Source organism: Lactococcus sp. S47 (genome assembly GCF_016517475.1).
In the GTDB taxonomy this organism is placed as follows: Bacteria; Bacillota; Bacilli; order Lactobacillales; family Streptococcaceae; genus Lactococcus; species Lactococcus lactis.
The window spans coordinates 57,672-145,316 of sequence record NZ_JACVUB010000007.1; the positions used below are offsets into that span (position 1 = coordinate 57,672).

91 protein-coding genes and 2 tRNA genes (1 of these 93 cut by a window edge) are annotated in these 87,645 nt (G+C 34.6%); 23 read left to right on the forward strand and 70 right to left on the reverse strand.

Annotated features, from left to right (window positions below):
- The 6 genes from IAE52_RS08375 to IAE52_RS08400 all read right to left on the reverse strand — a co-directional run.
- Positions 1-497 carry the beginning of an FtsW/RodA/SpoVE family cell cycle protein gene (locus IAE52_RS08375; protein ID WP_012897351.1) on the reverse strand. 766 nt of this gene lie to the left of the window's left edge, so only the first 497 of its 1,263 coding nucleotides appear in the window; the start codon lies at positions 495-497; its stop codon lies off the left edge, out of view.
- 340 nt (positions 498-837) lie between these two features.
- On the reverse strand, positions 838-984 hold the full coding sequence (gene rpmG / locus IAE52_RS08380) for a 50S ribosomal protein L33 (protein WP_003129585.1): 147 nt from the start codon (positions 982-984) through the stop codon (positions 838-840).
- On the reverse strand, positions 981-2,198 hold the full coding sequence (locus tag IAE52_RS08385) for a multidrug efflux MFS transporter (protein ID WP_012897350.1): 1,218 nt from the start codon (positions 2,196-2,198) through the stop codon (positions 981-983). Before IAE52_RS08385 ends, rpmG begins: the two co-directional genes overlap by 4 nt.
- A gap of 2 nt (positions 2,199-2,200) precedes the next feature.
- Positions 2,201-2,860, reverse strand: a complete 660-nt coding sequence (coaE, locus tag IAE52_RS08390; RefSeq protein ID WP_109990682.1) for a dephospho-CoA kinase — start codon at positions 2,858-2,860, stop codon at positions 2,201-2,203.
- Between the two features lie 131 nt (positions 2,861-2,991).
- Positions 2,992-5,355, reverse strand: coding sequence for a formate C-acetyltransferase (gene pflB / locus IAE52_RS08395; RefSeq protein ID WP_039114795.1), 2,364 nt, complete (start codon positions 5,353-5,355; stop codon positions 2,992-2,994).
- A gap of 261 nt (positions 5,356-5,616) precedes the next feature.
- A complete protein-coding gene (locus tag IAE52_RS08400) occupies positions 5,617-6,534 on the reverse strand; it encodes a magnesium transporter CorA family protein (RefSeq protein ID WP_003129577.1) in 918 nt (305 codons plus the stop codon).
- Positions 6,535-6,725: 191 nt separating this feature from the next.
- Here IAE52_RS08400 and IAE52_RS08405 point away from each other — a divergent pair, with 191 nt between their 5' ends.
- From IAE52_RS08405 to IAE52_RS08420, 4 genes are all read left to right on the forward strand, one after another.
- Positions 6,726-8,249 (forward strand): class I adenylate-forming enzyme family protein, encoded by a 1,524-nt coding sequence (locus IAE52_RS08405; RefSeq protein WP_109990681.1) that lies wholly within the window; start codon positions 6,726-6,728, stop codon positions 8,247-8,249.
- 185 nt (positions 8,250-8,434) lie between these two features.
- Positions 8,435-9,004, forward strand: coding sequence for a TetR/AcrR family transcriptional regulator (locus tag IAE52_RS08410; protein ID WP_012897348.1), 570 nt, complete (start codon positions 8,435-8,437; stop codon positions 9,002-9,004).
- An 11-nt stretch (positions 9,005-9,015) separates the two neighbouring features.
- Positions 9,016-10,089 (forward strand): ABC transporter permease, encoded by a 1,074-nt coding sequence (locus IAE52_RS08415; protein WP_003129569.1) that lies wholly within the window; start codon positions 9,016-9,018, stop codon positions 10,087-10,089.
- Between the two features lie 2 nt (positions 10,090-10,091).
- A complete protein-coding gene (locus tag IAE52_RS08420) occupies positions 10,092-10,763 on the forward strand; it encodes an ABC transporter ATP-binding protein (RefSeq protein ID WP_017864216.1) in 672 nt (223 codons plus the stop codon).
- 114 nt (positions 10,764-10,877) lie between these two features.
- Here the strand turns inward: IAE52_RS08420 and eno are convergent, their stop codons facing one another.
- From eno to IAE52_RS08510, 18 genes are all read right to left on the reverse strand, one after another.
- The gene (gene eno, locus IAE52_RS08425) at positions 10,878-12,179 is read right to left on the reverse strand and encodes a surface-displayed alpha-enolase (protein WP_010905473.1); all 1,302 of its coding nucleotides are present in this window, start codon (positions 12,177-12,179) and stop codon (positions 10,878-10,880) included.
- A gap of 184 nt (positions 12,180-12,363) precedes the next feature.
- The gene (gene hpf / locus IAE52_RS08430; RefSeq protein ID WP_003129564.1) at positions 12,364-12,921 is read right to left on the reverse strand and encodes a ribosome hibernation-promoting factor, HPF/YfiA family; all 558 of its coding nucleotides are present in this window, start codon (positions 12,919-12,921) and stop codon (positions 12,364-12,366) included.
- 134 nt (positions 12,922-13,055) lie between these two features.
- Positions 13,056-15,506, reverse strand: coding sequence for an ATP-dependent Clp protease ATP-binding subunit (locus IAE52_RS08435; protein WP_012897346.1), 2,451 nt, complete (start codon positions 15,504-15,506; stop codon positions 13,056-13,058).
- Positions 15,496-15,951, reverse strand: a complete 456-nt coding sequence (locus IAE52_RS08440; RefSeq protein WP_010905471.1) for a CtsR family transcriptional regulator — start codon at positions 15,949-15,951, stop codon at positions 15,496-15,498. Before IAE52_RS08440 ends, IAE52_RS08435 begins: the two co-directional genes overlap by 11 nt.
- Before the next feature lie 176 nt (positions 15,952-16,127).
- Positions 16,128-16,601 carry a transcription elongation factor GreA gene (greA, locus tag IAE52_RS08445; RefSeq protein WP_033899645.1) on the reverse strand — a complete coding sequence of 158 codons (474 nt, stop codon included), beginning with the start codon at positions 16,599-16,601 and terminating at the stop codon, positions 16,128-16,130.
- Positions 16,602-16,660: 59 nt separating this feature from the next.
- Complete coding sequence (mltG, locus tag IAE52_RS08450) at positions 16,661-18,331, reverse strand: endolytic transglycosylase MltG (RefSeq protein WP_200136774.1); 1,671 nt, start codon at positions 18,329-18,331, stop codon at positions 16,661-16,663.
- A gap of 136 nt (positions 18,332-18,467) precedes the next feature.
- Complete coding sequence (rpoE, locus tag IAE52_RS08455) at positions 18,468-19,031, reverse strand: DNA-directed RNA polymerase subunit delta (RefSeq protein ID WP_012897344.1); 564 nt, start codon at positions 19,029-19,031, stop codon at positions 18,468-18,470.
- Positions 19,032-19,247: 216 nt separating this feature from the next.
- Positions 19,248-19,760, reverse strand: a complete 513-nt coding sequence (locus IAE52_RS08460) for an adenine phosphoribosyltransferase (protein WP_012897343.1) — start codon at positions 19,758-19,760, stop codon at positions 19,248-19,250.
- Between the two features lie 122 nt (positions 19,761-19,882).
- Positions 19,883-22,111 carry a single-stranded-DNA-specific exonuclease RecJ gene (gene recJ, locus IAE52_RS08465; protein WP_109990680.1) on the reverse strand — a complete coding sequence of 743 codons (2,229 nt, stop codon included), beginning with the start codon at positions 22,109-22,111 and terminating at the stop codon, positions 19,883-19,885.
- A 165-nt stretch (positions 22,112-22,276) separates the two neighbouring features.
- Positions 22,277-22,978 carry an SDR family oxidoreductase gene (locus tag IAE52_RS08470; protein ID WP_200136775.1) on the reverse strand — a complete coding sequence of 234 codons (702 nt, stop codon included), beginning with the start codon at positions 22,976-22,978 and terminating at the stop codon, positions 22,277-22,279.
- On the reverse strand, positions 22,971-23,894 hold the full coding sequence (rnz, locus tag IAE52_RS08475) for a ribonuclease Z (protein ID WP_003129545.1): 924 nt from the start codon (positions 23,892-23,894) through the stop codon (positions 22,971-22,973). The genes IAE52_RS08470 and rnz overlap by 8 nt, the downstream gene beginning before the upstream one ends.
- Before the next feature lie 127 nt (positions 23,895-24,021).
- A tRNA-Lys gene (locus IAE52_RS08480) sits at positions 24,022-24,094 on the reverse strand.
- Positions 24,095-24,250: 156 nt separating this feature from the next.
- A complete protein-coding gene (locus IAE52_RS08485; RefSeq protein ID WP_003129544.1) occupies positions 24,251-24,511 on the reverse strand; it encodes a SemiSWEET family transporter in 261 nt (86 codons plus the stop codon).
- Positions 24,512-24,715: 204 nt separating this feature from the next.
- Positions 24,716-24,787, reverse strand: a tRNA-Arg gene (locus IAE52_RS08490).
- Between the two features lie 96 nt (positions 24,788-24,883).
- Positions 24,884-25,780 carry an SPFH domain-containing protein gene (locus tag IAE52_RS08495; protein ID WP_003129543.1) on the reverse strand — a complete coding sequence of 299 codons (897 nt, stop codon included), beginning with the start codon at positions 25,778-25,780 and terminating at the stop codon, positions 24,884-24,886.
- 169 nt (positions 25,781-25,949) lie between these two features.
- Positions 25,950-26,618, reverse strand: a complete 669-nt coding sequence (locus tag IAE52_RS08500; RefSeq protein ID WP_033899653.1) for a hypothetical protein — start codon at positions 26,616-26,618, stop codon at positions 25,950-25,952.
- Positions 26,619-26,700: 82 nt separating this feature from the next.
- Entirely contained in the window at positions 26,701-27,585 is an 885-nt protein-coding gene (gene miaA / locus IAE52_RS08505; protein WP_109990678.1) for a tRNA (adenosine(37)-N6)-dimethylallyltransferase MiaA, read from the reverse strand.
- 139 nt (positions 27,586-27,724) lie between these two features.
- On the reverse strand, positions 27,725-28,390 hold the full coding sequence (locus IAE52_RS08510; protein WP_003129540.1) for a YitT family protein: 666 nt from the start codon (positions 28,388-28,390) through the stop codon (positions 27,725-27,727).
- A gap of 195 nt (positions 28,391-28,585) precedes the next feature.
- Here IAE52_RS08510 and IAE52_RS08515 point away from each other — a divergent pair, with 195 nt between their 5' ends.
- Positions 28,586-28,756 carry a DUF3042 family protein gene (locus tag IAE52_RS08515; RefSeq protein WP_003129539.1) on the forward strand — a complete coding sequence of 57 codons (171 nt, stop codon included), beginning with the start codon at positions 28,586-28,588 and terminating at the stop codon, positions 28,754-28,756.
- A 65-nt stretch (positions 28,757-28,821) separates the two neighbouring features.
- Here IAE52_RS08515 and IAE52_RS08520 read toward each other — a convergent pair whose 3' ends face one another.
- The 10 genes from IAE52_RS08520 to IAE52_RS08565 all read right to left on the reverse strand — a co-directional run bounded on the left by IAE52_RS08520 (position 28,822) and on the right by IAE52_RS08565 (position 39,179).
- A complete protein-coding gene (locus IAE52_RS08520; protein WP_003129537.1) occupies positions 28,822-30,837 on the reverse strand; it encodes a potassium transporter Kup in 2,016 nt (671 codons plus the stop codon).
- Between the two features lie 224 nt (positions 30,838-31,061).
- Entirely contained in the window at positions 31,062-33,074 is a 2,013-nt protein-coding gene (locus IAE52_RS08525) for a potassium transporter Kup (protein WP_109990677.1), read from the reverse strand.
- A 180-nt stretch (positions 33,075-33,254) separates the two neighbouring features.
- Positions 33,255-34,673, reverse strand: coding sequence for an NADP-dependent phosphogluconate dehydrogenase (gene gndA, locus IAE52_RS08530; RefSeq protein WP_003129534.1), 1,419 nt, complete (start codon positions 34,671-34,673; stop codon positions 33,255-33,257).
- A 132-nt stretch (positions 34,674-34,805) separates the two neighbouring features.
- The gene (locus IAE52_RS08535; RefSeq protein WP_015425946.1) at positions 34,806-35,369 is read right to left on the reverse strand and encodes a YtxH domain-containing protein; all 564 of its coding nucleotides are present in this window, start codon (positions 35,367-35,369) and stop codon (positions 34,806-34,808) included.
- A 29-nt stretch (positions 35,370-35,398) separates the two neighbouring features.
- Positions 35,399-35,818, reverse strand: coding sequence for a DUF948 domain-containing protein (locus IAE52_RS08540; protein WP_003129531.1), 420 nt, complete (start codon positions 35,816-35,818; stop codon positions 35,399-35,401).
- Positions 35,819-35,985: 167 nt separating this feature from the next.
- Positions 35,986-36,771, reverse strand: coding sequence for a prolipoprotein diacylglyceryl transferase (gene lgt / locus IAE52_RS08545; RefSeq protein WP_109990676.1), 786 nt, complete (start codon positions 36,769-36,771; stop codon positions 35,986-35,988).
- A 63-nt stretch (positions 36,772-36,834) separates the two neighbouring features.
- Complete coding sequence (gene hprK / locus IAE52_RS08550) at positions 36,835-37,764, reverse strand: HPr(Ser) kinase/phosphatase (RefSeq protein WP_003129528.1); 930 nt, start codon at positions 37,762-37,764, stop codon at positions 36,835-36,837.
- A gap of 103 nt (positions 37,765-37,867) precedes the next feature.
- Positions 37,868-38,044, reverse strand: coding sequence for a DUF3272 family protein (locus IAE52_RS08555; RefSeq protein WP_010905464.1), 177 nt, complete (start codon positions 38,042-38,044; stop codon positions 37,868-37,870).
- A 105-nt stretch (positions 38,045-38,149) separates the two neighbouring features.
- The gene (locus IAE52_RS08560) at positions 38,150-38,425 is read right to left on the reverse strand and encodes a DUF1294 domain-containing protein (protein ID WP_015425942.1); all 276 of its coding nucleotides are present in this window, start codon (positions 38,423-38,425) and stop codon (positions 38,150-38,152) included.
- A 31-nt stretch (positions 38,426-38,456) separates the two neighbouring features.
- Positions 38,457-39,179, reverse strand: coding sequence for a TIM44-like domain-containing protein (locus IAE52_RS08565; protein ID WP_233610978.1), 723 nt, complete (start codon positions 39,177-39,179; stop codon positions 38,457-38,459).
- 146 nt (positions 39,180-39,325) lie between these two features.
- On the opposite strand from IAE52_RS08565, the gene IAE52_RS08570 reads away from it, so the two are divergent.
- Positions 39,326-39,772: a GtrA family protein gene (locus IAE52_RS08570; protein WP_003129522.1), complete on the forward strand. Its 447-nt coding sequence runs from the start codon at positions 39,326-39,328 to the stop codon at positions 39,770-39,772.
- Positions 39,773-39,862: 90 nt separating this feature from the next.
- Here IAE52_RS08570 and IAE52_RS08575 read toward each other — a convergent pair whose 3' ends face one another.
- The 3 genes from IAE52_RS08575 to IAE52_RS08585 all read right to left on the reverse strand — a co-directional run bounded on the left by IAE52_RS08575 (position 39,863) and on the right by IAE52_RS08585 (position 42,552).
- Entirely contained in the window at positions 39,863-40,756 is an 894-nt protein-coding gene (locus IAE52_RS08575) for a YihY/virulence factor BrkB family protein (RefSeq protein ID WP_010905463.1), read from the reverse strand.
- Positions 40,757-40,787: 31 nt separating this feature from the next.
- Positions 40,788-41,642, reverse strand: coding sequence for a methionyl aminopeptidase (locus tag IAE52_RS08580; RefSeq protein WP_003129519.1), 855 nt, complete (start codon positions 41,640-41,642; stop codon positions 40,788-40,790).
- Positions 41,643-41,925: 283 nt separating this feature from the next.
- Positions 41,926-42,552: a TetR/AcrR family transcriptional regulator gene (locus IAE52_RS08585; RefSeq protein WP_033899662.1), complete on the reverse strand. Its 627-nt coding sequence runs from the start codon at positions 42,550-42,552 to the stop codon at positions 41,926-41,928.
- A 213-nt stretch (positions 42,553-42,765) separates the two neighbouring features.
- Here IAE52_RS08585 and IAE52_RS08590 point away from each other — a divergent pair, with 213 nt between their 5' ends.
- Both IAE52_RS08590 and IAE52_RS08595 read left to right on the forward strand, forming a co-directional pair.
- Positions 42,766-44,271, forward strand: coding sequence for an MDR family MFS transporter (locus IAE52_RS08590; protein WP_200136776.1), 1,506 nt, complete (start codon positions 42,766-42,768; stop codon positions 44,269-44,271).
- Positions 44,272-44,419: 148 nt separating this feature from the next.
- Positions 44,420-44,863 (forward strand): flavodoxin, encoded by a 444-nt coding sequence (locus tag IAE52_RS08595; protein ID WP_003129515.1) that lies wholly within the window; start codon positions 44,420-44,422, stop codon positions 44,861-44,863.
- Positions 44,864-45,007: 144 nt separating this feature from the next.
- Here IAE52_RS08595 and IAE52_RS08600 read toward each other — a convergent pair whose 3' ends face one another.
- The gene (locus IAE52_RS08600) at positions 45,008-45,766 is read right to left on the reverse strand and encodes an RNA methyltransferase (protein WP_058203209.1); all 759 of its coding nucleotides are present in this window, start codon (positions 45,764-45,766) and stop codon (positions 45,008-45,010) included.
- A 322-nt stretch (positions 45,767-46,088) separates the two neighbouring features.
- On the opposite strand from IAE52_RS08600, the gene IAE52_RS08605 reads away from it, so the two are divergent.
- The gene (locus tag IAE52_RS08605) at positions 46,089-46,382 is read left to right on the forward strand and encodes an acylphosphatase (RefSeq protein WP_003129511.1); all 294 of its coding nucleotides are present in this window, start codon (positions 46,089-46,091) and stop codon (positions 46,380-46,382) included.
- A gap of 104 nt (positions 46,383-46,486) precedes the next feature.
- Here IAE52_RS08605 and serB read toward each other — a convergent pair whose 3' ends face one another.
- The 14 genes from serB to IAE52_RS08675 form a co-directional block, all read right to left on the reverse strand.
- A complete protein-coding gene (gene serB / locus IAE52_RS08610) occupies positions 46,487-47,137 on the reverse strand; it encodes a phosphoserine phosphatase SerB (protein ID WP_109990673.1) in 651 nt (216 codons plus the stop codon).
- Positions 47,138-47,160: 23 nt separating this feature from the next.
- Positions 47,161-48,357, reverse strand: coding sequence for a phosphoglycerate dehydrogenase (locus tag IAE52_RS08615; protein WP_017864199.1), 1,197 nt, complete (start codon positions 48,355-48,357; stop codon positions 47,161-47,163).
- A complete protein-coding gene (serC, locus tag IAE52_RS08620) occupies positions 48,354-49,451 on the reverse strand; it encodes a phosphoserine transaminase (RefSeq protein WP_058211554.1) in 1,098 nt (365 codons plus the stop codon). Before serC ends, IAE52_RS08615 begins: the two co-directional genes overlap by 4 nt.
- A 126-nt stretch (positions 49,452-49,577) precedes the next feature.
- On the reverse strand, positions 49,578-50,180 hold the full coding sequence (locus IAE52_RS08625) for a lysozyme family protein (protein ID WP_023163835.1): 603 nt from the start codon (positions 50,178-50,180) through the stop codon (positions 49,578-49,580).
- Between the two features lie 160 nt (positions 50,181-50,340).
- Positions 50,341-51,588, reverse strand: coding sequence for a serine hydroxymethyltransferase (gene glyA, locus IAE52_RS08630; RefSeq protein ID WP_021723141.1), 1,248 nt, complete (start codon positions 51,586-51,588; stop codon positions 50,341-50,343).
- A gap of 229 nt (positions 51,589-51,817) precedes the next feature.
- Positions 51,818-52,402, reverse strand: a complete 585-nt coding sequence (locus tag IAE52_RS08635) for an L-threonylcarbamoyladenylate synthase (protein WP_026138870.1) — start codon at positions 52,400-52,402, stop codon at positions 51,818-51,820.
- Between the two features lie 332 nt (positions 52,403-52,734).
- Positions 52,735-53,199 carry a GNAT family N-acetyltransferase gene (locus IAE52_RS08640; protein WP_012897311.1) on the reverse strand — a complete coding sequence of 155 codons (465 nt, stop codon included), beginning with the start codon at positions 53,197-53,199 and terminating at the stop codon, positions 52,735-52,737.
- Between the two features lie 33 nt (positions 53,200-53,232).
- Positions 53,233-54,045 (reverse strand): peptide chain release factor N(5)-glutamine methyltransferase, encoded by an 813-nt coding sequence (gene prmC, locus IAE52_RS08645; protein WP_017864195.1) that lies wholly within the window; start codon positions 54,043-54,045, stop codon positions 53,233-53,235.
- A gap of 105 nt (positions 54,046-54,150) precedes the next feature.
- Positions 54,151-54,906 carry an oxygen-insensitive NADPH nitroreductase gene (nfsA, locus tag IAE52_RS08650; protein ID WP_080735897.1) on the reverse strand — a complete coding sequence of 252 codons (756 nt, stop codon included), beginning with the start codon at positions 54,904-54,906 and terminating at the stop codon, positions 54,151-54,153.
- Between the two features lie 62 nt (positions 54,907-54,968).
- Positions 54,969-55,496: a hypothetical protein gene (locus IAE52_RS08655; RefSeq protein ID WP_012897309.1), complete on the reverse strand. Its 528-nt coding sequence runs from the start codon at positions 55,494-55,496 to the stop codon at positions 54,969-54,971.
- Positions 55,496-56,569 carry a peptide chain release factor 1 gene (gene prfA, locus IAE52_RS08660; protein WP_003129495.1) on the reverse strand — a complete coding sequence of 358 codons (1,074 nt, stop codon included), beginning with the start codon at positions 56,567-56,569 and terminating at the stop codon, positions 55,496-55,498. The genes IAE52_RS08655 and prfA overlap by 1 nt, the downstream gene beginning before the upstream one ends.
- 17 nt (positions 56,570-56,586) lie before the next feature.
- Positions 56,587-57,030 (reverse strand): hypothetical protein, encoded by a 444-nt coding sequence (locus IAE52_RS08665; protein WP_012897307.1) that lies wholly within the window; start codon positions 57,028-57,030, stop codon positions 56,587-56,589.
- A 55-nt stretch (positions 57,031-57,085) separates the two neighbouring features.
- Entirely contained in the window at positions 57,086-57,655 is a 570-nt protein-coding gene (locus tag IAE52_RS08670; RefSeq protein ID WP_003129492.1) for a thymidine kinase, read from the reverse strand.
- A gap of 527 nt (positions 57,656-58,182) precedes the next feature.
- Positions 58,183-58,596 carry an Ohr family peroxiredoxin gene (locus tag IAE52_RS08675; RefSeq protein WP_012897305.1) on the reverse strand — a complete coding sequence of 138 codons (414 nt, stop codon included), beginning with the start codon at positions 58,594-58,596 and terminating at the stop codon, positions 58,183-58,185.
- Positions 58,597-58,696: 100 nt separating this feature from the next.
- Between IAE52_RS08675 and IAE52_RS08680 the strand changes: the two genes are divergently transcribed.
- Positions 58,697-59,128 carry a MarR family winged helix-turn-helix transcriptional regulator gene (locus IAE52_RS08680; RefSeq protein WP_012897304.1) on the forward strand — a complete coding sequence of 144 codons (432 nt, stop codon included), beginning with the start codon at positions 58,697-58,699 and terminating at the stop codon, positions 59,126-59,128.
- Positions 59,129-59,180: 52 nt separating this feature from the next.
- Here the strand turns inward: IAE52_RS08680 and IAE52_RS08685 are convergent, their stop codons facing one another.
- On the reverse strand, positions 59,181-59,690 hold the full coding sequence (locus IAE52_RS08685; protein ID WP_010905453.1) for a hypothetical protein: 510 nt from the start codon (positions 59,688-59,690) through the stop codon (positions 59,181-59,183).
- 300 nt (positions 59,691-59,990) lie between these two features.
- Here IAE52_RS08685 and IAE52_RS08690 point away from each other — a divergent pair, with 300 nt between their 5' ends.
- From IAE52_RS08690 to IAE52_RS08705, 4 genes are all read left to right on the forward strand, one after another.
- On the forward strand, positions 59,991-60,524 hold the full coding sequence (locus tag IAE52_RS08690; RefSeq protein WP_058204339.1) for a GNAT family N-acetyltransferase: 534 nt from the start codon (positions 59,991-59,993) through the stop codon (positions 60,522-60,524).
- Between the two features lie 532 nt (positions 60,525-61,056).
- Positions 61,057-62,523 carry a Y-family DNA polymerase gene (locus tag IAE52_RS08695; RefSeq protein WP_058204338.1) on the forward strand — a complete coding sequence of 489 codons (1,467 nt, stop codon included), beginning with the start codon at positions 61,057-61,059 and terminating at the stop codon, positions 62,521-62,523.
- Positions 62,483-62,863: a hypothetical protein gene (locus IAE52_RS08700; RefSeq protein ID WP_012897301.1), complete on the forward strand. Its 381-nt coding sequence runs from the start codon at positions 62,483-62,485 to the stop codon at positions 62,861-62,863. Before IAE52_RS08695 ends, IAE52_RS08700 begins: the two co-directional genes overlap by 41 nt.
- Before the next feature lie 156 nt (positions 62,864-63,019).
- Positions 63,020-63,718 carry a TIGR00266 family protein gene (locus IAE52_RS08705; protein ID WP_025017231.1) on the forward strand — a complete coding sequence of 233 codons (699 nt, stop codon included), beginning with the start codon at positions 63,020-63,022 and terminating at the stop codon, positions 63,716-63,718.
- Between the two features lie 302 nt (positions 63,719-64,020).
- Here the strand turns inward: IAE52_RS08705 and IAE52_RS08710 are convergent, their stop codons facing one another.
- From IAE52_RS08710 to IAE52_RS08760, 11 genes are all read right to left on the reverse strand, one after another.
- On the reverse strand, positions 64,021-64,305 hold the full coding sequence (locus IAE52_RS08710) for a putative quinol monooxygenase (RefSeq protein ID WP_003130528.1): 285 nt from the start codon (positions 64,303-64,305) through the stop codon (positions 64,021-64,023).
- A gap of 228 nt (positions 64,306-64,533) precedes the next feature.
- Positions 64,534-64,902 carry a glyoxalase/bleomycin resistance/dioxygenase family protein gene (locus tag IAE52_RS08715; protein WP_021723158.1) on the reverse strand — a complete coding sequence of 123 codons (369 nt, stop codon included), beginning with the start codon at positions 64,900-64,902 and terminating at the stop codon, positions 64,534-64,536.
- 119 nt (positions 64,903-65,021) lie between these two features.
- Positions 65,022-65,384 carry a YxeA family protein gene (locus IAE52_RS08720; protein ID WP_010905449.1) on the reverse strand — a complete coding sequence of 121 codons (363 nt, stop codon included), beginning with the start codon at positions 65,382-65,384 and terminating at the stop codon, positions 65,022-65,024.
- Positions 65,385-65,530: 146 nt separating this feature from the next.
- On the reverse strand, positions 65,531-66,304 hold the full coding sequence (locus IAE52_RS08725) for a DUF1295 domain-containing protein (protein WP_010905448.1): 774 nt from the start codon (positions 66,302-66,304) through the stop codon (positions 65,531-65,533).
- Positions 66,301-68,097, reverse strand: coding sequence for a DAK2 domain-containing protein (locus IAE52_RS08730; protein ID WP_033899684.1), 1,797 nt, complete (start codon positions 68,095-68,097; stop codon positions 66,301-66,303). The genes IAE52_RS08725 and IAE52_RS08730 overlap by 4 nt, the downstream gene beginning before the upstream one ends.
- 3 nt (positions 68,098-68,100) lie before the next feature.
- Positions 68,101-68,502: a DUF2177 family protein gene (locus IAE52_RS08735; protein ID WP_003130519.1), complete on the reverse strand. Its 402-nt coding sequence runs from the start codon at positions 68,500-68,502 to the stop codon at positions 68,101-68,103.
- Positions 68,503-68,620: 118 nt separating this feature from the next.
- Entirely contained in the window at positions 68,621-69,103 is a 483-nt protein-coding gene (locus tag IAE52_RS08740; RefSeq protein WP_003130518.1) for a TspO/MBR family protein, read from the reverse strand.
- A 197-nt stretch (positions 69,104-69,300) separates the two neighbouring features.
- Positions 69,301-69,894, reverse strand: a complete 594-nt coding sequence (locus tag IAE52_RS08745; protein ID WP_109990672.1) for a lipoprotein BA_5634 family protein — start codon at positions 69,892-69,894, stop codon at positions 69,301-69,303.
- Positions 69,895-70,043: 149 nt separating this feature from the next.
- Positions 70,044-71,069: a YdcF family protein gene (locus tag IAE52_RS08750; protein ID WP_162551424.1), complete on the reverse strand. Its 1,026-nt coding sequence runs from the start codon at positions 71,067-71,069 to the stop codon at positions 70,044-70,046.
- A gap of 106 nt (positions 71,070-71,175) precedes the next feature.
- Positions 71,176-71,619 carry a GNAT family N-acetyltransferase gene (locus IAE52_RS08755; protein ID WP_012897295.1) on the reverse strand — a complete coding sequence of 148 codons (444 nt, stop codon included), beginning with the start codon at positions 71,617-71,619 and terminating at the stop codon, positions 71,176-71,178.
- A 12-nt stretch (positions 71,620-71,631) separates the two neighbouring features.
- Entirely contained in the window at positions 71,632-73,959 is a 2,328-nt protein-coding gene (locus tag IAE52_RS08760; RefSeq protein WP_033899689.1) for a cation-translocating P-type ATPase, read from the reverse strand.
- A gap of 197 nt (positions 73,960-74,156) precedes the next feature.
- Here IAE52_RS08760 and IAE52_RS08765 point away from each other — a divergent pair, with 197 nt between their 5' ends.
- The 6 genes from IAE52_RS08765 to yidC all read left to right on the forward strand — a co-directional run bounded on the left by IAE52_RS08765 (position 74,157) and on the right by yidC (position 78,308).
- Positions 74,157-74,342, forward strand: coding sequence for a 2-hydroxymuconate tautomerase (locus IAE52_RS08765; RefSeq protein WP_003130513.1), 186 nt, complete (start codon positions 74,157-74,159; stop codon positions 74,340-74,342).
- Positions 74,343-74,487: 145 nt separating this feature from the next.
- Positions 74,488-75,183, forward strand: coding sequence for a phosphopantothenate--cysteine ligase (locus IAE52_RS08770; protein WP_003130512.1), 696 nt, complete (start codon positions 74,488-74,490; stop codon positions 75,181-75,183).
- On the forward strand, positions 75,176-75,712 hold the full coding sequence (coaC, locus tag IAE52_RS08775; RefSeq protein WP_003130511.1) for a phosphopantothenoylcysteine decarboxylase: 537 nt from the start codon (positions 75,176-75,178) through the stop codon (positions 75,710-75,712). Before IAE52_RS08770 ends, coaC begins: the two co-directional genes overlap by 8 nt.
- Before the next feature lie 16 nt (positions 75,713-75,728).
- Entirely contained in the window at positions 75,729-76,319 is a 591-nt protein-coding gene (locus tag IAE52_RS08780) for an ECF transporter S component (protein WP_109990671.1), read from the forward strand.
- A gap of 92 nt (positions 76,320-76,411) precedes the next feature.
- Positions 76,412-77,170 carry an HAD-IIB family hydrolase gene (locus IAE52_RS08785; RefSeq protein WP_003130508.1) on the forward strand — a complete coding sequence of 253 codons (759 nt, stop codon included), beginning with the start codon at positions 76,412-76,414 and terminating at the stop codon, positions 77,168-77,170.
- A 175-nt stretch (positions 77,171-77,345) separates the two neighbouring features.
- Entirely contained in the window at positions 77,346-78,308 is a 963-nt protein-coding gene (gene yidC, locus IAE52_RS08790) for a membrane protein insertase YidC (protein WP_033899694.1), read from the forward strand.
- A 371-nt stretch (positions 78,309-78,679) separates the two neighbouring features.
- On the opposite strand, the gene fabI is transcribed toward yidC, so the two are convergent.
- Positions 78,680-79,432, reverse strand: a complete 753-nt coding sequence (fabI, locus tag IAE52_RS08795; RefSeq protein WP_012897290.1) for an enoyl-ACP reductase FabI — start codon at positions 79,430-79,432, stop codon at positions 78,680-78,682.
- Between the two features lie 275 nt (positions 79,433-79,707).
- On the opposite strand from fabI, the gene fabZ reads away from it, so the two are divergent.
- Positions 79,708-80,163 (forward strand): 3-hydroxyacyl-ACP dehydratase FabZ, encoded by a 456-nt coding sequence (fabZ, locus tag IAE52_RS08800; protein WP_003130498.1) that lies wholly within the window; start codon positions 79,708-79,710, stop codon positions 80,161-80,163.
- A 67-nt stretch (positions 80,164-80,230) separates the two neighbouring features.
- Here the strand turns inward: fabZ and IAE52_RS08805 are convergent, their stop codons facing one another.
- The 4 genes from IAE52_RS08805 to IAE52_RS08820 form a co-directional block, all read right to left on the reverse strand.
- Positions 80,231-81,349 carry a M20 family metallopeptidase gene (locus IAE52_RS08805; protein WP_109990670.1) on the reverse strand — a complete coding sequence of 373 codons (1,119 nt, stop codon included), beginning with the start codon at positions 81,347-81,349 and terminating at the stop codon, positions 80,231-80,233.
- A gap of 14 nt (positions 81,350-81,363) precedes the next feature.
- Positions 81,364-82,173 (reverse strand): ABC transporter substrate-binding protein, encoded by an 810-nt coding sequence (locus IAE52_RS08810; protein WP_010905441.1) that lies wholly within the window; start codon positions 82,171-82,173, stop codon positions 81,364-81,366.
- Between the two features lie 195 nt (positions 82,174-82,368).
- A complete protein-coding gene (uvrB, locus tag IAE52_RS08815) occupies positions 82,369-84,447 on the reverse strand; it encodes an excinuclease ABC subunit UvrB (RefSeq protein ID WP_023189444.1) in 2,079 nt (692 codons plus the stop codon).
- A 10-nt stretch (positions 84,448-84,457) separates the two neighbouring features.
- The gene (locus IAE52_RS08820) at positions 84,458-84,919 is read right to left on the reverse strand and encodes an RNA pyrophosphohydrolase (RefSeq protein WP_306171264.1); all 462 of its coding nucleotides are present in this window, start codon (positions 84,917-84,919) and stop codon (positions 84,458-84,460) included.
- 147 nt (positions 84,920-85,066) lie between these two features.
- On the opposite strand from IAE52_RS08820, the gene def reads away from it, so the two are divergent.
- Complete coding sequence (gene def, locus IAE52_RS08825) at positions 85,067-85,702, forward strand: peptide deformylase (protein WP_003130816.1); 636 nt, start codon at positions 85,067-85,069, stop codon at positions 85,700-85,702.
- Positions 85,703-85,844: 142 nt separating this feature from the next.
- Here def and gap read toward each other — a convergent pair whose 3' ends face one another.
- Entirely contained in the window at positions 85,845-86,858 is a 1,014-nt protein-coding gene (gene gap / locus IAE52_RS08830; protein WP_003130818.1) for a type I glyceraldehyde-3-phosphate dehydrogenase, read from the reverse strand.
- A gap of 172 nt (positions 86,859-87,030) precedes the next feature.
- On the opposite strand from gap, the gene IAE52_RS08835 reads away from it, so the two are divergent.
- Positions 87,031-87,501, forward strand: a complete 471-nt coding sequence (locus tag IAE52_RS08835) for an Rrf2 family transcriptional regulator (RefSeq protein ID WP_012897284.1) — start codon at positions 87,031-87,033, stop codon at positions 87,499-87,501.
- The last annotated feature ends 144 nt before the right edge of the window (positions 87,502-87,645 follow it).

The window sequence follows — 87,645 nt, forward strand, 5'->3', positions numbered from 1 at the left end:
CCACCAAACAGTTTCTGAAAGAGCGTCTTTCCTTTAAAAATCTCATTTATATCACGTTTTTCAATTTCTTCTTGTTTTGTTGAAAAAACTGAGGCTAAATACCAGATAATAAAAACTTTGGCAAATTCTGCTGGCTGCACCGTTCCGATTCCTGGAATATGAATCCAACCTCTGGCTCCATTTACGGGTGCTGTCAGAGCAAAACTGGAAGGCATTATTCTACAAAATATTAATGACAGAATCAAAATAACCATTATTGTTCCTATCATTTTTCTATTCTTAAGGGCTCTAAGTTTCAGACGGTAAATCACTGCAATCATAATGAGACTCAATAATACGAATGCTGTTTGGTTAATTACTAATTTATAAGGATTTAATCCTTTTTGTAACTGATCAGGAACCGTGGTTGAAAAAACCATCACAATACCAATTCCTGCAAGAATTAGGTATGGAATCAATATAGAGTAGTTTAAAAAATTATTCTTATTTAAATTCATTATCTTTTTTTCCTCATTCATATTATTATAGCATGAGTTGAATAATTTATAAAGATTTTCAAAGTGCTTATAAGTTTCTACGACCCAAAGATAAGGTATTTCCGAATATATTTTTTAAACTGAATTTTTTCTTTTATAAATAGTCCACAAAATTATGATTAAAATTTTTATCTGTCTCCATCAACTGCTATTATAATGAAAAAATAATGTCTTTTTTTGCATAAAACACCTCTAATGAAATATTGTTTACTTTATTATATAATATTATCACAATTCTTAATAAGTGTACATAGTAAAAACTTATTATAAATAAAAAAAACAGCAAGATAATTCTTGCTGTCTAACCTTCACGATGAAGTGTAACAATTCGTTCTTTGGGACAAAACTTCATTGTTTCAACTTTTTCCGGATGGGTTGCTTTATTTTTGCTACTAATATAATTTTTGTTCCCACAAGAACTACAAATTAGTGTGATTTTTACTCTCATTCCATAATACTCCGTTTCCGCAGATATTTTCGGAAATTAATAAAGGACCAAATAATATTAACAATGACAAAAAGACTTGTCCCTACAATTGCTGCTCGATAACTGATATAACCTGCAATTGCTGATCCGACCAATGGACCGGTTACCATTCCTAAATTAGAACACATTTGTGCGTAAGCAAAAATTCTGCTGACACCTTCTTTGGGAGTAATTTTTGAAAGTAACGAATTTACTGACGGCATCAAAGCACCAGTTCCAAAACCAAGAAGGAAGCGTAATATCCCAAGTTGGAGTGGGCTTTGCACAAAGGCCATTGGTAAATAAATAATAAATGTAAAAACTAGTCCAATCAAAATCAAACGATGTGAACCGTATTTATCTCCTAAACGTCCTAGAAAACTTGATGATAACATTGCCGACAATCCAACTGCTGACACAATTAAACCTGAAATGAACATCAAATTGTTCGTGCTTGTCGTCAGGGTTTTGATATACAAGGTCACAAATGGTTCAATAGATTGCGAGGTGATTTGAATAATAAATGTTGTCACTAATAATCCAAAAAGAATTTGTTTGTTACTGACTTTATTAATAATTTCTTTACTAGATAACATTTCACCCTTAGCAATTGGTTCAAAGTTTTCATGAACAAAGAAAATGGTCAGTAAAGTTGCTAGGGCTAATAGAGCGCCGACAATCAAAAAGACATTTGCCATGCCAAACCACTCAGCTAATAACCCACCAAGTGAAGGACCAATCAGTGTTCCAGAAACCATTGCTGTTGCTAATGTTCCAAGGGCATAGCCTGATTTATCTTTTGGAGCTTGTGAAGCAATCATTGCTGTTGAGTTAGGGATATAGCCTGAGAAAAATCCCATTAGCAAACGTAATCCAAGTAACCACCAAACATTAGGGACAAAAGCTATTCCTCCCATTGTTAGGGTCATGACGATACTGGCACGTACCATCATCACTTTACGCCCATGTTCATCAGCTAAACGTCCCCAAATGGGGGCAACTAACCCTGAAGCTAAGGCTGGCAAAGAAAAAGCTAACCCTGAGTAAAGTTCAACATTTCCACCGCTTACGCCCAGTCCTTGAATATACAAGGGGAGAAAGGGCATGACGAGTGAAAATGATGAACCTACAAAAAAGCAGCCAATCCATGTTATAAATAAATTCCTTTTCCAATTAACTGTTTTCGTGCGATTCACCTCTATTTCTGTTCTTCTATCCTAGCTAGTTCTCGCTGGATTTGTTTTTTTAGTGCTTCAATCGTTCCAGAATTATCCAGAATGACATCAGCGACTTTTTGTTTTTCTGACAATGGCATTTGTGAGGAAATTCGTTTTTTAGCTTCTTTTTCCGTAAACTTATTTCTTGCCATCAGTCTTTCTAATTGTATTTTTTCAGGTAAGCTGACCAACCATATTTCATCAAATCCGGTATAATTGTATTCAATTAATAACGGAATATCCATAAATATTGGCTTATTTACTGACAGATTTTTTCCTTGACTCTTTGAATCAAAATTTTTACTGACAGACTTGTCAGTCATTTTTTTTAATAAGTCATCACGTCTATCATATAATTCTGTACGAATAATTTCATCTTGTAAGTTTGATAATTTCTCGCGCTCTTTTGGATCAGAAAAAACTAAAGCTCCTAATTTTTCACGATTTAACTGTCCATTGTCAGCAATAAAATCTAAACCGTAAGTTTCTACTATTGACTTGTAAAGTTTTCCGCCAGGTTCTTGTAATTGACGGACAACTTTGTCAGCATCAATCACTTGATAACCCTCAGAAATCAAAAAATCAACCACCGTTGATTTCCCACTCGCAATTCCGCCTGTCAATCCAATTACCATTTTCATTCATCTATTTTAGCATAAAATTTAACTTTCTTAAACTAAAAACAATAGTTTTTAACTATTATGATTAATTTTTTCGTAAAAAAAGTCTGTCAGTAAAACTGACAGACCGAATATTCATTAAATTTTAAGAATTAAATGTTTGAAGTATGCATTACTTCTTCATCATCGTTTGAAAGAACTTCATGGAAGACACGTTCAGTTAATTCTTGTTTTTGTTCTGGTGTGAGGTATTTAGTATTGACACAGTAACCAGAGATACGAACGATAACATCTTCACCACGCATGATTTTGTCGTAAACATCTTTAAGGTCCATTACGTTCAAGTTAACGTGTTGACCTGCAAATTCAGTACCATTAATCAAAGCACCTGGTGTGAAGTATCCATCAAGAATTTGAACCAAGTTATCCACTTGTTCATCACGAGTTTTACCAAGTGCACGAGGTGAAACTTGAGTAGTCAATGAAATACCATCATTTGCATCTTTGAATTCCAATTTAGCCAATGAGCGAAGGTTTTGCAACCAACCACCCTTAGCTTTATTAGATGGGTTTGCACCTGGTGAGAAGAATTCAAGTTTAGATTTGTTTACTGTACCATCTTCATTGAGGAATACTCCTTTATGCACTGGAGAATTACCAGTTTGTTTAGAGTAAGCAACGTTAGATGTAATTGTCAAAAGTGAAACAGTAGCTTCAGCATTTTTGTAAAGTTTGTGTGAAGCTAATTTTTCATGGTACATTTTCATGACAAGTTTAGCAATATCATCAGCACGATCATCATCTTCACCATAACGAGGGAAATCACCTTCTACTTCGTAATCGTAGATATAGCCATTTTCATCACGCAATGTTTTAACTTTAGCATATTTAATTGCTGAAAGTGAATCAACTGTATTTGCGAATCCACAGATACCAAATCCCATGTTAGCACGAACTTTAGTAGGCAAGAAGGCCATTTGAACTGCTTCATAGTTATATTTATCAGTCATGTAATGAATGATATTCATTGCATCAACATAAGTATCAGTCAACCAGTCGAGAGATTTGTCAAAGTTTTCCATAACTGTATCATAGTCAAGAATTTCGTCACGAACAGGTTCGATGTCGAATACTTTATAATCTTTATGAACGTCATCATAACCACCGTTCAAACCAGTCAACATTGCTTTCAAGACGTTTACACGCGCACCAAAGTATTGGAGGTTATGACGTCCTTCTTCATTTTCTGGATCAAGTGGTGAGACACAACAAGAGATACATGACATTTCGCCATATCCATCTTTAGCCATTGTTTCAACACCTTCATATTGAATAGAAGAATGCTTGTGGCTCATAGACATTGAATAACGTTTGAATGAGTAAGGAAGTTTAGAATCCCAAAGGACTGTCAAGTTTGGTTCTGGAGCATTTCCGATTGTATCAAGTGTGTTCAAGAAACGGTAGTCCATTTTAGTGACACGGTGACGTCCGTCATTACCCATACCAGCCATAGATGTTGTGATGAATGTTGGGTCACCAGAATAAAGTTCATCATAAGCAGCTGCACGAGCAAATTTCATTGTACGAAGTTTCAAAACGAAATCATCAACAAATTCTTGGATTTCTTGTTCAGTAAATGTTCCACGAGCAAGGTCGCGTTCTGCAAAGATATCAAGAACGATTGGAACACGTCCAAGTGAAGTCGCAGCTCCATTAATGACACGACATACTGCCATATAAGCGATGTTAACCCATTGAATTGCTTCTTTTACGTTCATAGCTGGACGTGAAACATCAAGACCATATAAAGCACCAAAGTTTACAACTTCTTGCAAAGCTTGGTATTGCATATTAATTTCTTCTTTAAGACGAATGTTTTCTTCGTTAATTTCAGTGATTGCATCCCATTCTTTTGCTTTTTCCTTCATAAGGTAATCAGCACCGTAAAGGGCAAGACGTGCATAGACACCAATGATACGTCCACGAGAGTAAGCATCTGGCAAACCTGTTACAGTATGAGCATGACGTGCTTTACGAATTGCTGAAGTATAAGCACGGAAGATTCCATCATTTACAGAAGTCATTGTTTGTGACAAAACATCATGCAAACCTGGGTCAACTGAAAGACCGTGTTCTGTCAAAATCTTTTCAGCAACACGAAGTCCACCTTTTGGCATGAAGTTTAAGCGGAAAAGTTCGCTATTTTGCATCCCATAGATAAGTTCAAGTTCTTTATCATTAGCATCGATATATCCGGCAGGGATTTTATCAATAGAGGTTACGCGGTCAGTATCGAAGGGAAAACCAACTTCTTCATAGTGAGCTTTTGTATCTTCAATAATTTTCTTTACTTTAAGTGTACGTTCTGTTGGCCCAGCAAGAAAGCTTTCATCACCATCATATGGTTTGTAGTTTTCTTGTACAAAGCGAGTAACGCTTGCTTTATCACGCCAGTTGGTTCCTTTAAAACCATCCCAAGCTTGTTCAAAGATATTTTCCGTAACTTCGGTTTTCATTTTGAAATCTCCTTTGTTCTTTCTGTTTCAAATTACAACTTCATTATATCATACAGTTTGAGAATAGCAAACAGAATTCAAGAGAAATTACAGATTCTTTACTAATACAGTTCCAATTATTTTAATATCTGTTATACTTTTTTAAAACGTTTTCATAAATAATTCACAAAATAGTTTTAACAAACATTGCTAACTTCATAATCTGCAATCACTAATTAATTTTTTCACAAAGAGGAAAAAAAATGGAGATTTTTCTCCATTTCATAACATATCTTTTTTATGTAACCACCAAGTGACCCAAACACATAATAAAATTCCTAGAACTAAAATAAGCCAAACCATCCAATTAAAATTTTGACCAGGAATTGGAACATTCATTCCGTAAAAACCAACAATTACTGCTGGAATCCCTAGAACGAAAGTAGCTGATGTCATGATTTTCATGACAATGTTCAAGTTATTAGAGACAATGTTTGAGAACAAATCTCGGAGATTTTCTAGTAACTTGAGCTGAATCTTGGTTTCTGTATAAGCTTGGTCTGTTTCGACAAAAATATCATAAATCTTTTCAGCAAAACCGTCTTCATCATCTTCTCTCAAGTAATCAATAAAATCCTGAAGTACTTGCATATTATTGTGCAAGGCATCTTCAAAATAAATTAAACTTGCTTGAATGGCAATCAAATCAACAATTTGGTCGTTCTTTGTTGAATTTTTGATTCCCTGTTCAAGTCTGCGACGCCTTGTTCGGAAATCTCTCAAATAATCATGGAAAGTGTGTGTCATTTGATACATCACTTGAAAAATAACTTGATGTTTGTAGCGTTTATAATCATATTCACGCTCGAAAATTAAGCCATTATCAATCTCATGATTAAGTGCTAAAATAACCGATTCATTTTTAGTCCAAACCAAAGAATATGGAAAAGTCGCCACTTCTCCATAATTAGAAAGTGCAGGATATTGTAAGAGAATCAGATTATTATCATTATCATCTGTTTCAAAACGGGCATTTTCATAGTCATCCAAAATTCCTGATAAATAGTCAAAAGGGAAGTCATAGTATTCAGAAATATTCCCAATTTCTTCACGTGTTGGATTGAGAACATAGGTGAAATTCTTCATTTCAGAGGTTGAAATTAATTTTTTTTCGTTGGATAGTTCATAATTTTTAATCATTTTCCTATCTATCCCTTCTTTTCCTGATAAAAGAGGATTGGAATCCTCTTAGTGTCCCTTTAATTGTAGCAGATTTTAGACTTTTTTTCCGAGTATTTTATTCTCTACGACTTAAGAAAACATTTACATTAACTATTGGTCTAAAGAATACTTTGTGATATAATAAACTTATTAACTTGAGGAGATTTTTTTTGAAATTCAAACACGAACCCCTAAATTTGTATCTAAACTTTAAAAAATCAGCTGAACAGTTTCCTGATAGCCCAATTATCTTTGATGAGGCTGTTGGAGCTTTCCCTGAACTAGCTCTTGAAACGACTTACCAAAAGACTCATCAAGCAATTGTTGATAAGGCAAGTCTCTTATCTGAGTTGGGAATCAAAAAATCGGATAAAGTCATTATTTTTAAATCAAGTGCTTTTGATACCTATCTTTTAGCTGTTGCTGTTTCTTATCTAGGCGCTGTTCCAGCAATGATTTCTTATCATCTTCCTGCCGAAACAATGGATATTTTAGCTGGACGTTTAGGTAATCCTTGGCTCATTTATGACCAAGTTACTGACAAAACTGTAAATGAAATGAAGAATCTTGAAGATTCTAAAAAACTTTCTGTCAGTAAATTTGCTTTGGAAAAACCTATTCAAATTGCTGACAGTCAGCAATTGGCCAGTGATGAGATTGCTTATCTCACTCATACTTCTGGAACAACTGGTGTACCAAAATTAATCGCTCACTCTGCTAATTCAATGGGTTGGCGTTGGGTACTTCAAAGAACTGTAATGGATTGGATGCCTGATAAGGAAGAAATTTTAGCTTTCCATATTTCTCCTGTTCATTCTCGTTTCAATATAGGGGTTTCATCAGCAATGACCTTTGGGTTTGGACTTATGCCCCTCAATGATTTATCAAAAGATAATCTTGTCAATCTTTTTGCTAAACATCAGCCTTATGCTTTTGAAACACATCCAAACGATTTTGTTCGTCTAGCGAATCTTGCAAAGCAAGAACCTGAGATTTTTGCTTCAATTCGTTACCTTCACTCAACTTTTGATGCAATTAATAAAGAAACAATGCACACTTTTCTTTCTGCCTCTAAGCAAAAAGATCCAGTCTTCCTACAAATTTATGGACAATCAGAATGTGGCCCAATGATTTGGAAAAAGCACCGTTTATCAACTTTAGCAGACACTAATGCCCGTGAAATGGGGATTGGTATGCCTGGATTATCTAAAGCACGTATTGCCGATGAAGATGGAAATGAATGTCCTGCAGGTACGCCTGGAAGAATCCACTTCCTCTCAAAAGGAAGAGCTTTGACTTACTATAAAGAAGAAGAACGTTTTAATAAAGAAGTCTATGGTGACTGGTGGGATACTGGCGATTGGGGTCTCATGAATGAAGACGGAATTCTCTTTTTACATGACAGACAAGTTGATTTAATTGATAAAATTGAATCTAATTTGGCAATTGAAGATCTTCTGTTAGACCAACACGACTTCTTAGATGAAGTTGTGATTATTCGTGATAAATCTGGTAAACCACAACCTATTTTGGCTCTAGCTGAAAATGCGGAAATGGATTGGTCAGCTTGGTGGGCTTCAATTGTTGATTTGCCATTTTTAAATGAACCTATTCTTATGGCTTACGATGAAATTCCTCGTACAGCAACAATGAAAGTTCAACGATTAGCTCTTGAAAGAGAATTGGCTAAATAAGTGTTCCTAATTTTACTGACAAAACTGTCAGCCACTTATACATCAGCAAATTTATTATCAAAACTACTGACAAAACTGTCAGTAGTTTTTTTGCTTAAAAAAATTAATTAATTGATGTTAATCAATTAATTTGTTAGAATTTAATAAATGACACAGTGTCATAAATTGAATGAATTGGAGAAAAAATGCCTAAATCAACCTATTTTAGTCTATCTGACGAAAAACGTAATCGCGTATATGATGCCTGTTTAAATGAATTTCAGACTCATTCTTTTCACGAGGCCAAAATTATGCACATCGTAAAAGCTCTTGATATTCCGAGAGGAAGTTTTTATCAGTATTTTGAAGATTTAAAAGATGCTTATTTCTATGTCCTCTCGCAAGAAACCCTTGAAATCCATGATTTATTTTTTAATTTATTAAAAGATAATTCCATTGAAGAGGCTCTAGATAAATACAAATATCTCCTTCTTGAAAATTTAATTGATTCTCCCCAATACCAACTTTATAAATATCGCTTTTTAGATTGGACTTATGAACTTGAAAGAGATTGGAAACCCCAAAGTTCAGCAACCGTCCCAGCTAGTGAAAATGATAATCCAATTTCACAAGTATTAAAATCAGTTGTTCATAATCTCGTTTATAGATTATTCAGTGAAAATTGGACTGAGAAAACTTTTATTGAAAATTATGATAAAGAAATCAAATTAGTCACCGAAGGTTTACTTAATTATATTACTGACAGAAAAAACTAAAAGGAGATTTTATGTTTTTAGCACTAAGAGAAATACGTTATAATAAAGCTCGTTACACCTTAATCGGAGCTATTATTTTTTTAATCGCTTATGTAGTCTTTATACTGTCCGGACTATCTGTAGGACTTGCCAGTCAATTTAAACAAGCTGTCCTTGATTGGAAGGCCGAAAAAGTCGTTTTATCAACAAGTTCAAATAATATTATTTCTGCTTCACAAATTACTTCTGATGATTTAAGTAATATTCATATAGAAAATGGTTCAGAATTATCATTGTTTTCTACTTCTATGCGCAAATCAAAGAGCGAGCGAGACAATATTGCTATTATTGCCCTGCCTGATAAGTCTAAAATCATGCCAGAAGTTCTTGAGGGAAAAAAATTTACTGACAATCATTTAGAAATGATTATCTCAAAAAAGCTGGCAAATCAAGGATATAAAATCGGTCAAGAAGTTTCCGTGGGAAATAATAATATTAAAATAAAAATTGTCGGAATTTCAAAATCCTCTTCTTATTCTGCATCGCCTGTTATCTATACCTCATTTTCCGCTTTGAATCAGATAAAGTTTGGTGAAAAAAGCACTTCAACTTCTTCTGTTAATGCTGTCGTTGTAAAATCTGGGAAAGTTAAGATTGATTCTTCTATTTCAAATCAATATAAAGTCCTCTCTATTTCTGATTTAATTAACGATATTCCAGGTTATTCTGCTCAAAATATGACACTCAGCGCAATGATTTACTTCTTATTTCTGATTGTACTGTTGATTATTGGAGTCTTTATGTATGTTATAACTCTTCAAAAAGTTCCGATTTTTGGCATAATGAAAGCCCAAGGAATTTCAAATCGCATAATAATGAACTCTTTACTTGGTCAAAGCTTTATCATTAGTTTAGTTGGCGTCTTCGTTGCTTTTATAGCAAGTTATGGAACTAGCTTTATCTTACCCGATGCAATGCCTTTTGAAATTAGTCTTACAAACTGGTTGCTCTATGCTTTAATTCTCATCATCGTATCAATTATTGGGTCACTTTTTTCAATCATTACTATCCGTAAAATTGACCCAACGAAAGCAATTGGAGGTTAAAAATGAAAACAATTCTTAAAATGGAAAATGTAAAAAAATCTTTTGGTAGTGGTCATAATGAGATTCAGGCACTCAAAGGAATTGATTTAGCAGTCAATCAAGGAGAATTTGTTTCAATTATTGGTCCCTCCGGTTCAGGCAAAAGTACATTTCTCACAATTGCAGGTGGTTTACAAAGTCCAACTTCTGGGAACATTTCAATCAATGGCTTAGATTTTACACCATTGTCAGAAAAAAAACGTTCTAAACTTAGATTTAAAGAAATAGGTTTCATCCTCCAAAGTTCTAATTTGATTCCTTATTTGACTATTGAAGAACAATTTCTCCTTATTGATAAAATCAATCACGAAAAACTAACTTCTAAAAAAGGGATTGAACTTCTTAAATCACTTGATATTTTAGACTTAAAAGATAAACATCCTAGTGATCTTTCTGGTGGTGAAAGACAAAGGGCAGCTATTGCTCGTGCTCTCTTTAATGAACCAAATTTAATTTTGGCCGATGAACCAACAGCAAGTTTAGACACTGAGCATGCTTATCAGGTTGTTGAATTATTAAGACAAGAAGCTCATTTGAAGAATAAAGCAACAATCATGGTCACTCATGACCAAAGAATGATTAAAAATAGTGACAGTGTTTATAAGATTGAAGATGGACTCTTATCAAAAATCTAAATAAAATAAAAACTACTAGCTTACTAGTAGTTTTTTCATAGAATATTTTTTATAAAAAATAATCCTTCTCTAAATAAAGAGAAGGATTATATCTAAATCATTCGTTGGTAAACCTTATTTTTTAAGGTTGTAGAATGCTTTAAGACCTTTGTATTGAGCCACTTCAGCCAATTGGTCTTCGATACGAAGCAATTGGTTGTATTTAGCCATACGGTCTGTACGTGAAAGTGAACCAGTTTTGATTTGACCAGCGTTAGTTGCAACAGCGATATCTGAGATTGTTGAATCTTCAGTTTCACCAGAACGGTGAGAAACGATTGCTGTGAAACCAGCTTCTTTAGCCATTTCAATAGCTTCGAAAGTTTCTGTCAAAGTACCGATTTGGTTAACTTTGATCAAGATAGCGTTTGAAGCATTTTCACGGATACCACGTTCAAGGTATTTAGTGTTTGTAACGAAGAAGTCGTCACCAACGAGTTGAACTTTTTTACCAAGACGTTCAGTAAGGATTTTCCATCCATCCCAGTCGTTTTCGTCCATACCATCTTCAATAGTGATGATTGGGTATTTAGAAACGAGTTCTTCAAGGTAGTCAACTTGTTCAGAAGCTGAAAGTTTTTTACCGCCTTCACCTTCGAATTTAGTGTAGTCGTAAACACCGTTTTCGTAGAATTCTGATGATGCACAGTCGAAACCGATCATAACGCCATCTTCACCAGCTTTGTAACCAGCTGCTTCGATTGCTTTAAGGATAGTTTCTACACCGTCTTCAGTTCCGTCGAATTTAGGAGCGAATCCACCTTCGTCACCGACAGCTGTTTCAAGTCCACGAGCTTTAAGAATTTTCTTAAGAGCGTGGAAGATTTCAGCACCCCAACGAAGCGCTTCTTTGAATGTAGGTGCACCAACTGGTACGATCATGAATTCTTGGAAAGCGATTGGAGCGTCTGAGTGAGAACCACCATTGATGATGTTCATCATTGGAGTTGGCAATACTTTAGCGTTGAATCCGCCAAGGTAGTTGTAAAGTGGAACACCAAGTTCATCAGCAGCAGCACGAGCAGCAGCGATAGAAACACCAAGGATAGCGTTAGCTCCCAATTTACCTTTGTTTTCAGTACCGTCAAGAGCGATCATTGCACGGTCAATAGCTTGTTGGTCAGTAACTTCATAACCGATGATAGCTTCAGCGATGATGTTGTTTACGTTGTCAACAGCTTTTTGAGTACCAAGTCCGTTGTAGCGAGATTTGTCGCCATCACGAAGTTCAACCGCTTCATGTTCACCAGTAGAAGCACCTGAAGGTACCATACCGCGACCGAATGCACCGTCTTCAGTGTAAACTTCAACTTCAAGTGTTGGGTTACCGCGTGAGTCAAGGACTTCGCGAGCATAAATATCAGTAATAATTGACATTTTAGTCTCCTTATTATTTTTAAGTGCGTCTGCACTCTTAATACATCTTTGATTTTACTATTTTTTGAAAGATTTTTCAAGTGAAAATCTTCGCAAAGCTAAACTTCAAAAGGTTTTGCGCTTACATTTTGATTTTTTATCTGAACATTAATAAAAAAGGATAGAAAAATCTATCCTTATTTTTTTATTCTGTTTCAATTAAACCATAACGACCATCTGTACGACGGTAAACGACATGGGTTCCGTTACTATCAGCATCTGTAAAGACGTAGAAATCATGTCCCAACATATCCATCTGAAGCACTGCTTCTTCGGCATCCATTGGTTTTAAAGCAACATGTTTAGTACGTACAATATCTACGTGATCCTCAGCAACTTCATCGGCTTTTTCTAATGGTGCAAACTCATCGCCAAAAGCTTGTCCTGTTGGGACAGCATTGCGTGGTTTACGGTTCATACGTGTCTTATATTTACGAATTTGACGTTCGAGTTTTTCTTCAACAAAATCAATTGAAGAATACATATCTTGTGAAGTATCTTCTGCACGTAAAGTGACATTTTTAGCTGGAAGAGTTACTTCAACTTTAGCTCGTTTTTCGCTGTAAACTTTAAGATTAACATAGGCTGTTACTTCATGACCATCGTTGAAATATTTATCAAGTTTTCCGATTTTATCTTCAACATAAGCGCGGATTGCATCAGTCACTTCGACGTTTTCGCCACGGATATTAAATTTGATCATAAGAGTACCTCTTCAACAGTTCTTTTTGTTTCAATGAAGCCCTTAAACTTTTGGAATTTTCAGGACTTCTGAATCTTTTCGAACTGTCCTTTCCTTTATTTCTAATTTAATTATAACATGAAACAGCTTTCATCTCAAACAATTTGAGCGATTTTAATTTTTTTATTAGATGCCCCAATTGAAACATGATTACCTGCTTTGATTTCACCAGAGAGCAATTGTTCACTTAAAAGGTCTTCAACTTCTTTTTGAAGAGCCTTGCGGAGCGGACGTGCACCATATTCTGGGTCAAAACCTACCTCAGCAATTAGTTTCACCGCTGACGGTGTGAGTTTCACATGAATATCTTGTTCTGCCAGACGTTTAATCAAAGATTTACTCATAATTTTAACAATTTGTTCAATCTCTTGACTTTCCAATGAGTGGAAAACAATATTTTCATCAATTCGATTAAGAAACTCAGGACGATAATGACGTTTAAGCTCTTCTAATATTCTTGATTTCATGGCTGAATAATCAGCTGTGATATTTTTAGCGCCAAAACCAACTGTCTTATCATCACGAAGAGCAGTCGCTCCCAAGTTTGAAGTCATGATAATAATTGTATTTCTGAAATCAACTTTACGACCTTTAGTATCAGTCACAAAGCCATCATCTAGAATTTGCAACATGATGTTGAAAACGTCAGGATGAGCTTTTTCGACTTCATCTAAAAGAACAACAGAATAAGGTTTATTACGAACGCGTTCTGTCAATTGACCACCCTCATCATAACCTACATACCCTGGAGGAGCTCCAATCAAGCGTGAAGTCGAATGTTTTTCCATGAATTCACTCATGTCAACACGAATCATATTATCTTCACTACCAAACACACTGTCAGCCAGTGCTTTAGCAAGTTCGGTTTTACCAACCCCTGTTGGTCCAAGGAACATGAAAGAACCCATTGGACGACGGCTGTCAGCAACACCGGAACGTGCCCGACGAATGGCTCTTGAAACGGCAGAAATAGCTTCTTCTTGTCCAACAACTCGTTTATGTAATTCTTTTTCAAGATTGATTAAACGATCACTTTCAGACTTAGTCATTTGTGTGATTGGAACACCTGTCAGTGTTGAGGCAACAGCAACAACAGCTTGGTCAGTAACTTCTTGACGTTTATCTTCTTTTACTGAGAATTTATAAATCTTGTCAGCAATTTTTTCAACTGCTTTTTCTTTTGTACGAGACGCTTTAATATCAAGTTTAATGACAGCTTCTGATAATTCTTCTTGAGCTTCCGCTAATTCTTTTTCTAAATCAAGACGTTTTGTTTGTTGATTTTTGACAGAAATTTTCACTGCTGCTGCAGCTTCATCAAGTAAATCAATGGCTTTGTCAGGCAATTTTCGGCTAGTCATATAACGAACACTGAGCATTACAGCACTTTTAATGGCTTGGTCAGTAAATTTCACTTGATGATAGTCTTCAAATTTTTCACGTAAGCCTTGTAAAATAGCAATCGCTTCATCTGGACTTGGCTCATCAACATTTATTCTCGCCAAACGGCGTTCTAAAGCTTCATCTTTTTCAATATATTTTTGATATTCATGATAGGTTGTTGCTCCGACCATTTGAAAATCACCACGAGCAAGCGCTGGTTTCAAAATATTTGCGGCATCATTGACAGAATCCATACCGCCACCAGCACCGATGATTGTGTGTAATTCATCAATGAAAATAATGACATCTGGATCACTGCTAACTTCTTCAACAATAGCTGTCAAACGATCCTCAAATTCACCTCTAAATTTTGTCCCAGCAACAACAGTCGCCATATTCAAGGCCATAATTCGACTATTCATCAAACCAATTGGAACTTGACCATTGACAATTCTTTGGGCCAAACCTTCAATAATTGCTGATTTCCCAACACCGGGCTCTCCAACTAAGACAGGATTATTTTTTGTTCTGCGGCTGAGAATATGAATCAAACGGTCAATTTCAGCTTCTCGTCCAATCATTGGGTCAAGTTTACCCAAGCGAGCTTCTTCGGTTAAATCTGAGGATACAGAGTCTAACGTTGGCGTCGTTGAATTTTCTGCAACTCCCTTTGCCATCTTACGTTTTGACATTGGAGTCACAGCTTTTTTACTTTCTGGAACTTTGAGTCCAGTTCTTTTCTCAAGCTCTTTTCGCAAAGATACAATATTGATTTTTTGTAATTTTAGAAGTTGAAGACCAAATCCATCTTCTACTTGAAGTAGGGCATAAAGCAGGTGTTCTGTTCCAACGGCTTCTGAGTTATTATGAATTGCTAAAAAACTTGCCGCAGTCATCACTTCTTCTGCACGAGGTGAAAAACGTAAAGTTGAACGTTTGACCTTAACATGACTTGATAAATCCTCTAAATCAATCAGTAAGTCAGAAGAATCAACATTCATTCCTGCAAGAAGGCTGTAAGCAATTGAGCCTGAGGTCGTTGCCATTGCAGCTAGTAAATGAGCACTTTCAATGGTGCCATATTGATATTGGTGAGCATACTCTTCCGCTTTTTCTAAAATTCGGTCAAGCGTTGGTGTATATTTTATATTTTCAAATTTCATCGTCACGGTCCAATCTGTTTATTATACTTTTCATCATTATACCACGAGTAAAGGGACTAATGGCTCCGTCAGTAATGACTAACAAAAGTAGATTTCCCTCACGTTCTGTCAGTACTTTCTCATCAAAGAGAAGTTGAACGATATCATGGGCAGCTTTACTTGAGAGATTAGCTGGAACCTTCTGGTAAAGAGCCGTTAAGAATTCATGACGAGCAGAATATTGATACTTAACAATTTTGATGTAGCCACCGCCACCACGTTTTGATTCCACATCAAAGCCTTTTGAGGCCGTAAATCGTGTTTTTATCACATAATTAATCTGACTCGGCACGACATCAAATTGATTGGCTAAGTCCGCTCGTTTAATTTCAATGACTTGTGCTTCTTCTAAAAGCTTTCTCAGATAAGCTTCGATAATATCTGATGTATTTTTTTGACCTGCCATCGCTCCATCCTTTCTTTCATCCATTTTCTAAATAATCTTTGACTATTACTGACTATTATACCTGAAAAATATTATTTTTACCAAAAATAGCAATTTTAACTTACTGACAGACTTAAGCGTTGAAAAATAAAAAAACCGTTACTGACGGCTTTTTTACTTATTATATTCTAAAATAATTAGTCAACTTTTACAATTTTAACTGTCATTTCGCCAACTGGAAGTGGTACATTTACGATGTCTCCAATTTTTTTACCAATCAAAACTCGAGCAATTGGTGATTCATTAGAAATTTTTCCTGAAAATGGGTCAGCTTCAGCAGTACCAACAATTTGATAAGATTCTTCGTCAGTTTCGCCAACTTCAACAAAAGTTACGTTTTTACCAAGTGCTACTTCGTCTTTAGCAATTTTTGCGTTATCAACAATTTCAGCATAACGAATCATTGTTTCAACAGTTGAAATACGTCCTTCGATAAAGGCTTGTTCATCTTTAGCTGCTTCGTACTCTGAGTTTTCTGAAAGGTCACCATAGCTACGAGCAACTTTGATACGGTCAATGACTTCTGGACGTTTCACAAGTTTTAAATTTTCAAGTTCTAATTTTAATTTATCAAGCCCTTCTTGGGTCATTGGGAATGTTTTTTCCATTATATTTCTTTCCTTTTTTATAAACTTTTTTCTCTTTTAATCAAATCTAAATTAATGATAGCTTAGCTACTTATCTTATCATTCACATATTTTTGAACATTTGCATTTTGTTCAGCTAATGTTTTCGCAAAATAAACTTTTCCTGTTGTCACATCAGCAACAAAGTAGAAGTAGTCATTTTGAGCAGGATCAAGTACTGCTTTAATAGATGACAAACTTGGACTATCAACAGGGCCAGGGCCAAATCCAGTATTTGTGTACAAATTATATGGCGAATCTAGGTTGGTGTCAATATTAGCATCCTCTGAAAGACTTGTTTTTTCACCAAGTTTACCTTCGGCATAAAGAATTGACAGATTAGAACCCAAAGTCATTCCAGCATTCATACGATTATAGAAGGTTCCAGCAACGTTGCGTCGGTCATCATCATTGTTGGCTTCTTTTTCAACCAAAGCTGCTAAACTCAAAACTTCATTGACAGTCAAATTCTTTTGAGCGATTGTATCATAGTAAGGAGTGAGTTGAGTATTGGCTGCTTGAATCATATTTTCAATGACTGATTCAACTGTCGATGATTTTGTGTAATCATAAGTCGCTGGGAACAAGTAACCTTCTAACTGATATTTGATTCCTGAATCTTTTGTTGGCAAGCTTGCGAACAGTTTAGGATAAGCCTTAACCATTTTAGCGATAAAGGTTGGGTCTTGAACGGTTTTCATGAAGTCTGCTTCAGAAAATGGCGTTTTTGCATTCTTTTCATTGCTTCCACTATTAACTGTCACAGCTTTAGCAATTTGTGTTAGCGTATAGCCTTCAGGAACTAAAATTTTACCTAAAGTTGGAGCAACAGGTTTTTCTGTTCCGCCTTCTTCAAGTTTGCTAGCAATCGTAGATAAGCTCATGTTTGGTGCAAGATTATAATAGCCGCTTTTAAACTCTGAATAATTTTTAAATTTTGTATAATACTGAAAAACCATTCCATTTTTAATAATGGATTGTCTTTGCAAAATTTCACCAATTTGCTTACTACTTGAACCAGCAGGAATATTGATTGACTTAGCTGTTGCATTCTTAGAATCCAGAGGTTGAATGCCAGATTTTACAAAGTTATAGCCATACCAACCAGTTCCTCCAACAACTAAAACTAAAAGAACAACAATCACAGCAATGATTTTTCCTGCTGTTACTTTTTTCTTTTTCTTATTTTTGTTCTTATTCTTATTTTTGTTCTTATTCTTGTTTTTCTTGCTCAAAGAAGTTTTTTTAGAAGGACTATTGGTTCTTCTTGAAGGTTGATGTTTAACCATTTTTTCTGATTCTTTTTTTTCCAAAAATTGTTCTTGTTCAATTTTTTCATCTTGAACTTTTGGTTCACTTCTTGAAAATTGAGGAGGAATATCTTGGCTTTGAATTTCCTCAGAAACCACTCCATCTAAATTTTGACGCAATGAATCGCCTTCTTCTGGAAGGTTTTCATTTTCTACAAAAGGTTCTTCTTCGTTTTCATCCGCTGCTGGAAAATCAAAGACGGGAAGTTTGAAAGGTTCAAGATCAACTTTCCTTGGTTCGATTTTTCGCTCAGATTCTTCTGAGTCGCTCCTGCTGGGACGTTCGAAATCTTCAGGGTCTGGGAACTTAGTTTCTGCTTGTTTCGCTGCATTTTCTTCAAGTTGGCGAAGTATTTTTTCTTTAAAACTTCCTCGAGAAAATTCAGTTGTTTCTTTGTCCACCAAATTTTTTCTCCTTATGATTAGCTTTCGCTCAATAATAAAATTTTACTTTTCCTAATTGTAACCGTTCTTTTAATTTTTTACAAATAAAAAGAGAATATTCATAAAAGTGAGGCTGATGCCTCACTTTTTATGTGTTTTAGTCTTCATCAGTATCGTCTGAATCATCTTCATCGTCTTCTACATCGATGTCAACTTCTTCATCTACATTATCAAGTTCAACTTCCGCAAGTTCTGCGTCATAAGCAGCGACGTCATCTTTATCTTCGTCTTCTGCTTGAGTATCGTATGACATGTCTTCTTCAGTTGTTTCTTTTGCGCCTTCTTCATCTTCTGGATCGATTTCGTCTTCGATACCAAAAGCATTGACTTTTTTACGTTTTTTAGCTGGTTTTTCTTCTTCTTCGTCTTCAATTTCATCAAGAGCGATAACTTCTTCGTCAATCTCATCAATGGCGTACCATGAACGAAGTGCCCAGATATTATTTCCTAATGGAATGAAACTTCCGTCTGTATTGATTTCTGTATAAAAACGAGAAATACTAGCTTTAATTTCATCATCTGATTTTTCCAAATAATCTTGAATCGCTCTGATGATTTCAGAGAATTGCATTTCTTTGCCATTTTGCTCCAATAAAGCATGAGCAACTTCAATCATTGAAAGTTCTGAGATTTTTTGTCCTTCTAAGGCTGTAATTTTCAAGTTTTTACTCTCTCTTTTCCTAATATAAAATATAGGCTCATTTCCTAAAAAACGAACGCTATGTGGATTTTCTTTTTATAGTGTATATCAAAATTAGCTTGCTGTCAATATTTTACGCCAAAAAACCTCTGTTTACTTGCTTTTAGCTTAACTATACTCTCTTGTTTTTATCAAAAGAATACTAATAACATTTATTGGCTACCGACAGTAAAGAAATTAATAGTGCATTAGAACTTTATAATCGTAATCTCCGATTTTTTCGCGACCTTTAAGTTCATCAAGTTCGATAAGGAACGCACATCCGACAACAATTCCACCCATTTTTTCAACAAGTTCAATTGTAGCGGCAATTGTTCCACCAGTTGCAAGCAAATCATCAACAATCAAGACACGTTGTCCTGGTTTGATGCTATCTGAATGCATTGTGAGTGTGTCTGTTCCGTATTCTTTTTCGTAAGTTGCTTCAATGACTTCACGAGGTAATTTACCAGGCTTACGAACTGGGGCAAATCCTACACCAAGTGCAAAAGCAACTGGACATCCAATGATGAAACCACGTGCTTCTGGACCTACAACCATATCTATTTCTTTATCTCTTGCATACTGAACAATTTCGGTAGCAGCATAGTTATAGGCATTTCCGTCTGCCATCAAAGGGCTGATGTCGCGAAAAACTACGCCTTCTTTAGGATAGTTTTCAATTGTTGCAATATAGTCTTTTAATTCCATGTTTTTGTTACTGACAGAATTGTCAGTGCTCCTTTTTTCTAACATAAGTTCGTTATTTTTACTGACAGCTTTATTATTATGAGTATAGCTGATTTCGTCAGTAACTTTTTATAAAAACGAAATTATTTTTCTAATAAATTTTGATAAATTTCTTTGACGGGTGCTAAAGCAAAAAGTTCTTGCATTTTTACAATTTTTTCTAGTTCTTGATAAATTGTACTCTCAGAAATTTCGCGTTTATCGGCCGTCTTATTAACGGTCATTAAGCCATTGTCAATGCTGACAAATTCAAGTTCCTCAAAGATTTTTATCATCTTGACAAGCAAGAGATGAGGGATTTTCAAATAATCCGCAAGTGATTTTAATTTATAGCGAATATCAAATTCTGGAAATTGATAAATTGCTTTATAAAGTCTTGCAAATTCTTCTCGTGTTCCACTTCCTGTTAAATAATAGCTATCAGTGATTTTATTTTTAAAATAAATCATTTTAAAATCATCCGACGCTGCTTTACTGACAGCTTCTTTTAATACTGACAAACCTGCTAAATCTCCAGGTGTCTCTTCGATGACAAGCACATCTTCCATTATACCATGTTTTAGCTGATTTTGAGAAAAAATATTGGCCTCTTTTGGGATAGGAATTTGTTTACTTCTTATATCAAGAAGTTCGACACCAACTGAATCAGCATCTTCAATCATTAATTGAAGACTCGTATTTCCATTCCAACTATTACTTGAAAGTGTTGCGACTAATTTTGTTTGTGCCTGTTCGAATTCCAATTCTTCTGAACCATGTTGGAAATAAACGGCATCAATTTGTTGCTTTTCTTCCTGAATTTTTAATTTAAGATGAGCATTGTCTTTCCCCATACTTCGGCTTTGAATCACCTTATAATCTTCGATTAAAAATCGAGGCTTAGGATTATCCATGCCAAAGGGAGCCAATTTTGCTAAATTAGTGATTGTTGAGAGCGAAATATCGTCTAAGTGGCAACGGTCAGCAACTTCTAAGGCACTTTTTTTAGACATATCTAAATGATTGTCCACGATATAATCAATCATCGCCTTTTTAACTGCTTCTACGTTTTCCAGACTTAAAGTCATCCCTGCGGCTTGTTTATGACCACCAAAAGCAATAAAAAGTTCACGATGGGCATTTAATGCCTTGAAAATATCAAAATTTTCGATTGACCGAGCAGACCCACGCAAAATCCCATCTTCTTGGGCCAGCATGATTACTGGCTTATGTATGGCTTCTAGCAAGCGACCCGCAACAATTCCTAAGACACCTTTATGCCAGTCCTTATGATATAAAATCTGAACAGGTTCATCTGTCAGCATACTCAGAGCTTCATTGTGAATTTTTTCCACAATTTCTTTTCGCTCTGAATTTTTTTGGTCAATCATTTTGGCAATTTCATGCGCTTCATCTTCATCCCAACCTGTCAGCAATTCAATGGCTGGGTTTGGGTCATCGAGACGTCCCAAAGCGTTTAAACGGGGAGCAATTTGAAAACCAACTGTTTCCTCAGTGATTTTATCAAAATCAACCCCGGCATACTTCATTAATTCTTGTAGGCCGGCACGCTCTGTTTGGGCCAAAACTTTTAGACCATGAGCCACTAAAATTCGGTTTTCATCAGTCAAACTGACCATGTCAGCAATTGTACCAATTGCAACTAAATCAAGCATTTCACTGGGTGCATATTCTAAAAGAGCACAGGCAACTTTGAAGGCGACACCAACTCCTGCCAAATATTTGAAAGGATATTGACTGTCAGGATGTTCGGGGTGGACAATGGCATAAGCAGGGGGAAGTTGGTCAGGAATTGAGTGATGATCGGTAACAATTACATCCACTCCATTTTCCTGTGCCCAGGTAATTGCCTCCAAGCCAGCAACCCCATTATCTACAGTAATAATAAGATTGATATTTTCATTCTTAATATAGTACTGATAAACGTCAAGATTTGGCCCGTAACCGTCAGTAAAACGATTAGGTAAATATACTTGAACCTCAGCTCCCAATTCATCCAGAGCAGATTTCATGACAGAAGCCGCGGTCATTCCGTCAGCATCATAGTCCCCATAAATCAAGATATTTTCACCTTGCTCAATTGCTGATAAAATACGCCCTGTTGCTTTTTCCATATCATGAAGCAGAAAAGGGTCATGTAAATTTTCTAAACTTGGCTTTAAAAATTGCTCAATTTCAGCTTCTGCATGAATTCCTCTTTGATAAAGCACGCGACTTGTCAATTCATCTAATTTATGTTTTTTCGCTACTTTCAGAAAATCTTCGGAAACGGCTGTATCTGCCACTTTCCAATCATATTTTGCTTTTATCATTTTAATTCTCTTTATCTTTTTTATGCTCAATTCAATTATTTTAGCATAAATTACTCGAAAAAAATGGCTAAGTTTAGGATAATTTTTATTATATTTAAAAAAGTCCTAAACATTTCTATAATTTACTGACAGAAATTGTATTAAGCTTCTGTCAGTAATAAAATTCTATTTAAAATTAAAAAATTTGGCAGATATAAAATCAAAAAGTGAAGGAAAAATAGCTCGCAATTTGGCAACTGTGGATAAAGTCCAAGGTAAATTGATTTCTCTTTTCCTTTTTCCTAAGTTATTCACAACTTTGTCAGCAACTTTGGATGCTGAAATTGCATTTTCCCCCACTTTTTCCAGATAATCCCCATTATCCTTATGAAATTTTGTTCTAACTGGTCCTGTATTCACAGTAGTCACGATTAATTGTGGATTTTCCATGCGCAAAGCATCTGAAAATGTAATCAAAGCCGCTTTAGAAGCAGCATAGATGGTTGATTTTCCTGTTGGCAACTTCCCAGCAATTGAAGCAATATTAATCAATTGGACTTTCGGTTCTAACTGTCTGGTCAACTGGATAGGCATTAAAGTATTAATGACAAACTGCTCTGCAATTTCCCCATCAGTAAGTTCAGTGAACTCTTTAAAAATACCAAAACCAGCATTATTAATCAAAATATCCACATTAAAAGATTGCTCATTTGTCAAAAGTTCATCATTGGTCAGTAAAGTGGTATTTTCAAGTTGACCGTAGAGTTCAACTAGAGAATTACGACTGCGTGAAACCAAAATTAAATGATTACTATCTTTAGATAAAGATTTGACAATTTCTTTAGCAATATCACCAGTTGCACCTGTAATTACAATATTTCTAACCAATTTTTTCCTCGTAAAAATCCTTAACCACAAAAGTGTTGGAATGAACAGTTTGTGCCTCACGCACCAATTGTCCAACCAAAGGTCCAACATAGCGTGCACTAATATGAGTCAATAACAATCGATTAACTCCGGCTTCTTTGGCGACGTCTGCTGCTTGTTTAGTCGTTGAATGACCATGTGCTTTTGCCATTTTACTTTCATTTGCTTCATAAGTTGCCTCATGAACCAATAAGTCTGCTCCATAAGCTAAGCGTACTGCAACATTCGATTTTCTTGTATCGCCTAAAATCGTGACTATTTTACCAGCTTTATCCGCTCCGATATAATCTTTAGGATCGAAAGTTTTTCCTTCGTACTGAACAATCTCACCTTTTTTTATTTTACCAAAAAGGGGTCCGAAAGGAAGCCCAGCTTCTTTTAAAGCATTGGCATCGAGTTCACCTATTCGATTTTTTTCTACGACGCGATAACCCAAGCAGAAAATAGTATGGTCAAGCAAATCTGTATGGACTTCAAAACTATCATCTTCAAAGATTTTTCCAGCCGAATCAATTTCATGAAAATTGATACGATAAGCTAAGCGTGAACCCGAGATTCTAAGAGCGGTCAAAACAAAATCTTTAATTCCCACAGGGCCATAAAGCTCCAAATCAGTTTGTTCATCTGAACTTTGAAAACTTCTACTAGACAAAAAACCAGGCAGGCCAAAAATATGATCCCCATGTAAATGTGTAATAAAAATCTTAGTAATTTTTCGTGGCTTAATTGTCGTATTTAAAATTTGATGTTGCGTTGCTTCACCACAGTCAAAAAGCCAAATTTCATTACGCTCATCAAGCATTTTCAAGGCAATTGCCTGAGTGTTTCTTGATTTAGAAGGCTGACCAGCCCCAGTCCCTAAAAATTGGATTTCCATTGAACCTCCATCAGTTTCAACTCACCTTAAGGCAAATTAAAACTTTATTTTCTCAAAAATGAGAATTATTTTCCAAAACAAGAAAAGATTGTGAAACTTCCCCACAATCTTTTCTTCAATAAATTAGTGACCCGTGCTGGGCTCGAACCAGCGACCCTTTGATTAAAAGTCAAATGCTCTACCAACTGAGCTAACGAGTCATGCTTAAAGCGTCATTTTCACGACGAAATATATTATAACACAGACTTTCTGAAATTTCTAGTCTCAGCTGTAATTTTTTTATTTTTTTAAATTTATTATTTATTTATCTCTGATAATGGCCACACACATGTCCAATTAATCATTTTTTTTCATCATCAAAGGGCAGTAAAAAATGTGACCAATCCAAAAATTATACCTGGAAAGTTTGCCGTTGCCAAGGCTAAATCTCTAGGCTTTTTGCCAATTCCATAAGTGACCCAAAGTGTACAATTAATTGCAGCAACAAGGGGTTGAATAGGATTTCCTTTCATTCCACTAAGATTGTTAGCAATTTGCGGAAGATATGACACATACATCATTACCGACATCCCAGTCGCTACCCAACTTAAATACTTAATAAATTTCTCTTGATTCATAAAAGCCCTCCTGTAAAATGATAATATCAAAAAACTCTCGGTTTCATTCTAACTATTTTTTAAATTTAAAACCTAGTCATTTTACCTTCGAGTCAATATCTTATTATAACATATTTAGGATTCTATAAAACGCAGTCATTGGCACATGTTTAGCACAAAAACAATAAAAGCCGCTCAACCGAGCGGTTTATTTACTTAATTAAATGCGTCCGGAGGGAATCGAACCCCCATCTCAAGAACCGGAATCTTACGTGATATCCATTACACTACGGACGCGCTACAATCACTTTATTCTACCTAATTTCAAAAAAAATTGCAAGAAGGAGCTTGCTATAATAAAAAGCTATCCATCGATAGCTTTTTATTTTTACTTTATTTACCTGCTTTAATGGCTGATAAAATCTGAGTCCTTAAACTTTCTGCTCCTTCAGCTCCGCTTGGAAGGAAAATGGTTGAATTTCCACCTGCAGCAAATTGATTCAAGGTATCTAAATATTGGTTAGTTAACAAAATCGCCATAATTTGTTCTTCATCAAGCGCCACACCAAGCTTTTTGATTTCGGTAATTTGTTGAGCCAAACCGTCAACAATAGCCTTACGTTGTTCAGCAATCCCTACCCCATGCAGACGGTCTTTTTCAGCTTCTGCTTCAGCGGCAGTTACAACTTGAATTTTATTAGCATTTGCCAACATTTGGCTGGCATCTTGTTTACGTTGTGCCGCATTGATTTCATTCATAGATTGCTTAACTTCAGCATCAGGTTCTACTTTAGTAATCAATGTTTTTACGATAATATAACCGTAAGTTTGCATTTCTTCAGCAACTGTTTTTTGAACTTCAAGAGCGATTTCATCTTTTTTCTCAAAAACATCATCCAAAGTCAATTTTGGTACTGCTGAACGAAGGGCATCTTCAATATAAGCCTTAATTTGTTCACCTGGATTCATTAACTTATAGTATGCATCTTTGATGGATTGTTCGTTTACTCGATATTGCGTTGCAATATTCATCGTAACAAAAACATTATCCGCAGTTTTAGTTTCAACTGTCATCTCTGTTTGTAATAAGCGCAATTGAACTCGAGCAGCAATCCGATCAATTCCCCAAGGAAGTTTCAAATGAAAACCAGGGTTTGCAGTAAATTGATACTTCCCAAAACGTTCAACAATTGCAACAGTTTGTTGTTTAACAACAAATACAATTGTACTCAAACTAAAGATTAAAATGAGCAGGATAATTGCTAAAACAACGAGTGGAATAAAAATCATAAAAGTTCCTCCTTATATTTGACCAAAAGTTACTGACAAACTTTTCTGTCAGTAATTATGAAAAATTCAGTCTTATTAATTACTGACAGCATCGCCAGTAACCGTTTTCACATAGTCTATCACTTATCAAAGAGAAATGCAATTTTTTTGATAGTTTATTAACTAACGATTAAAAACCTTTTGTAATATAGATAAAGTGTTTACGTCCGTCACGCCCAAAGCATAAAGGACTTAAGAAGCCAATTTCTTCGGCTTGTTCTAATAAATCCTCAATATTATAGCCGGCTAAGCGAATATATTCCCCATTTTCTGCTTGTTCTGTTAATGCTGTTAGGTCTTTCACTTTCTCAAATTCACTTTGAAATTGAGCAGGTTTCATTGTCAATTTTCCGTCTTCTTCCACTAATAGATAATGCGGGAAAATCTGTGCAATTTCAAACATCAATTCGGCTGTCACTTTTACCGGAAATTCACTGAAAATAATTGCTTCTTCTGCGTCATTTTTATATGAAAAACCAAATGATTTTCCAGAAAGATTGAGTCGAATAAATCTGAAATTTTCATAACCATTTTTTCCTTCAAGTTGAAAATCTGGATTTTCTTCAAAAATATCAAAAGCTTTAGAAAGTTCAAAGAAATAATCTGTTGCATCTTTCGGTGAGCGTTTTTGATAAAGTTCAGCAAAATAAGCATTTAAAACTGATGCTGGTGGAGTCACCAAAAGTCTTTTATCTTTTACATCGGTTAAGGTAGCTAATCTATTTTCTAAAAAGATATGGTCTTGAGCCATGAAGCCACCATATTTCATTCCCAAATCAATCCATTTTTTATCAGTCATTTTTTCTCTCCATTTTTAATAAAATTTACTTGTAAAGTCCTTTTTTCAATCTTTTTCATTATAACATTTTTAAGAAAATGCGTCAGTTCAAAAACTGACTGACTCTATCAAAAACTGGGTCAGGATAATTTTTTGAAAAAACATCTTCAAATTCGACAGACATTCGATTTTTAAACCAAGTCAATTGTCGCTTGGCATAGCGTCTTGAATTTCTTTTGACCAACTCAACAGCTTCTTCCAAACTAATGTCCCCTGAAAAATAAGGGAAAAATTCTTTATAACCAATCCCTTTTGCCGCTTGAACTTCTGGTGCTTGCTCATACAAAGTTCTAGCTTCATCTAATAAGCCCTCACGCATCATTTGATCAACCCGTTGATTAATTCGATCATAAAGCACTTTTCTGTCAGCATTTAATCCAATAAGCAAAAAATCATAATCAGAACCCAAATTTTCATCTTGAGAGCCGAAAGTTTGCAGCTCCAAAAAACGAATCGCCCGTCTACGATTTAACTCAGGAATTTCTGGATTTATTTTAATCACTTTTGCAAACAACTTTTCATCAGATAAAAGAGATAATTCTTCACGAAGTTTCATCATCTCCTCATGATTTTCCTGTCCGCCAAGATGATAGCCTTCGATAAGAGATTGAATATATAAGCCAGTTCCTCCAACGATAATTGGCACTTTTCCTTGGTCAAGAATTTCTTTAATTAATTGATTAGCTTCAATGACAAAATCATGAACCGAAAAATTTTCTGTACATTTACGTACATCAATCAAATGATGAGGAACTTGAGCTTGTTCAGCCATAGTCACCTTAGCGGTTCCAATGTCTAATCCTTGATAAACTTGCTGAGAATCACCAGAAATAATTTCACCATTAAATTTGATTGCTAAATCAATGCCAAGTGCTGTTTTCCCCACAGCTGTAGGCCCGACAACCACTAAAACTTTATTATTTTTCATTTATTTTTTATGACTCACTCTCACCATTTTCATTCTCTATTATTTCAGAAATAGCCTGTAAATTCAAGCACTGACAAGAAAAAAATTACTGACAGCTCAATTTCTGTCAGTAATTTTTATTCTATTATTCTTAAAGTTTTTATGCAGCAAAAACTTTTTGATAAATTCTTTTTCCACGATTCATTAAAGATTTCCGATAATCTTCACGTCCCACAATCAGAGTCATTTTACTAAAGATATAGCATGAAAGTAGTGTGACCGCAAAGTTAGGAAGTGACAAGAATGTTAATAAGGAAACACTTAAAACGACCACATCGACCATAAACAAAACCTTGTCAATTTTAAAGTTCCATTGCTCCTCCAAAATTCGGCTCAATAAGATTGATCCTCCAAATGTTCCTTCAGAAATAATAACTAATCCTGCCCCGAATCCTGAAAGAAGTCCATCGAAAATTCCAGCAAAAATAACATGTGAGAATTGGAAACCAGTAACTCCTAATGCTTCATAAATCATTAACCAACCACTCATGGCAAGCGCTCCAGGAATGCTCAGTAGTAAAATTCTCCGCGGAAGCGAACGTCCTCCGAAAATGAAAAGTGGTACATTTACCAAAAAGAAAGTCAAGGCTGGGTTGATGCCAAAAACAAAATCCATAAGTACAGAAAAACCAGCGACACCATTACTTGCTAGACGATTAGGGATGACGAATAACTGAACTGAGAGTACATAAAGTCCGACACCTAAAATAAGTATGAGTAAGTCCCTCATAAACTTTTTGTCAATTTTTACACCTATAATTGTCATATTTCTTACCTTCTTTCTTTATCATTTATTTATTACAACTGCTACTAATATATCACATGCACCTAATCTTAACCTTAACCAGTTAATTATTAAAGAGTCTTTCTTTTTAAAATGTGCTTCGTTAGCGTTTTCACATTTTTTGATTTACAATGAAGATAGAGCAATTTTTAAATAAAATATAAAGGAGTCCACTAAATGAAAAATAAATTTATCCAAGGCTATCTCATTGGAAAATCTGTCGAAATTCTTGTTGCAGGTACAGCCCTGTTAATTGCCAAGAAAAAAGGTTATCTTCCTTCTGCTGACAAGACCGAATTTATCGCTCAAAAACGAAAAGAAGCCGCTAGAAAACGACTTGCTCGTTAAAAATTTTACTTGCAGAAATAAAAACTTACTGACAGAAATTTTGTCAGTAAGTTTTTTTATATTATTTAATGAGTTGCTGAAGCTTCTGCTTCATCCACCTGTTCCAATCGTTCATGAATTTCCAAATTACGTACATCTGAAAGAACCAAGGGAACTGTTTCAACAGTTACTTCCGAGAATTGAAGACCAAACCAACGAATTGGGGAAGCCGTAATTCTCTTGATTTGTGCTTTAGTTTGAAGAACAAAACGCTCGAAACCTGGCATTTGACGTGCATTCATTAGCTTTTCTTCAACAACGACAAAGCGGAAATCTCCAACTTTACGTCCTGGAGTGATACTGTAATGTTGATGCTGACGTGGCAAACGTCCTGATTCCATCAAATCCGTCACAATTGTTCTTAAATAACGCGGAACTTCTTGACGCATACGGAATCCAAGATAGAGATTCACACGAACAATAAAGTCAGTATCCATCATGTCTACTTTATACTCAGAAGTATAAGGCTCGTCAGTAACTTTTACATTTACAAACCAATAACATTCTGCACGTTTTGGTCGTTTATCCAAGATTGAATATAAGATTGAACGGTCAATCCATTCATGGTCCATTTTGCTTGTTAAATAAACCACATTTGTTTGATATAAATCATAAGATTCATCATGACGCAAAGCATTAAGTTGATTTTTATACTCATTAATATTCAATGATTTGATATATTTCATGACAATCTTGTGTGACTTATTCCAGATGAACATCACGAAGATAATTGCCAAGGCAATCAGAACCACAATATATGCTCCGTTGATAAATTGGACAAGAGAAGCCGCAAAGAATGAGCCTTCAATACAAAAGAGACCGATAGAAATAATTGCAATTGCAATTTTTGGCGTTCCTTTTTGAATTAAGAAATAAGTCAAAAGTGTTGTTGTCATCAACATAGTGATGGTAATGGCCAAGCTATAAGCGGCTTCCATATGTTCTGAAGTTTTAAAATACAAAACAAAGAATGAAGTCGTTACCCAAAGAGCAAAATTAACTGCTGGGATATAAAGTTGTCCCAAAGTTTGCCCTGGATAATAAATTTTGAACAATGGCAAAAGTTTCAAACGAATCGCTTCAGAAACCAAAGTAAATGAACCCGAAATCAGTGCTTGAGAGGCGATAATCGCCGCCAATGTTGATAAGATAACGACATAAATAACCATATTATCAGGTAAAACAGCAAAGAAAGGATTAAGTTTTTCAATGTGTTCACCACGGTGAGCTAAAAGCCAAGCTCCTTGTCCACAGTAAGATAAGATAATACAAATCTTAACAAATGGCCAGCTGACATAAATATTTCCACGCCCAACGTGTCCTAAGTCAGAATAAAGTGCCTCTGCCCCTGTCGTTACCAAGAAAATAGAACCCAAGATAAAGAAACCAGCTTTATTTTCTGGACTAAACAATAAGTGAATCGCATAATATGGATTAATTGCTTTTAAAATTGATAAGTCAAGAAAAGAATTAATCAATCCACTTACACCCAAAAAGCCAAACCAGATAAACATAATTGGTCCAAATAAACGACCAACCAAACTTGCTCCAAACCTCTGAATCAAAAAGAGAAAGGCAAGGATTATCAAAGTTGTTACCATGACTGCCGTCTGATTTGAGTAAACATGTGTTACTCCTCTTAAACCCTCGATGGCTGACGTGACCGTCACCGCAGGAGTCAATGCTCCATCCGCTAATAATGTCGCCCCACCAATCATTGCTGGAATAATCAGCCATTTTCTCATCCGTCTCACAAGGGTAAAGAGTGAAAAGATTCCCCCCTCATGATGGTTATCTGCTTTCAAAGCAATCAGAACATATTTAACAGTTGTAATCAATGTTAAAGTCCAAATTACAAGAGAAACAGCCCCCAAAATAAAGCTTTCAGAAAGATTTGCTAATCCTCCCTGTCCTCGAACAATGGCCTGCATGGCATAAAGTGGACTTGTTCCGATATCACCGTAAACAATCCCTAATGCAATCAGGAACCCTGCAGATGTCGCTTTATTAAACGACCGATTATGTAAGTGTACTTGACCCACTTTTGTAACTCCTCAACTTTCTTCAACGAAAATAGTCAAATAAAATAAAACGAAGCGTAGCTCGTTTTTTAATAGCTTTATTATAGCAGATTATCCCCTGTTTATTCAAAAAAAACTGTGGGAAATTACATTTATTTATTTCTCACAGTTTTATATATAATACATTAATCATCACAAAAGCGATGATAGCAACAGTAAGCTATCTTTTGATTGCTTTTATTTTATTATGATTCTCCTTGATTTTCTTCTGAAATTCGTTCGTGAATTTCCAAATTTTTAACATCCGAGAGAACCAAAGGAACAGTTTCAACCGTCACTTCTGAAAAGTGAAGACCAAACCAACGTGCTGGCGAAGCTGTAATTTTTTTTATTTGCTCTTTTGTTTGAAGAACAAATCGTTCAAAGCCAGGCATTTGTCTTGCATTAATTAGTTTTTCTTCTAAAATAATAAAACGGAAATCTCCAACTTTTCGTCCTGGTGTAATACTATAAGTTTGATTTTGTTGTGGTAATCGTCCTGACTCCATCAAGTTGGTCACAATCGTCCGTAAATACCGAGGAATTTCTTGACGCATATGAAAACCGAGATATAGATTAACACAGACAATAAAATTAGTTCCTAGCATATCCACTTCGTATTCAGAAGTATAAGGCTCATCTGTAACATTAACCTTCACAAACCAGTAAACTTTAGCTTTTTTAGGACGCTTATCCAAAATAGAATACAAGATTGAACGGTCAATCCATTCTTTATCCATTTTAGCCGTTAAATAAACGACATTCGTATGATAAAGGTCGTAAGTTTCATCTTTGCGGAGTTTATCCATTTGTTCTTTATAATCATTAAGATTTGAAGAATTAAGATATTTATAAAAAAGCTGATCAGATTTATGCCAGATTGCCATAACAAATAGAATCATGGCAGCAATAATCACAACGACATAACCGCCATGCATAAATTTTACAGCGGAAGCTGCAAAAAACAATCCTTCAATAAAGATAAAAACGGTGAAAAATAGGCCAACCAATACTTTTTTAACTTTTTGATAGTGACTTAAATAGACAGTTAACAATGTTGTTGTCATAAGCATGGTTACTGTGATTGCTAAACCATAAGCCGCTTCCATGTGAGCAGAACTTTGGAAATAGACAACAATAAAACTCGCTGCCAACCAGAGTCCCAAATTTACGGCTGGAATATATAATTGTCCGAAAGTTTCTCCTGGATAAAAAATTCTTAATCGAGGAAGGAGTTTAAGACGAATAGCTTCTGACACAAGAGTAAATGAACCAGAAATCAATGCCTGTGAGGCAATAATTGCCGCCAAGGTTGCTAAAATTACTGAAAAAATGATTAAATTTTGAGGAAGGACAGCAAAAAATGGATTGATATCTCCTAATGATTTTCCGCGATTTTGTAAAAGCCAAGCCCCTTGCCCACAATAGGATAGGATGATACAAACTTTAACAAAAGGCCAACTGACATGAATATTTCCCCGACCAACGTGTCCTAAATCGGAATAAAGAGCTTCTGCGCCCGTCGTTGCCAGAAAGACTGAACCTAAAACAAAAATTCCAGCTTTATTTTCTGGGCTTAAAAGTAAATGAATTGCCCAATAAGGATTAATTGCTTGAAGAACAGAAAAATCACCAAAGAGATTAATCAAACCCGTAATTCCAAGAAAACTAAACCAAATAAACATGACTGGTCCAAACACTTTACCAACGATTGAAGTTCCAAATCGTTGAATTAAAAATAAGACCGCTAAAATCGCTAAAGTAATAATAACAATCGGTAATTGCTGCTGACCAAAAGCTTCATGAAAAGCTGGAATTGACCTCAAGCCTTCTATTGCTGACGTAACCGTTACGGCAGGTGTTAAGGCTCCATCAGAAAGCAAAGCAGCACCACCAATCATTGCCGGAATAATTAACCATTTTGCATACTTGCGAACAAGAGTAAATAATGAAAAAATTCCGCCTTCATGATTATTATCCGCTTTTAAAGCAATCCACACATATTTGACTGTTGTAATTAATGTCAGCGTCCAGATAATGAGCGAAAGTGCCCCAATAATTGACGTTTCTGAGATTCGCTCAAGCCCCCCTTGGCCTTGGACAATTGATTCCATTGTGTAAAGAGGGCTCGTTCCGATGTCGCCATAAACAATTCCCATTGCGATGATGAAACCGGCACCTGTTGCTTTATTAAATGAGCGATTAGATTCATAACCCATTCTAATTTCCTCAACTTTCTCTAGTTCCATAAAATTTATCAAAGTAAATAATTCACATTTGATTACCTAAATCATATAACAATTTCTTGATTTTTTGTTAAAAAATGGTCTAAAGAATACTGCAAAATTTATAAGAAAAAAAGCTAGAAAATTCTAGCTTTTAATTAATTATTTTTCAACTTAATCTTCTGTGTACCAGTCGTAGTGGAAGATTCCAGCTTTGTCTGTACGTTCATAAGTGTGAGCACCGAAGTAATCACGTTGGGCTTGAATCAAATTAGCTGGAAGATTTTCAGAACGATAGCTATCGTAGTAGCTAATTGCTGATGTGAATGTTGGAATTGGAATTCCTGCTTGAACAGCAAGTGAAACTACATCACGAACAGCTTCTTGATAACGTTTTGTGATGTCTACAAAGTAGTCATCAAGCAAGAGGTTTTCAAGTTCGCTATCTTTGTCGAAAGCATCAGTAATATTTTGGAGGAATTCTGCACGAATGATACATCCAGCACGCCAAATTTGTGCAATTGTACCGTAAGGCAAGTCCCAATCAAATTCTTCAGAAGCTTTACGAAGTTGAGCAAATCCTTGAGCATAACTCATAATTTTTGAGAAATATAGCGCTTTGCGGATTTTTTCAATGACTTCTTTTTTATCGCCTGAGAAATTAACCGCTGGTCCAGATAAAACTTTGCTTGCTTTAACACGTTCATCTTTATAAGTTGAAATGTAACGAGCAAATACTGATTCTGTAATCAATGGAAGTGGTACACCAAGGTCAAGGGCAGACTCTGAAGTCCATTTACCAGTTCCTTTGTTTCCTGCTTTATCAAGAATTTTATCAACGATGTAGCCTTCGCCTTCATCATCTTTACGTTTCAATACTTCTTTAGTGATTTCAATGAGGTAGCTATCAAGTTCGCCTTCATTCCATTCTTCAAAAATGGCTTGAATTTCTGCATTGCTAAGACCAAGAACACGTTTCAACAAATCATAAGATTCAGCAATCAATTGCATATCGCCGTACTCAATTCCGTTGTGAACCATTTTAACGTAATGTCCAGCACCGTTTGCTCCCATGTAAGCCACACATGGTTTACCATCTTGAGGAGCTTTAGCTGCGATTTGTTCAAAAATTGGTGCAACCAAATCGTAGGCTTCTTTTTGACCACCAGGCATCATTGATGGGCCTAAAAGCGCACCTTTTTCACCACCAGAAACTCCTGTACCGATGAAGTTAATACCTGAGTCTGCAAGTTCAGCATTGCGACGCATTGTGTCTGGGAAATGAGTATTTCCACCATCAATCAAGATATCGCCTTTATCCAAGAGTGGTAAAAGTGATTTAATTGTCGCATCTGTCGCTGCTCCTGCTTGAACCATGAGCATGATACGACGTGGTTTTTCAAGACTTCCAACAAATTCTTCAAGTGTTTTAGTGAGAACAAGATTCTTATCTTGATGTTCTTTATAAACTTCTTCAGTTTTTGAAGTCGTACGGTTGTAAATTGCAACGGTATAACCACGTGACTCTACGTTGAGTGCAAGGTTTTTCCCCATTACAGCCATTCCGACAACACCAAAGTTTGCTTGTGCCATTTGAAATCCTCCAGAGTATTTCTTTATATTCTATACTATATAGTATAACGCAATTTATTTCCAATTACCATAGTTAAGTATGTAAATATTTTACATGACAAAAAAATCTGCCTTAAAGACAGATTTTAAATTTTATTCTTTTTCGTCAGGAAAATTTGTTAATTCTTTGGCTTTGTCAGCAATTTTTTTCGCTTCTTCAGCAAGAGACTCAGTATCAATATCTTCTTTCACTTCATCTTTGGCATCACTGAACTTAGCCACAACTTCTGCGGCTTCTTCTGAGATGTCTGATTCATTTTCATCGAAGAGTTCTTCTCCACTGTCTTTCATTGAATTAATTTTTTCAACGACAGCATCTTTAGTATCATTGAAGAAATCAACAACTGAATCTTTAGACAGTTCACCTGAGTCAACTTTTTCCATAATTAAATCACGTTTTGAAAGCAAAAATTCTTTGGCCTTGTCAGCTGAAATTTCACCTGAATCAAATTTTTCTTTGATCTCATTAAATTTTTCAGCTGAGAAATCAAGAGCAGTATCTCTCATTCCAGTCAATGTTTCTTGAGGGTTTTCTTTTAAATCATCATAAATTTTTCCAGCCCCTTCGCGGAGTTCGCTTCCTTTTTTAGGAGCTAAAAATAGAGCAGCTGCGGCACCAACTAAAGCACCAACTAGAAATCCTGTTTTTTTTGACATCGGTTAAGTCCTTTCTTTCGTAAGCAAGTTTAATTTACTTTTACACCCGCTTCAGTTTTATCTTTTTTAACAAAGAATTTTTTGGCTGTTTTTGCCAAAACGACGGCTGAAGCTGAAGTTGTTTTTCGTTTTGTTGAACCTCTATTAAGACGCGTCACAAGTTTACGACTTGAAGCATTGATGTCTGAAACACTTTCAGACAAGTCAGCAACCGCTGTAAACAAAGGGTCAATCGTGGCGACTTTCCCATTAACATCATCAAGCAAGGTATTGGCTTTAGTCATTATGCCATCAGCTTGATGAAGTAAGACATCTACATCGCTAGAAACTAATTTGACTGTACGGTTGGCTTCTTCAACAACCTTAGAAACTTTATGTAATACAATAACTAAGAAGACCACCAATACAGCAAATGCTATCGCGATAATCAATAATGCAATATTTCCCACGTTTCCTCCTCTTTATTCGGGTATAAAATCAGCACCCATTTTTTCAATCTTCTTTCATTTTGATGAAAGCGATTCTATTTGACTTCATTATAACAAATTGTTTCGCTATTTTCTAATATAACTTACATTTTTTTATGACAAGAAGTCTATCCTTCAGGATAGACTTCTTAATTTTTTTTCATTCTGCGATAAATAAAGAGAACAAGTCCTACAATTACTAATAAAACTGAAAGCCCTTGTGACACACGAGCAGGTCCTAACATTAGGCTATCTGTTCGCATTCCTTCAACAATAAAACGAACGGCTCCATACCAGACGAGGTAGAAACTAAAAATATCCCCACGTTTTAAGCCTTTAATTCGATGTCTAAAGACCATGACCAGAATAAAACCGCTTAGTGTACCAATACTTTCAAATAGGAAGGTAGGCATTCGATAATGACCATCAATAAACATTTGATTTCTAATGAAAGCAGGTAGCCAGTCTAAATTTGAAACAATTTTTCCATAGGCTTCTTGATTGACAAAATTCCCCCAACGTCCCATTGCCTGAGCGAGAAAAACACCCGGGATAGTAATATCAAGCAAATCAAGCGGATGAATCATTCGATAGTAGCTAAAGACAAAGAGGACAATTGCTCCAGCGATTAAACTTCCATAGATGGCTCCGCCACCATCCCACATGGCAATGATTTGTGAAGGATGTTGACTATAGTAAGACCATTGGAAAATGACATAATAGAGTCTCGCTCCAACAATTCCTAAAGGAAAGGCAAAGAGAACAAAATCAATAATATCATCAGTTTTTATATTACGCTTTGGGGCTTCTTTACATGCGAGCCAAACGGCTAATGCGGCACCGCCCACAATAAAAATAGCATACCAGTGAATGGCTAGCGGCCCTAATTGGAGTGCAATCTTATTTAAAGCTAAAAAGGGAAATAGATTATTCATATTTTTTATCAGTTTTCTAAATTTACTGACAGAATTTTCGGTCAGTAATTTCTAAGTTTTATCTTATGATTCTTTATTATGACTGATTAAATCAGTGAGACGGTCTTCAAAAGTTTTTGTTGCATCAAAGCCCATTTGCTTAGCTCTAAAATTCATAACCGCAGCTTCAACAATTACTGACACATTCCGCCCAGTTTTTACAGGAATGCGGGTTTGTGGGACTTCAACATCAGAAAATTCAACAATAGTCGGTGCATTTCCCAAACGGTCAAAAGCTTTTTCCTTATCGTAGTATTCTAAATATATAGCCATATCAATATCCGTTGAATCTTTAACAGCACCAGCACCAAAAAGACTCATCACGTCAATAATCCCAACGCCACGAATTTCAATCATATTGCGCAAAATTTCTGCGGGTTCCCCAGAAAGTGTGAATGCATCCCGTTGAAAAACATCTACACGGTCATCAGCAACTAATCGGTGGCCACGTTTGACTAACTCAAGACCAGTTTCTGATTTACCAATCCCACTAGCCCCTTGAATAAGAACGCCGACCCCAAAAATATCCATCAAAACACCATGAACAGTCGTTCTTTCAGCTAAACGTTCATCAAGAAATGAGGTCAATACTGAGTTCAATCGGCTGGTTGCTTCACGTGATTGAAGTAAAACAATGTCAGACTTTTTAGCTGCTGCCACCATTTCACTAGGAATTTCTAAATTACGTGCAACAATAACAACCGGTGTTTCTTTGGCCATGACTTTTTTCAAGAGGTCATAACGATTATCTCCAACTACAGTCATCATATATGACCATTCTTTCATCCCAAAAAGTTGAATTCGTTCGGGTGTGAAATAATCAAAATACCCAGCCATTTCTAAACCTGGGCGCATAATTTCTGAAGTTGTAATTTCTTTTTGTAATGCTGTTTCTGTTGAGTAAATCACATGAAAATGAATTTTGTCAAGTAAATCTTGAACTGAAACCGCCATTGTAAGTCTCCCCTATTATTTCATAAATAAGAACAACTGACAGAGAATATTTTTTCGTCATAAAACTTTGTCAGTACTTTTATAATAAAAATTGTGATAAAAATCACATTTTCATATCACGTATAAATTTATCCAAGCGATAAGCAAGGAAGATTCGGCGTACTAAAAGAAAGCCGAAAAACGTGGCTAAAAACCACGAAGCAGATAGGAAGGACCAGCTGAAAATCCAAGCTTCAAGTACCGTTCCAATCATAAAAGAATAAAATCGTTGTTTAGGCATGCCTCTATTATGCCATTTTTAAGCCAGAAATGTCAATGGATTGTGTTGAATAATCCTTAATAAAAAAAGCTTTTTATTTTCTAAAAAGCTTTTCAATTTGATGATTTATTTAGCAAAGAATTTGATAATTAAAAAGATAAGTCCAGCATCAACCAATAGTCCCACATACCATGAGAAATTGAAATACCATTTTCTAGTTTTATGATGACAGAGATGCCCAGCCAAAATTGCTCCAATCCCTCCACCTAAAAGTGCTTGTGCAAGTAAAACTTTTTCAGGAATTCTCCACAGATGATGTTGGGCCTTGTACTTATCCACCGCATAAAAAACAAAAACAATAAGATTCCAAACTGCTAATAAAACTAATAAATAAAGAATCATTTTTCTCCCTTCACATCTATACTAAATATCATTAGATTTTAAATTCTTTCATTTTCTCAACTCGAAGAGCCCCTTTTTGACCACTAAAAGTCCAACGTTGTTTAAACGCCCGTCTTTCCTGAGTATTTCCCGCAATAATTTGACCAGAATTAACAGAAACAAGGTAGTCAATAGCTACAAAATAGAGGTCAACTTCAAATTGATTATCTTTTACTTCTTTATAACGCGTGATTCCATCCAAAACCACACTACGCGTGTGATTAATTTGACCTTTGTCACTCATCTTTTGGAGAATTTTTTCATGTTTTTCATATAAATTATCACCATAAGATTCGGACAAAGCTCGTAAGTCATGTTTATCCCAAGCATCTTGAACTTTTAGAAAAATTGCTTCTATTTCTGCTTCCAAAGCTGAATCATTTAATGTCTTTTCTTGAAAATAACCTCTTTTTTTAAAGGGAAGTTTAACTCTATTTCTTATAAAATAAAATCCGAGACCGGCAAGCACAATCAGCCATTTCCAAATCCTTCCTCTATTATACCTGCTCCCCATTCTAGATGTCCTCGAATTAAAAGTATAGCTATTAGAACCAGTATTACTATAATGGCTGTTAGTATTTCCACCTCCAAAATTACCGCCAGTTCTTGTACTTCTATTTCCTCCCCCCCGAAATCCTCCTGCTGTTGCAAAAGCATGAGGTGTGACTAAAACTAAGCCACTGACGAGCAATAAAATAACCACTTTCTTCATCATTTGATTCAAAAATTATTTCCTTTTCTTTGTCACTGATTTTATTATATATATTTTGTTATTATACCCTATTTCCCTTTTTATTTGAAACATCTGTTAAATTGCTACTTTTAGTGGAGTCTATTAAAAGAGTGTGATATAATTACCTCATGAAAAAACTCATGAATCTTTTTAAGTCTGAAACTGTTAGATATCTCATTTTCGGAGTCCTAGCAACAGCAGTCTATGCCTTTGTCAAATGGTTAACTTGGCAAGCTTGGCATTCTGGCTGGGGTTCAGAAACTGCCGCTCAAGCTTCAAGTATTATTTTTGCATTTTTTACCAATAAACTTTTTGTTTTCAAACATGAATCATCAAACTTATTACGTGATTTCATCAATTTTACTTCAGGACGAATTGTTCTTTTACTCCTATCCATCTTTATTAACTGGTGGTTCATTGACCAACATCCTGATATTTTGATGAATCTTTTTGGACTTTCTAAAAATAATATGGTTGCTGCTCTTAACCTCGTCGTTCAAGTTTTAATTATTGTTATTAACTATCTTTATTCAAAATTCTTTGTCTTCAAAAAAGATAAAAATTTAACAGAATAACTAATTTTTTACTGATAGAAAATTACTGACAAGATGAAAAAAATACTGACAGAAAATCTGTCAGTATTTTTTTCATTTTTATCAGTTTTCTTATTTTCTAATTTCCTTGATGAATTCAACAATTTCACCACGTCGTGTTTCAATCTTACCAACTTTTGTTTTTTGATAAACAGCATTTAATATGGCACCAATAATCAAAACGCGGGCGATGAAAATAAACCAAATCATCAGTGCAAAGACAACCAATGACCCAATCAATTTCAAGTCATCTAATCGTTGAAGAGCAAAGCTAACATATTTTGCAATCCAGTTGGTTAGAAAAACAAGAACAAAGGTTGAAAATATTGTTCCAGGCATGGTGTATCTCAATTTTCTTATTTTAACATTTGGTAGGATAAAATAAAGCATCATCAAAGATAGAAAGGTCGCTACAGCAATCGCTGGTAAAGTCATATTGTGTAACGTTCGGTAGAGATGATCATCAAAAGGAAATAAGCGATGAACTTGTTCGAGAATTAATTGTCCAAAAGTAGAGAGAACAATTGAAAAGTAAAGAAAGAGTAAAATCGCAAATCCGGCAGCTAAACCGATAATTCGACTGACAATAAAATCTCGATGATTAAAGACTTCATAAGCTTTATTCATTGACATTTGTAGAGCAGATAAGGCTCTTGAAAAGGTCCAAAAACCTGCCAAGACAGAGAGTGAAAGTAAGCCTGTATTTCTTTGATTTAAGAGATTATTAATGACTGGTTCAATTCCTTTGTAAACATCACTTGGGAGTTGCTCAGACAAAAAGCTCAATAAAGCTGTTGTATTGATATGTAAGAAGGGTAAAATATTTCCGACAATCAATCCTAGAGGAAAGATTGCAAGTAAAAGGTAATAAGCAACAGCAATTGAAGACAGACTCATTTCTGAACTTTTGAAAAAAGTCATAAAAGTTGTCGTTAGTTCAGCAATTTTTTGTATAACTTTTTTCATCTTTCCTCTCATCTGTTTTTCCTTTTACTTCTTAATAAGTCCGTTCTTCGCCTTGAGAAGTCAAAATCACAGGACCATCTTTAGTGATAACAAACTGGTGTTCGTATTGACATGATAAACTTCCGTCAAGTGTAACGTAACCACGTTCACCATCATGGTCAATTTCCCAACCCCCAGTGTTAATCATTGGTTCAATGGTTAAGACCATTCCTTCGCGTAAACGAAGTCCACGTCCAGCACGTCCGTAGTGGGGCACCATTGGTTCTTCATGCATTGTTGGTCCAACGCCATGTCCTACAAGGTCACGAACGACACCATAGCCACGACTTTCAGCGTATTCTTGAATAGCTGCCCCAATATCACCAATACGGTTGCCTACTTTGGCTTGTTCAATTCCAAGATAGAGACATTCGCGGGTCACATCCATCAAGTTTTTTACTTCGTCAGAAACTTGGCCTACAGCATAAGCCCAGCAAGAGTCAGCAACGCCACCGCGGAATTCTTCTTGATATTTAACCATTGATTCAGCATCGTCAAAATTAAGTTTTGAAACATCAACAGAACCATCTTCAACCAACCCGAGAACCATGTCAACCTTAATCAAATCACCATCTTTAAGAATTTGATGACGTGGAAATGCGTGAGCCACTTCATCATTCAAACAGCAGCAAGTAGCATAAGGGAATGGATTATAATTTCCTTCATCCACTCCGATTTGTAAAGGTAAAACATTTTTTTCTTTACAAACTTTGCGGACATATTCTTCAATTTCCCACATGTCAATCCCTGGTTTAATCAACTCACGAAGCCCAATGTGGATATCTGCCAAAATTTTGCTACTACGTTCCATTTGCTCGATTTCACGTTGCGATTTTAATGTAATCAATTTATTCTTTCCTTCTAAAGTTCTGAGAAAAACTCAGTTCTTTTTATTTAAATTAATGTTTTGAAGTGACTCATACTTCATCGAAAAATAAATTTTCATTTACTGGGGTTACTGAATCCTTATAAGATAGTATTTATGACTTTATCTATAAGAATTTTCTTCGACAATCATGAGCCTTTTCAAAATTACTTTGAATGCTAATTCAACTGAACAGATTTTTTTGTAATCCAAAACAGTCTATTTAGTATAAATACACTTTATTTTACCATAAATTTCCCTATAACTAGGTGTTTTTTATATAAATTGGCAGTAAAACTTCATCTACCAATTCATTAATTTGCTTATCATTCATGGATTGACCTTCAAGGAGCATATGATAACGGGTCATCTGGAAAGGTAAAAGCTTAGCTGTTTGCCCAATTTTTTCACGCGCTTCCCCTCTTTCCTGAGCCCTTGCAAGCAAGCGTTCCATAATAATCAGATTACTTGGAAGGACATTGCCAACGGTCGATTCAAGAACATTTTTTCCTTGTGACTGCATAAATGAAACGAAGGCCAGAAATCCTTTGGGATAGAGTTTAAAATTCTCTCTCATAAAGGTTAAAAGTTCAATTAAATCTTGCCGCAAGCTCCCACTGTTAATTTCCTGGTCTATCACATTTCCTCGCCACTCAGGATTTTGTGAAATATTGAAACGGACAGCTTCAAAAATTAAGTCAAAGACATCATTCCAATAACGATAAAGTACGCTTCGAGTCGTTTTGGCTTCTTTTGCGACATTTTGAAAGGTTACTTTTTCGTAGCCTTCATTTTCTAAAATATGAACTGCCGCTTTATAAATTGCCTTCTTAAGTTCATCCCCTCTTCTTCGAGAATGACTAGGTGATTTTTTTTCTTTTTCTTCAAACATAAGAGACCTCGTGTTTCTTAATTCTATTATAACATCATCTCTAGCTAATACCAATAAATCAAATTAGATACAAAAAGAATCTTATTGTTGACAAAACTTATTCTTAGGTTTATAATAATTTTGTATTTAAGATACAAATTGTATGTTATTTTTAAATTATAATTCCTAAGTTTTAATAACTTAGTTTTCGCTCAGACGAAAGAAAGGATTAACATGGCAAAATCAAAAAAGAATGAAAAAGAAAAATTGCCAAAGGAATTGACGCGAAATGCTTGGATTTTAGTCATTGGTGCTATTGCTCCAATGCTTGATTCAACCATGGTCAATATCGCAATCAACAAACTTCAAAGTGACTTACATACTTCACTAGACATGATTCAGTGGGCAATTACAGGCTACGTTCTTGCACTTGCTGTAGCCGTCCCTGTCTGTGGTTATGTTGTCAATCACATTGATGGAAAAAAAGTAATGCAGTGGTCACTCCTTAGTTTTGGACTTTTTAGCTTTTTATCTGGAATTGCTTGGAATATTGATAGTTTTATCATTTTCCGAGCTGTTCAAGGATTTTCAGCTGGTTTTATCACTTTACTGATGACAACCCTGCTAATGCAAATTACGCCTCCAGATAAACTTGGTCAATTAATGGCTGTTGTCTCAACTCCTATTATTCTTGGACCAATTATCGGGCCAGTACTTGGTGGTGCAATTGTATCTGGAGCAAATTGGCACTGGATTTTCTATGTTAATATTCCGGTCGTAATTATTGCAGTCCTCCTTAATCATTTTTATCTAAGTTCTTTCAAACCTTTCAACCCTAAAGCTAAACTAGATTGGTTTGGAACACTCCTTTTGGCTGGCGGTTCTGTGGGATTAATTTACGGAATGATGAAGGGTTCAACTAATGCTAAAAATTTTTTCAATAGTCAAATGATTACTTTTGTCATCATTGGCTTAGCCTTGTTTGTTATTTACGGAATTTATAATCGCATTCGCAAAAATAATACTGTTCTTCCGCTCAGATTTTTCAAATCTAAAAACTTCACTGCAGCGAATATTGGAATCTTTTTAGCTGGAATTGCTTCTAATGGACCTATGCTTTTACTGCCACTTTTCTTTCAAAATACAAAAGGCTTTACAGCCGTTGAAGCAGGTCTAATGTTGATTCCCCAAGGGATTGGTATGATGGTGACTCGACCTTTGATTGGGAAGATGATTGACCGTATGGGAGCTCGTCCTGTAGTACTTGTTTCCCTGGCTATTTCCCTTCTTGGAACAATTCCTTTTATTTTTGTTCACGAAAATACAAATTTGATTTGGTTGGGATTGGTTTTATTTGTTCGTGGAATGGGAATTGGTGGTTTGCAAATGCCAATGATGACTGATATTTTCATTGGTTTAGACAAACAAGATATTCCTGGTGCATCAGTAGGACAAAGAATCATTCAAAACGTTGGTTCATCTTTTGGTTCAGCCGTCATCTCGGCAGTTGTGACGGCGGTTGTGACGTCTGAAATTGCTGGACAGATGACAACTAAACTACATCAATTAGCGGCGATGCACACCAATTTAACACCGACTGTCATTGCAAAAGCAAAAACTTCTGTTGAAAAAGCGGTCACGCTTAATGGTTATCAACTTGGCTTTCTTGTCTCTTCGATTGTTTTAATTGTGATTGCTATTCCAGCCATGTTACTTTCACAAAAGAAGGTCAACAAATAAAATTCGTAGTTTTTAGCTTTGATTTCACTTGTTTTTTGATATAATTGAATTGAATTATCTCAATAATAGATAGATGAACTTTAATCAATTAACTGAGCTTGGAGCGCTAAATTGTATGGCTCCTTGCATCTTATAGGAGAGTGAAAAAATGCCATTAGCAAAAATTGTATATGCAAGTATGACAGGAAATACTGAAGCTTGTGCCGATATTGTCGCTGATAAACTTGAAGAATTAGGTTTTGAAGTAGAACTTGACGAATGTTCTTCTGTTGATGCCGATGAGATGGCTGATGCTGATCTTTGTATCGTTGGAACTTACACTTACGGTGACGGTGAATTACCTGACGAAATTGTCGATTTTTATGAAGAATTAGCTGAGGTTGATTTATCTGGTAAAATTTACGGTTGTTTCGGGTCAGGTGATACTTTCTATGATGACTTCTGTATCTGTGTCGATATGTTTGAAGCGCAATTTGAAAAAACTGGCGCAACAAAAGGAGCTGAACTTGTTCGTGTTGACTTGTCTCCTGAAGATGAAGACGAAGCTCATCTCGAAGCCTTTGCGGAAACTTTGGCGGCTCACTTTAACTGATTGAGTTAAGATATGTGATAAGAATTACTGACAAAGACGGAAAAATAAATATAAATGCAAAAAAATTACTGACGGAGGTTCTGTCAGTAATTTTTTTGTCTACCACTTTGATATTCGGTTGTTTGGACTGATTTGTCAGTAATTTTATAATGAAAACATCAAAATTCCAGCTGCTACAGCCACATTTAAAGATTCTGCTTGTCCTGGCATGTCAATATGAACGAGTTTGTCAGCAGCTTTAACGGCTTCGTCAGAGACTCCGGCCCCTTCATTTCCCATAATCAATGCGAAGTGTGGTTCATTGATTATTTTATAAGACACAGAATTTGCTGACAGCGTGGTCGTCAATATTGAAATGCCTGCTTTTTTAAGTTGAGCAAAACAATCTTCTTTAGCCATTCGTACAAGAGGCAAATGAAAATTTGAGCCTTGCATAGACCGCATGACCTTTGGACTGTAAATATCTGCGGTTTCTCCAAGTAATATAACAGCCGAAAATCCAGCCGCATCAGCTGTTCTAATCATTGTCCCTACATTTCCTGGGTCTTGTACGTTTTCTAAAAGTAAAAATTTTGCTGCTGAAAAATCAATGACTTCTTCAATTTTTGTCACTTCAGCAATCAGTCCTTGTGGACTTTCGCTGTCAGCTAAAGATTTCAACACTTCTTTACTGACCAGATTTACAGATAAGTCTGTCAGTGATTTTTCAGACCCAATCATTTCTGTCAGTTTAGTCAGTTTATTTTCTTCAACAAAAATTTGCTTTATTGAACGACCAGCTTTCAGCGCTTCCTCCAACAAATGAAAGCCTTCGATGAGATATGAATTTTTGCGGTATTTTTTTGTCAGCAATTTTCTTGCTTCTTTAATTTTTTTATTATCTTTTGAACTGATGATTTCCATTCTCCAATTATATCATAGCCAGTAAGGCGAAACAAAGTTTTATATTGTCAGTATTCATCGCATTGGTAATCAAATGAAGTGTAGGATAGCTGTTGCCAGTTTACTGGCTTACAGATATGCTAGTTCTTTCCTCTAAAAAGGATAATTTCCCACTGAGTGATTGTGACTTATGAAAAACATAGATCCCTTTGGTTTTGACAGCAAAGCATAAGCAGTGAAACTTTCAACAGATTTTTTCCAATCTTGCTGGTGCTTATGTTATAATAAAAGAAAACGTTTTAATTATTATCATTTCAACAACATAAAGCTAGGAGGTCTTAAGATGTTCAAAGTAAAAATGATTGTTTCTGGGCGCGTTCAGGGTGTCGGATTTCGTTATTTTGTTATCATAAGTGCGCGTGAATTGGGCATTTTAGGGCGTGTTTGGAATAATGATGACGGTACAGTTGAAATTCTCGCGCAAACAGAGGATGAAAAAAAATTAGAAGAATTCACTGCCATTGTTCGTGGGGAAAAATCAAGTAAAGGACGTCTTTCACCCTTTGCTAAAGTCACTGATGTCAAATCAAGCCCCGCAAATTTTCCTGATTTCACAGACTTCAATATCAAATATTAGAAATTAAAAAATACTGACAAAAAGCTTGTCAGTTCAATGCGACCAAGACGAGTATAGAAAAATTACTGACGGAAATTCCGTCAGTAATTTTTTACATTTACATTTTATTCTTTATCAGCAAGTTTATCCACAAATTCCAAAACGGTCAGTAAATTTCGCTTATCAATATGATAGGAAACAGCAGCTTTGACCGCAGGTTTTGCACAAAAGGCAATCCCAATACCAGCTGTATTTAACATTGGAATATCATTTGCGCCATCACCTACAGCAATAACCTCAGATAAATTCAACTTATTTTCATTTGCCCATTGTTTGAGCCTATCAACTTTGAAATCTTTATCCACAACTGTCCCATGAGTTTTTCCAGTCAAATGGCCATTTTCCACAGACAAACGATTTGCAAAAACATAATCTATTTTTAAATCTCTTGCGATTTTATCCACTATTTCATGAAAACCACCAGAAACAAGGCCAACTTTCCAGCCTTTCGCATGCAAAGTTTCAATTAATCCCGTTGCACCCTTAGTTAAATGAATTTCTTTGTAAACATCGTCAAAAATAGTTGTGGCCAAACCAGAAAGCAAAGCCACCCTTTCTCTCAAAGATTCCTTAAAATCAATTTCGCCAGACATGGCGGCAGCCGTAATTTCTGAAATCTTATCACCCATACCCGCTTTTTTCCCTAAGAGATCAATGACCTCTTCTTCAATCAATGTGCTATCCACATCCATCACAAGTAATCCTTTTGCAACCATTTTCTTCCTTTTCCATTCGTTTTTTAAACTAAACTCTGATTTTCAATTAAGCGAACACGAATAATATTATCAGCAGCCTCAAAACGTGAAACTAAAGCCGCCAACTTTCCTTCATCTTTTTCATCCAAATCAAGTAAAGTATAGGCATAATCTCCTTGACCACGATTAACAATATTAGCAATATTAATATTTTCTGCTGCCACCGCAAGTGAAATTTGAGCCACAACATTAGGCACATTTTTATTGATTAAGGTCACACGATAAGGTGTATTCAACTCTTGCAAAACACGTGGAAAATTGACTGAATTAATAATTTCGCCAGTTTTCAAATAAGTTTGAACAGAATCCAGAGCCATTCTTGTGCAATTTAAACTGGCTTCCGCCGTTGAACCACCTAAATGAGGAGTTAAAAAAACTTGTGGATGATGATAAAATTTTTCAGAACCAAAATCCGTTCCAAAAAAGCGGACAATTCCCTCATCAATCGCTTTAAGCACTGCTTCTTTATCCGTAATCTCATCTCGTGCATAATTGAGCAAAATCACTCCCTTTTTACACTTAGATAAATTTTTCCAATTGAGCATTTTCGTCGTTTCATCCGTTGCTGGCGTATGAACCGTGATATAATCTGCCTTCTCAAAAATCTCAGCCAAATCATTCACTCTTTTAACATGATGTGACAAGTTCCAAGCGTGCTCAATTGAAAGATAAGGGTCATAACCAATAACTTTCATTCCTAAACGCTGTGCATCATTGGCAACTTTTGAACCAATATTTCCAAGGCCAATTACCCCTAAAGTTTTTCCTGAAATTTCAGAACCAGAAAACGCCTTTTTCCCATGTTCAACCGCCCCATCAATAGTATTATCATCACCTTTTTGACCAGTCAACCATTTGTTTGCTGGTTTTAAATTACGCGTTCCAAAAATCATCATTGACAAAACTAATTCTTTAACCGCATTGGCATTCCCACCAGGCGCATTAAAGACTACAATCCCTTTACTGGCACACTTTTCTATCGGAATATTATTAAAACCAGCACCAGCACGTCCAATCGCCAAAAGCGCTTTGGAAAATTCATAATCGTGGAAAGGCTGAGCCCGACAAATAAATGCGTCAGATTCAGCTTCTGACACTTGATTAACAAGAAAGCCTTCGCCAATTTCATCTAATGCGATTTGGTCGATATTATTTCCAATTGTTTTGATATGATAAGTCATTTATATCCCTCTTCAAATTCTTTCATAAATTTCACTAATTCAACAACCCCCTCTAAAGGAAAAGCGTTGTAAATACTTGCTCTCATTCCTCCCACGGAACGATGACCTTTGAGTGATTTGAAACCTTTTTCTTCAGCTTTTTGGGTGAATAGCTCATCCAATTCTTGGCTTGGACTTGTAAAAACAACATTGCAAATCGACCGCTCATCTTTATTTTTGATTGGGTTCTGATAAAAGTCAGATTGGTCAATTAAATCATACAACAATTGAGCTTTTCTCTGATTCATTTCTTCGAGTTTTTTTACGCCACCTTGCGCTTTTACCCATTTGAAAACCAGCCCGGCCACATAAATAGCAAAAGTCGGTGGGGTATTGTACATCGACCCATTTTCAACCAAAATCTTATAATCCATCATTGATGAGAGCCTTTCAGCTTCATTTAGTAAGTCTTCACGAATAATGACAATGGTTAAACCAGCAATACCTAAATTTTTCTGAGCTCCAGCGTAAATTAAGCCAAATTTACTCACATCATAATCAACCGCCAAAATATTTGAACTCATATCAGCAACCAAAGGAAGGCTTGCAAACTCAGGCAAATTTTCAGGAAAAATACTTGTTCCTTCAATCGTATTATTCGTTGTCAAATGGAGATATGCCCCATTTTTTTCATCAATTTTAGATTTATCAATTTTCAATAGATGATTATAATTATCTTTTTTAGTTGAGCCCAAACTAATCGGTATTAAATCAAGGAAATGACTCAATTTCACCGCTTCATCATAAGCCTTTTCACCAAAGGCGCCCGAAATATTGTAATAAGCCTTTTTGCCAATTGCCAAATTCATTGGAACCATTGAAAATTGACTGGAAGCTCCCCCTTGTAAAAACAAAATTTTATAGTTTTGAGGAATCGACATCAAATCACGCAAATCGTTCTCAGCCTCATCAATTACTTTTTGGAAAGCCTTGGAGCGATGCGAAATTTCCATCACTGACATACCACTTTTTTCAAAGTCTAACAGTTCTTCTTGAACCTTCTTCAAGACTTCCTTTGGAAGTACACTGGGTCCTGCGCCAAAATTATAAATCATCGATTTCACTTCCTCAAATTATTTATTAATCACTATTATAGTATAATTTTCTGATAATTCAAATATAAAAAAATACTGTTCGACAAAAAAGCACAGTCAACTGTGTTTTTCTGCCTTAACAGTAATTTACCAATTTAATAAATCAAGTAAGAGCATGTTCCATTCAACTTCTTTGGCATAGAAAATATTCCCACCATTAGAGTAGAGTTTTCCTTTATTATAAATCAATGAATCCAGAGTCAAATGATAATAAGTTTCACCCGTTGTATTTCCTAAACTTGGCGCAACGACATCACGAGAATAATCCTTAGAAAGAGCGATAGTGTTCTTTCCACCATGAGCAGCTATGTAATCAACATAGGCCTTCCCATAGTTATAAGCCTGAACTCCTGCCCAAGCGTCGACCTTTTTTTGTGAAGCATATTCTAAAACTTTTGACAAATTAGAAATACCTTGTTTAATACTTTCTTGTTCTGTTGAGAAAGTATTTGTTGTGCCATTCAAGCTTTCACTTGATTGCATAATATCAACTTGTTTTCCTTTAGTTTCTGTATAAATAATTGCCAAAGCCAACTTTGTATCACCACTCAAGCCTTGTGCTTTAAGGCTTTTTTCGACCTCTGCCTCATAAGACATTACGTGTTTCACATTTTCATGCATACGGTAAACATAAAAACCACTGAATACAAGAAGTATCAGTACTATTAATCCAATTAATTTTTTAAACATTTCACTTACCTAAATTTTCTGACTGCTCTTATTCTTTACTAGCACATATCATTATTTTTTTGCAGTCATTTTTTATATAAGTTCTATTATAACACTTCTCTTTTAAATTTAGCTTAACATTAAAAAATTAGACAAATTTTCTTTGTCTAATTTTTTGATATTATAAGGGAAATTGACGAGTCAGTTCTAAAGCTGCTTTCCTAACTTCCGCAAGTTTTTCTTGATTATCGTGATTAACCAAAGCTTCTGAAACCAATTGTGCAACTTTTTTCGCTTCAACTTCTTTAAATCCTCTTGATGTAATTGCTGCTGCTCCAATTCGCACCCCTGAAGTTTTAAATGGTGATAATGTTTCATCAGGAATTGCTTCTTTATTGAGTGTGATGTGAACACTATCCAATAAATCTTGAGCTTCTTTCCCATTAATTCCTAAGTCTAAAACTTTAAGATTAAGCAAATGATTATCTGAACCACCAGCTATCAATCGTAAGCCTTCCACTTTAGCAAATTCCTCAGCCATTGCTTGCGTATTTTTAATGACTTGTTCAATATAGGTTGTGAATTCTGGGTCAAGTGCTTCTTTAAAAGCTACTGCTTTTGCTGCAATGACATGTTCTAAAGGCCCACCTTGAGTTCCAGGGAAGATTGCAGAGTTAATTTTCTTGGCCAAAGCTTCATCGTTAGTCAAAATCATTCCACCACGAGGGCCACGGAGTGTCTTATGAGTTGTTGTTGTAACGACATCAGCATAAGGAAGTGGATTAGGATGCGCACCAGTCGCTACCAATCCAGCAATATGTGCCATATCAACCATTAATTTTGCTCCAACACTATCAGCGATTTCACGGAACTTAGCAAAATCAATCAGGCGTGAATAGGCAGAAGCGCCAGCAACAATCAGTTTAGGTTGAACTTCTTTAGCAATTTTTAAAATTTCATCATAATCTAAAAGCTCAGTTTCAGAATTAACTCCATAAGGAACAAAATGATAAGTTTTTCCTGAAAAATTGACTGAAGCCCCATGAGTCAAGTGACCGCCAGCATTTAAATCCATTCCTAAGACTGTGTCTCCAGGTTGAATTAATGCCATATAAGCTGCCGCATTGGCTTGAGAACCTGAATGAGGTTGAACATTGGCAAATTTTGCACCGAAAAGTTCTTTTGCTCGTTCAATAGCCAAATTTTCTACAACATCAACCGCTTCTGTTCCGCCATAATAACGTTTCCCAGGATAACCTTCGGCATATTTATTTGTCAAAACAGAACCTTGTGCTGCCATAACTGCTTTTGAAACAATATTTTCTGAAGCAATTAATTCAATATTTTGTTGCTGACGAATTTCCTCAGCATGAATGGCTGCCCACAATTCTGGGTCAAAACTTTCAAAATCTTCTTTATCAAAAATCATTGGTTCTCCTTGTATGTCTTTTGGGATATTTTAAAAAATATAAGTAGAATTTTATAGTCATTGGCGCTATAAACTTAATCAGTTAATTTTAGTTTACTTTCGCAAGCAAACTTTCAACTCTAAAACTATTATATCGGCTAAAGGCTCTTTTTTGAAATAAGTTGGCTTATAAATCTCATCATTGCCAAAGAATGTTCGGAAATTTTTAGATTACTTTTTTCAGCTTATTTTATTCAATTTGACCAAGTTCAGGAACTTTTTTAAGTAATTCTTCTTTAGTAACAGCCCCTTGACGCAGTAATTTTGGTTTTTCTTGCGTCAAATCGATGATTGTTGTATCTAGTCCATAGATGCTATCATCTTGAACAGCGACTGCGGCATTTTCTAAAATTTCAGGACTTAAATCGGCAAAGAAACTTGGACTTTTAGAACCACTTAAATTGGCAGAAGGTCCGACCAAAACACCGACTTCTTTGATAATTTTTTGAGTTACTGCAATATTTGGCATTCTAAAACCAACAGTACTTTTTCCAATATGAATCCATTCAGGAACATCTTTAGATGCCTCTAAAATAATGGTTAAAGGGCCAGGAAGAAAGGCTTCCACAATTTTTTGGAGATAAACTGGTTGATTGATTGAATATTTTAAAATATCTTCAAAGCTTGAAATATTCATATTTAAAGCTTTTTCTGTTGGACGTCCTTTAACTGAATAGAGTTTTTGGACTGCTTCTTCATTCATCGCATCTGCAAAGAGACCGTAAACTGTTTCTGTCGGTAAAATAGCTAACTGACCAGATTTTAGTGCTTTGATAGCTCTAGCTGATAAGCGGTTTTTATTATTATTCTCTTTTTCTGACTGCTTGTCTAGTTCTTTTTGTAATGTTTTTGCTTCAATAAAAAGATTTTCTCTGATATTTTTCAAATCATCTGGTACTTTGTAGGGACGACGAAAGAGAAAACCAATAATACCATAAAATCCACCTTCGACTTTTTCAAGTTCGTTAGCAAAATTATTGAGTCCCCCTTGCACAAACTTCAAATTTTCTTTAGCTTGGTCTATCTTGTTTGACTCAACCAAAGTTTTGATATCTTTTAATTGCACTTGCAAAAAAGAGGACATTGTTCGTAAATCATTTTCAACTTTCATTTTAACTTCTTTCTTAAATATATTTTATCTTTTAACTGAACTTTTCCTTCAAAAATAGGATGATCATAATTATCAAGAAAATAATTGGAAATTTTATGAGTAATTGTGAAGCCGCATTTTTCATAGAAAGCTACATTGTTTGAAACATCATCTGTTCCAAGAATTAGCTCATCAGCTGCTAAATTTTCTTTCAAATATGTGATGAGTTGTTTCATCATTTGCTGACCGAATCCTTGTCCTTGAAAACTAGTTTCTACCGCGAAATTCTCAATTTCAAAAGTATTTTTTTGTTTTTTTATGACTACAGCACAGGCAACGGTCTTGCCATTTTTTAATGACAGAGTAAACAAATCACCATTTTCCAGATAATTTTCTAAATGTGGTCCATCATCAGCTAATAATAATATTGGTAAAAAATCTTCTTTTTGCTGAAATACTTGTTCAAAAATTAAAGAATTCATTTTTCTCCTTAAATATAGCAACAGTAGCTTTTATCATTTGACACTAATCATTCGATCTTTTCCAAATATATCCTGATGAATACTAACAAGCTTGTCAGTAAATTTTTCTTGAAAAATAGCTTGCACAGCTTGCCCTTGCTTATAGCCGATTTCCAAATAAATTTTTCCATTATCAGTCAGATGATTGACCGCTTGGTCAGCAATTTTTTGATAAATTGCTAATCCCTGATTTTTCGCAAAAAGCGCTAAATCAGGTTCATATTTAATGACAGAATTATCCATTTCGTAAGTTTCATCAAAAGCAATATATGGCGGATTAGAAACGATAATATCAAAGCTGTCAGTAATTTTATCTAGTACATCTGATTGAATGAATTCCAAATTAGCCTGATTTATTTCAGCATTTTCAGCTGCTAAAGTTAGTGCCTCTTTAGAAATATCAGAAGCTTTTACTGACCAATTTTCACGCGCATGAGCAAGAGAAATGGCAATCGCTCCTGACCCCGTTCCAATATCTAAAATTTTGAGGGAATCATTCTCATTTTCAGCCAAAATCATTTCCACTAATTCTTCAGTTTCCGGACGAGGAATTAAAACACGCTCATCGACCTTCAATTTCAAATCACGGAATTCTGCCCAACCCACTATATATTGTGGAGGCTCATTTTGATGAAGACGTTTTGACACTTCTGTCAGTAATTTTAATTCTTGGTCAGTAATTTTTTCTCGCATTAAATTCAACCAAGATAATTTATCAAGTTCATGTAAATTTCGCCAGACAAATTCCAACTCAAAAGGGTCTTCTAAATCTGCTGACAAAGTTCGCACAGCTTCAATCCAAAGCATTTTTCTTTTTCTACTTTCCAATATTAATTATTTTTCTAATATCTTTTTAAATTACTCTTCCAAGTATAGCAAAAAAGCCCAATAAAATCAGGCTTAATCAACTTTTCAGTTTAATGTAAATCCTTGCTTTTTCAAAAATTTGGCAACATCCTCACGCCGTGGATTTGTCAGAAAATTGCTCATTTCCTGCGTCCAATCAGTAGACTTTTGATGATGACTCCGATTGGCATAATAAGCTGAAGTTTGTTCATTATAAGCCTGTAAATTCCTTACTGCCACATGATTATAAGCATTAACTGACAAAATATTTGCTCTTGGTAAACGTGGTTTAACTTCATTTCGTGTTTTTGGTATCCCAATTGTAAGACCAAAAAGTGGAACAGTCAATTCTGGTAAATCCAGTAAATCTGCCACTTTAGCAATATCATTACGAATCCCACCAATATAACAAATTCCAAGCCCCATAGATTCTGCAGCTATCGCCATATTCTGTGCAGCAATTGTAGTATCAACAATGGCAACCGTCAACGCTTCCATATTCTGGAGAGCCTTCACATCTTTATTTTCTGTCCGTAAAATCTGAGCTTGTCGATACCAGTCAGCCACAAATATATAAAAAACACCTGTTTGATTCACATAATCATCTGAACCTGATATCTTAGCCAGTTCACGACGTAAATCATTATCCGCTATCTCAATGATTGAATAAGCTTGTAGAAAATTAGATGAAGCTCCAGACTGTGCAGCTTTTAGCAACAACTCCTTGACATCAGCTGACAAAGGTTCTGCTTTAAAATCACGAACTGATGCGTGGAGCAACATTTTTTCAATCGTTGGATTCATGATTGTTTCATCATTCATCAAAATAAGTTCCTCACTACTAATAATTTTTATAAGTAATCATTATTTTACAAGATTCTCTACTAAATAAGAGGTGAAATTCGAGTTAAAAGATAAGCACATAAAGGGATTTTTACTTCTTGAGCTGGAAAAAGCAAAGCATACTGCTTTCGATTTTGATTCGTTTCGGAAACCAACTCTTCTAAAGTTCCAAGTTTTGCTCCAAGTTCTGAGAAAGATTGACGTAAAGGATTTTTACTATATTTTCCCAATTCAGACAAAGGTAAACTTTTCTTGGTCCGACTCCAGTCTTCATCTTTTTTTACTTCTTGCCAAAGTCGACAATATTGCTTTTCTTTATAATTTTCAATTGACATCCGAGTTCTTTGCGCTCGGTGCAAATGCTTAGAAAGAGACTCCATCTTTTCAGCAACTACCCAAACATCTCCATTTTCACCCCTGCAATAAAGTAAATCAAAAGATAAATCAAAGCCTTTGACCTTAAAAATAGTCACATCTGTTGAAACATTATTCACCTTTTTCGAAGTTTGCATTTTCCTATTTTCATGTCCCACTTCTCGAATAACAAAATCTTCAAATTCAAAATCCATTATTTATTTAATTCTTCTAATTTTTTAGTTTGGTCATAGACAATCAAAGCATCAATCACTTCATCCATTTTCCCAGATAAAATACTATCCAACTTTTGTAAAGTCAAGCCAATCCGGTGATCAGTCACACGGTTTTGTGGGAAATTGTAAGTTCTAATCCGCTCAGAACGATCCCCAGTTCCGACAGTTGATTTACGTTCTGCATTTTGCTTATCCAATTCAATTTGTTGATAGTAATCAAAGACTTTTGTATTCAACAATTTAATAGCTTTATCCCGATTTTTTTGTTGCGTCCGTTCTTCTTGCATTTCCACTTTAATCCCAGTTGGTAAATGGACCATACGTACCGCGGTAGCAACCTTATTGACATTCTGTCCACCAGCACCAGAGGCATGGTAAATATCCACACGTAAATCTTTTTGGTCGATTGTCATCTCAAATTCTTCAACCTCAGGCATAACAAGAACAGTAGCCGTTGATGTATGGACCCGCCCTTGTGTTTCGGTTACAGGAACACGTTGTACTCGGTGAGCACCAGATTCATATTTCAATTTTGAATAAACAGATGGACCAGAAATTAAAGCTGAAACCTCTTTATACCCACCAATTCCGGTGATGTTTGCTTCCATAATTTCAAACTTCCAACCTTGTGATTCAGAAAAATGTTGGTACATATTCAACAAATCACCAGCAAAAAGTGCAGCTTCATCACCACCAGCAGCTCCACGAATTTCTAAAATAATATTTTTTCCATCATTTGGGTCTTTTGGTAAAAGCAAGATTTTGATTTCTTCTTCCAAAAGCTCTTTTTGTGATTTTGCTGATGAAAGTTCTTCTTTGAGCATTTCTTTCATGTCATCATCAAGTCCACCTTCGCCAAGCATTTCTTCACTATCAGAAATTGTTTCAAGAACTTTTTTGTATTCATTATAAGTCGCTACTTTATCACGTAAATCTGCTTCTTCACGCGATAATTCCATAAAACGCTTTGTATCCGAAACCACCTCAGGGTCAGACAATAACTCACCCAATTCTTCATATCTTCCAACTATTGATTCTAACTGATCAAACATTTCTCTATTTCCTTTAATTATTTTTTAGTTTTTAATGGTAAATTTTTTGCCATATTGACAAATGAATCCCATTGTGTCACATCTTGCAGCATGTCTTTTTTAAAAATCATCACTTGATTTCTACCTTGAAAAAAGTGCACACGATCTGAAAAAATTTCAACATTACGTACATTCATTTGAGCTTTAATTTGTTCCTCTGTCACATACATATCAAGTTCTTGTGGCTTAAAATTTTTCAAAAAACGACTTTTCAATTGCCAATGTAAAAAAAGATTTCCTAAAACAAGAACAAGTAAAGCAGAAACAACCGGCCAAAGCCATTGCCCCTTACTCATAAATAAATTAATAACCAAAAAAATAAGCATAATTCCTGAAAAAACAAGCATCATCCGCTTGGTCATTTGACCAAGAATTCTTTGATAATCCTCACCAGTAATCGTTCCTTTAAAATGATAAAACATCGAGTTCCTCCCTCTTGATATAAAGTCTGTTCGTGTAAAATTCTAATCTTATTTTTTAAATTTCTGGCTTAAAATAATGTTTACGACAAACAGGAATATAGGTTTCGTTTCCACCAATTTGCAACTGTTCACCTTCATAAACTGGTTTTCCATCAATTGTCCGAATCACCATTGTTGCCTTTTTACTACAATACCAACAAATCGTTTTAATTTCTTCAATTTTGTCCGCAAGCAAAAGCAAATATTTTGAGCCTTCAAAAAGCTCATTACGAAAATCATTTTTCAAACCGAAAGCCATGACTGGAACATTTAGTTCATCCACAACACGCGCAAAATCATAGACATGTTTTTTATTTAAAAATTGTGCCTCATCAATCAGCACACAAAAAGGTTTAGCTGGCAGGCTGTTCACATAATCAAAAACAGACATTTCCTCATCAATTGCGACAGCTTCAGCTTTCATCCCGATTCGGCTAGCAACTGTCCCAACCCCTGCGCGTGTATCCAGACTAGAAGTCATTAATAAAACAGGCTTACCCTGTTCCTCATAATTATGAGCCACTTTCAAAATCTCAATTGATTTTCCTGAATTCATCGTCCCATATTTGAAATATAATTGCGCCATTACTTTTCCTTTTATTTTTTTAGCTTCTAAACCATTGATATCAAAAGTTCTGTACTTCAAAATCCCTAAAGATTACTTCATAAACTTTCTCGATTTCTCTAATTTTTACTCTACGAGGTCAAATTAAAACACAACTTAAATTATATCATATTTCATTTATATTTTAACCCTTCTCTCTGTTTTATTAATCCATCAAAGGTTGGAAATGTTACTTCATTTAATGTATATCTTTATAATTTCTTAGCAATAAGGTCCTTTTATCTATTTTCTTATTTTTTCTTGCACTCGAGATGAAAACACCTATTCTGGAATTTTTTAAAATAAAAAAACCAATATTTTTGTTATTGGCTTTTTTACTTTTAAAATTTTTAATAAAATCCTCGCTCATTTTTGTATTTTAAATCATGCATTAACTATTGTTATCTTTTATTTTCAATATATTATCAAAACAAAAAATAATAAGAGTTTTGTGCTCCCTAAACTTAGTAAAAAGTTTAATCTTGGAAAACTGATTTTAGAATAATCTTTTAGATAGCCTTTATCGTTACTTCAATATTACCTTGAGTAGCGCGAGAATATGGGCAAGTTTTATGTGTTAGTTTCAAGAGTTCTTCTGTTTCTTCAGTACCCACTCCTTCGATATGTCCTGTAATATCAACTCCTAATACTACATCTGGAATTTCATTTTGACTTAAATTATAGAGAGAAACTGTAACTTCAATAGTTGATTCACCCTCTATATTTTTTGATTTCTTAATATAGTCTAAAGCACTATTAAAACAAGCGCTATATCCTGCAGCAAATAATTGCTCTGGATTTGTTGCTCCTTCAACCTTTCTGCCTGGTGCAACAATATCTAAATTAAAACTTTTATCTGGAGAATGGACTTCGCCATTTCGACCGCCAGTATTTATCATTTTTGTAGAAAATATTTTTTTCATTGAAATCTCCTTTTTAAATTGTTTACAATATAATTGTACTAAATACAATTACGTTTGACAAATATATAGATTCAGATATAATGAAATGATAGGAGAAAATATGACAGACAATATTCTTAGCAAGGAATTATGTTTTCAATTATACATTGCTTCAAAGGAAATCATAAAAAAATATAATTCTTATTTAAATAGATATTCGCTTACTTATACTGGATTTATCGCTATGTTAGCAATTGAAAACAATATGACAATAAATAAATTAGGCGATGAACTCTCTTTAGATTCTGGTACATTAAGCCCTCTGCTAAAAAGATTGGAAGCAAAAGGATACATTATAAGAAAACGTTCTGATAAAGATGAAAGAAGTGTTGAGTTATTTCTCACAGATAAGGGAGCACAAGTTAAAAAGGAATTACCTTCTATCTCTCTTGAAATTGGTGACAGTTTAGTTTCTTGCAACGAGAATATTAATTATGACTTACTTCTCTCGCAATTACTTACTTTAAATAAAAGTTTGAAAACAGAAATTTAAATATTTATGCTTATTTATATAAAAAAACCTGACCCAAGTCAGGTTTTTTTATTTATTGTGCATCTTTTACAGCCTGATCAGATTTTGCTCGAGTATCTTGAACTTCTCGCAATGCTTGATCATTGTCCTGTCCAGACTTTTGCCTTAAATCATTAAGTTGTTGGTTTAATTGAGAAATTGTTTGGTTTGCTGTATCAACCTCTTTTTGTTTATCAGCTACTTTTTGATTTCCTTCTGCAATTTTTGTATTGATTTCATTTATCTTTGCATTAATTTCATTTTGTTTGTCAACATTAGCTTGCGTTAATTGAGTTTGCAAAGAATTGACTTGTGAACTTTGTGAATCAACTGAACTTTTTAAGTTTGCTATGGTCTGATTTAAATCAGAAATTACTTGATTTTTACTTTTAACCCGATTTGATAGTGTATCAATATTGTTGTTAATTGTCTGAATTTCTCCATGTCCAGTCCAATAATTATCCGCTAATGATTTAATACCAATACACGTACTAAAAACTATTGCAAAAGTGGTGGCTGCTATGATAATTTTTTTTATTTTCATTTTTATTTTTTCCTTTATTTTTTTCAAATTACACACACAAAGAGCATTGTACCATATACATTACATCAAAACAATACCAATTATGAAAAAAACTGACTTTTTTAGTTATATAAAAAAACTATACCCCTTAAATGCTTGTTAAACAATACTTAAGAACAACACGAAATGCATAACATATAAAACATGCATTATACCACTTTGATAACATATACGAAAATCCCAGATAAAGACCAAAGAAAAGGTTTACATTCATGCTTTTTTATGCTATAATTTTCCAACCTCAAAATAGGAGAATGTAAGATGAAATACTTTGTACGCCTTGCTACAGAGCAAGATAAACCCGCAGTTGCTAAATTCTATGGTAATTCTTTACCATTGATTGATGAAAAACAAACGAGTTGGATAAAAAATATTTATCCCTCAATTGATACGGCTCTAAAAGCAATTGACTTATCTCAGCTCTTTGTTTGTTATGATTCAAATGATATTGTTTCAGGAACTGTGATTCTAAATAATCAATCAGATAAAGAGTATGAAAATATTACCTGGGGCACCCCAGAGCTTGATCCTAATCAAATCTTGGTAATCCATACTTTAATTATAGATCCTAAAAAATTAAATCAAGGAATTGCAAGTACTATGATCAACTTTATAAAAGAATTTAGCAAAAGTAATAGTATGGTAACTATTAGATTAGATACTAATTTTAAAAATACACCTGCACAGAAACTTTATGAAAAACATCAATTTGTATTTCGCGGGAGAACCAATCTCAAGAGCTTTGATAACAAAGGATGGGACGATTGCGTATTTTATGAATTTTGTCTTAAATAATTAAAAATATAAAAATAAGTGAAAACCACTATTTTTTTAGTGGTTTTTTATTTTATAAATTTTCTTTTTTAACAATATTTTTTAATTTATTTTAAATTCTACCCATTAAATTTTATTATGATTTCTTTAAATTCATTGTTACAAAGAGGACCAGTAATATTTGCATATTTGAACTGATTAAATATCTTTCTTAAAAATTGGAGTTTTCCTAAAACTTACATCAATTATTCTTAAATATTTTTATCTTCTGGTGTTTGTGGTCGTTTGCTTCAATATTTAAGTCACCATTACTATATTCAAAATTTTGATAGATATTTTTTAAATAATGAATCAAATACAGAACTTCTTTGCCCTTCTCTAAATCTAACTATAGCAGAAAATAAGCTCTTTTTTTGGGGGAAGGAACAAACTGAGATATTTTTTTATCTTTTTACTATTTTTTCTGATATTATCCATTGATTAATGGTTTTTTTTAGAGTATAATATCAGATAAACAGATGTTTTGTATTAAATATGTTACTGAAGGGGAGAGATGGATAAACATAAATTAAATAACTTTTTTGACTACTCACTTGAACCTCGCAGAGCTATCCTTTTTGAAGATGTCAAATCAAATTACGCTTCTATTGAGTGCGTTCAACGAAATCTTAACCCTTTGACAACTTCTCTTTGCGTCATGAGTCGTGCAGATAACACTAAAGGTTTAACGCTTGCCTCTAGTCCTACTTTTAAAAAAGTCTTTGGAATGAAAAACATAAGTCGTGCCAGTGATTTACCCTTTATTATTGAAACAAGGAAATTCAATTTCCCACAATGGTATCGAACACATACGGATATTTACGGACAACGGACTGAACCAACTTTGCAGCATGTCGCTTTCATCGAATCCTGGGCAAAACGAACATGGCTTGTTCCGCCTCAAATGCAGCTCTATGTAGATTATAAAATCAAAGTTACTGAAATTCTAACCAATTACACATCAATTGAAGAAATTCACTCTTACTCAATTGATGAATCATTTTTAGATATCACAGAATCTCTTAACTTCTTCTATCCTGATATTAGAAACCGATATGAGCAAATGAATCTGATTGCTTTAGATTTACAACGTGAGATTTTGGATAAGTTAGGGCTTTATGTAACTGTAGGGATGGGTGATAATCCTCTACTTGCAAAACTTGCCATGGATAACTATGCCAAACATAATCAGAATATGAGAGCATTAATACGGTATGAAGATGTGCCTAGTAAACTCTGGACTCTTCCTAAGATGACTGACTTCTGGGGAATTGGAAAACGAACTGAGAAACGTTTGAACAAGTTAGGAATCAGTTCTATTAAAGAGCTTGCAAATGCTGACCCTCTTCTCCTTAAACAAAAATTAGGCACAATTGGACTCCAACATTTTTTCCATGCAAATGGAATTGATGAAAGTAATGTAAGGGAAAAATATATTCCTAAATCTTCTAGCTTCAGCAATTCTCAAATTCTACCTCGTGACTACCATAAACAAAAAGAAATAGAACTTGTGATTAAAGAAATGGCTGAAAACTTAGCGATAAGGCTAAGAAAGGGAGGAAGAATGGCAAGCAATCTTTCACTTTATGTGGGTGCTGCAGCAAGCTCTGAACACTCTTCTATTAAAATTTCACGCAATATTGAAGCAACACAAAATACAAAGGAACTGCAAGACCTCGCAATTCGTTTATTTCGTGAAAAATATCAAGGTGGAGCAGTAAGGCAAATAGGAATAAGTGGCAATCAACTCTCTGATAATTCGGTCAAACAACTTTCTTTATTTGAAACTGTTGAAGAAAATCAATCCAACGAAAAGCAGGAATCCCTTCAAAAAGCCATTGACGAAATCAGAGAAAAATTCGATTTTCTATCCATTCAAAAAGCAAGTAGTTTATCCGAAGGTTCACGTGTGATTTATCGAAATAAACTTATTGGAGGTCATGCAGCAAGTCAAAATAAGGAGGATAAAGATGTCAGTTGACCGTTCTTATAGTTCCTATGAAGTCATTCGAGCATATCAGGATAGAGGAATGATGAAATGGGGATCATTTGCGACCGGAGAGTTGACCGAGGCCCAAAATGCATTTGTTAAAGAGCAAAATAGTGATAAAATCTTACAACCTTTATCACATCACATTATACTTCATCTTCTCAACCAGTCATTTACTAATCAAGTACAAGTCAAAATTAAATATCAATCTAAGGATAAAATAACTGAAGTTTTTGGTTTTGTATCAGAATTTATCAATAATCAAGTTAGAATAAAATCCACAGATAAAATTCACCTCATATCTATCGAAAAAATTATAAATATTTCATAATTAATGAAAAAAGCATGTTATGTCCAAACATGCTTTTTTATTACTATAGCTTCTTTGAATACAATAATTTCATAAATAAGAATAATTTTTAATATTTATTCAGATGACATCTCATGATATAATTGTTTAAAGAATAAGTTCAAAAGGAGAAGATTTATGGAATATCAACTAAGTTCAACATCAATGGCACCACTAGTGGAGATTAGTCTTGACAATAATGAAGAGATTCAAATTGAGTCTGGAGCGATGGTCTATCATAACGCTGCTGTTAAACTTGAAGGAAAAATGAACAGCAATGGAAAAGGAGGACTTGGAGGTGCTTTAAAAGCTCTTGGTCGTTCAATTACAAGTGGAGAAAGTTTCTTTATTACTAAGGCAAGCGCAATAGGTGCAAATGGTAAAATTTCGCTTGCTCCTGCTAGCCTTGGTTCAATCAAGGAAATTCTTGTCGGTCAAGAACAGTGGAATCTTAACACAGGGGCATTCCTCGTTAGTGAGGGTGGTGTCCATTACATAATGGAGCGTCAAAAATTAGATGGAGCATTATTTGGAGGAACTGGTGGTCTTTTTGTGATGAAAACACAGGGCAGCGGAAAGATGTTAATCAGCGGTTACGGGGATATTGTAGAAATAGCTCTTGATGGAACAGAAGATTTTGTAGTTGATAATCAACATGTTTTAGCATGGACTGAATCTTTGAGTTATTCAATTGAAGTTGCTTCCGGAACATTTGGTTTTAAGACAGGAGAAGGGTTAGTTAATAAATTTCGAGGTAAGGGAAAAATCCTGATTCAAAGTAGAAATGTTGAAGCCCTCGCACAGTCAATCATTCCATTCATACCAAGTAAAGGATAAATAAAAAGTCACTAAACTTTAGTGGCTTTTTATTTTATAAGTTTCCTTATTTTTCAATAATATCTTGTTGTTTTATGTCTTTTAAATTCTGCCCACTAAATTTTATTTTAGTTTCTATAATGCATTGTTATAAAGGAATCCAGTAATATTTCCATATCTAAAATATAGTTGAGCGATTACTTTTCCTTTCCCAGTTTTACCTTCTAAACCTTAGAAGATTCTTCACTAATTTCTTTCCCTATAATATAAAAAGATAGAGCAATACTTTTCTTGCTCTACCTTTTTATATTGTTAATTATTTTTTACTTTGTTTCCGCAATTTGTAGAACTGGTTTTTTTGAACTATAAGTGCTTAAGTTCTTAGCGAATGCTAGCAAAAGGGGATTAGTGTTATGTTTTTCGATAGCTTCCTGTGATTCCCAATTTTCTATCATCACAAATTCTAGCTGATTATCCGTAGATTCATAAAGAGAGTATTCCAGACATCCTTCATCCTTTTTGGAAGCTGAAATCAGACCTTCTATCTCTTTTAAGAATTGAGATTTTTTATCTTCTTTAATATAAAATTTAGCATTTACAATAATCATAATTTTTATTCCTTTTTATTTATTAATGTTTATTTTTCAATTTTTGGAAAAATAAATACTTGACAAGTCAATGATTGATAAGTCATATAATAAAATATTTTACTTGTTTTTGCAAATATTTTAGATTACACAGAATAAAAATTTATATGATTTCTTTATTTTCTCATTTAAATAAAAAGAACTGCCTTTAATGACAGTTTTTAAGTACTATTATAAAATTAGATATAATTAAATTTCCATAAAAGCATAATAGTTACCCGAAGGGCTTTGGAAATTAAATGCTTTTTTCCCGTTAGCATCCATCAAGTCGCTTGTTGTAGGAGTAATTTTCTTTAATTTTTCATTCATCTCTTCTATATTATCTACTGTGAATAGTAATGAAGGTTTATCATTCGCAACTTCGGGTGAGACTTTTTTTATAAACTCGATATCCCAAATTTGTAAAAAAGCATTGCCATCTGATAGCGGTGCAATTACAACTGAATCTGAGTTTTCCATCTTATGTCTTTCAATTTCTAAAAAACCGATTGACCTGAAAAAATCTACTTCTTTTTCTACTTCTTTTACATAAAGATTTACACAGATATTAAAAGCCATATTTATTTTCCTTTTTTCCTTTAACACTATCATTATATCGCTAAAATATTTAATCTATCCACTAACTTCTTTTAGCTCCCTAGCTTACAAATTCTTTATCTAGATAAGGAAAATAGAAATTAGTTTTCTAAGCTTTGTAGCTCTTTTAATGCAGGTTTTGGTATTTCTTTCTCTTGGACCTCATTCCAGTTTGTTACACCTTTATGCTTGTTATAAGTCAGTTCTAAATAGGCTTGGTTTCTTAAATTATGACTAGCCATAAACTTTACTAACTTTTTATCTCCTTTTGAATTGAAAGAATCAAGTTTGTAGTGATAAATTACCATTGGTGTATGATCATCAGCAGTCGTCTCTTCCCGCTCACCATTAACTAATATTTGAACATAGTAACTTTCCCCACCATAATTCATTTTATAATATGTATATCCAGAAGCGATTATCATAACCATAATAGCTAACAATCCTACTAATACTTTCTTCACAATATATTCTCCTTTATTTTATACCCTTATTATATCAAGGAGCTGGATTAATAAGCTTACAATTTTGAAAGCATACGAATGTTGTTTTATATAAGAATAAAAAGGAAATTACTAAAATTATGGGCCTTTATGATTGAGAACTTAGTCTACAAGCCCTTTTTACCAATAAAAGGAACAAACTTCGGGGTAGTTTTTGCATATTCTTTAAAATCTTCACGATTCTTATATTTTTTTTCAAGAATTGGTACACCAGATACAAATAAAAGGAGACTAGTAATCAATAGTGGACTAATAACCAACCAAAGCGTTGATAAAGTCGTCAAAGAGATTAAGAATATTCCCCACCAACACATTGACTCGCCAAAATAATTAGGATGTCGTGTTAGTGACCACAGGCCACTAGTCAATAGTTTTCCTTTATTTTGGGGTAGTTTTTTAAAGACTTCTAACTGACGATCTCCAAAAACTTCAAAGATAAAGCCAAATATCCAAATTATTATACCTAAAATTTGCCACCAATAAAATTGAGAATTAACATTTGAATTGACTTGAATAATTGGGAGTGAAATAATGATTAACAAAAGATATTGCACCATAAATACCGTTAGAAAAGCTTTCAATTTTGGAAAATTATTGCCCCACCTTTTACGCATATTTGTATAGCGATAATCCTCGGGTTTATTCCAATTTCGTCTTCCTAAATGAATTGCTAAACGTACTCCCCATAATATGACTAATACTAAGATTAGGCTATTTTGAATCGTAATTCTCGGAGAAAATAAATAAGAGACCACAGCTGTAAGAACAAATCCTCCGCCCCAAGCAATATCTATCAATCCGTAATTCTTCTTAGATGTCGCAATAAGAAACCAACAGATGAAATAAAGTAATAAAGTTACCAAAACGGCTATATAATTCATTTGACCTCCTTTAATAGTCCGGCAATTGCTAAACTTCCAATCCCTGCAGAAATTCCAATTGCTGCTGAACTGTCTATAATTTCACAGTTTTTAGTAGTTTTTTCTTTCAATAGTTCATTTATCTTTAAGGCTGATTCTTCGGATAAAACATGTGTCAAAGCTAATTCTTCGATTTGTCCTTCTTTTGACAATAGGTTAATTTTTTTCAAAATTTTATCCATACTCTTATTTTGACTAAAAGAAGCACCAATCAGCTTTCCGTTTCCTCTTTTATCAAGACTAATAATTGGATGCATTGAAAGTTTTTGTGCGGTTTCTCCCAAAATTTTTGGAATTCTTCCCGAATTTATCATTGGCGATAAATCTTCTACTGCCACATAAATAAATATCCGGTCAGTTATTTTTTCTGTTTCATTAAGTACTGATTCAATAGAACGCTCTTCACTAATCAATTTGGCAACTTGTTTAACTAGTAGTCCTTGAGCCACTGAATTTAATTTGGAATCTATAAGATGTACTCGGTTTTCTAAGGATTTCTTTGCTGTAATTCTTTGGTTGAGAAGTTGATAAGTGCCACTTAGTTTTGAAGAAACTGAAATCACGATGATATGTTCATATTTTCCTTCTAAAAAGGAGAAAAGCGAATCAACAGATTGAATGCTTGGTTGAGAAGTTGTCATTTTTAAATTCTTATTATACTTTTCTGAAAAAATTTGAGGATTGATTGTAAGTTTATCTAAAAAGGCTTGCTCACCTACTGAAACATTCAAAGGTAAAACAAAAATTTGATTTTCAAGTATAAAATCAGCAGATAGATCGGCAACAGAATCTGTGACAATAGCAATGGATGATTTTCTATTTTGTGATATTTCATATTGTAATTGCATATCATCAACTTTTTGATAGATAATTGTTCCTGTTTTTTCTAACAGTGCTAATATATTTTCCGGATGGTTAGTATGGATATGAATCTTTATTTGTTTTTTATTTCCAGCAATAACTAAAGAATCTCCCCATTTCCTTAGTGATTCTTTTAAGTCCTTTTCTTGTTTTAGGGGTTCTTTGATAATAAATTCTGAACAATACCTATTTTTAGGTGCTTCAGATATAAAGTGTTCTCTAATATCTTCTGTATTTAATTCTTTTATGCTGGGGATAAGTCCTTCTTGTATCTTACTTACTTTTTCTCCACAGTAAGCGTCAGTAAAACCAGATATAAAGTAGTAAAAACCCTTCGCTCCAGAGTCAACGAGTTTATTCTTTTTTAAAATTGACATCTGAAATTGTGTTTCCTTAAGAGCTTTCCAAGCTTCTCCTTTTGCTTCTAGCAAGGCTTTTTCAAAAGATGTACTTTCTTTAAAAGTAATTAGTAATACTTCTGCCCATCTTTTCATAACTGATAAAATCGTTCCTTCTTTGGGCTCAATCAAAGAATCATAGGCGCTCTTTACTGCTCTGTTGAAAGCTAAAACAAGTATCTCTAAGTTAGTTTCATATACACTATAATAATCTGAAACGGCATTTAAGTACTGGGCAAAAATAATTCCAGAATTTCCCCGAGCCCCAATGAGCGCTGCCGAAGCTACTTCATCAAATAAAAGGTTCGTTGAATAATTATTATTAGATAAATTATCAATAATGGTTTGCATTAAAGATGCTAAATTACTCCCTGTATCCCCATCGGCAACTGGAAATACATTTATTTTGTTTAGTTCATCCTTTCCGTTAATAACCTTTTGCGCTCCTGCTATGATACTTTCTAGTAGACGGTCTTCAGATTTTACCTTTTCCATTCTTTATCCTTCCATAAACTTTGTAATCACAAGAAATGAAAGACTTGCACTCAAAGAGCTTACAAAAGTCCCCCAAATAATATCAATTATTGTTACCATTAGTGACCAGTCTTTAATTGATGCCAAATTTGTTAAATCGTATGTAGAATAACATACTAATCCTAGTAGAGCACCACTCAGTAAGACGTAAGTTATACTATTTTTTTCAAGTCCGGGCATTAATACAAAAAATGTTAGTGCTCCTAGATAAATAATATAGAAGATAATGGCCGGAATAACTTTAAAATCTCCCATCAAGTTACCAATATTTGGCTGATAGATTTTTTTATTTGCAAAAAAGAGCCAGCAAATATCTAAAATTAAAAAAATTACTCCACTTATAATAAAGGGTTTAATAAAATTCATTATTCTTCTCCAATCTATAGCTTTCAGTTTTACAGATGTATATACTTATAAATATCAAAATTTTTATGTTATATAATCATTATTTATTGCCCAAACCATCAGATTCTCCTCAAGTTATTTAGTTCAAGATAGCAACTGATATACTCAAATATGTTGCGAAAATAATCCAAATAAAATAAGGAATTAGAAGGAATGCAGACCACTTATTAATTTTTGAAAATTTAATGATGCAGAGATAAACAATAAAATCTAGTAAGAGAATAATAATAACTCCTAACCAAAAATAGCCTTTGAAAAAAATAATACTCCAAATAAAGTTTAAGATAAGTTGTATTCCAAAATAGAATAAGGCATTTTGTCCCTCACTTCTTTGAGTTTTCAGCTTATAAAAAATCAAATAGGCGGAAATGGCGATAAGAGCATATAATACAGGCCAAACAATCCCAAAAAGATAGTCTGGTGGAGCTAGGGGTGGGAGTTTAAGATTATTATAAATCCCCTTAATATCCCCCGCCAAGAGGCCAGATAGGCCACCAATTAGTTCAATTCCTACAATAAATAATATTAGTTGTCCCAATGCTTTTAGTTTTTTACTAGTCATAATTTCTCTCCCTTTTAATATACATGAGTTCTTTTGATTACTATACTTATATTATTACATAAATAGTGAGTCAAGCTGTCTTATTCGCTTGATAACTTTATAACTTAGTATAATCATCTTTAATTTGTTAAAAAATAAAAATGTCACTGGAAAAATTTCCAGTAACATTTTATAAGAGTTATTTTTAGTAGTTTTTATTATTTGTAAGGGAATATCTGTGAGGGAATTGAACCACTCGTAATGTAGCTTTTAAGGACTTTATCAGCATCTCGTTTTTCTTTTATTACACTTACAAATTTAGCTTTTGCATCAAATTTTTGATAATCTTCATCATTAAGAATCAATATCTTAGAAGTAGCACTGTATTCTCCTAGAACAATATATTTTGTACTTTTAGGTTTCACTGACTGTCCTTTATCATCAGTTATTGTTTTATCTTCCTTTCCTGTCCACAAAGCTGGCTCGGCTGATAAGTTTTCTACTGTCTTAAATTTAAACTTGTCTCCTTTTTTGGTTACGTTATTAAAAACTTTTTCATTTATTAATTTATTAGCAGCTTGAGTATTCAAGACTAAGACATCTGATTTTGAACTGTATTTACCTTCTACAGTTAAACCTTTATCAATATATTTTTTATTATTCTCTAATATAGTATCTGCTTCATCCTTATTATCACTATACATGATTATACCGTGAACATGAGCAAAATTTTTTTTGAAAAAGTCATAACCGAGAAATCCGGTAACGGCAATTGGTACTATGATAATTATCGCTATTAGTATTTTCTTCATTCTATATCTTTCCTTTTTTTCTTTTTACAATTTAGCTACTCTTTCATTCTAACATCAAGTCCGACGCCTCCTTCTTACATTTTTGTAATGAAAAAATGAGTACTAAAAACCTCAAGAAAGAGATTCTTTCTTGAGGTTTGCTAACTTTTTTAAATAGGAAGAAGGGAAATAATGATGAATAGTAAGACACCTCCCAATACACTAAAAAGAATAATTTTTCTATGTAGAAGTAATGCGATATATTCACGAATTAAGGCCGTAGGTAAGAAATAAAGTGCTGTGGGTGCCCCTACTCCTTGGGCTTTTAATTTTACTCTTTGCGCATATAAACTTCCTCTGAGAACATGATAATTATTGGTTGAAAAAATGATTGAAGGGGGCATTTCTTTATCTGACCAATCCTCATTAATTATCCTTTTAGAAAATAACATGTTCTCATAAGTAGTGGTGGATTTATCTTCAAAAAGAATTTGATGATTAGGAATGTTTTGTGAGTGGAGGTATTTTCGCATGGCGAAGGCTTCTGATACAGGCTCATCCGCCCCCTGTCCGCCACTAACAACAAATTTGGCTGTAGGATTTTTCTGGTAATATTCAATTCCTTTGTCCAATCGACTCTTTAACAAGGGTGGAACTTCTTCACTTCTAACACCTGAACCCAAAATGATAATATAATCTATCCTTTTTTGTAAAGGAATCATTTGGCTCATCCATGAATATAAAATATAGGCTGCAAACAAAAAACAGAGAATTATATCAATAAGTAAAATATAAAGAAGAATGTACCAGATTATTTGTGGTATTGTTTTTGTTGAAAATGTGAATAACATAAAGAGTGCTGGAAAGGCAATAAGCAAATTTAAGCCAAATAGAGCAGATAATTTTGCAGTGGCACTTTTACCTTCTTTAGTTCTCATTGTTTTTGAGTTAAAAATGAAATATCCACAGACCAATAAAAATATTAAGGGAAGGATTCCATAAGCAATGATCAAGGTTGCAAAATCACCCGACGGAAGATAAAGATAAATAAGGTATAATAATTCAAAAAACAGAGAGGCTAGGCTCAATATCAAACCTGAGGCTAAAAAAATTCCTCCTATTATACTTCGTTTATTGATTTTTAATCTTAGCAGGCCAATTAGCATGATAATCAGGGAAATTATTAAAAAAGCCATTCAAACTCCTTGGGTTTAATCTATTCTATTATAACATAGCCTTCTATCCTAATCTCTTCACGTGTATTAAAAAAATCCCACTGTTCAAATGTGAGATTTTTGATTATTAACCCAAATGCATAAAAAGAATTGGATATTGATTTCCTTGTTCGTCAATTGGATTTCTTTTATAAACTTTAAAGCCTAAATGCTCATAAAATCCTTTGGCTTGCGGATTTTGCTCATTCACTACAAGTTCATTTACCGAATAGTTTTTTATTGCTTCTTCAAGCAACTTTCTACCGAGTCCTTTTTTCATGTGATTAGGGCTAATAAACAACATTTCAAGTTTCTCACCAACAATTCCCATAAAAGCAATTGGTTTTTCATTATCGTCAAATTCCACAATTAAATGTTCGATAGCTTTAAGAGCTTGCGGGACATATTGTTTTATATCTTCAATTTCTTTAACTGACAGAAAAGAATGTGTTTCTTTAACTGAATTTTCCCATAAACTTATCAATTCTTCTATGAGTTCTTTATTTCTCATATCTTTATTTATTTCTTTCATTTTAATCCGTTCTTATTTGAAAAACTTTTTTAATAGTGAATCAAAATTTCTAAATAGTGATTCTGAAAATAGTGAGAGTAAGGCAACCAGAACAAAACTATCCAAAGAAATTTTGCTGATAGAGAAGAGGGAATTGAACATGAAACCTGAGATAATTATCCCAACAATATTAAAAATGATAATTCCCATTTTAAAACGGTTGAGTGGTGCACTGATTTTAGTTAAAATCATAAATCCAACAACAGCTAGTAAGATAACTGCTGAAGTTGAAATTTCTGATGCCGTCAATTTGAAGGCAGCTCCAGCAATAACGACTCCTAAAACGGCCGTAATTTCAGTCAAGCTGGCTGGTAATGCTTTTAAGATAACATTTTTAATAAAATCTTTTTCAATTCGTTTGTCATTTTCTTCTAAAGAGAGTAAGAATCCCGGAATCCCAATGGTGAATAAACTGATAAGTGAAAGTTGTGAAGCTTGTAAGGGATAGGTGAAGACAAAGATTGCTGAGATAATTGCCAAGATGATTGAAAAGAGATTTTTTACAAGGAAAAGAATGGCTGAACGTTGGACGTTATTGACGACTCGACGTCCTTCTGTGACTACTTGTGTCATATGCCCAAAATCTGAATCTAATAAGACAACTTGTGCAACTTGGGTCGCGGCATCACTTCCGGAAGCCATTGCAATGCTACAATCAGCACTTTTCATGGCTAAAATATCATTAACACCATCTCCGGTCATTGCGACAGTATGATCTTTACTTTTAAGGGCTTGAACGAGACGGCGTTTTTGGTCAGGTGTCACACGTCCAAAAACGGTATATGATTCAACCGCTTGGTCTAAATCTTCTTTCGTTTTCAATAAATTTGCATCAATGAAACGTTCAGCTCCAGTAATTCCTGCTCTTTTTGCAACTGCCGACACGGTTTGAGGGTTATCACCTGAAATAACTTTGATATTGACTCCTTGCTCTGCAAAGTAGTTAAAGGTCGATTTAGCATTTTCTCTGATGGGATTGGCTAACACAACGTAGCCAAGTGCGTAAGCCCCCAAATTAAGTTGGTCATAAATTTTTTCTTTTGTTCCCGCTAAAACTAGGACACGAAAGCCTTCTTCTAAGAGATGATTGATTTCAGAGCTAATTTTTTCATAAGTTTTTCCTAAAACAATTTCTGGTGCTCCTAAAAGATAACTTTCATTTTCAAAACAAACAGCACTATATTTTACTTTTGATGAAAATGGAATAATTTTTTTAACGCCGGTCATTTGATTTTGAAGGTCACCTTTTGCAAGCATAAACTCTCGAATTGCCTTCATGGTATCATTGTCATCAGTATTTGCTGAGATGTAGTCAGATAAAAGAGACATAAATTTCGCTTCGCTTATGTTACTACTTGGGCTAACAAATACTTGCTCAACTGACATTCTGGGTTCTGTGATTGTTCCTGTTTTATCAACACATAGAACGTCTACACGCGCTAAGGACTCAATACTTTTCATATTGTGCAATAGCACTTGATTACGAGCCAATTTTACACTACTGAGGGTTAAGGCAATGGTTGTTAAAAGATACAACCCCTCTGGAATCATCCCAATAACCGCTGCCACCATTGCTACAACACTGGTTTGAAGTGTATTATGATTGACAAAGTAATTTTGGGTAAATAAAATGACTGCTATCGGAAGAATAATAAAACTGACCCACTTTAATAATTTATTGAGGGCACGTAACATCTCAGAGTCTTCACCATGGTCAACTAATTTGGCTTGTTCTGTTAATTTGGAAATGTAGGAATCTTTTCCGACTTTTTCCAAAATGACTTTGGCTTCTCCTGACACAACAAAACTTCCTGACAGAAGTTTTTCATCAACATTTTTTTCAATTTCGTCAGCTTCACCTGTCAAAAGTGATTCATTGACAAAAATACTTCCTTCGACAATGCGAGCGTCAGCGACAATTTGATTTCCTGTTTTAAGAATAATAATATCTTCTTCAACCAAATCATCTGAAGCAATTTTTTCTTGTTGACCATTCCTTATCACTGTGGATTGCGGAGCGTGCAGGAGAGTCATTTGGTCCAAATATCGTTTGGCTTTGATTTCTTGATAAATTCCGACAATTGTATTAATGACAATTATTGGAAGGAAAATAAGCTGATTCCATGCTTGAACTAAACTGATTAGAATCGCAATGACTGCAAATATTAAGTTGAAAAATGTAAAAGTATTTCGTTTTACAATTTCCCAAACAGGACGATCCGTCTCATCTATATTTTTATTTATCTTCCCTTGGCGAATCCGTTCTTCAACCTCAAAACTTGTTAATCCTTTTAAAGACATATTTTTTACTCTCTATTTCTTCTCAATTTCAATTTTTGATTTCAATTATATAGTATTTTTAAGAATACTTTGTTCTATCTTAACATAGTTCTGAGAAGTCCTGCAAACGGTAAAAATGTTATTTTTGATTCTTTAAACTTTTTTCTATTTAAATATGATAAAATATGCTCATAATCATATAGAAAAGAGAATTTATTATGCCATATGTCCATGTTGAACTTTTTGAAGGTCGTACAGTTGAGCAAAAAGCTATAATTGCTAAAGAAATTACTGAATCAATTTCTAAACATGCTGGAGCACCTACTTCAGCAATTCATGTCATCTTTAATGACCTTCCAGAAGGAATGCTCTATCAAGGCGGAGAAATGAAAAAGAAGAAATAAGTTTTCATTTGAGCCAATCAAAGCTGTCAGTAATTGATGGCTTTTTTATTTAATCTGTCAGTAAATTTTTAGTAAATAAACTTCTCTTGAAAAAATATTTTTATTAGGATAAAATGAAAGCAACTCTAAAAGAAACTGGTGAAAAATGAAAGTTTTGATTACTTCTGGTGGAACAACGGAACCTATTGACAACGTTCGTGGCATCAGTAATTTTGCAACAGGAAGTCTCGGAAAAGTGACTGCTGAAAATTTTTTAAATGCTGGTCATGAAGTCTATTTATTAGCTGGACTTCAGGCTAAACTTCCTGAATTTACTGACAGACTGACCTATATTCCGATTGAAGGAACTCATGACCTTTATGAACAGATGAAAAACTTAGTCCCTGACATGGATGTTGTTATCCATAGTATGGCTGTCAGTGATTATCGTCCTATTTATATGACAGGTCTTGAAAATTTTACTGACAAGTTTTCTAAAGAGGAGCTTTTAAATTTTCGTCCTGAAAAAGTTGGGAAAATTTCTTCAAAATCTGATTATCAAATCATGCTCCTAGAAAAAACACCAAAAATTATTTCTTATATTAAAGAATGGAATCCAAATGTTTTACTTTTTGGTTTTAAATTATTGGTTGGTGTAGAAAAATCTGAGCTTCTTTCTGTAGCCAGAGAAAAATTACTGACAAATCATGCTGATTTTATTTTAGCGAATGATTTAGAAAATATTCATGGAAATGACCATCAAGCATTTTTGGTCAGTAAAAATCATGAAATTACTTTAAAAACAAAGGCTGAAATTGCTGACAGACTTTTAAAAACCTCGGAGGAATTAAAAAATGACTAAAATTACACTTGCGGTAACAGGTTCAATTGCAGCTTACAAAGCAGCAGATTTAACTTCTTTACTGACAAAAGAGGGACATGATGTGACAGTTTTAATGACAAAAAGCGCTACTCAGTTCATCACTCCTTTAACTCTACAAGTTTTGTCCAAAAATAAGGTTCACTTGGATATTATGGACGAAGAACGTCCTGAATTGGTTAATCATATTGATTTAGCTAAAAATACTGAGCTTTTCCTTGTTGCACCTGCAACTGCTGATACAATTAGCCGTTTGGCGCAAGGCCGAGCTGATGATATTGTCACTTCTGTAGCCCTTGCTCTTGAACCTTCTGTACCAAAATATTTTGCCCCTGCAATGAATACTAAAATGTATCAACATCCTTTGACGCAAAAAAACATTGAGATTCTTAAGAAAATAGATTATAATATGATTCAACCGAAAAAATCTTTGCTCGCTTGTGGAGATTTTGGTGAGGGAGCACTCGCCGACTTACCTGATATTCTATCGGATTTAAAAAATTCTTTATAAAATAAATGAGGTATTTATGAAAAAATCAAAAGCGTCTGATGTGGCAATCTTGTCCATTTTTATTGCAATTATGGTCGTTGTCCAACTTTTGAGTCAAATTATCTATAGCGTTTGGCCTTTACCAATCGTTCCAACTTTGCTCCATATTCCAGTAATCATTGGTTCAATTGTTCTTGGAGTTCGTAAAGGAGCATTTCTGGGTCTAGTGATGGGATTGATTAGTGTTATTAATTCAACAATCGTAACCCTACCTTCTAGCTTTATGTTTAGTCCCTTACAGCCTGTTCCTGGAACAAATCATGGTTCTATCTGGGCATTAGTTATTGCCATCGTTCCGCGTATTCTAGTCGGAATTCTTCCTGCCCTCGTTTATCGTTTGGCACAAAATCGTTTTGGAGCTGGTTTAGCCGCTTTTGTTGGAACAGCAACTAATACACTTTTGGTTTTAAGTTTCATCTTCCTCTTCTTTCATGATGTAACCAAACAAACCTTCGGAGCTTTGCTTGCTTCAATTATCACAGGAAATTCTATTGCAGAAGTGATCATCGCTGTGATTCTAACAATGGCAATTGTCCCTGCTTTAAGTAAAGCAAGAGGCAATTCATAATTGGAAAAAACAATCTATTTTTATTAGATTGTTTTTTTTATTAAAAAAATGTTATAATGTAAGCGTTGATAAGAAAAAATAGGAGAAAACTTATGAAAAAAATATTAAGTTTCGACATTGACAACACACTCAATGAACCAAAAATGCCGATTTTCCCTGAGATGGCTGAATTGTTGGCTACTTTGTCTCAAAAATATATCATTGCACCAATTTCTGGTCAAAAATATGATCAATTTTTGATTCAAATTATTAATAATTTGCCTGAATCTGCAAATCTGGATAATTTCCATTTGTTTGTTGCCCAAGGGACTCAATATTATGCTCACAAAGATGGCGAATGGAAACAAGTCTTCAATTACGCTTTGACTGATGAACAAGCTAATGCAATTATGGGTGCACTTGAAAAAGCTGCTAAAGAGCTTGGACATTGGGATGAATCTGTTCTTGCCCCTGGTGATGAAATTAATGAAAATCGTGAATCGATGATTGCTTACTCAGCAATCGGTCAAAAAGCTGGTGTTGAAGCTAAACAAGCTTGGGACCCAGACATGACAAAACGTAATGAAATTGCTAAATTGGCTAGCCAATATGCTCCAGAATTTGAATTTGAAGTTGCTGGAACAACAACTATTAACGGTTTTGTTCCAGGTCAAAATAAAGAATTTGGGATGAATCATTTGATGGAAGAACTTAATGTTACTAAAGAAGAAATTCTTTACTTTGGTGACATGACTCAACCTGGCGGAAATGATTACCCTGTTGTTCAAATGGGAATTGAAACAATCACTGTTCGTGACTGGAAAGAAACTGCAGCTATTCTAAAAGCAATTATTGCGATGGAAGAAGCTTAATTTTCCACTGATAAAAAGCTGTCACTACTGACAGCTTTTTTTCTTTTGCTGACAGAAAATATTATTGAAGATTTTAAACTACAGAATGGCTTTTCATCCTTTAGTCCTATTGAAATTCATCTGAATTTTAGGTAAAATAGATGAGTATGTTTAATTTATAGAAGGTGAACTTATATTGAAAAATTTGAAAAAGAAATTAACATTGACTGGTTTAATGACAGCCGGATTGTTATTCCTATCTGGTTGTGTTCAAACACATATTGTTGATGGAGTCCGCGTTCCAACCGAAGCAGCTACTCATGGAATTACCTATAATTTTTTGGTTCGTCCAATGTCTGCTTTTGTTGACTTATTCGCTAATAACTTGCACATGGGTTATGGTTGGGGAATTATTTTTGTTACTCTGATTATCCGTTTTCTCATCTTGCCTTTAGGTTTGAATCAAGCCTACAAATCAACTTATATGCAAGAAAAAATGGCTTATCTTGCTCCCGTATTTGCTCCTTTGCAAGAACGACTCAAAAAAGCACAAACTCCTGAAGAAAAAATGGCAGCTCAACAAGCATTGATGGCAGCCCAAAAAGATAATGGAATTAACATGCTCTCATCAATTGGTTGCTTACCAATGTTGATTCAATGGCCTTTCTTTATCGCTCTTTATAATGCTGCAGCCTATACAACGGGAATTTCAAGTTCAACATTTTATGGGATTCCTTTAGGACATCCAAGTGTGGTCTTGGTTATTATCTCTGGTGTGCTTTACTTCATACAAACCTGGATTTCAACTTTGTCAATGACCCCTGAACAAAAGAAATCAGGAATGGCAATGTTGATTATGAGTCCGGCAATGATTGTTGTCTTCTCATTCATGTCACCTGCTGGAGTAGCACTTTACTGGGCAGTTGGTGGTTTTGTTATTGTCATCCAACAAATCATCATTACCTTCATCATGAAACCAAGAATGCGCCGTCGTATTGATGAAGAATTTACAAAAAATCCTCCAAAAATCAATAATGAGGGCCTCAAAGATGTTACACCTACTTCTGTTCAAGAAAATTTCAAAGAAATCACAAGCGAACGCAATGAAAAGGAACGTAAATCTGGCGGACGAAATGCTGGTAAACAAAATCGGAAGTAATTTTTACTGACAAGATATAAAAAAAATAAAAAATCACTGATAGAATTTCTGTCAGTGATTTTTTTATTTATTGAATCAATAATTTCTTGTTCAGATTAAAATGAGAGTTCTGTCAGTAACTTTTAAGAACTTGATGACCTTCTATAAGAATCATGTGGACATTCTATTGATTACGGATAAAAAACTGCTACCATCAAATTTTTCTCACCAAACCACTTGCCCTTTTCATGATTCCTCATCAGAAAATACAAATAAAAAATTTACTGACAGACTCAACAACAGTAATTCATCAGGAAATTCATGATTCTTGGCTAGTAAAATATATAAAAAAACACTGACAGAAATTCTGTCAGTGTTTTTTTATATTTGTCTTATGTTAAATGAACACCTTTATCAACATAAACGATATCACCAATGACACCTGAGGCAAGCGGGCTAACAAGGAAAGCGGCAGTTTGACCAACTTCATCAATTGTTACACCAACACCATCAGCTGTACGGCTGTCAGATTCTTTAATCAAATCTTTGTAACCTGAAACTCCAGAAACCGCAAGTGTTTTAATTGCTCCTGCAGAAATTCCGTTCACATGAACACCTACATGTGCCATTTCAGCAGCAAGATAACGAACTGTAGATTCAAGAGCTGCTTTAGCAATTCCCATAACATTGTAGTTAGGAATGGCACGAACTGAACCCATGTAAGTCAAAGTTACGATACCAGAACCTTTTTTAAGCAATGGTTTTGCTGCTTTAGCAACAGCAAGCAAGCTGTAAGCTGAAATATCTTGAGCAAGGGCATAACCATCGCGAGAGATATCTGTAACATTCCCACCAAGCTCTTCTTTTTTAGAGTAAGCAATGGCATGAACAAGTCCGTCAATTTTACCGACACGTGCCTCAATTGTACCAAAAGCACGGCGAATAGATTCATCAGAAGTTACATCACATTCAATGAGCAAATCTTCTGGTTCAGCCAATTTAGCTAATTGTTTTTCCATTCGTTCATTTTGGTAAGTATAAATTAATGTTGCACCTTGATCTTTCATTGCTTTAGCACAGCCCCAAGCAATAGATTTATTGTTAGCAACACCCATGATAACAATTTTTTTACCTTCTAAAAACATAAATAAAATAAGTCCTTTTCTTTAAAATAATCAGGTTTAAGCGACTAGCAAATAAAAAAAAATAAATTTAATCACTTTACCTTTACAAGTCATATAAAAAAGTTGACACTCTCACAAGAAATTGATAATATTAATTGTAAAAGGTTTTGTATATCAAAATACTTGATACATAAAATTTTAACTTAAAAATGTTGAACTGTCAAGTTAGAGTGATGGCTCTTTTTCCCTGATTACTCGGGCTTTTCATTAATTTTTAATAAGAAAAGGAATAAAAAATGACTAAAAAATACGCTATGACTGCTACAGAAGTGATGGAAGTTATTCCGAACCGCTATCCTATCATGTTTATTGACTACGTTGATGAAATTTCTGAAAATAAAATTGTTGCAACGAAAAATGTAACGATTAACGAAGAAGTTTTTAATGGACATTTCCCTGGTAATCCAACTTTCCCTGGTGTTTTGATTCTTGAATCACTCGCTCAAGCTGGTTCAATTTTGATTCTCAAAAAAGAAGAATTTCAAGGAAAAATGGCTTATATTGGTGGAATTGATAAAGCAAAATTCCGTCAAAAAGTCACTCCTGGTGATGTAATGAAACTTGAATTTGAAATTACAAAATTCCGTGGAAAAGTAGGAACTGCTGATGCCGCAGCTTATGTTGATGGTAAAAAAGTAACCACTTGTCAGTTCACTTTCATCGTTGATGAAGCAGCTGAACAAACAAACTAAAAAAAATTTACTGACAGTCTTTGTCAGTAAATTTTTTTATTATATACAGGATTTGTCAGTAAATATCTTAACTCTCCTGCATTTTTTTAATAAAGGATTGTAAAATTTCAATATGTTCTTCCAACTTTTCAAGAATAATAGATTCATTTGCAATGTGGCATTGTTCATGCTGTCCTGGTCCAAAAACAACCGTTCTAATCCCAACATTTTCAAAAAATCCTTGATCATTAGAACCCGAAGCCGCCGTTGTTTTCGCGCCAGATAAGTCTGTCAGTAACTGAATGAATGGAGCTTGATTATCGGTCAAAGTTGATAAAACAGGTGTCACAATATCTTCATAAGTAAAATGATACTGCACAGCTAACTCACTCATGACTTGCTCAAATACCTCTTCCAATTCAGGAGTTAAACGACAGTCAACCACAAGTTCAGCGAAGTCGGCTGTTTTATTAGGAGAATTTTCATCCCCAGAGAGAATTGATGTCACTACAAAAGTTGGCAGACCAAGCTGACTATTTTTGTAAATTTTCAAGTCTTCAACGATTTGCTCAATATTTTCTAGAAAATAAGTAACCGCCCCTAAAGCGCTTTGCTGAAAATGTTCTTGTACCGAAGCATGACCAGCCTTCCCAGAAAAATGTAGCTTCATAAAATGATTTCCACGTTGCCCAATATAAATCTTCTCTAAATCAGTTGGTTCTGCAATAATGCAACAAGCTGAGTCATAGCTCCAATTTTCACTAAAATAGCGAGCAAAATCTTCTGAACCCTTACCATCAAGTTCTTCGTTAGCCGTCCCCACGACCCAAATATCTTGACTTAAATCTTTACCAATAAAACTTGCAGCAGCAAGTAAGTTTCCAACATCGCCACCTTTCATATCACTCGCACCAAGTCCAAAGAGTTTTCCCTCTTCTACTCTTGCATCGGTAGGCGAAAATTTCCAGTCAACTAAATGACCTGAAATGACAGTATCAACATGCCCAGTTAAGATAATGGCTTCTTTTTTTTGTTCTTTTTTACCTTTTGCTTTAATTTGTCCGGCGACAAAAGTTTCTTTGCGAATAACAAAATCAAATTGCTTCTCAATAAACCATTTTTCAAGAAATATTAAAATCTCTTCTTCATTTCCTGAACTTGACGGAATATTAACCAAACTTTTTAATAAGTCTACAGCTTTTTCCATAAATTTCCACCAAACTATTTATTATTTTCAGAAAGCGTGTAGTTCTTTTGAATATCTTTATTAATTTGTCCGTTCTTCAATTCTTCTTTAATGACAGAATTGACAACCTTTGTTAATTCATCTGAACCTTTAGGAAGTGCAACCGCTGAACCATAACTATCTTTTGGCGTTTTTACATCCACATTAGCAATCGCTAAATCTGAATTAGCTGCGACATAACTCTTAGCAATAAGGTTTTCAATCACGGCTCCTTGTACTTGTCCCCCTTTGACTTCATTGATTTCGTCGCCAATTTGTGGCAAGGCAATCTCTGTTGCTCCTTTGAATTGACTGGTTACAATTCCTTCTTGAGTTGACCCTTTTTGTGCCGCTACTTTTTTACCTTTGAAATCATCTACTGAACGATATTTACTTAAATCAGATTTTTTCACAACTAAATAATTACTTGCTGTATAATATACATCTGAGAAATTGACAGATTTTTCACGACTAGGTTCTTTTGAAATTCCCGAAATCGCAATATCTGCTTTTCCTGTATTTAAACTAGCTAAAACATTGTTAAAGTCCATGCTTTCAATTTTCACTTTAACCCCTAGTTTTTTACCAATAGCATTGGCCAAATCAACATCAGAACCCACGACTGTATTCTTACCATCTTTAATAATTTGGAATTCAAAGGGTGGATAATCTGGAGATAAAGCAACTTTCAATACGCCAGCTTTTTTTACTTTATCCACTTGATTAGTAGCCGATTTTCCATTTCCACAAGCTGCTAATGTTGCTACTGCGGCCAAACCGACCATTCCCAATGCTAATTTTTTCATCTTCTTGTTCATCCTTAAACCTCTTTTATAAATAGAATAAGTATAATTATACATTTTAAAATTATTTTGTCAAGAATTTTTGCATATTTATATTATAATTATTTAATAAACAAAGATTTTTAGATAAAAACTGTACTTTTATACTTGATGCAAAATAAAAATTCACTCAATGAGTGAATTTTTATTAATTATTAATCAATCCATTGCACGTAATTCTAATACCATATCACGTAACTGAGCAGCTCCTTCAAAGTCGAGGGCGCTAGCCGCTTGTTGCATTTCTTTTTCAAGTTTTTTGACTAATGCTTTACGTTCTTTCTTAGTCATCGCACTTGCATCGACTTCTTCAATCTCACCAGAATCAGTTTTCTTAGTAATGGCAATCAAATCACGAATTTCTTTTTTGATCGTTTGAGGTGTGATTCCATGTTCTTCATTATAAGCCATTTGAATTTCACGCCGGCGGGCCGTTTCATCCATCGCATGTTTCATTGAACGCGTTATTTTATACTTTTGACCCTCGTATTCTGTATAATAACCACTGTCTAAGATTTCTTTATCCGCAGGATCATTTTCATCAAGGGCTTTAGCCATATCAGAATAAAGAATAACATGACCTTCACTATTACGTGCTGCACGACCAATGGTCTGAATCAAGCCACGCTCATTACGTAAAAATCCTTCTTTATCAGCATCCAAAATCGCGACTAAAGAAACTTCTGGCACGTCTATCCCTTCACGAAGCAAATTAATTCCCACCAGAACATCAAAGACTCCTAAACGCAAATCCCGAATAATTTCGGTTCGTTCTAATGTTTTGATATCCGAGTGCATATATTTAACTTTTATCCCCATTTCCTTGAAATAGGCAGTCAAATCTTCTGACATCTTTTTAGTCAAAGTCGTAACAAATACTCGTTCATTTTTCTCAGCTCGTTTATGAATTTCACCAACTAAATCATCGATTTGTCCCATCATTGGTCGAACTTCTACGACAGGATCTAATAGACCTGTTGGACGAATAATTTGTTCAACAATGGTATCGGTCTGCTCCATCTCATAATCCCCAGGGGTTGCTGAAACATAAACAATTTGATGCACATGACTTTCAAATTCTTCTCTTTTTAAAGGACGGTTATCGAGCGCTGAAGGCAGGCGGAATCCGTAATTACAAAGCATTTCTTTACGGGCTCTGTCACCGTTATACATTCCTTTTACTTGCCCCATTGTCATGTGTGATTCATCAATCATAATCATGAAATCATCAGGAAAGAAATCAAGCAAAGTATACGGAGGTTCGCCTTCCTCGCGCCCATCCATATGACGTGAATAGTTTTCGACCCCATTACAATAACCCATTTCACGGAGCATTTCGATATCGTAGTTGGTTCTTTGTTCTAAACGTTGAGCCTCAAGAAGTTTTCCTTCTGAGCGGAAAACTTTTAATTGCTCTTCTAATTCTGCTTCTATCTTGGCAATTGATTCTTCCATACGGTCATCATTTGTCATGAAATGTGTCGCTGGGAAAATTGCCAAGTGGTCTACTTCACCTAAAACTTGTCCGGTCAAAACTTCAATTTCACGGATACGGTCAATTTCATCACCGAAAAATTCAACACGAAAGGCATGCTCATCACGAGAGGCTGGAAAAACTTCTACAACATCCCCGCGAACTCGGAAACAGCCCCGTTGAAAGTCAATATCATTTCGCTCAAATTGAATTCCTACCAAATCATTTAAAAGTTGGTCACGAGAAATTTCTTGACCTGGGCGCAATGAAACCACCGAATCTTGATACTCTTTGGGTGAACCCAATCCATAAATACAAGAAACTGAGGCCACAACAATCACATCATTACGTTCCAATAAGCTTGAGGTCGCACTATGACGCAATTTATCAATTTCATCATTGACCGAACTGTCTTTTTCAATATAGGTGTCAGAACTTGGAACATAGGCTTCGGGTTGATAATAATCATAGTAGGATACGAAATACTCGACTGCATTATTTGGAAAAAACTCTTTAAATTCACTGTATAATTGACCAGCCAGTGTTTTATTATGAGCCATAACAAGAGTAGGTTTACCTGTCCGTGCAATCACTTGACTCATGGTGTACGTTTTCCCTGTTCCTGTTGCTCCACGTAAAATTTGAGCTTTTTCCCCATTCTCAATATTATCTACTAACTCAGCAATCGCCTCACCTTGGTCACCGGCTGGCTCATATTTTGAAACAAGTTCAAATTTATTATCTGTTATTCTTTCTATAGCCATTCTTTTTCCTTTAATTCTTTTCTATTATCTTTGAAAAATAATCTAATGCTTGATGATAAACATCATTTTTAAAGCCAAAATCCATTTTACGAATTTCAGAAAGTCCTAAAAATTGATAAGTTGAAAATTCAATTTCTTCAGGATGGCTTTCAAGATTAATTTTTGCTTCTTCATGCAATCGGACAAGAAAATAATGTTGTTCTTGGCCAGCATAAGTCCAAGTTGGAAATTTCATCTCTTTAGGAAAATCATATTTTAAAGTTCCTGGATATTGTCCAATGATTTCAAACTCTTTTGTGCCAATTTCTTCTGAGAGTTCTCGAATAATGGCTGTCTCTGGTTTTTCACCAGCTTCAATTCCACCTTGTGGGAAGCCCCAGCTCATCCCGTCTGCTCGTTTACCTAGCCAAATTTTGTTTTCTTTATTGAGAATAATGGCTGCAACATTTTGTCTGTATTCTTTCATTTTTATCCTCTTTTTAGTATTAGGTTTACTGAATTCTATAGATGTAAAATTTGTCTTATTATTAATCTTCTAATACAATTTTACCATTTTCATCGCTAAAAATATGCTATAATTAATCTATATTCAAAAAAAGATAAGGAAGTTTTATTAATAATGAATCGTGATGAAATTCAAGCAAATTTAATCAAAGCAAGTCACATGATTAGCATGGACGATATTATTCGTGAAGGTTATCCAACTTTACGTGAAGTGGCAAATGATGTAACCTTGCCATTGTCAGATGAAGACATTATCTTAGGAGAAAAAATGTTGCAATTCTTACATAATTCTCAAGATCCTGTCATGGCTGAAAAAATGGGACTCCGTGGTGGAGTTGGACTTGCAGCAAACCAACTTGGCTTGCTCAAAAAAGTCATCGCCGTTTTGATTCCAAATGAACCTGAAGTTGATGAAGATGGAAATGAAATTCCACCTAAAGAAGCTTACAAAATGCGCGAAATCATGTATAATGCAAAAGTGGTTAGTCACTCTGTTCAAGATGCGGCTGTTGAAGGTGGCGAAGGTTGTCTTTCTGTTGACCGTGAAGTTCCAGGTTACGTCGTTCGCCATGCTCGTGTAACTGTGGAATACTACAACAAGGAAGGCGAAAAGAAAAAAATTCGCTTAAAAGATTTCCCAGCAATTTGTGTTCAACATGAGATTGACCACACTAATGGTGTTATGTTCTATGACCACATCAATATGAATGACCCTTGGGAAATTAAAGACGGTATGATTATTGTTAAATAATCGCCAAATTTACTGATGAATTTATGAATAGAAAAATTACTGACAGAATTTCCGTCAGTAATTTTTTATTTCATTTTCTACTTTTTAATTCTTGTCAGTAAAAGTTACTGACAAGTTTTTAGAAAATGATAAAGGTAAATTATTATTTAGCAATTTTTGCAAAATATTCAAGAGTACGAATCAATTGAGCAGTGAAACTCATTTCATTATCATACCAAGCAGCTGTTTTAACTAATTGTCCACCGTCTTTTAGGTCAGTCACTTCAGTTAATGTAGCATCAAAAAGTGAACCGTAAGCCATACCAATAATATCAGATGAAACAATTTCATCAACATTATAGCCAAAGCTTTCATCAGCGGCAGCTTTCATTGCTTCATTGATTTCGTCAACTGTAACGTGTTTTTCAAGTACAGTAACAAGTTCGGTAATTGAGCCTGTTGGAGTTGAAACACGTTGAGCATGACCTTTCATCAAACCAGAAAGTTCAGGCAAAACAAGACCAATTGCTTTAGCCGCTCCACTTGATGCTGGAACAATGTTTTCGGCAGCAGCACGCGCACGACGGAAGTCTCCACCACGATGTGGACCATCAAGGGTCATTTGGTCACCAGTATAAGAGTGAACAGTAGTCATTGTTCCACCTTTAACACCAAAGTTTTTATTTAAGGCATCCGCCATTGGTGCTAAACTATTTGTAGTACAAGAACCGGCAGAAATAACTGTTTCAGTTCCATCAAGAATTGTGTGGTTTGTATTGAAGACAACAGTTTTAACATCATTTCCACCAGGTGCTGTAATCAAAACTTTCTTAGCCCCACCAGGATGCAAATGTTTTTCAGCTTTTTCTTTAGTCGCAAAGAAACCTGTGGCTTCAAGCACAATTTCAACACCAGAATCAGCCCATTGAATGTCTTCCGGATTACGTTCAGCCGTAACTTTCACAAATTTTCCGTTGACATCAAAACCATCTTCTTTGACTTCAACAGTCCCTTTAAAACGTCCTTGAGTTGTATCATATTTTAGCAAATGTGCAAGCATTGCTGGGTCTGTCAAATCGTTGATATGCGCAACTTCAACTCCTTCGACTTCTTGAATTCGACGTAATGCCAAACGTCCAATACGACCAAAACCGTTAATACCAACTTTAACTACCATGATGTAGTCCTCCGTTTTTTTATTTAGATGATGAGATTCTTCTCTTTTTTTGCTATAATAGAAATAAATAATTATAGCTATTAGAGATATCTCTTATCTCTAATATAAATGATACTACTTTTTTACCCTAGTGTCAATCTTTTTTTATTTAAAATGTTTAAGGAGCTTCATCATGAAATTATCATCTGGTTGGGAACAATCTGTTTATGTATTACTTATTTTGGCAAGACTTCCTGAAAATCGGACCATGTCATCAATTGCACTTGCAAATCGTCTCAAAGTTTCGCCTTCATATCTCAAAAAAATTATTAAATCTTTAGTTGATGAGGGACTTTTACGCTCTACTCCAGGGAAAAATGGCGGTTTTTCACTCAATAAAGACCTTCATGATATTAGTTTTTACGATGTCTTTTTGGCCATCGAAGGACGGGGTCGAATTTTTCAAAGTCAAGGTCTTTTGCAAAATTTTATTGGTTCAGAGTCTGGCAAAGCAACGCGTTGTGCCATTACAAGCGCTCTTGATGAAATTGAAAATACGCTTGTCAGAACACTATCAAATGTTTCACTAGCCCAAGTTGCTGACGAAACTCAATATAATTATAATCTTGGTTATCTTGATGAGTGGATTGATGAAATGGATTAAAGGATTTACTGACAGAGCTGCAATTCATTACGAACAATGAAGTTACAAATAGAAAAATTACTGACGAGATTCACGTCAGTTCAATGCGACCAAGGGGAGCATTGAAGTTGGGGATAAAAAAAATTGCTGACAAGATTCATGTCA

Coding starts and splice junctions, on each gene's coding strand:
- IAE52_RS08625 (WP_023163835.1), bottom strand. CDS start 50,180: ATGTTTAAAAAATTAATTGGATTAATAGTACTGATACTTCTTGTATTC.
- IAE52_RS08715 (WP_021723158.1), bottom strand. CDS start 64,902: ATGGCTTTTAATATCTGTGTAAATCTTTATGTAAAAGAAGTAGAAAAA.
- IAE52_RS08485 (WP_003129544.1), bottom strand. CDS start 24,511: ATGAATCAAGAGAAATTTATTAAGTATTTAAGTTGGGTAGCGACTGGG.
- lgt (WP_109990676.1), bottom strand. CDS start 36,771: ATGAATAATCTATTTCCCTTTTTAGCTTTAAATAAGATTGCACTCCAA.
- gndA (WP_003129534.1), bottom strand. CDS start 34,673: ATGGCACAAGCAAACTTTGGTGTTGTCGGAATGGCTGTAATGGGGAAA.
- IAE52_RS08595 (WP_003129515.1), top strand. CDS start 44,420: ATGCCATTAGCAAAAATTGTATATGCAAGTATGACAGGAAATACTGAA.
- prfA (WP_003129495.1), bottom strand. CDS start 56,569: ATGTTTGATCAGTTAGAATCAATAGTTGGAAGATATGAAGAATTGGGT.
- rpmG (WP_003129585.1), bottom strand. CDS start 984: ATGAGAGTAAAAATCACACTAATTTGTAGTTCTTGTGGGAACAAAAAT.
- IAE52_RS08725 (WP_010905448.1), bottom strand. CDS start 66,304: ATGAATTATATAGCCGTTTTGGTAACTTTATTACTTTATTTCATCTGT.
- def (WP_003130816.1), top strand. CDS start 85,067: ATGAATCGTGATGAAATTCAAGCAAATTTAATCAAAGCAAGTCACATG.
- IAE52_RS08735 (WP_003130519.1), bottom strand. CDS start 68,502: ATGAATTTTATTAAACCCTTTATTATAAGTGGAGTAATTTTTTTAATT.
- IAE52_RS08695 (WP_058204338.1), top strand. CDS start 61,057: ATGGATAAACATAAATTAAATAACTTTTTTGACTACTCACTTGAACCT.
- IAE52_RS08615 (WP_017864199.1), bottom strand. CDS start 48,357: ATGACTTATCATATCAAAACAATTGGAAATAATATCGACCAAATCGCA.
- IAE52_RS08515 (WP_003129539.1), top strand. CDS start 28,586: ATGAAAAATAAATTTATCCAAGGCTATCTCATTGGAAAATCTGTCGAA.
- IAE52_RS08680 (WP_012897304.1), top strand. CDS start 58,697: ATGACAGACAATATTCTTAGCAAGGAATTATGTTTTCAATTATACATT.
- IAE52_RS08675 (WP_012897305.1), bottom strand. CDS start 58,596: ATGAAAAAAATATTTTCTACAAAAATGATAAATACTGGCGGTCGAAAT.
- gap (WP_003130818.1), bottom strand. CDS start 86,858: ATGGTAGTTAAAGTTGGTATTAACGGTTTTGGTCGTATTGGACGTTTG.
- IAE52_RS08460 (WP_012897343.1), bottom strand. CDS start 19,760: ATGGAATTAAAAGACTATATTGCAACAATTGAAAACTATCCTAAAGAA.
- IAE52_RS08685 (WP_010905453.1), bottom strand. CDS start 59,690: ATGAAAATAAAAAAAATTATCATAGCAGCCACCACTTTTGCAATAGTT.
- IAE52_RS08590 (WP_200136776.1), top strand. CDS start 42,766: ATGGCAAAATCAAAAAAGAATGAAAAAGAAAAATTGCCAAAGGAATTG.
- glyA (WP_021723141.1), bottom strand. CDS start 51,588: ATGATTTTTGATAAAGAAGATTTTGAAAGTTTTGACCCAGAATTGTGG.
- IAE52_RS08510 (WP_003129540.1), bottom strand. CDS start 28,390: ATGACAATTATAGGTGTAAAAATTGACAAAAAGTTTATGAGGGACTTA.
- IAE52_RS08525 (WP_109990677.1), bottom strand. CDS start 33,074: ATGGGTTATGAATCTAATCGCTCATTTAATAAAGCAACAGGTGCCGGT.
- IAE52_RS08765 (WP_003130513.1), top strand. CDS start 74,157: ATGCCATATGTCCATGTTGAACTTTTTGAAGGTCGTACAGTTGAGCAA.
- IAE52_RS08670 (WP_003129492.1), bottom strand. CDS start 57,655: ATGGCGCAATTATATTTCAAATATGGGACGATGAATTCAGGAAAATCA.
- IAE52_RS08700 (WP_012897301.1), top strand. CDS start 62,483: ATGCAGCAAGTCAAAATAAGGAGGATAAAGATGTCAGTTGACCGTTCT.
- IAE52_RS08770 (WP_003130512.1), top strand. CDS start 74,488: ATGAAAGTTTTGATTACTTCTGGTGGAACAACGGAACCTATTGACAAC.
- IAE52_RS08785 (WP_003130508.1), top strand. CDS start 76,412: ATGAAAAAAATATTAAGTTTCGACATTGACAACACACTCAATGAACCA.
- IAE52_RS08665 (WP_012897307.1), bottom strand. CDS start 57,030: ATGTTTTATCATTTTAAAGGAACGATTACTGGTGAGGATTATCAAAGA.
- IAE52_RS08710 (WP_003130528.1), bottom strand. CDS start 64,305: ATGATTATTGTAAATGCTAAATTTTATATTAAAGAAGATAAAAAATCT.
- rnz (WP_003129545.1), bottom strand. CDS start 23,894: ATGGAAATCCAATTTTTAGGGACTGGGGCTGGTCAGCCTTCTAAATCA.
- IAE52_RS08750 (WP_162551424.1), bottom strand. CDS start 71,069: ATGGCTTTTTTAATAATTTCCCTGATTATCATGCTAATTGGCCTGCTA.
- pflB (WP_039114795.1), bottom strand. CDS start 5,355: ATGAAAACCGAAGTTACGGAAAATATCTTTGAACAAGCTTGGGATGGT.
- IAE52_RS08705 (WP_025017231.1), top strand. CDS start 63,020: ATGGAATATCAACTAAGTTCAACATCAATGGCACCACTAGTGGAGATT.
- miaA (WP_109990678.1), bottom strand. CDS start 27,585: ATGAAAAATAATAAAGTTTTAGTGGTTGTCGGGCCTACAGCTGTGGGG.
- IAE52_RS08495 (WP_003129543.1), bottom strand. CDS start 25,780: ATGATTTTTATTCCACTCGTTGTTTTAGCAATTATCCTGCTCATTTTA.
- eno (WP_010905473.1), bottom strand. CDS start 12,179: ATGTCAATTATTACTGATATTTATGCTCGCGAAGTCCTTGACTCACGC.
- IAE52_RS08835 (WP_012897284.1), top strand. CDS start 87,031: ATGAAATTATCATCTGGTTGGGAACAATCTGTTTATGTATTACTTATT.
- IAE52_RS08810 (WP_010905441.1), bottom strand. CDS start 82,173: ATGAAAAAATTAGCATTGGGAATGGTCGGTTTGGCCGCAGTAGCAACA.
- IAE52_RS08585 (WP_033899662.1), bottom strand. CDS start 42,552: ATGTTTGAAGAAAAAGAAAAAAAATCACCTAGTCATTCTCGAAGAAGA.
- IAE52_RS08730 (WP_033899684.1), bottom strand. CDS start 68,097: ATGGAAAAGGTAAAATCTGAAGACCGTCTACTAGAAAGTATCATAGCA.
- IAE52_RS08420 (WP_017864216.1), top strand. CDS start 10,092: ATGAAAACAATTCTTAAAATGGAAAATGTAAAAAAATCTTTTGGTAGT.
- coaC (WP_003130511.1), top strand. CDS start 75,176: ATGACTAAAATTACACTTGCGGTAACAGGTTCAATTGCAGCTTACAAA.
- IAE52_RS08655 (WP_012897309.1), bottom strand. CDS start 55,496: ATGGATTTTGAATTTGAAGATTTTGTTATTCGAGAAGTGGGACATGAA.
- IAE52_RS08575 (WP_010905463.1), bottom strand. CDS start 40,756: ATGAAAAAAGTTATACAAAAAATTGCTGAACTAACGACAACTTTTATG.
- serC (WP_058211554.1), bottom strand. CDS start 49,451: ATGATTTATAATTTTGGCGCAGGACCCAGTGTACTTCCAAAGGAAGTC.
- IAE52_RS08690 (WP_058204339.1), top strand. CDS start 59,991: ATGAAATACTTTGTACGCCTTGCTACAGAGCAAGATAAACCCGCAGTT.
- uvrB (WP_023189444.1), bottom strand. CDS start 84,447: ATGGCTATAGAAAGAATAACAGATAATAAATTTGAACTTGTTTCAAAA.
- hpf (WP_003129564.1), bottom strand. CDS start 12,921: ATGATCAAATTTAATATCCGTGGCGAAAACGTCGAAGTGACTGATGCA.
- IAE52_RS08600 (WP_058203209.1), bottom strand. CDS start 45,766: ATGGAAATCATCAGTTCAAAAGATAATAAAAAAATTAAAGAAGCAAGA.
- IAE52_RS08740 (WP_003130518.1), bottom strand. CDS start 69,103: ATGACTAGTAAAAAACTAAAAGCATTGGGACAACTAATATTATTTATT.
- fabI (WP_012897290.1), bottom strand. CDS start 79,432: ATGTTTTTAGAAGGTAAAAAAATTGTTATCATGGGTGTTGCTAACAAT.
- IAE52_RS08605 (WP_003129511.1), top strand. CDS start 46,089: ATGTTCAAAGTAAAAATGATTGTTTCTGGGCGCGTTCAGGGTGTCGGA.
- IAE52_RS08565 (WP_233610978.1), bottom strand. CDS start 39,179: ATGATGAAGAAAGTGGTTATTTTATTGCTCGTCAGTGGCTTAGTTTTA.
- IAE52_RS08745 (WP_109990672.1), bottom strand. CDS start 69,894: ATGAAGAAAATACTAATAGCGATAATTATCATAGTACCAATTGCCGTT.
- fabZ (WP_003130498.1), top strand. CDS start 79,708: ATGACTAAAAAATACGCTATGACTGCTACAGAAGTGATGGAAGTTATT.
- hprK (WP_003129528.1), bottom strand. CDS start 37,764: ATGGCGGTTTCAGTTCAAGATTTACTTGACAAAATTCATTTTCATGTG.
- recJ (WP_109990680.1), bottom strand. CDS start 22,111: ATGATAAAAGCAAAATATGATTGGAAAGTGGCAGATACAGCCGTTTCC.
- IAE52_RS08400 (WP_003129577.1), bottom strand. CDS start 6,534: ATGATTAAAAATTATGAACTATCCAACGAAAAAAAATTAATTTCAACC.
- IAE52_RS08560 (WP_015425942.1), bottom strand. CDS start 38,425: ATGATTCTTTATTTATTAGTTTTATTAGCAGTTTGGAATCTTATTGTT.
- serB (WP_109990673.1), bottom strand. CDS start 47,137: ATGGTTGCAAAAGGATTACTTGTGATGGATGTGGATAGCACATTGATT.
- IAE52_RS08415 (WP_003129569.1), top strand. CDS start 9,016: ATGTTTTTAGCACTAAGAGAAATACGTTATAATAAAGCTCGTTACACC.
- IAE52_RS08640 (WP_012897311.1), bottom strand. CDS start 53,199: ATGAATTCTTTAATTTTTGAACAAGTATTTCAGCAAAAAGAAGATTTT.
- IAE52_RS08805 (WP_109990670.1), bottom strand. CDS start 81,349: ATGGAAAAAGCTGTAGACTTATTAAAAAGTTTGGTTAATATTCCGTCA.
- IAE52_RS08755 (WP_012897295.1), bottom strand. CDS start 71,619: ATGAAAGAAATAAATAAAGATATGAGAAATAAAGAACTCATAGAAGAA.
- IAE52_RS08780 (WP_109990671.1), top strand. CDS start 75,729: ATGAAAAAATCAAAAGCGTCTGATGTGGCAATCTTGTCCATTTTTATT.
- coaE (WP_109990682.1), bottom strand. CDS start 2,860: ATGAAAATGGTAATTGGATTGACAGGCGGAATTGCGAGTGGGAAATCA.
- IAE52_RS08440 (WP_010905471.1), bottom strand. CDS start 15,951: ATGGCAGGTCAAAAAAATACATCAGATATTATCGAAGCTTATCTGAGA.
- nfsA (WP_080735897.1), bottom strand. CDS start 54,906: ATGAATGATGAAACAATCATGAATCCAACGATTGAAAAAATGTTGCTC.
- IAE52_RS08555 (WP_010905464.1), bottom strand. CDS start 38,044: ATGCCTAAACAACGATTTTATTCTTTTATGATTGGAACGGTACTTGAA.
- IAE52_RS08570 (WP_003129522.1), top strand. CDS start 39,326: ATGAAAAAACTCATGAATCTTTTTAAGTCTGAAACTGTTAGATATCTC.
- prmC (WP_017864195.1), bottom strand. CDS start 54,045: ATGCTTTGGATTGAAGCTGTGCGAACTTTGTCAGCAGATTTAGAAGAC.
- IAE52_RS08760 (WP_033899689.1), bottom strand. CDS start 73,959: ATGTCTTTAAAAGGATTAACAAGTTTTGAGGTTGAAGAACGGATTCGC.
- IAE52_RS08535 (WP_015425946.1), bottom strand. CDS start 35,369: ATGTCAAAAAAAACAGGATTTCTAGTTGGTGCTTTAGTTGGTGCCGCA.
- IAE52_RS08435 (WP_012897346.1), bottom strand. CDS start 15,506: ATGAAATTTGAAAATATAAAATATACACCAACGCTTGACCGAATTTTA.
- IAE52_RS08410 (WP_012897348.1), top strand. CDS start 8,435: ATGCCTAAATCAACCTATTTTAGTCTATCTGACGAAAAACGTAATCGC.
- IAE52_RS08500 (WP_033899653.1), bottom strand. CDS start 26,618: ATGACTGATAAAAAATGGATTGATTTGGGAATGAAATATGGTGGCTTC.